This window comes from Devosia sp. ZW T5_3, from assembly GCF_044987315.1.
GTDB lineage: Bacteria > Pseudomonadota > Alphaproteobacteria > Rhizobiales > Devosiaceae > Devosia.
On the sequence record NZ_JBJDRE010000015.1, the window covers coordinates 1 to 112042 of the forward strand.

A 112042-nucleotide genomic window follows, 5' to 3' on the forward strand; every position below is an offset into this window, starting at 1 on the left:
CCAAAATCCCCCGCATACTCCCTCCATCTTCCGGGATACGGGCGGCGCTGCAGCGACGAGCGTCCGGAAGCCAGCCGGGGGAGTGGGGGGCGCGCTCCGCTCCGGGTCGAGCGGACGAGGCAATCGGGCGGGCGCTACGGCAAACGCTGGGGCCTGCGATCACGCCGTCCGACAAAGTCCCGGCACCCCGAGACGGCTTCCGTCTCATTTTTTATCCCTTACGAGGCGAAAGCCGTCTCGGGGTCCGTCCGTCTCTTCGATAACCGCATCAGGCGGCGCTTTGTCATGCCCCCATCCAACACCATCAAAATCATACCGTACCGTACGGTACGGTACGGTTTTTTATTGATCCTGCCCTGGAATGGGTCTAAAGAAGATCAACCATCGTCGGCCAAACCGGCGCCAAGCCCGAGGAAGTGTCATGCCTGCCTATCGTTCCCGCACCACCACCCATGGCCGCAACATGGCCGGCGCCCGCGGGCTCTGGCGGGCAACGGGCATGAAGGATGGCGATTTCGGCAAGCCCATCATTGCCGTGGTCAATAGCTTTACCCAATTCGTGCCTGGCCACGTCCATCTCAAGGACCTCGGCCAGCTCGTGGCGCGCGAGATCGAGGCTGCCGGCGGCGTCGCCAAGGAATTCAACACCATCGCGGTCGATGACGGCATCGCCATGGGCCATGACGGCATGCTCTATTCCCTGCCCAGCCGCGACCTGATCGCCGACTCGGTGGAATATATGGTCAATGCGCATTGCGCCGACGCCATGGTGTGCATTTCCAATTGCGACAAGATCACCCCCGGCATGCTGAACGCCGCCATGCGCATCAACATCCCCGTGGTGTTCGTGTCGGGCGGTCCGATGGAAGCCGGCAAGGCCATGCTCAAGGGCAAGCTGCAGGCGCTCGACCTGGTCGACGCCATGGTGATGGCCGCCGACGATCACTATACCGATGCGGAAGTGCAGGCCGTCGAAGAGGCCGCCTGCCCTACCTGCGGCTCGTGCTCGGGCATGTTCACCGCCAATTCGATGAACTGCCTCACCGAGGCGCTGGGCCTCAGCCTGCCCGGCAATGGTTCGACCCTGGCGACGCACTCCGATCGCAAGCGCCTGTTCCAGGAAGCCGGCCATTTGATCGTCGATCTGGCCAAGCGCTGGTACGAGCAGGACGATGCCTCGGCGCTGCCGCGCTCCATCGCCACCAAGGCCGCCTTCGAAAACGCCATGGCGCTCGATATTTCCATGGGCGGCTCGACCAATACCGTGCTGCACATCCTGGCCGCGGCCCATGAAGGCGGCGTAGATTTCACCATGGACGACATCAACAGGCTCAGCCTCAAGGTGCCGGTCCTCTCCAAGGTCGCGCCCGCCAAATCGGACGTCCACATGGAAGACGTGCACCGCGCCGGCGGCATTTTCGCCATTCTCGGCCAGCTCGACCGCGCCGGCCTGATCAACCGCAGCGAACCCACGGTTCATGCGGAAACCATGGGCGACGCCATCGACAAGTGGGACATTTCCCGCACCAATTCGGAAAGCGTGCGCCAGTTCTATATGGCCGCACCTGGGGGCGTGCGCACCACCCAGGCCTTTTCGCAGTCCAACCGTTGGGCCGAACTTGATCTCGACCGTCAGAACGGCGTCATCCGCTCGGCCGAAAACCCCTTCTCCAAGGATGGGGGCCTGGCCGTGCTCAAAGGCAATATCGCCATCGATGGCTGCATCGTGAAAACGGCGGGCGTCGATGACTCGATCCTCAAATTCACCGGCCCGGCCCGCGTCTTCGAGAGCCAGGACGATACGGTCAAGGCGATCCTCTCCAATCAGATCAAGGAAGGCGACGTTCTCGTCATCCGCTACGAAGGCCCGCGCGGCGGCCCCGGCATGCAGGAAATGCTCTATCCCACGAGCTATCTCAAATCCAAGGGCCTCGGCAAAGCCTGCGCCCTGCTCACCGATGGCCGCTTCTCCGGCGGCACCTCGGGCCTCTCCATCGGCCACGTCTCCCCCGAAGCGGCCGAAGGCGGCACGATCGGCCTGGTGCGCGAAGGCGATACAATCGAAATCGACATCCCCAACCGCACAATCACGCTGCTGGTGACCGATGACGAACTGGTCCAGCGCCGCCACGATCAGGACGCGCTTGGCTGGAAGCCGGCCCATCCGCGCAAGCGCAATGTGACCCAGGCCCTGCGCGCCTACGCCGCCTTCGCGACGTCCGCCGCCCGCGGCGCCGTGCGCGACCTCGGCGAGCTGGATTTCTAAGCCACTTGCGCTGCTATTACATCAACCTGGCCCACCGGACCGACCGGCGGGCCATTATGGAACAACGCTTTGCCGGCTTGGGCCTCGCCCATGAACGCGTCGAAGCACTGACGCCGGCCGCAATCACCCCCGAGCAGCGGAAACGCTACTGCAATCCTGCGGAGCACGCCTGGCAGAGCGAGGGCGAACTGGCCTGTAGCCTGAGCCACCTGCAGGCCATGCGCCAATTCCTCGCCACGCCAGCGCCATACGCCGCCATCTTCGAAGACGATGCAGTCCTCGCGCCGTCGCTGCCCGCCTTGCTGGAGCAATTCGAGCAGGCAGCGCCGCAGGTCGATATCCTGCGGCTCGAAACCACCAATACGCGCATGCGGCTATTGCCGCGCGGCGACGCCCAGATCGGCGAATTTGCCATCCATCGCTTGTTGAGCACGGGCGGCGCCGCGGCCGGCTATGTCATGTCCCGCAAGGGCGCCGAACGGGTACTGGCGGGCGAAGAAGTGCTGTTTGACCTCACCGATCAGGCCCTGTTCAATCCCTATGCCCCGATCGCCCGCGACCTGGCAGTGCGCCAGCTGGTGCCCGCCCTGGTCGTTCAGGAAGATCGGCTCGGCCAGCGCGCCGACCGCATCGCCAACAGCGACCTCGAAAGCACTCGCCGGCATCGCGACCTCATCGACAAAGCCAATTTCTGGCGCCGCGCCCATTACAATTTCGTCGATTTCGTCGCCCGCGACATTGCCCTGCCACTGCGCAATGTGTGGTTGCGCCTGACCCTAGGCGCCGCCAAGCGCGACGTGCCCTTCAAAGCCGAGTGAGCCAAGGCCGCCGGCACACCCAGCACTTGCGGTTAAACACGACAAATACGTGACAACCGCCTCTGACCCGTGCTAGAGGCTCGCTCAGCCCTCGAGCGGTCTGCCAAGATTGCTCGTTGGTCAGGTTCGATAGCGGGGATTCCACCCTCCCTATCGAACCGACCTAATCCCCCAAATTGCCGGACAGTTGCAACAGCCGCTTTTGCTCGCCCAAACGAGCAAGGCCGGCAGCGCATTGCGCTGCCGGCCCCGGAATAGTCTCGAACCAGGCTTGATCAGCCTTTGCTGGCCACGGCGTCGAGCGTGGCAAAGTCCTCGTCGCTGAGCTGGATACCAGCGGCGGCGACATTGTCTTCCAGATGCTTGACCTTGCCGGTGCCCGGAATGGGCAGCATGACCGGGCTGCGCTTGAGCAGCCAGGCCAGCGCGATCTGGCTGGGCGAGGCATTGTGCTTGGCCACGATCGCCTTGGCCTCGGCATGGCCCTCGACCAGATCACCACCGGCCAGCGGGAACCACGGAATGAAACCGATGCCCTGCTGCTCGCAATAATCCAGCACGTCCTCGCTCTCGCGATTGGCGAAATTGTAGAGGTTCTGGACTGTAGTGACCTTGAAGTACTTCTGGGCTTCCTTGATCTCGGCCACGCTCACCTGGCTGAGACCGGCATGGCGGATAATGCCTTCCTTCTGCAGCTCGGCAATGGTCTCGAACTGCTCGCGGGCCGGCACCTTGGCGTCGATGCGATGCAGCTGCCACAGATCGATCCGCTCGATCTTGAGCCGGCGCAGACTCAGGATCGCGCCCTGACGCAAGAATTCCGGCCGCCCTACCTGCGGCCATTCATTAGGCCCGGTACGGGTGAGGCCACCCTTGGTGGCGATGATCGTGCCCTTAGCATAGGGGGCCAGCACCTCACCGATCAGCTCTTCGCTGATATAGGGACCGTAGCTTTCCGCCGTATCGATGAAATCGACATTGAGATCCGGCAGGCGCCGCAGCGTGGCCTTGGCCTCTTCGACATCGGCGGGCGGTCCCCAGATGCCGGGGCCGGTAATGCGCATCGCGCCAAAGCCGAGCCGGTTGACCTTGAGGTCCCCGCCAACGGCAAAGCTGCCCGAAAGAGCTGCGTCAAGTTTCGTCATTTTGAAGTCTCCGTGTGAATGCGCCAGGACAGCGCCGGAAGGGTAGGCAGCATCGCTGAAAAGATGCCGACAAGACCTCGCCCTCGGCAAGCTCGGGGTGAGGCGTATTGTTTGATCAGGCGCCGATGGCGCTAATTGTGTTCTTCGGGCAGGTCCGGCAGCGGCATGAATTCAATGCCTTCTTCGGCCAGTGCAACCACCTCGTCACGGGTGGCCTCGCCGTAAATGCCCCGCGCCTCGACTTCCTCGAAATGAATCTTGCGGGCTTCTTCGGCAAATTTGTCGCCGACATAATCGGCTTCGCTCACCACTTTCTGCCGATAGGCCCGCAGCAGTTCGCGAAACTTGGCCGCTTCGGGATGGCTGGAGCTGAGAGAAACCTTCTGCTGGTCGGTGCGCGCTACGGCCGGCGCCATCGGCGCCTTGCTGACCTTGTCCGAACCACACACGGCGCAGCTGACAAGGCCGCGCGCCTGCTGTTCGTCGAACGCCGCCGCGTTCCTGAACCACGCGTCGTAATGGTGGCCCTTGTCGCAATTGAGGGAATACTGAATCACCGAACCGTCCTTGGCGCCTGCGCGGCGCCCGTCTGTTCAATGATATAAGTCATAAGATTAGTCCTGCAATGCATCGGGCAGGGTAAAATCACGCGCATTGGCCAAAGCCGGAATACGGCCGCGCACCTCAGTCACCAGGTCGGGCACAATATCGGCCAGTAGCACACCCGGCTCGTCATGCGCCAGTTGCGCCACGATCCGGCCCCAGGGGTCGATCACGATGGAGTGCCCGTAAGTCGCCCGGCCACTTGCATGCTGCCCGCCCTGCGCCGCGGCGATGACATATGAACCCGTTTCGATGGCTCGCGCCCGCAACAACACTTCCCAATGCGCCTGCCCCGTCGGCACCGTGAAAGCCGCCGGCACCGCGATCAGCGTCGCACCCGCATTGGCCAGACCATTGTAGAGCCTGGGAAAGCGCATGTCGTAGCAGATGGAAAAGCCCAGGGTGAATTCGCCCAGCGGCGCCGTCACCGCCGCCTCGCCGCCTCTATAGGTGGCGCTTTCCTTGTAGGCATTGAGCCCGGCAATATCGGCGTCGAACAGGTGGATCTTGTCATAGGTCGCGGCGATCGCCCCATCAGGACCGAATAGCACGCTGCGATTGGCAAAGCGCCCATCTTCAAGCGGCACGGCGAGCGAACCGATATGGATATGAATGCCGTATTGCTGTGCCAGCGCCCCCACCCGCGCCAATTGCGGGTGCCCCTTGAACGGCGCCGCAACCTTGGCCAGTCCCTCACGATTCTCCGCAAAGATCATGGTGACTTCGGGCGTCAGCACATAGGATGCGCCCGCCGCAGCCGCCTCGGCGATCATGGGTTCAAGCGCAGCAAGATTGGCGTCGGGGTCCATGCCCGAACGCATCTGAATGGCAGCGATTTTCATATGTCTGGTTCCGGTGCCACGCCGTGGCGAAATATTAGTCCGCCAGCAAGGGGTCCAGCCCGCCCTGCCGGTCAAGCGCGGCCATGTCGTCATAGCCGCCCACATGGGTTTCCCCGATGAAGATTTGCGGCACGGTGCGGCGGCCATGGGCGCGCTCGGTCATGGCGGCGCGCAGGTCCGGATCGAGCACCGTGATCTCGGTATAGTCCACACCCTTGTCGCTCAGCAGCGCCTTGGCCGCATGGCAATAGGGACAGGTGGGGGTGGTGTAGATCTCGATCTTGCTCATCTGCGCTCTCCGAAAGCTGCGGTGGGTTTCCTACTATATGGGCATTTCCGTTGCGATCACAACGCGCGCAAAGCTCATCACATCGATATGTTCGACGCCGCTTTTCTTGAGCGCCCGCACCAAGGCCTTGCAGGTCGCCCCGGTGGTATAGACGTCGTCGATTAAAACCAGCCGCCGTCCTGCCCGTCGCGCCAGCCGCTCGATATCCACGGCAAAGGCCCCCGCCACATTGCGGGCCCGCCCGTCGCCGCTCAGCCCCACCTGCTGCCGCGTTTTCTTGACGCGCCGCACCAGCCCCAATTCGCAGTCAAGCCCAGTAAGCTTGGCCAGTTGCAGCGCCAGTTCTGCCGATTGATTATAGCGCCGCTCGCGCAATCGCGCCGGATGCAGCGGCACCGGCACCAGGATGGGCTTTCCGGCCCATAATTCATGGCCCGCCCCCGCCATCAGCCGCGCGCAGAACCGCGCCAGCTCGGGCCGATCGCCATATTTAAGGCGCGACACCAGCGTTCCCGCCAGATCGTTATAGACCAAAGCCGCCCGTGCCCGCTCAAAAGGCGGCGGATCGGCAATCGCCTCGGCCGACAGGGTATCGGGACCCAGCGCCACCTCAAATGGCAGGCCCAGCACCGGGCAGAGCGGCGCCGTGATCGGCCGCAGCGCGGCAAAACATTTGGCACAGAGCGTATCCGCCGTGCCCGTGGGGGCGTCACAAGAGAGACAAACCGGGGGATAGAGCTGATCGAGCAGGACCTGCCCGGCGCGCCTCACGCCCAGGGCAAGCCGGTGATGTAAAGGCGTGGTTTTGACAAGCTCGTCCTGGCTCTCCATAACGAGCCATCCTGCCACGCGCGCAAAACCCGGCAATCCCCTTTATGGCCAATCCGCCCAAAATCTTCGACACCGCGCTGATCGCAGCCCATTTGGCGCGCCGCCCGCCCGGCGCCAATAACTTCATCATGGACCTGGTGCTGGGCGATCTTGAGGATCGGCTGGGCACGCTGATCCGCGACTTCCCCCGCGCCCTGATCATCGGCCCCGATATCGACGTGCTGCCCACGACGGGCCAATCCGCCAGCGCCAGTTTCACCTATCAGCGGCTTGCGGCCTTTGCCGGCTCCGATGATCTCACTGATTTGCCCGAAGGCCCGTTCGATCTCATCGTCTCCCTGCTCCATCTGCAGGCTGTCAACGATGTGCCCGGCTATATCGCCCGCCTGCGCGCCATTCTGGCGCCCGATGGCCTGCTGACCATTGCCGCTTTGGGCGGCGATACCCTCACCGAATTGCGCGAAGCCTTCCTCGCCGCCGATAGTCTGGTCACCGGCGGCGCCTCGGCCCGAGTGGCGCCGATGATCCAGGTGCGCGATGCGGGCGGCCTGCTGCAGCGCGCCGGGCTGGCTTTGCCGGTCGCCGACGTCGAAACCCACATCGTGCGCTATGCCAATCCCTTCGCGCTGATGACCGAGCTCAAATCCCTCGGCGCCGCCAATCCCCTGGCCGACCGCCCCCGGCGCCTCGCCACGCCCACTCTGCTCGCTGCCGCAGCCAGCGCCTATGCCGAGCGCGACGCCGACCCTGATGGCCGTATCCGCTCCACCCTCGATATCATTTGGCTGTCCGGCTGGGCCCCACACGAAAACCAACAAAAGCCCCTCAAGCCCGGTAGTGCCACCAGTCGGCTTGGCGACGTGCTCAAGGGGTAATCGCGCGCTACACCATCGTCCGCAAGTCATCGATCAATTCGCTGGGCGTGTCGGCCGCGGGAATGACGCCGATGCGGCGCAGCCAGCACCACATCGTCACGCGATGCAGCATCGTATAATACCAGAGCGCTCCCGCAGGGTCGGGGTGGTCTATCCTGCCATAGCCCGCCAATATCTCAGGCGTGCTGCCGGGCGCATCATGCTCGGAGCAGAACAGGCACTTGGCCAGATCGAACACTGCATCAGCCGCCCGCGCATTGCCAAAATCGATCAAGCCGCTCAACACCAGCTTACCGCTGGCATCCTCCACGCCCAGCACATTGTTGGGGTGCAGGTCATCATGGGCAAAGACAGCGCCCTTGCTAAACGGAACGATGGAAGTAAAGCGCGCCTCGGCGATGTCTCGCAGGCGCTTGCCAAGCGCCGGTTCCCCGCCCATGGCGACAAACCACTCCAACGAATGCGCAATCCTTTTGCGCAAGGAGGCCTCGTTGGACGCAAGAGGATCGACAATGCCTTCTGCGCCAAAGGCGCCATAGGCCGGCATCTTGATCTCATGTAGGGATCGCAACAATGCGCCGGTCTGCCGATAGAGACCGGCAATATCGGGATGATCCTTGAGCGCGCCCGCGGTAACGCCCGGCAGATAGTTGGTGACCACAAAATCGAATGGCAGCTTTGTTCTGCTCTCATCCACCAGCAGGTGCTGCGCCAGGGGTAGCCCTCTATCGCGCAACTGGGCCGCAGCAAAAGCATCCTTGCCAGCGGAACTGTGAACACCTTCGGCATAGACCTTCAAAACCACCGCAGAGCCGCTCGACAGATCAATCCTGAAGACCGGCGTATTGCCGCCGCTCATCGCCGTGATCGCGACGACCGACCCCAGCTCGAGCCCGGCCAGCGCCGCCGCAACCTGCTGCTCCTCCAGCTCCATGGTTCCCTCCGCTACCAAAGGCCAAAAACCAAAAAGGCCGGTGTTTCCACCGGCCTTTCCGTATTCTTGTATCCACCCACTCAGGCGGCGGCTTCCTCGTCGCTTTCGGCGGCGTCGGCCTTGGTGCGCTTGGGCGACTTGGCCAAGTTCTTTTCGATCAGTTGCACGGCCTCGGTCAGCGTCAGGCGATTGACCGCGCCGATTTCGCGGCTCATACGGTCCATGGCCTGCTCGAACAGCTGGCGTTCCGAATAGGACTGCTCGGGCTGCTCTTCGGAGCGATAGAGATCGCGCACGACTTCGGAGATGGCGATCAGATCGCCCGAATTGATCTTGGCTTCATATTCCTGAGCGCGGCGCGACCACATGGTCCGCTTGACGCGTGCACGACCGGTCACGGTGGTCAGCGCCTGGGTGACCATGTCCTCTTCGGCAAGCTTGCGCATACCGACGGATTTGATCTTGGCGACGGGCACGCGAAGGGTCAGCTTGTCCTGCTCGAAACTGATGACGAACAACTCAAGGGTCAGGCCGGCGACTTCTTGTTCCTCGATCGAGACGATCACGCCGACGCCATGCGCCGGATAGACAACATACTCGCCCGTCTTGAAACCCAGCCGTGTCTGTACCTTCTTGGCTACCATAGTCTTGGAACTCCTTGTTGACGCCCCAAATGGACAATTCCCTGCGGGAAGGATCGTCCACTCCAAACTCATAAACGCCCAAATCGTGGGCGCTGCGCGCAGCAAAAACCCCATGGCTTTCCAGGTCCGCTTTCCCCGGAGGCCAGGCAACACACCAATGTCGGTCAAAAAAATCGTGCCATCAGGCACGGGTTGGTGACGGGCTCAACTGCATATAGTGAGACCATAGCACAAAATTTCAGCAAAATCAAAAACTACGAATCAATGACGGATTCATGCCGCCGCGGGACGGCGGTCAATGTGACCGGGATATGGCGCCGCGAGCGCATCTGCACTAACAAACCTATCCACGATGTCATTCCCGCGAAAGCGGGAACCTCTGTTCGCTTTGCCGAGCGCCTAAACGGAGGTTCCCGCTTTCGCGGGAATGACACCGTGGGTTATCGCTCATCCAGCCCGTCCGCCTATTCGTCAGTCGCCTTCGCCGGGCGCCTCTGAGAAGTACTTCGCCAGCTTACCGTCTTCGCCGTCCTTTTCCTTGGCCTGGGGCAGCGGATCGCGCCGTTCGGTCAGGTTGGGCCACATCGAGGCAAATTTGGTATTGAGCGCCAGCCATTCGTCCAGCCCGCTTTCGGTATCGGGCTTGATCGCTTCGGCCGGGCATTCAGGCTCGCACACGCCGCAATCGATGCACTCGTCCGGATGGATGACCAGCATATTCTCGCCTTCGTAGAAACAGTCCACCGGACACACTTCGACGCAATCGGTATATTTGCAGGCAATGCAATTATCGGTGACGATATAGGTCATCTATTGGGCAGTCCCGAACGATGGTCCGGCGCCGGGAGGGACGGGGCCGGATGGTCTCAACGGCTGCGGTGCTAAACCCTTTTGGCTTTCCCTGCAAGATCGTGCGGGGGCAGGGTTTGGCCCGCATCCGGCAATGGCCAGCAAATTTTCCCGCGCCGGCCCAGTCACCCTGCCACATGGCGATAGACCAGATCCTCCTTGTCCTGCCGTGGCGCATCCGGATCGAGCCGGGCGCCCAGCTTTTCGGCCAACGCCCTCGACCGCGCATTATCCTGATCGACATAGCTCACCAGCGTCGGCAGCTTCAGCACGGCGAAGGCCCAGCCCCGTACGGCGCGAGCGGCTTCCAACGCATAGCCATGGCCTTCATGGGTGCCATAGACGAGCCAACCCAGTTCCTTTTCAGGGAATAGCGGACCGTGATTGATCCCCACCTGCCCGACACACTCGCCTGTTTCCCGCAGATCAATCATCAACGCTCCATGCCCGAACAGGTCCCAGCAGGCAATATCGTGGCAGAATGTGAGCCAGGCGCCCTGGTGTCGAAGGGCCCACCCATATAGCGCGACCGCGGCGAGCCCAGAAATTTTGCATAATCAGCAAAGTCGTCCAGCACCGGCGCGCGCAGCACCAGCCGCTCGGTAGTGAGGGTGGGAATGTCGCCGAACGACATCTTATGCCTCCCCATCCTTGAGCCGGTCCGTATCGCGCCGCTGTTTCTTGGTCGGCCGCCCGGCCCCCTCGTCGCGCGGCGCAATCGCCGCTTCATAGGGCGAGCGCTCGGCCTTGGGCAAAATGGGTGGCGACAGGTCTTCGTAGAGCGTCATCGCCTCGCTGGCCGGTCCCCGCCGCACGCCGGCATCGAGGATTTTCCAGACCACGATGCGGCCATGGATCGCCATGGTCAGCACGTCGCCCGCGCCAACCTTGTAATCGCTTTTATCGGTCCGTTCGGAATTGACGCGGATGGCGCCGGTCTCGATGACCTTTTGCGCCAGTGTGCGCGATTTGAGGGCGCGCGAGAAAAACAGGAACTTGTCGAGCCGTTCCTTGCGGACGGGTGTCGCACTGGTTCCTGTCAATCGCTACTCCGCACTCTTGTTGCGCAAGGCCGCCAGCTTGGCGAAGGGGCTGTCCGGATCGAACTTGGCCTCGCGCTGCTCGGGCCGCGGCTTGTCGAATTTAGGCCGCTCGTCGCGGGGCTTGTCGAACTTACGATTGTCATTGCGCCCGCGCGGCTCGAATTTCGGCTTGGGATTGAGATGCTGGGCCTTGCTCAGGTCCTGCACTTCGCCCTCGGGACGGCGCTTGGCCGCCGGCCGCTGCTGCCGATTCTCGCCCTCGGGACGGCGGCGATGCTCATGCCGCTTGGTCTCGGGCCGCTTGCCGCCGGGGAACCAGATTTCATCGAATTCGGGCTCGGCAGGGGTCGCATCTGCAACCACAGCCGGCTCGGATTCAACGATGGCCGTCGCCGGAATGTCGGCTTCAAGCGCCACGGGAGCCACTTCCGCCTCGGCCGCGACGGCCTCCAGCGGCGCTTCGGCAACAGCATCGACCGATGCGGGATTCTCTGACAGCACCTCTTCCAGCGCCGATGCCTCCGCACTGGCTTCAGCGGCCACGGGCGCCGCGACCTTGGGCGTGCGCTTGACGCGATAGCCGAGCGAGCTCAGGATCGAGGCGAAATCCTCGCCCGAACACCCCAGCAGCGACGTCATCTCGACGGTCACGCGGAACCCGTTGCCCTCGGCGGCCCCCACCGGCACATCGCCCTGATGACGGGTCGGATCGAGCGCAATCAGCGGCCGGATGATATCGGCCAGCCGTTCCAGAATATCGACGCGCACGGCCCGCTTGCCGGCCACCTTGAAGCCGGCGACCTCATAAAGCCTGGTATCGACCTCGGGATCGACCAGGAACGAGGTGCGGCCCGAGAGCACGATATGGGGAATGTCGGTGACGCCCGGTTGGCGGATGCCGCCATGCTTCAGCGCAAATAGAATCAGCGCCAGTTCGCGCGGCGCGGGCTTGAGCGCCAGCGGCAGGAAGATGTGGTAGGCGCCGAACTTGATGCCCAGTTTGCGCATCTTGCCGCGCACATCCTGGTCGAGCGCCTTGACCTCGTCGGCCACTTGCGCCCGCGGCAACAGCCCCAGATGCTCATAAAGCTGGAAGGCAATACCCCGTGCCGCGCCTTCGATATCGGCCGGCGCTTCCAGCGACATGACGCTTTCGAGCACGGTATTGATGTGATGGCGCAGCCACAGGCTCAACCGGTCCTGCACGCGCTCCAGGTCCACCCCGGTCAGCGTCTCATCGGCCAGAATCAGGATGCGCGGGCGATAGAGCGCATCGCCCTCGATCAGCTCGGCGACGACATCGCCCTTCCAGCGCAGCTTGCCATCGGTCGCCAGCACGAATTCCTCGTTCGGCGCCCCGGCCAGCCGGTCGGCCCGATTGTGGATTTCGGGCGCCACCACGTGATCGGCCGCCGCCCGCAAGCCCTTGGTATCGACGTCCCCGTCATTGCGGGAAAGGGTAAAGCGGAAGCCTTCGAGTGTGCCGATCAGATGGCCTTCCAGCCGTACTTCGCCACGCTCATTGATCTCGGGAGATGCCATACGTTTGTCTTTCAGGTGGCGAAGCAAGACGCTCGTGCGCCGGTCGACGAACCGCTGAGTGAGCCTTTCATGCAGGGCATCGCTCAGGCGGTCTTCAATGTCTCGGGTCTTTTCGCGCCAATGTGAAGGGTCTGCAAGCCAGTTTTTCCGATTGGCGACAAACGTCCAGGTGCGGATTTGCTTGATCCGATTGCTGAGCGTATCGATGTCCCCACTGGCATTGTCGCAAAAGCGAACCTGCTCGGCAATCCAGTCCTGGTCGACCGTTCCATTTCGTTTCAAATCCGAGTAAATTCGGGTGACGATTTCCCCGTGATTGGCCGGCGAAATCCCCTGATAATCAGGGATTTGGCAGCATTCCCACAACAGCCGAGCCCCGTCCAGACCGCGCGCCAGCTTGCCGGCCTCGTTGCGCGCTACAAATTCGAGCGCCCGCTGGTCCGTGGCCACCGGAACCCGCGTCAAACTGCGGTTTTCCGGGCTCTGTTCGAGGCTGTCGAGCAGTGCGGGGATGGATGAATAATCTAGCCTATTGTTGCGCCATTGCAGCACTTTGACGGGTTCGAAATCGTGGGTTTCGAGCGCCACGACCATTTCTTCCTCGAATCCCTCGGTGCCCCCGGTCACCCCGAACGTGCCATTGCGCGCGTGACGACCCGCCCGGCCGGCAATCTGCCCCAATTCTGCCGCAGTTAGCGGCCGGCTCTGATGGCCATCGAATTTGGTGTCGTCGGCAAAGGCGACATGGTGGATATCGAGGTTCAGCCCCATGCCGATCGCATCGGTCGCCACCAGGAAATCCACGTCGCCATTCTGATAAAGCTCGACCTGCGCATTGCGCGTGCGGGGGCTGAGCGCGCCCATCACTACCGCCGCCCCGCCCCGCTCGCGCCGGATCAGTTCGGCAATGGCATAGACCTGCCGCGCCGAGAAGGCGACGATGGCTGAGCGCGTCGGCTGGCGCGAAATCTTCTTGGACCCTGCATAGGTGAGCTGGGAAAAGCGCGGCCGATCCACGATATCGGCATTGGGCAGGAGTTTTCGGATCACCGGCGCCATGGTCGCCGCGCCCAGCAACAGGGTTTCCTGGCGGCCCCGCGCATTCAATATGCGGTCGGTAAATACATGTCCGCGGTCAAAATCGATCGCCGTCTGGATTTCGTCGATCGCCACGCAATCGACATGGATATCCATCGGCATGGCCTCGACCGTGCACACCCAATAGCGCGGCCGCGCCGGCACGATTCGCTCTTCCCCGGTCACCAAAGCCACGGCCTGCTCGCCGACCCGCTCGACCACCCGCGTATAGACCTCGCGCGCCAGCAAACGCAGCGGCAGCCCGATCATCCCGCTCGGATGGGCCAGCATTCGCTCGATGGCGAAATAGGTCTTGCCGGTATTGGTCGGGCCAAGAATCGCCTTGACCGATTGGTAGGGTGTAAAAGTCATCGCCGCCAATGTAGGGGCAGTTCTGTCCGGTTACGAGCCCCCAGCGGCCTGTCCCACAAATGCACACTCAATGCGACGGAAATGTCATCCGGCTTAATGGCAGGAACAGCCGGGGAACGAAACAGAACCGAATCGGCGCGACTCACTGAATCCCGTTTTGTTCTCCACCACTGGTAGTAGGTCGCGGCACCCCGCCCCACCAGACGCGAATGCGGCAACCAGGGTTTGGCCGCCAACGGAACTTTCCCGTTCAACTCCGCTACCAAACCATGAAAATCCGCGATTTTTCGCGATCCATGAAGCAAAGGTAAATCGCGTGGGTTCTCAGTTTTTTGCCCCGTAGAGATTTCGCCGCCCCATCTCTGCGGGCCTCAGCGGTAAGATTGAGGATATTCCCCATTGACCGTCCCATCCGGGGACAAGGGCAAATTCGTCCCCTTCCACAATGCCATCCCACCCACCGTGTCATTCCGGCGCAGGCCGGAATCCACGTCCGTGGCGATCCGCATACATCCAGCGCCGGGATGGTCTTCAGCATGGATTCCGGCCTGCGCCGGAATGACGTCGTGGCTGGCTTGGTCACTCGGGCATCCTCCCGTCCCGAAACGGCACAATTCCGCGCCATCACGCCCCTGCCCGTTCACCTCTGAACCAAACCCGGAACGAACCGGGAAGAAACGGCAGAGAATCAACCAATGCGGCTTTGTTCTCCACCACATCTGGTGGCCCGCCACATCGCTCGTCCACTAGCCGGCGACGCCATCGCCAAAAACCCGCCCGCTCCCCGCCAAAGCCGTTCAACTCCATCACCAAAGCATGAAGATTGCTCGTTTTCGGCCAGGTCTGAACGAAACGCTAATCGCAAAAAGCACGAGGGCCGCACTGACTTAACAGCGCAGCCCCCAAAAATGCCCAGTGTCGGGCCGCGATCTTGGCAAAAAACCCGTTGACCGTATCGAAACGGGACGACGCCTCAGGGCTTCATACTGGTCAGCACCATGGATAGATCCCCCATATTGGTGCCCAGCAGCACGCGATAGGGCACGAAATAGCCCGTCTCACCCAGCGGCGCATACCACATCAGGATGCGGCTCTTGTCAGCGAGATAGTTGGTGATTTCGGACTCGGTGAAATGTCCCGAGATCGGCTGGTAATCGAGACTGCAGACCACGACCGGCCCCTGATAGCCCGTGCGCGGCGAGGTGGCCTCGTCTTCCCCGGCATAGCTCATGGCGATGTTGAAGCGCTCGACCCCGGTAAAGATATTGAGCTTGCGCTGGCACAGCCCCTTGTCGAGCGTTCCGCCCTTGACGACGAAGGCCGAGAGGAAGTCGCCGACGCCCGTCAGATGCCGGCGTTCCAGCGGCACCCGGTCATAGGTATCGGTGATCGGCGGCTCGACCTTGAAGGCGCTGACCTCGCCGCCGGCAAAGGTCACATCTACGCCAAAGGCTTCGCCATTGGCTCGGGTCTTGAGATTAAAGCTTTGCGACACCAGCCCATTGGCCGAACTGCCCGAGGCATGGGCGCTGGCCGTGCCGCTGGCCACCACGGCGCCCATCCCCGCTACATTGGCGGAAAGATCAAGCGCATAGCGCGAGCCATTGTCGCTGAGCTCGACATCCATCATGGCGATATTGATGCCGCCCAGGGTCAGCACATAGCTGGCGCGGGCATCCACCTGTTGGGCAAGAGCGGGCGTCGCGGCCATAAGGGCCATTGCGGCGAAGGCGGAACGGAAATAGGTCACGGGCGCGTCGTCTCAACACTTTGGGGCGAGCAGGCAGGCCCGGACGCCGCAGCGAATCACTATTAATGATGAAATTGCCGTGCCCTTGTGGCCCATGCAAGGCAATCACGGGCGTTTGCGGGCGCTGTCTTCTTGACGCGCCCCCCCCTTTTCTCTAAAGAGCGGCCAAGATTTCACAACAATCGAGGCCCGTCGCGGTATTGAGCCGCCACGTAGGACCTTTACACAAATTAGGATATCTCCAAATGGCACGTCGCTGTGAACTGACTGGCAAGGGCGTAATGACCGGGAACAACGTGTCCCACGCGCTCAACCGCACCCGCCGCCGCTTTCTCCCCAACCTGCTCAACGTAACGTTGATTTCGGACGCGCTGAACCGTCCGGTCAAGCTGCGCATCTCGGCTGCGGCCCTGCGCACCGTCGAGCACCGCGGTGGTCTTGACGCCTTCCTGCTCAAGCAGGACGACGCGACCCTGTCGACCCTGGCCCAGGGCATCAAAAAGGAAGTCCGCGCCGCTCTCGCTGCTGCCTGAGCGAAACGGCCGGCCTATAAGAATTAGCCGCGTGGATGACGTGTCCACGCGGTTTTGTTTTGCGCTATGATGGCCAAGACGAACATCCGCGCCGGTCTGCTGCCGGGCCGCGGTTACATTGAGGTGCATTCTGATGCTTGCTCGTTTCGTGGCGGCCGTTGCCGCCATGGTCGTGGTCGTCGCCGCGTCCAATATTCTGGTGCTGTTTCCGCTGCAGGTCCAGCTTGGTTCGGTCAACCTGGCCGATCTGTTGACCTGGGGCGCCTTTACCTTTCCCTTTGCATTCCTCGTCACCGACCTCACAAACCGCTATGACGGCCCGCGCAATGCACGGCTCGTCGTTCTGGTGGGCTTTCTGGTAGGCCTGGGGCTCTCATTCTATCTCAGCTATCGTCCCCTGCCCTGGAATGCCGAAGGCGGTCCGGCGACCACCCAGCGCATTGCCCTCGCCTCTGCTGCGGCTTTCCTCACCGGCCAATTGCTCGATATCGCTGTCTTCTCGCGGCTGCGCGCGGCCAAGGCCTGGTTCCTGCCGCCGCTGGCCGGCTCGCTGTTCGGTTCGCTGATCGATACGGCGATTTTCTTCACGGTCGCCTTCGCCCCGGCGCTCGTCGGCATCGACCTGCTGTTCGGTCTTGCGGATGGCTCGCTGGCCTTCCCCGCCCCCTGGCTAGGCGTTGGCCCCGAAGTCCCGCTCTGGATTTCCCTGGCCTCCGGCGATTTCCTGGTAAAGTTCCTCGCCGCGCTGCTGCTGCTGGCCCCTTACCGCGCCCTGATGGGCCGGATCATGCCCCTGCCGCCGCTGGGCGCGCGGGCCTGACGACTATACCTGATCTGGTGGAGGGCACTGAGGTGCCGAGACGGCGGTCAGGCCGAGCCGAAAGGCGTAGCTTTCGAGAACCGGAGCGGAGCGTACATCGGTACGTGAGCACCGGAAGCGCAGAAAGCTGCGGCTTGCAGGCCGGCATCACCGCTGTATCGGCGCCTCAGGCAGCCCAAACTCCAGCAGCAGGCTCCGCTGCCAATCATTGAAATTATTATCCGAGCCAATAACAACCCGCGTTTCGCCATCGGCCGCCGTATAAACCGCCATCGACTCCATATTGTCGACCTCCCCGCCGCCGGCCGACAGCAGCACTTCGCCCGCCATCACATTGCCGGCTCGCACTTCGGCGGCCGGCACGCGACGCAGGGCCATGGAAAAGCTCAGGAACGACACGCCGCGTTCGAGCACCAGCAGGTCCCCATTGGGCAGGAAGGCGCATTCGGTAGGGTCGGTCGCCGCGCTCGAACGATAGCTCACCGGCCCCTTGTCACTCTGCCCCAACAGCCACCCGCGATGATTGCCGTCCGCATCGAAGGCTCCCTCGGCGAGCAACAGCGTCGAACCGGCAATCGGGGAGCCGGCCGGCGCCACGCACACCGATTCCAGTGTGCTATTGGTGCGCAATTGGCTGAGCCAATCAGGAATCGCCACCTCGCGCGCGGCGCCACCGGGCACGCCATTGCTCAGCGCAAAATCGGCCACCCGCGTCAAATTCTCGAACCCCACCCGCACCGCCACCGGTAGCCCGTCGCGATAAACGGTATCCACTGACTCGGCATCCCGTGCATATTGCCGGGGCAACAAATCACCCTTGGAATTGCGCATGGGATCGATGGTGACGCCGATAAAGCCGAACAGCCGGTTCGCGTCATCATAGGCCAATTGCCCGGAGACGAAATTGCCGCGATCGCTGACAAACACCGCGCGGTGATCCGCCCCGGTGAAAGTCAGCCCCGACAGGCCCCCGAAAGTATCCTCCTGGCTGACCATGGCGATACCGCCCCGCCAGATCAGCTTGTCCACAGGCTGATCGAGGGCGCTATCCTTGAAGCGGGTGATCTGGACGGCGCTGACGGTTACCTCGGCGGCTGCGGCGGGCTGTACGCCCGCCAGCAGCGCCATGATCCCGGCAGCAGCAATCAGTCTCATCCGCGGCCGCGCCGGCGCGATTGGGCCGGAGGCTCTTCATCGAACAGCGCCGCCAGCTCATCCGTCAGCGCCCCGGCAAGTTCCTCGGCATCGAGCAGCGTCACCGCCCGGCGGTAATAGCGGGTCACGTCATGCCCGATACCCACGGCCACCAGTTGGATGGGGGAGCGCGTTTCGATATCCTCGATCACCTGGCGCAAATGGGCTTCCAGATAATTGCCGGCATTGACCGATTGCGTCGAGTCATCGACCGGCGCGCCGTCGGAAATCACCATCAGGATGCGGCGGGCTTCCGGCCGCGCCATCAGCCGCTTGCGCGCCCATTCGAGCGCCTCGCCATCGATATTCTCCTTGAGCAGGCCTTCGCGCATCATGAGGCCAAGATTTCGCCGTGCATGCCGCCACGGCTCGTCCGCTGCCTTGTAGATGATGTGGCGCACGTCGTTGACACGCCCCGGATTGGCCGGGCGATTGGCTTCGAGCCACGCCTCGCGGCTCTTGCCACCCTTCCAGGCGCGGGTGGTAAAGCCCAGGATCTCGACCTTGACGCCGCAGCGCTCCAGCGTGCGGGCAAGGATATCGCCACAAATCGCCGCAATGGTGATCGGCCGCCCGCGCATTGAGCCCGAATTGTCGATCAGCAGCGTCACGATCGTGTCGCGGAAATCGGTATCGTTCTCGACCTTGAAGCTCAAAGCCTGCATCGGATCGGTCACCACGCGGGTCAACCGCGCCGTGTCCAGCAGCCCCTCTTCCAGATCGAACTGCCAGCTGCGGTTCTGCTTGGCCATCAAACGCCGCTGCAGCTTATTGGCCAGGCGCGCCACCGCACCCGCCAGGTTTTCCAGCTGCTTGTCGAGCAGCGCCCGCAATTGATCCAGCTCGTCCGGCGGGCACAATTCGGCCGCCTTGACGATCTCGTCGAATTTGGTGGTGAACACCTTGTACTGAAACTGATTGGACAGGCGCTCCCCGCCATCCTTGGCGGGCGGGGGCATGGGCGCGTCTTCGCCCGCTTCGGCGGCCGCGTCCTCATCGGTATCGGCCATGTCCGATTCCATGCCTTCGACGTCGCCGGTTTCTTCCGACTCGCCGGCCTGCTGGTCCTGATCGGCATCCGAGCTTTCGTTTTCGCCCTCGCCCTGCTCCGGCGCCTTGTCCGAGCTGTCCCCGGCATCGGGCTCCTGATTGTCGTCGCTCTCCTCGTCGGAAGCGTCCGGATCGTCCAGCTCGCTTTCGGGCACGAGGTTGAGGTCGCGTAGCAGCGCCTTGGCGGCCTTGGAAAACTCGTCCTGGTTCTCATAGCGCGTCAACAGATCGTCGAGCGACTTGCCGCCCTTGTCCTCGATTTCCTTGCGCCACAGATCGACCAGCGCATGCCCCGAAGGCGGCACCGGCACGCCGGCCAGCTTCTCGCGCAGCAACAGCCCGAGCGCTTCGGCGATCGGCGCATCGCCCTTGTCATCGACCTCGGCAAAATTGGCGCGGAACAGCCGGTCTTCCAGCATTTCCCCGATATTGCCCACCATGCCCGGCATGCGCACGCAGCCCAAAGCCTCGACGCGCGCCTGTTCCAGCGCATCGAATGCCGCCCGCGCCATGGGGTCCACGGGGCTGCGCTTGCGGTGGGTTTCCGGATCATGGCTGGCCAGCCGCATCGCCATGGCGTCGCCTTGCCCGCGGGCAATGGCCACATCGCGGCGGGTCGGCAGGCGCGGCAGATTGGCGAGCCGGGCCTTGTCCGAGGTCAGCAGCGGCCGGTCGGAGGTGAAGGTCACCTCCAGATCCGCCTTGCCACCAATGGCTCGCACGGTCGCACCCATGGCCGATTTGAAGACCTGGGTCTGGTCGGGTCTATTGGCTTTGCTGCGAGGAGGCTGTGCCATGAGGTTCGGTCCGGCTTAGTGTTCTTGATCTGGCTTGTGTGCTGCCATCAGCAGCAGCATGGGCCGTATTATTTCGTCGGCAAGGCCGGGCATGGCCTTGAGATCATCCGCGCTGGGCGACCATTCATCCATGGCGTCGATGACAAAGCCCGCCACCAGCAATGCAGTGACCATGGTCGACATCTTGCGGTGGTATTTGACGATGCCCTCGACCACCCAATTGGTCACCCGCTCGCCTTCGCGCGCATAATCGCTCAGCGCAAACACCCGCTTGCCACCGGACTCGAGCCATTCCGGCTCGCCCCGCGCCGCAAAAATCGGATGCTCCATCGAAAAGACGAAGGCGCCACCCGGCACCAGTGCGTCGCTCACCTTGCGCGCAAAGGCATCGAAGTCGCCGAGGTAATGCACGGCCAGCGAGGAGAAGACGAGATCGTAGGCGCCGGTCTGGGGCACATAGGTCTCAAGGTCGGCCTGCTCATAGCGGATCGGCAGGCCCGGCCCGCGTTCTTTGGCGCTGGCGATCATCTTTTCGGAGAGATCGACACCTACCACCTCGGCGGCGCCCGCCTCCACCGCAAAGCGGCAAAAGGCGCCAAAGCCCGATCCCAGATCAAGCACATGGCGGCCCGTCAGATCCGGCAACATGCCCCGAAGCGACGCCCATTCGGGAGCCCCAGCCAGTCCCTGGCGCGAACGCGGGAACTGGCTGTAACCCTCGAAAAATTTGGCGTCGTCATAGATATTCTGGGCCATCGTGCCATCCGGTGCGGAAGCGCCTCGGCTCCTTTTTCACGGTGTCATTCCCGCGAAAGCGGGAACCTCTGTTTGCTGAAGCAAAACCAAACGGAGGTCCCCGCTTTCGCGGGATGACCCGGTGGATGCTAGGCGGTCACCGCCAGATTGGCGGACGACTCGGGCAGGTCTTCCCCGAAGACGCGCTGATAGAACTCAGCCACCACGGGGCGCTCGAGCTCGTCGCATTTGTTGAGGAAGGTCAGCCGGAACGAGAAGCCGATATCGCCGCCGAAAATCTGCGCATTCTCGGCCCAGGTGATCACGGTACGCGGGCTCATCACGGTGGACAGGTCCCCATTGATGAACGCCTGGCGCGTCAAATCGGCCAGCCGCACCATGTTGGACACGAGCTTCTTGCCCTTTTCGGTCTCGCCATAAGCCTTGTTCTTGGCCAGGACGATGCCGACTTCCTTGTCATGCGGCAGGTAATTGAGCGTCGTCACCAGGCTCCAGCGGTCCATCTGACCCTGGTTGATCTGCTGGGTGCCGTGATAGAGCCCAGACGTATCGCCCAGACCAATCGTATTGGTGGTCGAGAACAGGCGGAACGCCGGATGGGGCACGATCACGCGGTTCTGGTCGAGCAGGGTCAGCCGACCCGCCACTTCCAGCACGCGCTGAATCACGAACATCACGTCGGGACGGCCCGCATCATATTCGTCGAACACCAGTGCGACATTGTTCTGCACCGCCCATGGCAGGATGCCATCGCGGAATTCGGTGATCTGCTTGCCATCCTTGAGCACGATCGCGTCCTTACCGACGAGATCGATACGCGACACGTGGCTATCGAGATTGACACGCACCAGCGGCCAGTTCAGCCGCGCAGCGACCTGCTCGATATGGGTCGATTTACCCGTGCCGTGATAGCCCTGCACCATGACGCGGCGGTTGAACGCAAAGCCGGCCAGGATCGCCAGAGTCGTGTTGCGGTCGAACAGGTAATCCGGATCGATCGGGGGCACATGGCTGGTGCGTTCGGCATAGCCCTTGACCACCATGTCGGTGTCGATCCCGAACAGGTCCCGGGCCTTGTAGTCGGTGTCGGGCAGATTGCTGAATTCACTCATTGGAGGGCTCTTGCAGAAAGGAGAGAAAATCGAGGCGGGAGAACGAAAAGACGGGCGCTCTATAGCAGCAATGTGACAAGGGGGGTAGCCGTGGATTGCTCACCCCTGCCTCGCAGATTACTTCGCGACAAAGCCTGCCTTTTTAAGATGCGAATAGGCCGCGATGATCGTGCGCAACCGGTCTTCAGAAGATTTATCACCGCCATTGGCATCGGGATGGTGGATCTTGACCAGGGTCTTGTAGGCCCGCTTGATCTCGTCCGATTTGGCATGACCCATAATGCCCAGCGTTTCGAGCGCCCGCCGGTCCGGCTCATGCAGCGGCTTGACGCGTTCGGACGCCGGCGTCTGCGCCTGCCGGTGCCGGTAGCGCGCGAACACGCCGAACGGATCGCCATATTTGTCGCCGGGCCGCAGGCCCGCCGTGCTGGCCGGCCGCGCGCCCGCCTGACCCGTGGCAAAACTCTTGCGAGTGTCGGCCTTGGGTGGCGCATGCAGCGCCTCTTCCAACTCGTCCTTCTCCATGCCGGCGAAGAAATTGAAGGCGGTATTATAGTGGCGCACATGCTCGAGGCAGAAATGATGATACTGCCCCTCGCTGCGATGCCCCTTTGGTGCCTTGTGCGTACCGGGCCGGTCACAGCCTTCCCAGTCGCAGATCTGCTCCACCGGCGCAGGTTTCTCTTCCCGGCGCGGCCTGATGCGAATGTTATCGAACAGCTTGGATTGCAGTTTCATTCTCGCCTAGTTACTTGCCAATAGACCAAAGGAACCTGCCACGATGTCCGCCAGACAGACCATCATAGCCAAGCTCACCGCTAAATTTGCCCCCGCTTTCCTCGATGTGATCGACGAGTCGAGCCAGCATCATGGTCACGCCGGGTGGCGCGAGGGTGGTGAAACCCATTTTCGTGTCAGAATCGCGACCCGTCATTTTGACGGTCTAAGCCGCATCGCGCAACACCGCGCGGTCATGGACGCGCTCGAAACCGAACTCAAGGGCCCGGTGCACGCCCTGGCCATCGACGTTCTGCCCGCCGAAGGACCGTTCTAGCCACAAGGTCGGGGCCGCAAGATACAGCATTATGAGCCGGGATGGGCTTCTATCTGCGCATCTCATCCAGAAATGCCGACACCGCCTCCGGCGCAACACCCTTTTCGATGAACGCCTTGCCGATGCCGCGCGTCAGAATGAAGGTCAGCGCGCCGCGCGAGACCTTCTTGTCCTGCGCAATGGCTGCCATCAATGTCTCGGTGGAGCCGAGCCCGCCCTCGATATCACTCAATATGGTTGGCAGGCCCGCATTTTTCAAATGCGCGGCAATCCGCCCGGTGTCCTGGCTTGGCGCGAGGCCCAGTCTGGCGGAAAACCCATGCGCCAGCACCATGCCGATACTGACCCCCTCGCCATGCAGCAGGCGGTCGGAATAGCCGGTATCCTTTTCCAGCGCGTGCCCGAAAGTATGCCCCAGATTGAGCAGCGCGCGGACGCCCAATTCCTTTTCGTCTTCGATCACCACCCGCGCCTTATGCGCGCAGCAGCGGGCAATCGCCTCGCCCCGCGCCGGCCCGCCCGCAAAGATTTCTTCGCGCTTTTCCTCGAGCCAGAAGAAGAAATCCTCGTCGTCGATCAGCCCATATTTGACCACTTCGGCATAGCCGGATGCAAATTGGCGGGGCGCTAAAGTGTCGAGTGTCGACAAATCGGCCAGCACCAGCCGGGGCTGATGGAAAGCCCCGATCAAATTCTTGCCATGCGGCGAATTGATCCCCGTCTTGCCACCCACCGAGCTATCGACCTGCGCCAATAGCGACGTTGGCATCTGCACGAAGTCCATGCCGCGCCGCGCAATCGAAGCGGCAAAGCCGGCCAGATCCCCAATTACCCCACCGCCCAGCGCGATCACCAGATCGCCCCGCTCCAGCCGCGCCGCCAATATGCCCTCGACCGCCGCCTGCAGCCCGGGCCAGCCCTTGGTGCTTTCCCCCGCCGGCAGCACGATTTCGCTATGGCCCAGCCCCGCTGCATCCATGGACGCGATCAGCCGGGGCAATTGCGCCTTGGCCACGTTTTCATCGGTGATGATGCCAAAGCGCCTGCCGGGAAAGCGCTCAGCCAGGATCGCCCCGGCCTCATCGATCAACCGGTCGCCGATCAGAATGTCATAGGCGCGCTCGCCCAGTGCAACGTGAACCTTGTGGGCGATATCGGCCATGAGCGAAACAGTCCTAATTCTTGAGATGGGCCAGCACGGCCTCGATCACATCGGCGGCCACCACATCCTGCGGCACATCGCGCGACAGCACGGTCACATGTGCATCGGCATAGATGGGATAGCGTTCGGCGATCAATTTTTCGAGCGTCTGGCGCGGATTGGCCGTCTTGAGCAGGGGCCGATTGGAGCGCCGCGATACCCGCTCGAACAGGATATCGGCCTCCGCCTTGAGCCACACCGAGATGGCCTCGGCATTGACCAAGGCCCGCGTTTCCTCGCTGACAAAAGCGCCGCCACCCGTCGCCAGGACAATGTCCGGATCCTTGAGCACCCGGGCAATAACCCTGGTTTCCCCGGCGCGGAATTCGGGCTCGCCGCGCTGCTCGAAGATTTCGGGAATGCTCATCTGCGCGGCTTTTTCGATCTCTTCGTCGCTATCGAGAAACAGCCGATTGAGCTTGGCCGCCAGCCGCCGTCCCACAGTCGTCTTGCCCGCCCCCATCATGCCGACAAGCACGATCGGCCTGCCGGCCAGCAAGGCGGCAAGTTCCTCGGCGCGGGCCTGCCGCTTTGCCGGATCGGGTCGGCTCAATTGGGGCTCCAAGTCTTGTTTGCGCGCTATCAAGCCGTCTCGACCCTGCCTGTCAAGAACATGCGGGCGCTTCCCGCATTTCGAGGAGGCAAAATTGCCAAACTGGACTATGCCTACCAGATGGAAACCATTTGCAGGCAATTTTACGCAAAGAGTTCAACCGCCGGATCGCCATGCCCACGCTCATCCGCCTGATCATCATTCTGCTGTTTCTCGCCGGCCTGGTCTATGGCGGCATGATTGCACTGGTGACCTATGTGCAGCCCAATCCCAAGGAAACCACGATCCGCATTCCCCAGCGCGACCTGCTTGGCGGCGGCGAGCCCACCCTGCCCGGCCAGGCACCAACGCCCACCGATGCGGCGCCCACGCCGTGACCGGGGATCATCTTATCGGCTCATTCCTTGAAATGATGTCAGCTGAACGCGGCGCCGCCAAAAACACCATTGACGCCTATCGCCGCGACCTCACCGACTATGCCGGCTTCGTCAAAGCCCAAAAGCAAACCCTGCTCACTGCGCCCCGCGAAACCGTCACCGCCTATCTCGATGACCTGCGCAGCCAAGGCCTATCGGCCTCCTCCAGCGCCCGCCGCCTCTCCGCCATCCGCCAGTTCCACCGTTTCCTCTGCGCCGACAATCTGCGCGGGGACGATCCGACCCGCATTGTTTCGAGCCCCAAAAGCCGCCGCGCTTTGCCCAAAGTGCTGTCCATCGCCGAGGTGGACAAGCTGCTGACCACGGCCGAAGCCGAAGCCAATGCTGCGGGCTCCCCACAAAAGCAGGCCGCCGCCCTGCGGCTCTACCTGCTGCTCGAACTGCTCTACGCCACCGGCATGCGCGTGTCCGAACTGGTCAGCCTCAAGCGCTCCGCCGTCATGCGCGACGCCAGTTTCATCACCATTATCGGCAAGGGCAACAAGGAGCGCGTCGTGCCGGTCAATGACCGCGCCCGCGACGCCATCCGCGTCTATCTCAAGACGCTGGAACCCGGTGCCTATCTTTTCCCCGCCACCGGCGCCGAGGGTTATCTTTCCCGCCAGGTCTTCGCTCGCGATCTCAAGGGGCTCGCCGGCCGCGCCGGTATCAGTTCGGCTCGCGTCGCACCGCATGTGCTGCGCCACGCCTTTGCCAGTCACCTTCTGGGTGGCGGCGCCGACCTAAGGGTGGTGCAGATGCTGCTCGGCCATGCCGATATCTCGACCACCCAGATTTATACCCATGTGCTCGACGAAAAGCTGCGCAGCCTTGTGGAGCAGCACCATCCCTTGAGCGATTCCGCGAAATAGGTGGCTGTGCGTTGCTCGAAATGTTAGCCAGATGTGCACCGATTATGCGCATTCGCGTTGTAGTCTTGACTCGGAGGTGATCGGTCGCCACTTTCCGGCCACTTTGGGGCGCAAGAGCAACCCCTTACTTCTATGGTCGCAGCAAAACGACCCCAAACGGGCGGTGGGATGCAGTCTTATCTCGATTTCGAAAAGCCGGTAGCCGATCTTGAAGGCAAGATCGCCGAACTCAAGTCGCTCGCGGCGACCGACCAGGCTGTGTCCATCGATGAGGAAGTCAACCGCCTGTCGAGCCGCGCCGACGAGGCGTTGGTCGAGATCTATAAAAAGCTGACGCCCTGGCAGAAAACCCAGGTTGCCCGCCACCCTCAGCGCCCACACTTTTCCGATTACATCACCGGCCTGATCACCGAGTGGAGCCCGCTTTCGGGTGACCGCAAATTCGGCGAAGACGCTGCCGTGCAGGCCGGTTTCGGGCGCTTCAACGGTCAGCCCGTCGCCATTCTCGGCCAGGAAAAGGGCAATTCCACCGAAAGCCGCCTCAAGCACAATTTCGGCATGGCCCGCCCCGAAGGCTATCGCAAGGCCGTCCGCATCATGGACATGGCCGACCGTTTCAATATCCCGGTCATCTCCTTCGTTGATACCGCCGGCGCCTATCCCGGCATCGGCGCCGAAGAGCGCGGTCAGGCCGAGGCCATTGCCCGCTCCACCGAAAAATCGCTCGAACTGGGCGTTCCCAACCTCGCCATCATCATCGGCGAAGGCGGCTCGGGCGGTGCTATCGCCATTGCCACCACCAATCGCGTGCTCATGCTCGAACACGCCATCTACTCGGTGATTTCCCCCGAAGGCGGCGCTTCCATCCTGTGGAAAGACGCGGCCAAGGCCCAGGACGCCGCCACCACCATGAAGATCACCTCGGCCGATCTTCTGGCCTTCGGCGTGGTTGATGGCATCATTCCCGAACCCACCGGCGGCGCCCATCGCCATCCCGAGCAGATCATGGCCTCGACCAGCGCGGCCATCGACAAGTTCCTGGCCGATTTTGCCGGCAAGGGACGGCTGGAAACTCGCGAACATCGCCGCGAAAAGTTCCTGGCCATCGGCACGACGCTCTAGGAACGCCATCACATCTTCGCGTGAACGGCCCGCTTCCAGCCAATTTTTCGGCATGGTAAGGAATCGTTCACCGCGAATACTCATGCTGCGGTAACTATGGCCCGCTAAGGGTCACTCCAATTATCGCATCATCTGGCGGCTCCCGGTGTCCACGCTTCTGCGCAATATCTGCTCGCTGATCATCCTGCTGTGGCTGGCTTTCGGCCTTGCCGCCTGCACGACCTTCGTCAAGGGCGGCAATGAAAAGGCCAATCGGCCGCTCTCGAGCGAAACGCTGGCGGGCCTGGCCCGTATCGGGTCCTCACCATCCGAGCCCATGGTCATCCGCGTCTTCAAGCAGGAAGAAGTGCTTGAGGTGTGGAAACGCACCAAATCGGGCCAATATGCGCTCTTCAAGCAATACGCCATCTGCGCCTATTCGGGCGGACTGGGCCCCAAGGTCAAGGAAGGCGACTATCAGAGCCCCGAGGGCTTTTACACCATCACCCCCGGCCTGATGAACCCGAACTCGTCCTATTACCTGGCCTTCAATGTCGGCTTTCCCAACAAGTTCGACCGTGCTCTTGGCCGCACCGGCTCCAACCTGATGGTGCATGGCGATTGCAAATCGGTGGGCTGTTTCGCCATGACCGATGCCGGCATTGCCGAAATCTATGCGCTGGCACGCGAAACCTTCAAGGGCGGCAACCCCAGCTTCCAGATCCAGATCCTGCCCTATCGCATGAGCAGCGCCAAGCTGGCCCAGAACGTGGCCAGCCCGCATCTCGATTTCTGGCGCAATATCAAGGAAGGCTCCGACATTTTCGAGCTGACCAAGACTCCGCCCGTCTGGGATGTCTGCGAAGGGCGCTATATTTTCAACGCCAACAATCGCACTCCGCTCGATGCGCTGGGCCCCTGCCCGCCGGTGAGCCGCAGCCCGCAATTGCTGGCGCTGCAGGCCGCTGATACCACAGCGATTGAAAGCCATCAGACCAGTGCCCAGCGCAAGGCCAGCGAGCAGGCTGCCATCAAGGCCCGCGGCGAGGCCATCAATGGTGCCGTCACCGGACTGTTTGGCGGCTTGGGCAATGTCTTTGGCGGCGGCAAGGATGCCAATATCGTGCCGGTGATGAGCGGAAAAATCGCCCCGATCCCCGCTATTCGCCCTTGATGCGCGGCTAACGGGCGCCGACATCAGCGCGAGCAATTTGGCTGAGCATCATGCTTGGGCCGCATTCCGGCGCAATGACAACGCGCTGGCGCATGATGGAGACCTGGCAGTGCAAGACACCTGGACACTGGGCGGCGTTTCCAAGGAGGAGCCGGCCACGGCTTCTCCTCCCGGGCCCCAAAAACCGCCCCGCCAGCCGGTCACCGGCCGGGTGCTGAGCTTCGTCGTGGGCCTGGTCGGCGTGGCTGCCATTGCTGCCGCCGGCTGGGTCTATACCGAGACCCAGCGCGATATCGCCCGCATCTCCACCGATATAGCGCAAATCCGCCTGAGCCTGGCGCTCTATGGCCAGCAAGGCACAACTGCACCCGCGGCAGCCCCGGCCGGCAATGACGGGGCCCTGCGGGACCTGGCCAATCGCCTGGCCATCCTCGAACAGAACTGGCGCAGCGGCACGGCGCCGGCCGTTCCTGCGGCCCCCGATGCAGCGCCCACGGGCCCGGCAGCCAGCGCCGCCAATGCCGATTGCCTGCCCGATGGCATGCGCATCCTGGTTTCGGCGGGCGACAGCTACCCGATCTGCAACAACACCGCCAAGGTGGATATCGCCGTGGTGGACAATGGCTTCATCACCCTGGCTGGCGGCACCACCATCGCCTCGGGCGCCACCATTCCCCTGCCCGACAGCACCTGCAATATCAGCGTCATGTCCTCCGGCGACGGCGGCACCACCGGCTTCGCCGAAATCCGCGTGAAGTGCTGAGCGGGTTGCGCACAATCCCATTCCGCACAAACAAAAAGCCCGGGCATCGCTGCCCGGGCTTTTATCTATCCAGCCAAATCGGCGCCTAGAACGCGCCGTGGCAATGCTTGAATTTCTTGCCCGAGCCGCATGGGCAGGGCGCATTGCGCGATACGCCAACCAGCAGCTTGGGATCGACCGGCCGCAGCGAGGGATCGCTGCCCACCGCACCCAGCGAATCCGCGATCGTGTCGCCACCATCGGCATCGTTCTCGCCGGTCAGTGGATCGATATGGGTTTCGCGAATGCGGGAAAAGTCAGGCGCCGGCGGCGCCACCGGGCGCGGCTGCAACACAACATGGCTGAGCTGGGTGGTCACCAGCTCACGCATATTGGTCAGCAGCGCCTGGAACAGCTCGTAGGCTTCCTGCTTGTATTCGTTGAGTGGATCGCGTTGTGCGATACCGCGCCAGCCCACGACCTTGGAGAGGTGATCCAGCGTCACCAGATGCTCGCGCCACAACCCGTCGATCGACTGCAGCAGGATGGTTTTTTCCACCTGCCGCATCACGGTTGGGTTGGGCGTGCCGGCTGCTTCAAACGCCTGCAACGTCTGCGCTTCCTTGGCCGCAGCTGCGGCATCGGCCGCCTCGATCAGTCGCTCCGTCACGATTTCCGCATCGATCCCCTCTTCCTCGGCCCATGCCTTCACCGGCACGTCGAGGTTGAGATAGGTCTTGGCAGCCGCTTCCAGCTGCTCGGTATTCCACTGCTCGGGATAGGACCGCGCCGGGATCGCCTTGGCAACGAGCGTTTCGATCAGATCGTGGCGCATTTCCACGACCGTCTCGCTGACATCCTCGGCATCCATCATTTCCAGACGCTGCTCGAAGATCACCTTGCGCTGATCATTCATCACGTCGTCGTATTTGAGGATGTTCTTGCGGATATCGAAGTTGCGCGCTTCGACCTTGCCCTGCGCCCGCTCGATGGCCTTGGTTACCCAGGGATGGGTGATCGATTCGCCCTGTTCCAGGCCCAGCTTGCCCAGCATGGAATCCATCGATTCCACCGGGAAGATGCGCATCAGATCGTCCTGTAGGCTCAGGAAGAAGGCCGAATGGCCCGGATCGCCCTGACGGCCCGAACGACCGCGCAGCTGGTTGTCGATGCGGCGGCTTTCATGCCGTTCGGTACCGATCACCATCAGCCCGCCGGCGGCCAAAGCCTTGGCCTTGTCCTCGGCAATAGTCCTCTTGATGTCGGCGATCTTGGCCTCGCGCGCCTCGCCCTCCAGCCCCGCGGCCTCTTTCTCGATACGCATTTCGAGATTGCCGCCCAGCTGAATGTCAGTACCGCGGCCAGCCATATTGGTCGCGATGGTGATGGCGCCCGGCAGGCCGGCATCGGCAACGATGAAAGCTTCCTGCTCGTGGTGACGCGCGTTCAGCACGTTCATGGAGCCGACATTCTTCTTGCGCAGCAGTTCGGCCAGCATTTCCGACTTCTCGATCGAGGTCGTGCCCACCAGCACGGGCTGGCCGCGCTCCTGGCATTGCTTGATCAGATCGGCAATGGCGTCGAACTTTTCCGCAGCCGTGCGGTAGATGGCGTCCTCGTCATCCTTACGCGCCACCGGCACGTTGGTGGGGATGGTGACCACGTCGAGCTTATAGATATCGGCGAATTCTTCGGCTTCCGTCGAGGCCGTACCGGTCATGCCGGCCAGTTTCTTGTAAAGGCGGAAATAATTCTGGAAGGTAATCGAGGCCAGCGTCTGGTTTTCCGGCTGGATCTTGACGTGTTCCTTGGCTTCAAGCGCCTGATGCAGGCCTTCCGAATAGCGGCGGCCCGGCATCATGCGGCCGGAGAATTCGTCGATGATCACCACTTCGTCGTCTCGGACGATATAGTCCTTGTCCTTGCGGAACATCTTGTGCGCCCGCAGCGCCGAATTGGCGTGGTGCACCAGGGCGACGTTTTCCACGTCATACATAGAGGACGATTTGAGCAGACCATCGGCCGCCAAGCGCTCTTCGAGCTTTTCGATGCCGGCATCGGTGAAGGTCGCCGAGCGCTGCTTCTCGTCGATTTCGAAATCGCCTTCGTCGAGAATTGCCATCAGCTCGTCGATCTTAACGTAAAGATCAGAGCGGTCTTCGGACGGACCCGAAATGATCAGCGGCGTGCGCGCCTCATCGATCAGGATGGAGTCCACTTCGTCGACGATCGCATAGGCATGGCCGCGCTGCACCATCTGGGCGCGCGTATATTTCATGTTGTCGCGCAGGTAATCGAAGCCGAATTCGTTATTGGTGCCGTAGGTAATGTCGGCGGCGTAAGCGGCCTTGCGCTCCGGGTCGGTCAGACCGTGCACGATAATGCCGTAGCTCATGCCCAGGAAATTGTAGATCTGCCCCATCCAGGCAGCGTCGCGGCGGGCCAGGTAGTCGTTGACCGTGACGACATGGACGCCTTCACCGGTCAGCGCATTGAGATAGACGGCCAGCGTTGCCACCAGCGTTTTGCCTTCACCGGTCCGCATCTCGGCGATGGAGCGATCGTTCAGCACCATGCCGCCGATCAGCTGCACATCGAAATGCCGCATGCCCAGCACGCGTTTGGAGGCTTCGCGTACCGCCGCGAAAGCCGGCACGATCAGCTCGTCCAGCTTGGCGCCCTTTTCCAACCGCGACTTGAATTCGGCCGTCATGCCGCGCAGGGCATCGTCGGTCATTTTGGCGAATTCGGGCTCGAGTGCGTTGATCGCATCCACTTTGCCCTGGAACCGCTTGACGTGCCGATCGGACGGAGAACCGAATATCCGCCGGGCGAGCGCAGCAAGTGCCATATGTCAGGTCCTTTTTTTGATCACCGGCGCGGGCGCGCAAGGCCTAGGCGGTCTCGGTCGGGCACCTTACCCGGCTGGCCTCGTCGGCGCGATGACAAAGCCGTTGCGGCTTCACGATCTCGTTTGTCCCCGTGGCAAGTCAGGACGTCATTGTCCATTGCCTTGCCAGGGGCCTTGAAAAGCGCGTGAGATGTAAGAGCGAGCCATTGTCTTGTCAACGCCGCCGAAATGGGCGACACCTCCTGCGCCCGCCGGAAACCCGGCCCAAACCGGCAATTAGGCCTCTCTACTGCCGCCGTCTCCTCACAAGTAGCGGCGCGGCACATTTTGGCCCCGATGCCGTGTGAGGGCAGGCCGACCAGTAACGAGCCCAGGCGCCACCGGATGCGCCGGCCAAGGAGAATGTCCTGATGTCCTTTTCGACCCTGCGCCTTGCCACGACTGCCAGCGTGCTGGCGCTGCTCATGGCGGCCAATGCTGTCGCCCCCGCTTTCGCGCAGGACGCAGCTCCTGCTCCCGCCGCCGAGGCGCCTGCTGCCGAGGCACCTGCGCCTGTATCTCCCGATGCCGTGGTCGCAACAGTTGGTGGGGAAACCATCACCGAAGCCGATCTGAGCTTTGCGGCCGAAGACCTGACCCAGGAACTCAGCCAGATGCCGGCCGACCAGCGCCGTCCGTTCCTGCTGCGTGTGCTGATCGACATGAAGGTCATGGCCAAGGCCGGTCGCGATGCCGGCATGGGCGACACGCCCCTGTTCAAGCAGCGCCTGGCCTATCTTGAAGAACGCGCCCTGCGCCGCGCCTACTTTGCTGATGCCATCGCCAATTCGGTGACGGAAGAAGCCGTGCGCGCCGAATATGACAAGCTCGTCGCCGACTTCAAGCCGGCCGAGGAAATCCGCGCCAGCCACATCCTGGTCGCCACCGAAGAAGAAGCCAAGGCGATCAAGGCCGAGCTCGACGGCGGCGCCGATTTCGCCACCATCGCCAAGGAAAAGTCGATCGATCCGGGCGCAGCCAATGGCGGCGATCTCGGCTTTTTCGGCAAGGGCATGATGGTCGCTCCCTTCGAGGAAGCTGCCTACGCCCTGACCGAAATCGGCCAGGTCTCCGAGCCGGTGCAGTCCCAGTTCGGCTGGCACATCATCAAGCTCGAGGAAAAGCGCGAATCCGCTCCGCCCACCTTCGAGCAGGTCGCCAGCCAGTTGCAGCAGCAATTGCTGATGACCACTTTTGACGGCACCGTTGCCAAGCTGATGGAAGGCGTCACGATCGACATTCCCGACGCGGCCCTCGACGCCGCCGTCAAGGCACAGTCCGAGCCGGCCGCCGCCGCGGGTGAAGGCGAAGCGGCTCCCGCCGCACAGTAAGCATCCTATGGTCCGGGGGTTAACAGCCCCCGGACCAGTTGCCGGGCCGCCTGCCGCATCTCCTCTGGATCCGCTATCAGCCGCCCGGTCAGCAGCCGATGCCAGGCAAACCCCGCCAGCATGTCGGCAGCCAGCCCCGTATCGATATCGACAGCCAATTCGCCCCGCGCCACGCCCCGCTCGAAAATCTGCCCGGATTGCTGGCGCCGCTCAAGCGCATAGGCCCGCAGCGAAGCGGCGGCCGCCTCATCGCGCTGCGCTTCGGCGACGATAAAGCGGAACACCTGTCCAGCGCCGGTATTGCCCCAATGGGCAAAGACGCCGGTGAAGAAGGCGACCACGTCGCCCTCCACGCTACCGGTATCCATATGTACATTTGCCGGCTTGTGCCGGTGATAGACCTCGAGCAGCAAAGCCGTGCGGCCCGGCCACCATTTATAGATGGTCGGCTTGCCAGCACGCGCCCGCTTGGCCACTGCCTCGATGGAAAAGCCCGCAATGCCTTCCTCTTCGACAATGGCCTCAGCCGCGTCGAGAATGGCTTCCTGGGTATCGGGATTGCGCCGCGCCCCGATGGATCGGCGGCGCTCCTCGCTGTCGTCTGCGCTCGGCTCTGTCATGTCAGCAATATCGGACAGAACGTGTCGAAAGAAAAGATTTGAACGAAACGTGTCGTTCTCATATATAACGAAACGTACCGTTTCAATGGAGCTCGGAAATGAAGCCCTCTCTCGCTGCACGTCTGCGCATGGCCGCAATCATGACCCTGGCCGTCTATCCGGTCGTGACCCTTTATCTCTACATCCTGATGCCGCTCACCACCGGTTGGGAAATCTGGCAGCGAAGCCTCGTGCTGGTGCCCTTCATGGCAACCACCATCGTCCTGCTGATCGTGCCGCTGATTACCCGCTATTTCGGCGCTTTCATCGCCGGCCGCAAACCCGCAGCCGCTCAGGCGGCGTGAGCAATGAAAAATCCCGCCGGTGAAAGCCAGGCGGGATTTTCGTTATTACGGCTCGAGCTCGATGTCCCAGTAGAGATAGTCGAGCCAGCTCTGGTGCAAATGGTTGGGCGGGAAGGCCCGGCCATTATTGTGCAGATCATGCACACTGGGGTGATAGGGCGCCTGATGAGGATACATCTTGATTTCGCTGGGCAGCCGATTGGCCTTGCGCAGATTGCACGGCGCACAGGCGGCCACGACATTGTCCCAGGTGGTCAGCCCGCCCTTGGAGCGCGGAATGACGTGATCGAAGGTCAAGTCATCCTTGGAACCGCAATATTGGCACTGGAAGCGATCGCGCAGGAACACGTTGAAGCGGGTAAACGCGGGATGCCGCGCCGGCTTCACATAATCCTTGAGCGACACCACGCTGGGCAGCTGCATTTCGAAGCTGGGCGAGTGGATGACCGTATCGTAATGGCTGACGATATTGACCCGATCCAGGCACACAGCCTTGATCGCATCCTGCCAAGACCACAATGACAAGGGATAGTAACTGAGCGGCCGGAAGTCGGCGTTCAGAACGAGTGCGGGACAGGCCTCAGGCGACACGTGGATCGTCACTTGAGTCTCCCGGATCGGGAATCGAGTAAGTCCATAGCCCCCTTATACTAGGCCCTTTGTGTCAGGGCTGTGAAGCGGGCATGTGCAGAGGCACGCGTGATTATTTTTCGAGCTGGCTGGCGATGAATGCGCTGGCAAAAGCCAGACCGTCCGGCGCAATGCCATGCCCCGCGCCGGGGCTGACATGATAGGCCACATCATAGCCGGCCAATCGCAAGGCCACATCGGCATCGGCGCTCAATTCAGGATCGACCACCGGGTCCATGTCGCCATGCACGAGGCACACCGCCGGCTTGGCAAACTTTCCCTCGGCAAACCCTTCTGCCGGCAGAAAGGCGCCTGAAAAGGCAATGATCCCCATCAGCGGCTCGGGCAGCGACAGGCCCACATGCAGCGCCATCATCGCGCCCTGGCTGAAGCCGGCGAGGATGGTCCGCTGCGGCGTCACTCCAGTCTGGCGCCACAGATCGTTGAGAAACTCGACCAGCACCGGCCGCGCCTGCACCACACCCATTTGCCGACTGGCCAGCCGATTGCCTTCATAGTCGATGTCGAACCACTGATAGCCCGCCGCGTTGACCCGGCACGCCTCGGGCGCATTGGGCGACACGAACAGCGCATCAGGCAAAATATCCTGCCAATGCGGCGCGAGCCCAATCAGATCGGCGCCATCGCTGCCATAACCATGCAGCAGCACCACGGCATGACTGGGCTGACCGCCCGATTTGGGCGCAAGCATGGGACCGGAGAGTTTTGCGGACATGGCGATTTCCAAAAATGACCGGTGCACCCTGCCCCGCCATCGCGCAAAAATCCAGCCGCAGAGACCTACATCTGCGGCAATGGCTCCACCGCCAGCAGCAGAGACACCAGCTGGCTCTGCTGCCTGGTGTCGGTCTTGCGGAACAAATGCCCCAATTGCGTGCGCACCGTCAGGATCGACACGCCATTGCTGCGCGCGACATCGCCCAGCGCCCGCCCGCTCGCCAAAGCCGCCGCCAGCGCCGCTTCCTTAGGCGTCAAATCGAACATGGCGCGGATCCGATCTTCAAAGCCCGGCGGCAGGCGTTCGGACAGGTCGCGTATTGCGATATGGGCGCCCTGCAGCGCGGGGAGGCCCTGCACGAAGAGATTGCGCGCCGGGATGATCGACAATGCGACGGCATTGCCGGTTTCAGGATGCGTGGCGATCATGTCGGTGCCAATGCTGCCCGCCGGCGCATTGGCGCGCTGCAAGGCCGCCATGAATTCTCGCATCTGCAGGGGATGAACCACACGCAAAGCGCCCAGCCGCCCGCTGATGGCCGAACCCGGCTCGGCCAGCAGAGCCTCGGCAGCGTCATTGGCCCAGATCAGCTTGCCGGTGCCGGACACGGCCACCCAGCCGATGCCGCGCCCGTCCAGCTCTGCCCCCGTCTGCGCCATGGTACGGGCACCGAACCGTACGCGCAGGGTGACCGCATGCGCCAGCGTCGAACTGATTTCATCGATAACCTGCAACTCACGCCGGTCATACTTGCCGCCCTTACCGCCGCGATTGAGCGCCAGATAGCCATTGATGCGATCGCGCGTGCTGATCTTGTGCATCATCGCGCTATGCATCTGCTGTGGCCGCATCCACAGATCAAAGAAAGCGGAGCGCTCGAAATCACCGTGAGCCAACACCTGCTGGTCAACCAGCGCAGTGCCCAGCGCCATTGCCTGCATCGGGCGAGCCAAGGGATTGATATCCACCAGATCGCGATAGCTCTGTTCAAACTCGGGCTCGCAATCGCCATGCAGCATGGATTGCTGCCGCGTTTGATAATCGAAGAAGCCCAGCGCGACATGCTGACTATTGGTGGCGCGGCGCACCACCTCGGCCGCCTTGGCCCACATAGCGTCGTCGAACACCGCGCCATAGAGGTAGTTCGACAGATCCGTCAGATCCTGCGGAGAAGTCTCAGCCATTTTGCAACCACCCGCGTCCATCGACGCTGTGTTTGCCGCACTGCGGTATCATCCATGCGGATGCCATTGTGGCAAGCCGGAAAAAGCCCGGCGAGGGCAATACCGCATCGCCGGGATCAAGTTCAGCTGGCGATGAGGCACAGCTGCATCAGGAAGGTGCTAGAAATGATATTTGAGCGTGCCCTTGAGCACATGGATGCTGGAGGTGACTTCAATCGGGTCCGAACCGCCGCCAATGCCTAGCAGGCCCCCACCAATGCCGCTCGCCTGCGGGATCGTAACGTCAGGCAGTCCGACATAGCTATATTCAGCGCCCACCGAAATGTTCGATGTCAGCATCTTTTCGACGCCAAGGCCAAATGTCGGCCCGAATAGAAGCTGGCTGGTATTGGCCGAGGACGAATACGACCCCGCCGGTAGCGGCATATCCTCGGGGGGAAGGTTGGATGCAACCGTGAAATTCGATGTCGAATTGGACGAAACATTGCCGACCGCCGCGCCCATCTTGGCATAGACCAGCCAGCCATCGAAGGTGACGCCGGCCCGCAGCGCAAAGGTGCTGTACCAATCGATGCCATAGGTCGTGTCACTGCCCTGACCCAGCTCGAAGACCTCGCCATCTTCCCGATCGTCAATGGTGAGCGAACCAAATGCGCTGGTGGTCTTGTCCAGATCACCGAAATTGATATCGCCATCGACGCCCAGCACAAACTGGTTGTGCTGGAAATTGTAGCCCGCGCCGACGCCGCCTAGCAGCCCCTCGATCCGCTCCTGCGAGAACCGGTTGCTGCCCGAGTAGAATACATCGTCACCAGCTTCGACTGGCGGTATGATTGACGATGTCGACTCGGTCTGGGTCCGGTCCATCCCATAGCCGACCAGCACTCCGGCGTAAAAGCCGCTCCAATCGGTAATGTCCTGCGCCTGCGCGCTGCTCGCCAATAGTGAAAGGCTGGCTCCAACCAGCAAAATTGCGCTCCGCATCAAAAATCCCTCATCCTCGCCGAAACAACCGCGGCGCAAGATGAGCAAAGCTGATCTTTCTCCACATCATTCATTTGAATGACTTAATGGGGTCCATTCCCAGTAAGGAAATTTCTGTGGCGCATCCGCCACATGCCTCAAAGCCAAACCCTCAGCTCAACACGCCTTCGCGGTTACGGCGAACCGCATAATAGCGCCAGAACAGCAGTGCCGCTGCCGAACGGTGCGGGGCCCAGTTTCGTGCCAGATTGGCCAGTTCGCTGATTTCGGGCAGCCGATCAAGTCCAAGCCCATCCTGCACCGCCTTTCGCAGCGCCAAGTCCCCGGCCGGGAAGATATCAGGATGCCCGGCGCAGAACATAAGATAGACCTGCGCGGTCCAGGGACCGATCCCCTTATGGGCCGTCAGGTAGCCTACTGCCGCATCCGCCGGCAGGGTCTCGAGATGGTCGAAATCCAGCGTACCGGAGGCCATCGCTTCGGCAATCGCCCGCACCGTTCGATACTTGCCGCCGGAAAAGCCGACGGCACGGATCGCCGCCTCATCGAGCTTCAGAAAACTCTCCGGATCGAGCGCCCCCTCGATCTTTATGTAGCGCGCCCATATGGCGGCGGCGCTCGCCACCGACAGCAATTGCCCGCAGACAATGCGCGAAATCCCGACAAAACCGGCAGCGTCGATGCGCGGGTAAACGTCCCCGGTCACCGCCCTGATGGCGGCCAGTCGCGGATCGATCCCGACCAGCACGTCGAGATGGGCTGCAATGGAATCAACACTATCGATGCGCGGTGACGGAGGCATTTGTCTGCTGTACACAAGCTGCAATGTCTTCGCCATCGTCCAAACCCATCCTGCGTTTTGCCCCCAGCCCCAATGGCCGGCTGCATCTGGGCCATGCCTATTCGGCGCTCTACACCTGGCAGGCGGCAGCGCTACTGGGCGGCACGGCTCTGTTGCGCATGGAGGACACCGACCCCGATCGCTGTAAACCCGAATTTGCCCAGGCCATTATCGATGACCTGCATTGGCTGGGTCTGGATTGGCCCGAGCCGGTCATGGTTCAGTCCGAGCGCTTCCCCGTCTATGCCGAGGCGGCCAATCGCCTGCGCGATGCTGATCTGCTCTATCCCTGCTTTTGCTCGCGCAGCGATATCGCCGCCAAAGCCGAGGGCACCGACCCCGACGGCGCCCCGCTTTATCCCGGCACTTGCCGGCATCTGCACCGGGGCGAACAGATCGAGCGCCTGCAACGCGGCGACCCCGTGCAATTCCGCCTCGACACCGAAAAAGCCCTCGCCCGGACCGGCATGCTGACTTTTACCATTGTCGGCCCATTGGTCAGCGACCGCCCGCAAGTGCGTTACGCCCGCCCCGAGCGTTGGGGCGATGTGGTGCTGCAGCGCAAGGGCACGCCCACCAGCTACCATCTCAGCGTCGTCGTGGACGACGCCGCCCAGGCCATCACCCACGTCACCCGCGGTCGCGACATGGAAGCAGCAACCGACCTGCATGTCCTGCTGCAATTCCTGCTCGGCTTGCCCTCGCCCATCTACAATTTCCACCGGCTGATCCTCGACGCCGAGGGCAAGAAACTCAGCAAATCGAAAGGTTCGCCCAATCTGGCGAGCCTGCGGGACGCTGGCTGGACACAACAGGACGTTCGCCGGGAGTTGGGTTTTTAGGCCGCCTCGTCAGCAAAGAACGGTTTGGTTGACGCCGCCACGGCTTCGGCGAATGGCGTGCCGAAATCCTTGCCCAGAATGGCATCCAAGCGCGGGTCGACCAGTTCCATCGGATTGTTCCAGAGATAGCGCATCTTGACGATCTCGCGCATCATCGGCATTGCCAGCCCCATGGCTTGCAGCACGATCCAGGGCCATTGCGCCGCCTTGAGCGGAACCGGTGCCGCCGCCTGAATAGCCGCCAACATGGCGCCATGCGTTTCAAAGTGCCCGGCAAAGTGGAACGTCTCGAAGGCACCAAGGCTCTGCCGCCGCTCGGCCACCTTGACGAATGCCCGGCCCAGGTCGGGCAGATAGGCCCAGGCATGGCCCACATCCAGATCGGCCATATGATAGACCTTGCCCTTTTTGGCATCCATCAGCATGGCCTGATCGAACCAGTCGCCAGCATTGCCCGGCGCGTAGAAATCCCCAGCCCGGATGATGATAGTCTGGAACTTGCCGGCCTTGGATGCCGCCGCCAGCATCGCCTCCTGCCGCACCCGGATCGCGCCGCGCGGCGTCTGCGGCTGCTGGGCCATATCCGGGCTCATACGCCGGTCGGTCGCTGCGTAATTATAGACATTGCCCGGAAACAGCATGGTCTTGCCGCTATCGCCCATGGCGGCGATCACGCCAGCCAGCTGCGCCTCGGCGCGGCCCTTGTCCCATTTGTCATAGGGCAGGTTGAGCGCATTCACCACGATATCCGCCTCGGCAATCGCCGCCGCGATCTCGGTAACATTGGCCGCATCGCCCTTGACGAAAGTGACGCCCTCGACCGGCGTCCGATTGCTGCGGCCAAAGCCGGTGACGCTATAGCCAGCGTCGCGAAACGCCTTGGCCGCGTGGTGGCCGATATGGCCGTTAATACCCAGAACCGTGATCTTTGCCGTGCTCATCATGCATCTCCTTTGCCGATGGACACAGCATCCTCCATTCACTATCGTCCATAAATTCGCTATTTCCTTCGGATCGCCATTCAAAAATGAATAGAGAACCCGATTGGGCCCTGTGGCGAAGTTTTTCCGCTGTTGTCGCTAATGGCTCGCTTTCGGCTGCAGCGCGCGAACTGGGCATCAGCCAGCCCACGGTCGGTCGTCATATCGAAACCCTCGAATATGATCTGGGCCTGTCGCTGTTCGAGCGCACCCTGAGCGGCCTCAAGCCCAATGTCGCGGCGCTGCGCATCTACGAACCCGTTGCCGCCGCCCAGGCCTCTTTGGCGCAGGCCGCGATCCTCGCCGAAGGCGCTCAGGCCGAATTCGGCGGCACCGTGCGCATCACCGCCAGCACGATGGTGTCCAATTACGTGTTGCCCGATTTGCTGGTCACCATCCGCCAACGCTACCCCGCCATCGCGCTTGAGCTGGTCCCCACCGATTCGGCGGAAAACCTGCTGCTGCGCGAAGCCGATATCGCCATTCGCATGTTCCGGCCCAACCAGCTCGACCTGGTCACCAAAAAGCTCGGCGAAATCCCCATGGTCCCCGTCGCCCATCAGGACTATCTCGATCGGCGCGGCACGCCAAAAACGCCGGCCGATCTCTACGACCACGATCTCATCGGGCTGGACCGCTCCGATCTCATCATCGCTCACGCGCAGAAGGTCGGCTTCCCACTCAAGCGCGAACATTTTCTGCTGCGCTCCGACAGCCAGACCCAGCTGTGGGAATTGCTGCGCGCGGGTCTGGGCGTGGGCTTTGCCCAGGCTGGCCTGGTCGCGCAAACGCCCGGCATGGTGGCCCTGCCAATTGATCTTGCGGTCCCCCCGCTCGAAGTCTGGCTCACCACGCACAGGGAATTGTTCACCAGCCACCGGATTCGTGCCATCTATGATGCGCTGGCCGAGGGGCTTTCGAGCTATATCGGCACTACGGATTCGTAGGGGCGCCAGCCCCTGAACGCTTGCAGGACTTTCATGGAAACCCTTCTCAATATCGCCATCGCGCTCGCTTTGATCTTTGTCGTCATCGTGCTGGGCATGGGTCTGTGGAATATGCTCAAGGGCGGTCCGGGCAATACCAGCCAGAAATTGATGCGCCTGCGCGTCATCGGCCAGGCTGTGGCGCTGGTGCTGCTGCTCGGCGCGCTCTACTTCTTCGGCGGCCGGGGCTAGCTATGGTCAAGCTCAACCGCATCTATACCAAGACCGGCGATGACGGCACGACGGGCCTTGTGCGTGGCCCGCGCCGCCCCAAATTCGATCTGCGCGTCGAGGCCTATGGCACAGTGGACGAGGCCAATGCCTTTGTCGGTCACGCGCGGCTGCAAACCAATTCCATGCCCAAGATCGATATGCTGCTTTCCCGCGTGCAGAACGATCTCTTCGATGTCGGCTCCGATCTGGCGACCCCCGGCGTCGACGATCCCGCGGCCGAGCACCCAACCCTGCGCGTCCGCGCCGTGCAGACGGCATGGCTGGAAAAGCAGATCGACCATTTCAACGCCGATATCAGCCCGCTCAAAAGCTTCGTGCTGCCCGGCGGCACCCCACTGGCTTCGGCGCTCCATATCGCGCGCACCGTTTCGCGCCGTGCCGAGCGCCTGACCGTGCAGTTGGCCGCGGCCGAACCCGATACCAATCCCGAAGCCGTGCGCTACCTCAACCGCCTCTCCGACCTGCTCTTTGTGCTGGCGCGCGTGGCCAATGCCAATGGCGCCAAGGACGTGCTATGGGTGCCCGGCAACCACGGCGACGTGGCGAAAGGCGACTGACCCATGTTCCTGCCGCTGCATGACACCAATCCCTTGAGGCATGTGCGGTTTCCCTATGTGACCTATGGGTTGATGGCCGTAACGATCATCTGCTTCCTGTTTCAGTCCGTCCTACCGCCGGCGGCCTTCGATCAGGCGACCATCGATTTCGGCATGATCCCCATCGTCGTGCGCAATCTTTACCCCCAGCCTGTGCCCTGGCTGCCCGATTGGGCGACGTTGATCACCTACGCGTTCCTCCACGCCGATTGGCTGCATCTGCTCAGCAACATGCTGTTCCTATGGATTTTCGGCGACAATATCGAAGACGCCATGGGCCATGTCCGGTTCCTGGTCTTCTATCTGATCTGCGCCATCTGCGCGGCTCTGGCTCATATGGCGTTCAACCTCGATGCCAATGGCCCACTGATCGGCGCGTCCGGCGCGGTGGCCGGCGTCATGGGCGCCTATATCCTGCTCTTCCCCCATGCCCGAGTCTTCGTTCTGGCGCGCATCATCATCCCCATTCCCCTGCCCGTACCGGCGTTCTGGATGCTGGGCTTTTGGGTCGCCACCCAGTTGTTCTATGTGGTCATCGGCTCGACGGAATCGGTCGCCTGGTGGGCCCATCTGGGCGGCTTTGTCACTGGCATCATCCTGGCGGCGGGCCTCAAACGGCGCGAAGTGGTGTTCTGGGGCGGCCGCTGACCTCGGCGGCAATTTCAACAAATCGCCACAATATTCCAAGCCTTTGTTTACCGCCCAGCCGCTATTCTACACCTTCATTGACCCAGAAGGGACGGTCCATTGGATAGCGATCTGGCCATGCAAATGGTGACTATGCGGAGTGCGGTAACGCAGAATTCCGTGCAGATGGCCGTGCTCAAGAAGACCCACGACCTGGAAGCGACCCTTCTCAATACCCTGCTGCAATCCGCCCCCGCTGCGCCACCGCCTGGCCAGGGCCTCAGGATAGATAAGCAGGCCTAGCCATGAGCAATTCCATCGGCACCAGCCCACCGGCCATGATCAACCGCATCGTTGATCGCGCCGGCACGCCTGCGGTGGCTCAGCTCGCCAAGGTCGCCGAACTCACCGCGCAATTGCGCATCGCTGCCGCCGAAGAACAGGCCAAGGCCGCCTTGCTCAATCCCCAAGCGGACACAAAGGCGCCCGTTATCAATTCGGGCGCCGTGGTGGATCGGCTGATCTAGCTCTTCAACCCCACCAGCGCCTCGACCACAGCCTCGCCATCAGGGGTGTGCCACTCGGCTGGCCCCTGCAACACCGCCAGCTCGCAGCCATTCTCATCCAGCACCAGCGTCACTGGCAGGCCTACCGCCACCGCTTCGCGCTTGAGCCGCTCAAAGGCGGCAAAGCTGCTATCGGCATAGAGCGGCAGGTTCTTGAACTGGTTTTCGTCGAGGAAGCCCTTGGCCTTTTCCAGGCCGCCTTCGCCGATATCGAGATTGATCGGCAGCACCATGAAGGCGTCCGAATTGTATTTGGTGGCGATGGCATCGAGCGCCGGCATTTCTGCCCGGCACGGCACGCACCAGCTGGCCCAGAAATTGACCAGCAGCGCCTTGCCAGAAAAATCGGCAATACTCACGTCCTTGCCCGTGGCGTCCTTGAACGCCATGGTCTTGTAGCCGCGCCCTTCCCCGGTCCCCATCAGCGCTGCCAGCTCGCCCTTGGCAGCACTATCGATGGTTGCGGCGGCCTCGGCCTGCACCGGACATTCCTTGGCGCCGGCAGCATTGCCGAGATAGGTCCACGCCGCTATAGCTACGGCCACTCCCGCCACAGCCAGCGTGATGAACAGCCGCGAGCGGTTTGGTGCTGGTTGGTGGGGTGCGCTATTGTCAGACATGCAATCTCCAGGAAACCAGCGATGAGCAACAAGATGTGGGGCGGCCGGTTCGCCACTGGCCCCGACGCCATCATGGAAGAAATCAACGCTTCGATCGGATTCGATCAGCGCCTCTTCCGCCAGGATATTGCCGGATCAATCGCCCATGCCACAATGCTCGCCGAGACGGGCATTCTGACGCAGGAAGATCGCGACGCCATCGTGGCCGGTCTAAATGAGGTGCTGGCGGAAATCGAGAGCGGTAGCTTCACGTTCTCGCGTGCACTCGAAGACATTCACATGAATGTCGAATCCCGCCTGCGCGAAAAGATCGGCGATGCCGCCGGACGTCTGCACACCGCCCGCTCGCGCAATGACCAGGTGGCGACCGATTTCAAGCTCTATATCCGCGACACCATCGATACGCTGGTGATGCAGGTCCATACCCTGCAGCTCGCACTGGTGACCAAGGCCGAAGACGAAGCCCAGACCATCATGCCCGGCTTTACCCATCTGCAAAGCGCCCAGCCGGTAACCTTTGGCCATCACCTGCTCGCCTATGTCGAAATGCTGGGCCGCGACGCCGGCCGCCTGCTCGACGCGCGCAAGCGTCTGAACGAAAGCCCGCTCGGCTCGGCTGCGCTGGCCGGCACCCCCTACCCCATCAATCGCGAGCGCACCGCCGAACAGTTGGGCTTTGACCGCCCCACCGCCAATTCGCTCGACGCCGTTTCGGACCGCGATTTCATCCTCGAAACCCTGGCCGCCGCCTCGATCTGCGCCATGCATCTTTCCCGCTTTGCGGAGGAAATGGTGATCTGGAGTTCGGCACAATTCGGCTTCGTGCGCCTCTCCGACAAATTCACCACCGGCAGTTCGATCATGCCGCAAAAGCGCAACCCGGATGCTGCCGAACTGGTCCGCGCCAAGATCGGCCGGATTCTGGGCGCGCTCACCTCGCTGATCGTGGTGATGAAGGGCCTGCCGCTGGCCTATTCCAAGGATATGCAGGAAGACAAGGAAGTCGCTTTCGACGCGCTCGACGCGCTTTCCCTGTCGCTGGCCGCCATGACCGGCATGGTGGGCGATATGGTGCCCAATCGCGAACGCATGCGCGTCTCGGCCGCGGCCGGCTTTTCCACCGCCACCGACATTGCCGATTGGCTGGTGCGCGAGCTCAATATCCCCTTCCGCGATGCCCACCACATTACCGGGCAGATCGTGGCCCTGGCCGAGCAGAAGAATTGCGGCCTGGAAGGCCTCACCATCGAGGACTTCAAATTCATCGACCAGCGCATCGATAGCCGCATCCACAAAGTGCTGACGGTCGAAGCCTCCGTCGCGGCCCGCCAGTCCTATGGCGGCACCGCCCCCGCCAATGTGCTGATCCAGGCCGCCCGCTGGAAGACCATTCTCACCGGCGAGGCACACGATCCCAAGCCGCTGCAAAAGAAAAAGCATGGCGGCCATGGCGATGGCGGGGTTGAATAAATCTCGATAAGCCGCGATCTTCCCTTCTCCCCTTGAGGGAGAAGGTGCCCCATAGGGGCGGATGAGGGGTCAGCGATGACTGCTCCTTCAACGCTGACTGAGACAACCCCTCACCCGTCTCGGCTGCGCCGATCCACCTTCTCCCTCAAGGGGAGAGGGAAAGTGGAGATTTGCGCATGCCACCCAAAATCCGACAGATGCGCCTCTCCGAGCGTCATGTCGCCCTTGTGCAACACGCTGCGCTTTCCGACGAAATGCCCCCGCCCCCGGAAGGGATGCGGGCGGCAACATTAGACGATTACAACGCCACCATCCACGACCTGCTAGGCGAGCAACCCCATACCGGCGAAGTCTGGTTCTTCGCCTATGGCTCGCTGATCTGGAAGCCGGCCTGCGACTTCGTCGAAATGCGCACCGGCGTGGTGCGCGGCTGGCATCGCGCCTTTTGCCTGGGCTGGAACAACCGCTTCCGCGGTAGCGACGAAAATCCAGGCCTCATGCTGGCGCTCGATCGCGGCGGTGCCTGCAAGGGCGTGCTCTACCGCCTCCCCGCCGATAGGATCGACGAAAACCTGACCAAGCTGCTCGAGCGCGAAATGGGCTGGCTGCCCTCCGCCTTTCCGCCACGCTGGGTCAATGTGCAAAGCGGCGAGCGCAGTATCCGCGCCATCACCTTCTGCATCGACCGCCATTCGGGCCGCTATGTCTCGGGCCTCACCGTCGATGCGATTGCCGATGTGCTGGCCAAGGCAGTCGGCAATCGCGGCTCCATGGCCGAATATCTCTTCGCCACCGTGCGGCATCTCGAAGATATGGGCATTCACGACCCCCATCTCTGGCAGTTGCAAAACCTCGTCGCAGAGCGGATCGAAGCCGCTTATGCGGTGAATCGATAAGTCTTGCTTTCGTTTTTTCAAGCGGTGCCGTAGAGGTCGTCGCCAGACGGGCAACACCCACCGCGTCCTTGTGGATGCGGGACGACCGGGAACTAAAATGGTCCACCATTTCGAACACCGCGACGGCACCCTTTTTGCCGAGGACGTCAATCTCAACGCGCTGGCCGAAAAGGTCGGCACGCCGTTTTACGTCTATTCATCCGCCACTCTGCGCCGCCATGTGCGCGTGGTGAAAGCCGCGTTCGAGGGCATCCCGACGCTACTGGCCTATGCCATGAAGGCCAATTCCAACCAGGCCGTACTCAAGCTGATGGCCTCCGAAGGCGCCGGCGCCGACGTGGTTTCGCTGGGCGAACTCGAACGCGCTCTGGCTGCTGGCATCAAGCCCGACATGATCGTGTTTTCTGGCGTCGCCAAGACCGTTGCCGAAATGCGCCGCGGCCTCGAAGCCGGCATCAAGTGCTTCAACGTGGAAAGCGAGCCCGAGCTCGAACGCCTATCCATGGTCGCCAGCGACATGGGCAAGACCGCCCGCGTTTCCGTCCGCATCAATCCCGATGTGGATGCCCGCACCCATGCCAAGATTTCCACCGGCAAGGCCGAGAACAAGTTCGGCATTCCCTATGCTCGCGCGCTCGAAGTCTATCGCCGCATTGCCGAGCTGCCCAATGTGGTCGCGGTTGGCGTCGATATGCATATCGGCAGCCAGATCACGGATCTTGAACCCTTCGGCAATGCCTTTGGCCTGATGGCCGAGCTGGTCAAGGCGCTGCGCGCCGATGGTCATGACATAAAGCATGTCGATGTCGGCGGTGGCCTCGGCATCCCCTATAGCCACGAAGAAGCCGCCCCGCCTTTGCCCAATGCCTATGCCGCCGTCGTGCGCGACAAGGTCGGCCAATTGGGCGTGACCCTCGTCATCGAGCCGGGGCGCCTGCTGGTCGGCAATGCCGGCATTCTCGTCACCAAGGTCGAATATGTGAAGGAAGGCGGCACCAATTTCGTTATCGTCGACGCGGCAATGAACGATCTGATCCGCCCCACGCTGTACGAAGCCCATCATGATATCGAGCCGGTCAACCACTCCAATCTCGCCCCGATCACCGCTGATATCGTCGGCCCGGTCTGCGAGACGGGCGATTACCTCGCCAAGGCGCGCACCATGCCGGGCGTCAAGGAAGGCGACCTACTCGCCGTCATGAGCGCCGGCGCCTATGGCGCGGTCATGGCCTCGACCTATAATTCGCGCGCCCTGATCCCCGAAGTGCTGGTCGATGGCGACAGGTTCCACGTCATCCGCCCGCGCAAATCGCTCGACGAGCTGATCGCGCTGGACAGCGTCCCCGATTGGCTGTGAGCGCCTGCTGACACCCCTTGTCATATCGGGTCGGGCATAGTCGTCTCTCCCCGAGGAGATGGCCATGCCCGAGACCCTTTCTGACCGCCAGCTCAACCGCGCCACGCTCGCCCGGCAGTGGATGCTGGAACGCGCCGATATTGCCATTCCCGACGCCGTCACCTTCCTGCTCGGTCTGCAGGCGCAAACCACCAACACGCCCTATATCGCGCTGTGGAATCGCATTGCGGGCTTCACTCATGGCGCATTGACCGCGCTGATCACCGACAAGACCCTGCTCCGCGCCACCACCATGCGCACCACGCTGCATTTGCATACCGTGCCGGATATGCGCAGGATTCGCCCGCTCATGCAGCCCGTGCTGGACCGCACCTTCAGTTCGGTCGCCAAATCACGCGCCATCAATGCGGACCGGTTGGACGTCAACCGCCGAGGCGTCGCCATAATCGACGAAGCGCCCATGACTTCAGGCGAACTCGGCCGACGCCTGCGCGAACATTTTCCCGATAGCGATCCGCTGGTTCTGGCCCAGGTGGTGCAGGGCGCCGAAACGCTGATCCAGATTCCCCCTACCCGCATCTGGGGCCATGGCGGCGCGCCGCTGCTGATGCGTATCGAAAAATGGATCGGCCAAGGCCTCGGCGACCCAATCCCCCTGCCCCAACTGGTCCTGCGCTATCTCTCCGCCTATGGCCCCGCCAGCGTCAAGGATATGCAGACCTGGTGCGGCCTCACCCGCCTCGCCCCGGCCTTCGACGCCGTGCGCGAAGACTTGGTAGAATTCCGTGGCGAAGATGGCCGCGTGCTGTACGACTTGCCCAACGCGCCACGCCCTGACTCCGACACACCAGCGCCGGTCCGCTTCCTGCCCGATTACGACAATGTCTTTCTAGGTTTCGCCGACCGCTCCCGCCTGCAACCAACTTACGCCCGCGAACGCATGGTGGTCGTCAACGGCTATGTCGCAACCTTCACCATGGACGGCTTCATCGCCGGCAACTGGACCGTGAACCGGACCAAGGATAGCCTCACGCTCGACCTCGCCCCCTTCCGCAAGCTCAGCAAAGCCGAGAAGACGGATATCGAGGCCGAGGCCCTCGCCATGGGGGCTTTTCTCGCCGATGGAATGGCAAAGGTCGCGGTCGAGTGGCGCCCGCTTGTTGGCTGATTACTGCTCCAGCGCCCGCCGGCCCAGTGACACCACTTCGACCGGCTTGCCCACCAGGGCATCGTCGATCTTGGCCAACAGATCCGCCAGCGTGAACGGCTTGACGATGACGTCATAGATCAAGGCGTCCAGCCCATGCGCCCGCTCGCGCTGGTCGGCAAAGCCGGTCATCAGCACGATGATCACATCGGGATATTTGGCCGCCACATGCAGCGCCAGCGCAATGCCATCCATGATCGGCATCTTGATGTCGGATAGCAGCAGGTCGAACCGGCCCTGCTCTTCATCCGCCGTTTCGGCAGCCAATCCGCCATCTTCCTCGGCCACCACTTCGTGGCCCTTCATGGTCAATGCGCTGACCACAAAGGCGCGCACGGACGGATCGTCTTCGGCAACAAGAATACGGGCCATCAGGGATGCTCCGGAGAAATGGGGGCCTGGGGCGCAGACGGCCCGGCATTGCCCGATATAGGTGTTGTCTGGCGCAGCGCCACATTGCCGGCCGTCGCGCCAAAGCTCAGCCGCATGCGCGCAGCCTCCCCGGGCGGCAGGGCCAATTGGGTATCAAAGCTCGAACGCTCGCCCGCCATCAGATCGCGCACCGATGGGGTGACGCTCCACTCGTAAATGGCCGCGCCAGACGGATCGAGCAGTGTTACCACGACCGGCGGCACCGCCACGGGGTCAGGTAGCAGCCCCACCAGCTGCGCCGAAACGATCAGTACGTCCTTGCCATCGCGCAGCGCCCGCTGCGCAGTGATATTGGAAAAATCGAGGCCCACGACATTGACGCCCATGCCCAGCGACGCATAAACGCCGGCCAGCGAGGGGATGCGCTCGACCAATTGCACGCGACCGAAATAGAACAGGCCAATCAAGCCGCACAGGATGAGGGTGCCGCCCACCCGCGCCGCTCGGCGCAGCCGGGCTAGCGGCAAATGCGCGATCAGCGCGCTCTGCCGGCGCAAAAATGCCTTTTGTCGCTTGCGAATGACCGCCGGGTCGAGCTCACCGGCCGGTTTTGTCTTGTGTTCCTGCTCGGCCGCCAGCCGCTGCGCCAGTTCGGCGGCCACAGCCTTTTCCTCGGCCGCCAGCGCCTCATCCAATCCGTCCTCGGCCATGGCTTCGAACAATTGATCGGCCGGTTCCGGCGGAGCCTCGGGCCGCACCGGCTCCTGCTGCCAGGCGCGCTGGCAATAGGCGCATTGCACCTTGCGACCGACCGAGCCAATGGCCTCGTAGGTCACCTGATACTTGGTCTGGCAATGGGGACAGGTGATGATCATCGGGCCAGACAATGAGGGTAAAACATAAATGCGCCCCGCCGAACCTATGCCGATGGGGTTAAAACTCCTCAAACCACGCGGCGGAAACGGCAAAACACCACAATTGTGCCGTTTCCTGCGGGCAATGGCTCACGCCAGCCGCATCGGGCGCCCGCCTTTGTTATGATGCGCACCATGGCTGATTCGCCCCTGGGCGCTCCGGCCGGCGGACAAGTGGGGAGCCTGCTTTTTTGATCGAGTTTTCCGATGTGGGACTGCGCTATGGCAACGGTCCCGAAATCTTGCGGGACCTGACCTTTTCGATCGAGCCCGGCTCGTTCCATTTCCTCACTGGCCCCTCGGGCGCCGGCAAGACCAGCCTGTTGCGCCTGCTGCTGCTTTCGCTCAAACCCTCGCGTGGCAAGGTCACCATGTTCGGCGAGGATGTGAGTGATCTGAGCCAGGACCGGCTGCTGCAGATGCGCCGCCATATCGGCATCGTGTTCCAGGAATTCCGCCTGCTCGATCACCTGACGACCTTTGAAAATGTCGCCCTGCCTTTGCGCGTGCTGGGCCAGGCCGAAAGCGAATACCGCCCCAATGTCACCGAACTGCTCGACTGGGTCGGTCTGGGCGAGCGCATGAACGCCCTGCCGTCCTTGCTCTCGGGTGGCGAAAAACAGCGCGCCGCCATCGCCCGCGCCGTCATCGCCCGGCCCAAAGTGCTGCTGGCGGACGAACCCACCGGCAATGTCGATCCGGAACTGTCGAGCCGGCTCGTGCACCTCTTTGCCGAACTCAATCGCACCCTCGGCACCACGATTATCCTGGCCACCCACGAATTGCCGCTGCTCGACAAATTCTCCTATCCCCGCATGTTGCTTAGTAAGGGCGAGCTGGTGATCCATGATTGAGCGCCTTTTCTCCCTCCTGCCCCGCCGCCGCGGCGCCGCGCCCATCGTTCCGGAAAAAAGCGTTGCGGGCCGCACCCTGCTGCTCATGATCACCATTATGAGCTTTCTCTCCGCCGTCACGCTGGGCGGGGTAGTGCTGGTGCAAAAATCAGCCATCGCCTGGTCGGCCGACGTTGGGCGCGAACTCACTATCCAGATCCGCCCCGTCGAGGGCGAGGTCATGGAGTCAAATCTGCGCACCGCCGTGTCGCTGGCTCAGACCACGCCCGGCGTCGCCTCCGCCCGTGCGCTGACCATCGAGGAAAGCCAGAAGCTGATCGAGCCCTGGCTGGGCGCTGGGCTCGACCTCACCGCCATCGAGATTCCCCGCCTCGTGGTCGTGCAATTGGCCGATCCGGTCGATGCCGATATCGAGGGGCTCACCCGCAATCTTCAGGCGGTCAAGGGCGCGAGCCTCGATACCCACGCCGCCTGGCGCCAACAGCTCAATACCATGGCGGGCACCATCGTGCTCTCGGGCCTGATGGTATTGGCCTTGATCGGCGTCGCTACCGTGCTCGCTATCATCTTTGCCACCCGTGGCGCCATGGCCAGCAATCGCGGGATTGTCGACGTGCTGCACTATATCGGGGCCTCCAACCGCTTCATTGCCGGCGAATTTCAGGGCCGGTTCCTCTCCATCGGCCTGCAAGGCGGACTATTGGGCGCGGCCGCCACGCTCCTCTTCTTCTTCGTCATCAGCACGGCGGCGGGCAATGTGCTGTCCAGCGAAGCCGGTGCGCAAATGGGCGTATTGTTCGGGCGCTTTGCCCTGGGCATAGACGGGTTGATCGGTATCATCGCCGTCATTCCCGTCATCGCGGCGCTCACCGCCATCACCTCGCGCATGACGGTGCGCCGCTATCTCAGCGAGACCTCGTAGCGCCATGCAGCCCGTCACTATTGCCCTCACCGAAGACGACGCAGTGGCGGCGCAACGGCTCTATGGCACCTCGTTCCTGCTGCGCCGCTCCATCCTGCTGCGCTTTGGCGCGATGTGGCTGTTTCTGCTCATCGCGCTGATTGCCATTTCTCTGGGTACCGACGGGGCAGGCACTATTCCCTTTACCGGGATCATCATCCTGATAGCCGTGCTGCCCGTCTGCATCATCGTGGGCATGACGTTGATCCAGGGCCCGCGCGCTGCCCGCCAGGCCTTTGCCTCGCAAAAAACCCTGCGCGCGCCCGTCGACTATAGCTGGTCGCCGCAAGGGCTCAGCTTCAGCTCCGAATACGGGGAGAACCTTGTGCCCTGGGCGCACCTGCATTCCTGGCTCGAAAACGACAAGATCATCCTGCTCTTTGAAGGTCCCCGCATCTATCGCATGCTGCCCAAGCGGCTACTCAGCGCCGATCAGCTTGCACAATTGCGGGAATATCTCGCCAGCAGCGGCATTGCCCATTAAGAACGCTGCGGAAGCTGGCCACCCATTGCGCCAGAGAGGTCCGATTTGAAGTTCATCCAGGCGATCCGCACGGCGCTGTTCTATGTGGTCTTTATTGGCCAGACCGCCATTATCGCCATCATCATCGGCCTGCTCTGGCTGATCACGCGCCGCCGCACCACTCTCGCTTGGACGCTGGCCAAATACTGGTGCCGCTCCAATGTGTGGCTGCTGCGCGTACTGACCGGAGTGCGCACCATCGTCACCGGCGCCGAGAATATCCCGGAGGGCGGCTGCATCATTGCCAGCAAGCACCAGTCCGATTGGGACGTCTTCGCCGTTTTTCCCTATACCGGCCGGCCCGCCTACATCATCAAGCAGGAGCTAATGGACCTGCCATTTTTTGGCTGGGCCGCCCGCTCGCTCGATTGCATCGCTGTCGATCGCCGCCGCGGCGCCGATGCCATTCCTCAATTGATGACCCAGGCCCATGCCGCCATCGATCGCGGCTGCCGCATCGTGATTTTCCCCGAAGGCACCCGCAAGGCTCCGCTCGCTCCCGCCGATTACCGGCAGGGCATTGTGCGCATGTATGGCGAGCTGAACGTGCCCGTCGTGCCGGTGGCGCTGAATTCCGGCCTGTTCTGGGGCCGCAATAGCCTGGTCATCTGGCCAGGCAAGGCCGAAGCCAAATTCCTGCCCGCCATCGAACCCGGGCTGCCGCCTGACGTTTTTTCCGCCCGACTCAAAAAAGCCATCGAATCCGAATCGACTGAACTGATTCTCGCTGCCGCCGAAAAGGGCCTCTCGCGTCCCCTGGACCCCGATCTCAGCAGCAGGATCGACGCTCTCAAGGCTTCGCGCTCCTGACGGCCAGCACCACTATATATTGACAGAATCTGCTGTCACATACATAGATGTAGGAACGACATGGGTGCCAGCTTGACAGTTGCGGCATTTTGTTCTAATTTTGTTCTTGTTCTACCGAACAGGGGACACGGCAATGGCTGGCATGGTTGAGGGCAGGATTGTGACACACGGCTTTAGCCGTGGGACCAATTGGCAGGGCCGTTCGGGCCGTTCCTATGACCTGGTCAGCGAAAATCTCGAACATTTCGCCATGGGCGAAGCCGAGCTCTACATCATCGCCAAGGGTAGCCACGTGCTCTGGGTCGGCTCGACCGCCGATCTCGTGAGTGATCCTATGAGCCGCAGCCGCTTCCGCCTCGCGCTGGACTGCGCCGACCGGGTCTTCCGCCTCGTCTCCCCCGCCGCCGATTCCGAACGCCTCAGCACGATCTGGGACCTCGAAGGCGCCGAACCCATGGCCGCCCAGGCGGCCTGAGGTCCTAGGCGGCTTCCGCACCCTCTTCGAGCATATCCACCAACGCCATCAGCTGCCGGTCCCGGATCCCCAGCGTTGCCAGATGGCGCGCCGTATTGATCACATAATCCACATTGCGGCCCGATAGCCCCACCCCGGCCCGCACCATGGCCAATTGCTGCTCCAGCGACAGCCGCCCGGCAAATTGCTCATGGACCTCGTCGACCACAAAGGCCAGGGCGCTCACCATCCGCCCGTCGGCCAGCCGCACCGGGCGCATCACATCGCGATAGACCGATGTGACCTGCTCGCGTTCTTCCAGATATTCCCGCACCGCCGCCCAATCCGCCTCGGCCACCTCAAACACCATGCCCCGGCAGGCCCCGCCCCGCGCCAGCCCGAACACTAACCCAGGTCGTTCGGCCGTGCCGCGATGATGGGTTGAAATGATCGACAGCGAGCGATGCGCGCCGCGCAACAGGCCCTGCTGCGCGCTGATATGGGCAAAGCCGGGGTTCCAGATCAGCGAGCCATAGCCGAACACCCAATGGGTTCGGGACAGGCTCGATTGTGCGTTCAGCGTCATATCCACACCAGAATCCTAGTAAAGCTGCGCGATTGCGGCAACGGCCCTCTGCATCTAGTTGCCATGCAATTATAGATCGACCCGGATTTACCCACGCTGAACGGCTTTAGCCGCAGCGCCGCCGAGGATAAGAGTGCTCCCCATGAAGAAGCGAATCATCATTCTCGGCAGCGTCGTGCTGTTTGTCGTCCTCGCCTGGAGCGTTGCCTGGCTGGTCATTGCCGGACTAGTGCGGCAAAATATCGAGGCTCAGGCCCAGGCTGACGGCATTACCAGCCCGCGCCTCACCTGCGGCACGCTCGATGTCGGCGGCTTCCCCTTCCGCTTCGATGTCGACTGCACCGACGCGAAAATCGCCAGCGGGGACCTGCTGACTGAAATCCCCGGCATTCGCGCCAGCATCATGGTCTATCGCCCCACCCATCTGCTGGCCTCCGCGCTTGGCCCCGCCAGCATCACCGACGCTTTTACCGGCCTGCGCAATACGCTGGCCTGGTCGGGTTTCGAAGCCAGTATCCGCGTGGATGACTGGCGCATCGCCCGTCTCTCCATCATCGGCAAGGACATGGTCTGGTCCGATACGCTGATGGGCAATAGCGTGCTGGCGCAAAGCCCGCTGATCGAAGCCCATCTGCTCGACATTCCCGAGCAGCACGATAGTGACCGCCACCTGTCAGCGCTGGCCGGTTATATCCATGCCCAGAACCTGGCCTATCCCGGCCTGACGCTGACCGACACCAATGCCGAAATCGAACTCGAACTGAACGGCCTGCCCGACGACATCCGCAATTGGGGCGATCCGCTGCTGCTCACGCTCTGGCAGCAAGCGGGTGGCCAGCTCAAGCTGGTCTCGGTGCGCGGCAGCGACGCCGCATCCACGCTCGATGCCAGCGGCGACCTCAAGCTCGACGATGCCGGCCAGGTCGAGGGCCAGATCGACATCAAATCCACCGGCGTCGCCGAACGCATCGGACCCCTATTGGCCGAGCCCTGGCGGACCCTGGTGCTGGGCACGCCCGGCGCCGATGGCACTTACACTAACCAGCTCAATTTCCGCGCCGGCGGCATCTATTCGGGTCTTGTTCCGATAGCCGCCATCCCACCGCTCTACTAGCGGCAGCTCGGGATTCAGCTCAGGCTGAGTCGAAAATGGTGGTTTTTGAGAACCGGAGCGGAGCGTACTTTTTGTACGTGAGCACCGGAAGCGCAGAAAACTGCCATTTGTAGGCCAGCCTCAGCTAAATCCTAGGCGTCGTCGCCCCCGCCATGCTCGCGCACAAACAGAGGCGCGGCGGGCGCGGGCGGCGCCTCGTGCGGCCGGCCGAAATCGGGGGCGGCGGTTTCCTGCCCAGCCGAAATGATCGAGCGACGAATGGCGCGCGTACGGGTAAAAATCGACTCCAGCGCCGGGCCGTCCCCGCTATCGACCGCCCGCTGCAGCACGGAGAGGTCCTCAAGAAACCGCCCCAGCATTTCCAGCACCGCTTCGCGATTGGTCAGGAACACATCGCGCCACATCACCGGATCGGATGCGGCAATACGGGTAAAATCACGGAAACCGCCCGCCGAGAACTTGATGACTTCGGACTTGGTGACGGTTTCGAGGTCATCCGCCGTGCCCACAATATTGTAGGCGATCAGATGCGGAATATGGCTGGTAATGGCCAGCACCATATCGTGGTGTCCCGCTTCCATGATTTCGACATCGCTGCCCATGCCTTCCCAGAAAGCCGCGAGCTTTTCAGTCTGCGCCTGCGGCACATCGGGCTGCGGCGTCAGAATGCACCAGCGGCCGGCAAACAGCTCGGCAAAGCCCGCCGACGGCCCCGAATGCTCGGTGCCTGCAATGGGGTGCCCCGGAATAAAGCTCACGCCAGCGGGCACATGCGGACCCACCACCTTGACCACATGCGCCTTGACCGACCCGACATCGGAAAGGATTGCGCCGGGCTCCAGCGCTGGCCCAATGGCCTTGGCAATCGCCTCATAGGCGCCCACCGGCGCGCAAAGGATCACCAGGTCCGCACCGCGTACGGCTTCGGCGGCGTCCAGCGTATAGATATCGCCCAGATTGAGCGCCCGCGCCTCTTCCAGCGTTTCGCTCTTGCGGGTGGATATGGCGATCACTTCGGCCAGCCCCTGCCGGCGGGCGGCCAGCGCGATGGAGGAGCCGATCAGCCCAATGCCGATCAGCGCGAGTTTGCGGAATTTGACGCTCATGATGCGGTTTTCACCAATGCCTTGAGAATGCCGGCAACGCCAATCATGGCCTGTTCGCTGCCGATGGAAATGCGCAAGCCATGCGGAATACCATAGGACGTGCCGATTTCGCGCACGATCAAGCCGCGCTGCATCAGCGTCTCGAAGGCCAGCGCGGCATGCTCGGCATCGGGAAACAGCACCATGACGAAATTGGCCTGGCTGGGCACGACATGCATGTAATTGCCATCCAGCTCGCTCACCAGCCAGTCACGCCACTTGGCATTATGCGCATTGAGCCGGGCGGTGAACTCGACATCGCGCGTAGCCGCCGCTCCCGCCAGCTGCGCCGGCAGATTGACATTGAACGGCCCGCGAATGCGGTTGATGACGTCCACGATGTGGGCCGGGCCCACCATCCAGCCAATACGCGCCGCCGCCAGCCCCATTTTGGAGAAAGTGCGAACCATCACGACATTGTAGGCCTCACCAACCAGCTCCAGCCCCACCGAATAATCCGCCGCCGTCACATATTCGGCATAGGCGCTGTCGATGACGAGCAGGATATCGGGCCGCAGCCCGGCATGCAGCCGCCGCACTTCGGCGTCGCTGAGATAGGTGCCGGTCGGATTGTTCGGATTGTCCAGCCAGACGATCTTGGTGCGCGGCGTCACTGCGGCCAGCAGTGCATCGACATCGGCGGCGTAATTGGTGGCATCCACCTTGACGATACTGGCGCCCGTCGCCTTGGTAATGATGGGATAAACCGAAAAACCATATTGGTTCATCAGCGCCTCATCGCCCTCGCCCAGATAGCATTGCCCGAGCAGGTGCAGCAGATCGTCCGAGCCATTGCCGCAGACGATACGTTCGGGATCGATGCCATGCACCTCGCCCAGCGCCGTGCGCAGGATTTTCGAAGACCCTTCGGGATAGATTTCCAGATGATCGGCGACCGACCGAAACGCCTCGATCGCCTTGGGGCTGGCCCCCAAGGGAGATTCATTGGACGAGAGCTTGACGACCTTGCTGCCCGGCGCGCCGGACTTGCCGGGCACATAGGGCGAAATGTCGAGAATGCCGGGCTGCGGCGTTGGGCGAAGATCGTCGGACATGGTGCTGCTTATCGGGGGTCAAAACCGCGCGGACCATAGTCAACCTAACGCGCTATGGCAAAGGAAAGCACTAGCCCTGGCGTGCGGTCGCAGCGCTCAAGCCCGGTACGCGCACGAAGCGCTCTTCCTTCTTGCGGCGGGGGACGGCAGGAAACGCCTCCTTGCGCGCCCGCACGCAGATCACCCCGCTCATCGCCGGGCCGAACAACCGGCCGACGCCCTCGAAAAAGCGCGTTGATTTCAGCACCAGCGAAGACTGGAACGGGGGCAAGAACAGCCCGTCCCGCCAGGCCACGGGCACGAAACTATGGTCGCGCAGCAGCTTTTCCAGCTGCCCGCCCGAATAGGGATTGCCCGAGCCGAAGGGGGTATTGTCGCGCTGCGCCCAGATGCCGCGCCGCCGCGGCACGACCAGAATCAGATGCCCATTGGGTGCGGTCACCCGCCACAATTCGCGCATCAATTCCTCATCATCCGACACATGCTCGAGCATATGCACGGCAATGGTCAGATCGATCGAGGCATCGGTCAGCGGCATTTCCAGCGGATCGCACAAAACGGTATGGGACGGGCCCTCGCGCGGCCAGGCCGACGCGCCTTGCCGCGCCGGCATGAAGGCCAGCACCCGTTCCGCTTTGCCCAGTGCAAAGCGCATATAGGGCGTGGCAAAGCCCAGCCCCAGGACCCGCAGGCCTGCTACATCGCCGGCCAGGCCCAGCACCTGTTCGCGCACCAGTGTGCGGGAAATCCGGCCCAGGGGAGATTTGTAATAGCCAATCAGGCGGGTGACATCGCTCGTCATATGCTAACTCTGCCGCAGTGCGATGAACTTGTCTAATGGGCCTTTGCCATGTCAGGTGCGCGCAGCTAGCTTTCGGGCAATAATCTATTCAAGGAGCAGTTTCATGGGTTTGATCGTCGACGTCTTTGCGGCGCGCAGCGACAATTTCGGCTATCTGGTGCACGACACCGCCACCGGCCGCACCGCCGCCATCGATGCTCCCGAGGCCGCCGCCATCAAGAATGCCTTGCTCTACCGGGGTTGGACGCTCAGCGATATTTTCATCACCCACCACCATATCGACCATGTCGAGGCTATCCCCGAACTCAAGGCGGAATATGGCGTTCGGGTGGTTGGCCCCAGGGCCGAGGCCGACAAGATTGCCGGGTTGGATGAGCTGGTGGAGGCCGGCGACCAGATCCAACTGGGCGAGACGGTGTTCGATGTCTATGCCACGCCCGGCCATACGCTGGGTCACGTGGTTTTCCACGACAAGGCCGGCAAGCATCTGTTCACCGCTGACGCGCTGTTCTCGCTCGGCGTCGGGCGGATGTTCGAGGGCACGCCAGAACCAATGTGGAATGGAATCAAGGCGTTACGTGACTTCCCCGACGACACGCTGATCTATTGCGGCCATGAATATACCGAGAGCAATGCCCGCTTTGCGCTGTCGGTCGATCCCGACAACAAGGCGCTGCAGGCGCGGGCCGAAGAGGTCAAGGCGCTGCGGCAGGCCGGCAAGGCTACGATTCCGGTGAGCCTGGGAACCGAAAAAGCCACCAATCCGTTCCTGCGGGCGGACGATAAGGTGATCGCCGCCTATTATGGATTGGAGAATGCGGCGCCCGCCGAAGTGTTCGCGGCCCTGCGCAAGGGCAAGGATAGTTTCTGACAATCCACCGCTTTCGCGCTGCAATAGGTTAACAGACTGTTAGCATCTGGCATAACGTTTGCCCTGTATAGGGTAACGCGCCAGAGCACCCGTCCCATTCCGGGACAATCTGGCCCGCTTTGATACAGGCGAGGCATAAATGGCTGATTTTGAGACGGAAATCGGGCCTATATCGGGACTGCCGGTCGCGCTCGAACCGGCGGGCCCCAAACCCTCGCTGCTGCGCAGCCAGACCGGCGCGGCTTTCGTCAGCCAATTGCTGACCGGAAGGGCGCAACTGGGACAGCAGCGTCCCCGCCAGCGGCCACCGCTCGAAGGCGCCATCGGCCTTTATGCCAGCCGCGCCCGGTCCACCCAGCGGCGCATGCCGCCGGGTTATCGTAAGACGCTTCTGGCTTAGCGGGGATTACTGCCCCTCGGGTCGAGCCCGAGGCGGGAACCCGCCCTACTTCTTCAGCTTGAGCGGTCCGACCATTTGTTCGGGCTTCACTTCGGCGTCGAATTCCTCGCCGGTGAGCAGGCCCAAGGCGATGGCTTCTTCGCGTAGCGTGGTGCCGTTCTTGTGCGCGGTCTTGGCGATCTTGGCGGCGTTGTCGTAACCGATCTTGCGATTGAGCGCGGTGACCAGCATCAGCGACTTGTCGACCAATTCCTTGATGCGGGCGCGGTCGGGCTCGATGCCGATGGCGCAATTGTCGTTGAACGAGCGCGCCGCATCGGCCAGCAGCCGCACCGATTGCAGGAAATTGTACGCAATCACCGGCTTGAACACGTTGAGCTCGAAATTGCCTTGGCTGGCGGCAAAGCCGATCGCGGCATCATTGCCCATCACCTGCACAGCCACCATGGTCATGGCTTCGGACTGGGTCGGATTGACCTTGCCCGGCATGATCGAGCTGCCCGGCTCGTTTTCCGGAATGGTGATTTCGCCCAGGCCCGAGCGCGGGCCGGAGGCCAGCCAACGCACGTCATTGGCAATCTTCATCAGGGCGGCAGCAAGTTGCTTCAGCGCCCCCGAAGTGCCGACAAAGGCGTCATGGCCGGCCATGACAGCATATTTGTTGGGGGCGGTGACGAAGTCATGCCCGGACAGCGTGGCGATCTCCTTGGCCACGGCCACGGCATAATCGGGATGGGCATTGAGCCCGGTGCCGACGGCGGTGCCGCCCAGCGCCAGTTCCTTGAGCTGGGGAATGGTGACCTTGATGGCCTGCACGGCCAGATCGAGCTGGGCGACCCAACCGCTCATTTCCTGGCCCAGCGTCAGGGGCGTTGCATCCTGCAGATGGGTGCGGCCGATCTTGACCACATCCATGAATTCTTCCGACTTGGAGGCCAGCGTGTCGCGCAGCTTTTCGACGCGCGGAAACAGGTAATTCTCCAGCGCCTCGACGGCCGCAATATGCATGGCAGTCGGATAGGTGTCGTTGGACGACTGGCTCATATTGACATGATCATTGGGGTGGACGGGCTTTTTGGAGCCCATGGTGCCGCCGGCCAATTGGATGGCGCGATTGGAGATCACCTCGTTGACATTCATATTGGACTGGGTGCCCGAGCCGGTCTGCCAGACGACGAGCGGGAAGTGGTCTTCCAGCTTGCCGGCAATCACCTCGTCGGCGGCAGCGACGATCAGGTCGCGTGTCTTGTCGTCGAGCAGGCCAAGTTTGTTATTGGCCAAAGCCGCGGCCTTTTTCAGAATGCCGAAGGCATGCACGATTTCCTTGGGCATTTTTTCCCCGCCAATATCGAAATTGGCCAGGCTTCGTGCCGTCTGCGCGCCGTAATATTTGTTATCCGGGACATTGATGGTGCCCATCGAGTCCGATTCAACGCGCATGCTCATGGAAATCTCCGAGTGTGGGCCGCTTCTTTTTGGCGGCATGGTCAAAGCAAAACGGCCGATCCCCATCGGGACCGGCCGTTGCATTATCTACAAATCCGAGCGCATGGCTGCAGCTCGTCTTCGGCTTATTTCTTGACGTCGAGAATCTGCCGGCCGCGATACATGCCGGTCTTGAGGTCGACGTGATGCGGACGACGCAGCTCGCCCGAATCCTTGTCTTCGACATAGGTAGGGTTGGCAAGAGCGTCGGCCGAGCGGCGGAAGCCGCGCTTCATCGGCGAGGTCTTTCGTTTTGGCACTGCCATGGTCGGTACTCCGAATTCAATATCGTTGCGCCGCCAAAGCGGCCCAGAGACTTATCTCTGTTGGGATTGACCGGGTCTATAGAGCAAGACGGGGGGCTTGGCTAGTGGGTTTTGTGGTGGAATGGACCCTGTGAACAGTAGGACGAACGAAGAGCTCTGTTTCACCCACAGCGCCTCCCTCGGGCTTGACCCGAGGGCCATTCCCAATTCGGTATGAGCGGCGAGTGGCCCTCGGGTCAAGCCCGAGGGAGACTCGGTGAATGAGGCGGTTGCAGTGCCCCTCACAGCGCCAGACGCCCGCCCTCCCCGACGCAGCTGGCGCGGTCGCCATATTGCTGGGTCCGGTTCTGCACGATGCCGGCAATGCGCAGCATGCCGCCCGAGGGCCGGCCCGGCTGGCGCAGCATGGGATTGGGCAGGGCCGTGACTAACAGCGTGGCCGTCCGCCAATCCAGGTTCTGTGGTTCGATGCCGAAGGCCCGCTGCGCCCCCGCCGCCACGCCGAATTGGCCTTCAGGGCCCCATTCGGCAATGTTGAGGTAGATTTCCATGATCCGCCTTTTGGGCAGCACCAGATCGACATAGAGCGCCAGCGGCACTTCGAGCGCCTTGCGCACCACGCTTTGCCCGTTCCAGAGAAACAGATTCCGCGCCACCTGCATGGTGATGGTCGAGGCGCCGCGCGCATCCTCGCCCGCCATATAGCGCTCGACCTCGTCGCGCAGAGCGCCCAGATCGACGCCCCAATGCCGGCAGAATTGGCCATCTTCGGACAGCACCACAGCCGCCTTGAGGCGATCGGAAATCTCCCCGATATCGCGCCATTCGCGCACCACGGGGCGCCCGGTGACATAGCGCTCGAGCATGGGCACCGAGACCGGATCGATGACGAGATAGACGGGGGTCAGCACCAGCGGGATGGCAATGAGGGCAGCGGCCAGCATGCAAAGAGGACGCAGAATGCGCCAGATGCCCTTGGGTTTGCGTGCTCGTGCCATGGACCATTCCATAGCGGCAGCAGCGGGCGGGGCAAAGAGCTGGCGGCCATTTCCACCCACAATGTCATTCCCGCGAAAGCGGGAACCTCTGTTTTACGATGCAAAAGACAGCAAACGGAGGTTCCCGCTTTCGCGGGAATGACACCGTGCTAGGTGTTGGATCGTATCCCCTTGCCGCCCACGCCCCAAACCGGCTAGCAACGAGCCATGTACGATTTTGCCGCCGACATTGCCGATTGCGCCCTGGCCGTGGAAACCGCGCTTGACCGGCAATTGACGGCCGACCGGCTGAGCGGCCCCGGCCCGGCTGCGGATCGACTGATCGCCGCCATGCGGCATGGTAGCCTGGGTGGCGGCAAAAGGCTGCGGCCGCTGCTGGTGCGCCAGGCCGCCAATATCTTCAACGTGCCGCCGCATGCCGCATTGATCGCCGGGCTGGCCGTCGAAATGATCCATTGCTATTCGCTGATCCATGACGATCTGCCCGCCATGGACGATGATGACCTGCGCCGCGGCCGCCCCACCGTGCACAAGGCCTTTGACGAGGCTACGGCGATCCTGGCCGGTGATGCGCTGCTCACCCACGCCTTTGGCCTGCTCGCTTCCCCCGAATGCCATCCCGATCCCACCACGCGCGTGACGCTGGTGACTGAACTGGTGGCGGGCAGCGGCGCCGGGGGCATGGCCGGGGGGCAGATGCGCGATATCGAGGGCGAGGCGGGCGGCTTTTCTGGCGATGACGTTGCCACCATGCAGGCCATGAAAACCGGTGCGCTGATCCGGGCCAGCGTGCGCATGGGCGCCATTCTGGGCGGGGCCGATCCACGGGCTCTGTCCGCACTCACTGCCTATGCCGAGGCCGCCGGCCGCGCCTTCCAACTGGCCGACGATATCCTCGACGTCACCGCTACGCCCGAGGCCATGGGCAAGGCCACCGGCAAGGACGAGGCCAAAGGCAAGCAGACCCTGGTCGCCCGTATCGGCATCGAGGAAGCCCGCGAGCATCTCAAGGCCACCGTCACCTCCGCCCAATCGGCCCTGCGCACCTTCGGCCCCAAGGCCGATGGCCTGCGCGCCACCGCCCGCTATTTCGCCAGCCGGGAAAACTGAGCCATGGCCCAATTGCTCAGCATCAATCTGGGCGCGGCCCAGCACATTCCGGGCTATGCCCCGCTGACCGGCATCATCAAGACGCCGGTCGCCACAGCCGATATCGAGCGGCTGGGCCTGGCGGGTGATGCCATTTGCGACCGCAAGCATCACGGCGGCAGCGATCAGGCCATCTATGTCTATTTCGCCGATGACTATCTGTGGTGGGCCGATGAATTCGGCCAATCGATCGTGCCGGGCACCTTTGGCGAGAACCTGACCATTGGCGGCGTCGAGGGCCGTGAAATTGCCATTGGCGATCGCTTCGCCATGGGCCCGGCACTGCTCGAAGTCACCTATCACCGCACGCCCTGCATGACCTTTGCCGCGCGCATGGGCGATCCGGGCTGGGTCCGGCGCTTCCACCGCGCCAACCGCCCCGGCGCCTATTGCCGGGTGCTGACGCCGGGCGCGGTCGAAGCGGGCATGGATGTGGGCTACCAGCCCTTTGCCGGCGAGCGCGTCACGGTCAGCGAGTTGATGGCACTCGACGGCGCGAGGGAAATCGACCCCGCCTTCATGCGCCGGGCACTCGCCACCCCGATCCGCGAAAAGACGCGGTTCAAGTTTGAAACCCGCCTCGCCAGCCTATTCTGAGAACTTTTGTCATGAGCCTTGCCTCCGTCCAAGCCGATCTCGCTGCCCGCGCGCCTGACCTCATGGTCGAAGTCACCGAGCACTCCACCGCCACCGTGCAATTGGCCGCCGATGTGCATGGGGTCGAACCCGGCCAGATCGCCAAGACGCTGTGCATCCGCGTCAATGGCGAGGTGCTGCTGCTGGTCACCCGCGGCGATGCGCGGCTCGACAACCAGAAATCCAAGGCGGCCTTTGGCGGCCGCCCGCGCATGCTGGGGGCCGAGGAGGTCGAACAATTGACCAGCCATCAGGTCGGCGGCGTCTGCCCCTTCGGGCTGCCGCAGCCTTTGCCGATCTATCTCGACGCTTCGCTCAAAGTGTATGAGCTGGTCATCCCGGCTGGCGGCTCGACCCACGCTTCGGTGCGGCTCAGCGTCGCGCGGCTGGCCGAGCTGTGTGGCGGCAAATGGGTGGATGCGTGCCAGCCGCCGGTCGAAATTGCCGAAGCCGGCTGACCCGGCCTATTCCGCCGCGGTCTTCTGCCCCGTCCCGAATTTGCGCTCGATATAATCGGCCACCATCGCTTTGAACTGGTCGGCGACGTCGGCGCCGCGCAGGGTGGCGACTTTTTCACCGTCGACGAAGACCGGCGCGGCCGGGGTTTCGCCCGTGCCGGGTAGAGAAATGCCGATATTGGCGTGCTTGCTCTCGCCCGGGCCATTGACGATGCAGCCCATGACGGCCACCGACAGGCCCTCGACGCCAGGATAGCGTTCCTTCCATTCGGGCATGGAATGGGAGAGGTGATCCTGGATATCCTTGGCCAGCGTCTGGAACGTGGTGGACGTGGTGCGCCCGCAACCGGGGCAGGCAGCGACCACCGGCAGGAACTGGCGGAAGCCCATGGTCTGCAGCAATTCCTGCGCCACCTTGACCTCGGTGGTGCGATCCCCACCCGGCTCGGGCGTGAGGGAAATGCGGATCGTGTCGCCAATGCCCTGCTGCAGCAGGATCCCCAGGGCGGCCGACGAGGCCACGACGCCCTTGGTGCCCATGCCCGCTTCGGTCAGCCCCAGATGCAGGGCATAATCGCAGCGGGCGGCGAGGTCCTGATAGACCGCGATCAGATGCTGGACGTCACTGACCTTGGTGGAAAGGATGATCTTGTCGCGCCCCATGCCCAGCGCTTCGGCGCGTTGCGCGCTCAGAAGCGCCGACTGGATGATCGCTTCGCGCTGCACGGCGGAGGCCGAAATCGGCGCCGCGGAGGCCGCGTTCTCGTCCATCAGCTTGGTCAGCAGTTCCTCGTCGAGCGAACCCCAGTTCACCCCGATACGGACGGGCTTGTTGTAGCGGTTGGCAATCTCGATCAGCGTCGAAAACTGCGTGTCGCGCTTGGCCTTGAAGCCGACATTACCCGGATTGATGCGATATTTCGCCAGGGCTTCGGCGCAGGCGGGGTGGTCGGTGAGCAGCTTGTGGCCGATATAGTGGAAATCGCCCACCAGCGGCACGTCATAGCCCATGAAGGCGAGGCGATCGCGGATGATCGGCACGGCCGCCGCGGACTCGTCGCGATCGACGGTGATGCGCACGATCTCGGAACCCGCCCGCGCCAGTTGCATCACCTGCTTGACCGTCGCGTCGATATCGGCCGTGTCGGTATTGGTCATGGACTGCACGACCACGGGCGCGCCGCCGCCGACAAGCACCCCGCCGACATCCACACCTACCGATTGCCTGCGTGCCGCCGGACCCGCCATCATTCACCTGTCTAAAGCTGTTGGCCGCAGAAATAAGCCTCCGAGCCTATCTGCGCAATGTTTCTGATTGATGATGGCGAAGACGTGTCGCGATCACAATTGCCGCACCATCTTGAACCCGGCCCCAAGGCAACCATTTAAGGTGCATGTTCAAGCTCCTGACGTCCCGCTTCATCCCGCGCATCATGCTCTTCCGCAAGGAAGCGCTCTTGCTGTGGAAGACGCTGTTCGCGCCGGAAACCCCGCTCCATCTCAAGGCGGCGACGCTGTTTGTCGCCTTCTATCTGGTCAACCCGATCGATATCATCCCCGACTTCATCCCGCTGGCGGGCTGGATGGATGATCTGATCCTGGTGCCGCTGATGGTCAGCTGGATCGTTTCGCGGCTGCCGGTGCCGGTCCGCGCCGATATGCGCGAGCGCAATGACCAGACCATCAATGGCCGGGCGCGGCGGCTTTAGTGGCCACTGCCATTTTCTGACACCCGCTCCTGCTAGATGGCGTCATCGGCAGGAGAATTGGTATGGAACGATACTGGATAGCTGTGGCCTCGGCCGAGCACGCCCGCAAGGGCAAAGCCGGTTTCATGCAGGTCAATCACGGCAAGGCCGCGCCACTGCGCCGGCTCTCGCCCGGCGATGGCGTGATCTATTATTCTCCCGCCGAAACTTTCCGCGGCAAGGATAAGTTGCAGGCCTTCACGCTGATCGGCCGGGTGAAACCGGGCGACATCTATGCCGGTGAAATGGGCGGCGGGACGGCCTATCGCCGCGACGTGGACTATGTCGAAGCGGCCGACGCGTCAATCGCCCCCTTGCTGGACCAGCTCGAATTCACCCGCGGCCGGACGAACTGGGGTTACCAGATGCGCTTTGGCCTGTTCGAGATCAGCGCCCATGACTTCGGCAGGATTGCCCAAGCCATGGGGGCCAGGATCTAGCCTATTCGAAGCGCACCAGCAGGTCCTTGGCGTCGATCTGGTCGCCCGGCTTGATCAGGAGTTCGGCGATCACGCCATCGATCTCGGCATGGATGGCGGTTTCCATCTTCATGGCCTCGATGGAACACAGCACGTCCCCGGCGGTGACCGATTGGCCCTCCTTGACGGCCAGGGTCGAGATCACGCCCGGCATGGGTGCGCCGACTTGCTTGGCATCGCCCGACACGGCCTTGGCCCGCAGCTTGACTTCGCCAACCTTGAGCCGGTCCGGGACCAGGATCGTGCGCGGCTGACCGTTGAGATCGAAGAACACCCGCACTTCGCCCTTTTCATTGGTGGGCGCGCGGCCGAGATATTGCAGGACCAGCGTCTTGCCCTTCTCGATATCGACCAGCAGTTCGTCGCCTTCATGCAAGCCATAGAAATAGACCGGGGTGGGCAGCACTTCGGTGGGACCGTAGCGCTCCTGGGTCTTTTCGAAATCGGCATAGACCTTGGGATACATGAGGTATGAAGCCAGCCGGAAATCGTCGATCGGATGCCCGACTTCGTCGGCAATCTTCTTGCGCTCGGCCTCGAGGTCGACATCCTTGAGATAGGAGCCAGGCCGCTCGGTCAGCGGCTTCTTGCCCTTGAGCACCTTCTTTTGCAGTTCCTTGGGGAAGCCGCCGGGCGGCTGGCCCAGATCGCCGGCAAAGAAACCGACGACGGAATCGGGGAAGGCGATGTCACGCTTGGGATCTTCCACATCGGCGCGGGTCAATCCGGCCGACACCATGGCCAGGGCCATGTCGCCAACCACCTTGGATGACGGCGTCACCTTGACGATATCGCCAAACATCTGGTTGACGTCGGCATAGGTCTGGGCGACTTCGTGCCAGCGGGTTTCAAGGCCCAGCGAGCGCGCCTGTTCCTTGAGATTGGTGAACTGCCCGCCCGGCATTTCATGCAGATAGACTTCGGACGCCCCGCCCTTGAGATCGCTTTCAAAGGCGCGATATTGCGTGCGCACGGCTTCCCAATAGAAGGAAATCTGGCGGATCACCTTGGAATCGAGCTCCGGATCGCGCTCGCCGCCGGCCAGGGCCGCCACCAGCGAACCCAGTGTCGGCTGGCTGGTCGTGCCGCTCAAGGCATCCATGGCCGCGTCGATCGCATCGACCCCCGCATCCACCGCCGCCAGCACCGTCGCTGCCGCCGCACCCGAGGTGTCGTGGGTGTGCAGATGAATGGGCAGATCAGTCTCGTTGCGCAGCGTCGAGATCAACTTCTTGGCCGCAGCAGGCTTGAGCAGCCCGGCCATGTCCTTGATCCCCAGCACATGCACGCCGGCTTTTTCCAGCTCCTGCGCCAGACCCACATAATATTTGAGATCGTATTTGGAACGGTCGGGATCAAAGAGGTCGCCGGTATAGCAGATGACGCCCTCGGCGACCTTGTTGGCCTCGAGCACCGCATCGAGCGAGACGCGCATGTTCTCGACCCAGTTGAGGCAATCGAACACGCGGAAAATATCCACCCCGCCCTTGGCCGCTTCGGCCACGAAGAACTTGACCACATTGTCGGGATAATTGGTGTAGCCCACGCCATTGGAGCCGCGCAGCAGCATCTGCGTCAGGATATTGGGCGCGCCTTCGCGCACCTTGGCGAGACGTTCCCAGGGGTCCTCATTGAGGAAGCGCATGGAGACGTCGAATGTCGCCCCGCCCCAGCATTCAAGGCTGAACAGGTTCGGCAGACCCCGCGAATAGGCCTGGGCAATGCGCGTAATGTCATAGCTGCGCATGCGGGTGGCGAGCAGGCTTTGATGCGCGTCGCGCATCGTGGTGTCGGTAAACAATACCCGCTTCTGCTTTTTCATCCACTTGGCCAGCGCCGCCGGACCGTTCCGGTCCAGCACCTGCCGGCTGCCGTCAATGGTCGCCAGCGGCGGGAATTCGGGCAATACGGGCGCCGCAGCCTCGGCCGGCGGGCGCGGGCGATCGCGCACTTCGGGATGCCCATTGACCGTCACATCGGCAATGTAGCTGAGCAGCTTGGTCGCACGATCCTTGCGCGGCTTGAAGTTGAACAGCTCGGGCGTCGTATCGATGAAGCGCGTCGTATAGCGGTTTTCGACAAAGTCGGAATGGGTGATGATGTTCTCAAGGAACGCCAGATTGGTCGAGACACCGCGAATGCGGAACTCGCGCAGAGCGCGGTGCATGCGGGCAATGGCTTCCTCGGCCGTCGGGGCCCAGCAGGTGACCTTTTCCAGCAGCGGATCGTAAAACCGGGTGATCACCGCCCCGGCATAGGCGGTGCCGCCATCGAGCCGCACGCCAAAGCCGGTGGCGCCGCGATAGGCTGTGATGCGGCCATAATCGGGAATGAAATTCTGCTCGGGGTCTTCCGTGGTCACCCGGCACTGAATGGCATTGCCGTTGAGATGAATGTCCTTTTGTAGCGGGACGCCGGATTCGGGCGTGCCGATCACCGCGCCATCGAGCAGATGGATCTGCGCCTTGACGATATCGATCCCCGTCACTTCCTCGGTGACGGTATGCTCGACCTGAATGCGCGGATTGACCTCGATGAAGTAGAATTTGTCGGTATCGGCATCCATCAGGAATTCGACGGTGCCGGCGCCGCGATAATTGGCGGCATTGCCCAGCCTGACGGCGGCGTCGGTCAATTCCTTGCGCACCTTGTCGTCGAGATAGGGCGCGGGCGCCCGCTCGACCACTTTCTGGTTGCGCCGCTGCACCGAGCAATCGCGCTCGAACAGATGCACGAGATTACCGTGATCATCGCCAATCAGCTGCACTTCGACATGGCGGGCCCGCTCGACCAGCTTTTCGAGATACATCTCGTCCTTGCCGAAGGCCGCCTTGGCCTCGCGCTTGCCTTCCGACACTTCCGACAGCAGGCTTTTTTCATCCATGATGCGGCGCATGCCGCGCCCGCCACCGCCCCAGCTCGCCTTGAGCATCAGCGGATAGCCGATTTCGGCCGCCAGTTTCTTGATCTCAGCGGGATCGTCCGGCAGCGCATCGGTGGCCGGCACCACCGGCACCTTGGAGGCGATCGCCATATTGCGCGCGGCAACCTTATTACCCATATCGCGCATGGTCTGCGCCCGCGGGCCGATAAAGATGATGCCGGCATCTTCGCAGGCATCGACGAATTCAGGGCTTTCCGACAATAGGCCATAGCCGGGATGGATCGCATCGGCACCCGAGATGCGGGCAATGCGGATATATTCGTCGATCTGCAGATAGGCCTCGACCGGCCCCTTGCCCTTGCCGATCAGATAGGCCTCGTCCGCCTTGAAACGGTGCAGCGCCAGCTTGTCCTCTTCGGCAAAGGCGGCGACCGTCTTGATCCCCAGCTCATTGGCGGCGCGGAACACGCGGATGGCGATTTCGCTGCGGTTGGCGACGAGGATTTTCTTGATTGGCATCGATATAAATTCCGAGCAGGAGGGGTCGTGGGATCGCGCGCGCGATCCGGCTCAGTCTGGAATGGGGCCGGGCCGGTCGCCCGGCCATGCCGCCGAAAAAATACCGTCTAGTCGCGGCTGAGGTGACCGGCCAAATGGCTCATGTCATAGCCGGCCTCGGCCGCCTGGGCGATGATCTCGCCCGCATCCAATTCGCCGGCCTGGCTCAGCGCCCACAGAGTGGTCGAGCGCGTTCCCGAACGGCAGAAAGCAAACACCGGGCCTGTGCTCCCCTCGAGCGCGGCCTTGGTCGCCTCGACCATGGCGGGGGAAACCCCTTCACGGCCCAGTGGAATAGCATAATAGGCCAGCCCCGCAGCCTTGGCGGCCGCCTCGATTGCGGCGCCGTCCGGCTGATCGGGCGATTCGCCTTCGGGGCGATTATTGATGATCGTGGTAAAGCCCTGGGCCTTGAGCGCTGCTATGTCTTCAGGCTGGATTTGCCCGGAAACACTGATGTGATCATTTATGCGCTTCAAATCCAACTGCTTGCTCCCCGCTGCACCGAACTGGCTGGTACGCCGTTATATCGCTTCGCCACCACTAGACGCAACTACGACAGAAGGCTAGCTGTCGCCAGCCTGTCATGCGCACTGCTGCCTTGCAGTTGACGCGCCGGGTGCGTTCAAACCGATAAAGCGGATTTCGCTCATGACCGATCTCGCCTCCGCCTTCCCCACCCGACCGCTCAAGCTGCGCAAGACCGGCATCGTGCCCGGCATCTTCTCCTATTTAGGCGGGCTCATGTTCCTGGGCATTGCCGGCTTCATCGCCGTCTGGCAGGCGCCCGGCATCTACAATGACATCATCATCTCGCAGAACCCGGTGGTGGTCTATGATTCCACGGTGGAGGACGGCCATTGCACCACCCGCCGCTTCGTCTTCACCGATTGCGAGGCGCATGTGACCTATAGTGTCAAAGGCAAGACCTTCGAGCGCGATATCGAATTGATGTTCGTCGATTTCGGCACCAAGGATTATGAGGTCGAAGTCGTCCGCTCGGCCGACAAGCCGCAGATCGTGGGCCTCAGCCTGGGGCTTGACATGCTGTGGAACCGCATCATTGTCGGCGCGGCCTTCGTGCTGGGCCTGGGCGCGCTCGGCGCCGCTTTGTTCTTCAAGGGCGCCCGGGCCGACCGGGTGCGGGCAATGGCCCGCAAGGCGCTGCCGCTGACCCCGGTTCCGGTCAATGTAGTGGCCATATCCAATGTGGTGGGCGCCAAGGCCGTGGCCTACACCATTCCCCGCCCCGGCAAGAAACCCGGCCCCAACATCGCCTCGCGCATTGGGCGCAAGCAGGACCTGTTCTGGCTCAACGGCGACGGCCAGGCCCTGGCGGTGCTCCACGCCGGCAGCAAGCACCCGATCCTGCTCGATGCCGAACTGACGCGGCTGGATTTGACCGAGGAAGAGCGCCGCAAGATCGAAGCGGCACGCGATGGTGTTGAGGCGGCGGCGAGTTGATCCCCTCATCCGCCCTGCGGGCACCTTCTCCCACGAGGGGAGAAGGTGGCTCCGTGCCAGACAAAACTGGGAGCCAACCCTCGCCCCTTGTGGGAGAGGGACAGTGGTTTCTTCGTCCAGAAGAAATCACAGGGTGAGGGGTGCGATGCTTCCGCAAACACCAGCAGCCAATTAAGCCGCGCTGGCCCGCCGTTCGCGCACCAGGGCGGCGGGCCGGCCCAGCAGGAACCCTTGCAGGCCGGTGACGCCGGCCAGCTTGAGCTTGGCCAATTGCTCCTGGGTCTCGACGCCCTCGGCAATCACTTCCACCGGCAGCGAGCGCGCAATGTCGCAGATCGCCGAGACGATCATCGCATCGATCCGGCTATCGGCCAGATTGGCCACATAGGTGCGGTCGATCTTGATGATGTCGAAGGCAAAGCCGCGCAGATATTGCAGGCTCGCATGCCCGGCCCCGAAATCGTCGATGGCGATGCGCACGCCCATGGCGCGCAGGGCCTCGAGGTTCGCCATGGCCACCCCGCCGGCATTGAGCGGCACGGTCTCGGTGATTTCGACGATGATCCGGCGCGGATCGGTTGCGGTTTCCATCAGCACGGCGGCAAAGCGGGCAGCATAATCGGCATGGCGCAATTGGGCCGGCGACACATTGACCGCCACTGAGTCACTGCCCAGAGCCGGCAGATCCGCACAGGCGCGCCGCAGCACCCAATCGCCCAGCCGGTCGATCAGGTCGCTCTCCTCGGCAATGCCCACGAACTGGCCAGGCGGGATCATGCCGCGCACCTTGTGCCGCCAGCGCACCAGGGCTTCGTGCGATTTGATGGTCATCGTCGCGGCCGAAAACACCGGCTGGTAATGCAGCTCCAGCTCATCCATCAGCAAAGCCGCGCGCAATTCGCGCTCGATGAAGCGGCGATGCCGCTCGTCGCCCAGCATATCGGCATCGAAGGCCACGACCGTGCGGCGACCCGCCTTCTTGCCTTTGTACAGCGCCAGATCGGCCTTGGAGATGAGATCGACGACGTCAATCGCATCGGCCGGCGCCAGGGCAATGCCCACCGAGGCCGACAGCCGCACCGGGCGTCCGCCAATGCTGACGGGCTTATCGAGCTGGCGCAGCAATTCCTCGGCCAGCCGGCGCAGGGCGGCGCGGTTGTCGTGGCCGATAATGGCAATACCGAATTCGTCGCCCCCCAGCCGCCCGATAATGGCGCCCGGCATCAGCTTGCCCAGCGTGCGCGCCAGATGCACCAAAGCCGCGTCGCCGGCGCCATGCCCGGCGCTGTCGTTGAGGAGCTTCAGATTATCCATATCGAGCTGCATATAGCCCACGGCGCTTTCGGAGCCGTGATAGACCTCGCCGCCCAGCACCTGCAGGAAATGCGAGCGCGTGAACACCCCGGTCAGGGCATCGCGCTGCACCGAATCCATCGCCTCGCGATTGGCCAGCAGCGCCGCCGCCACCCCGCCGCGCAGGCGACGATAGCCCAGCCACAACAGTCCGATCAGCACCGAGCCGCCCGCCAGCACCGCCAGCGGCAGGGTGAGCGAACCCAGTCCGCCCCACATGGCCCACAGGCTTGCCAGCACGAGCCCGGCAATCACCAATGCCGCGCCCAGCGCCATGCTGCTATAGCTGTCGATAATGGCTTTGAGGTTGGGATCGCGGCGCATGCTCTACCAGAGGGATATGGGCGCATCAGCCGGCCCCATTGCACCATCTTATCGGCGACAAGGCATGAATATCTTCTAAAGAACTCGATAAAATTCGTTTGTTACCAGCCACTTACCGGAGACCAAATGGCGGAAACTATCCCGCTGATGTGACAGTCTGACAACGAACCGCCGCCATGGACATGGCCTTTGCAGAGCACGGTAAATGCCTAGTTAAGGCACGTCATTCCCCACCCATTGGCGCCAGAGATCGCCGCGTTCGGCCACGAAGCGATCGGCCACCCCCTCGATGGTCGCGCCCGGCAGGTTGAGCTGGGCGAGCAGCCCGTTCATCTCCGCCAGTGGCAGGGAACTGCGCTGGAAATAGCCGGCAATGGTGGGAATGTCGGTAAACACCCATTCGGCCAGCGCCGTCACCACCGTCTCCGGCGCAAAGGCCGACGGCGCGGGACTGGGGCAGGACAGGCTCGCCAGGCACTTCGCATTGGCCTCATTGTAGGGGCCCATATCGAGCGGCCGGAAACCAAATTGCGCCAGCACCGCATTGGGTTGCCAATAGTAGAAAACGATGGCCTCCTGCCGGCTCACAGCCTCGCCGATCAGAGTGTCCATTTCGAACCGGTTGGCCGGCTCGACAATGTCGACCAGATTGCCCAGCCCATAGGCCCGCACCAGATTGCGATTGATCACAGCGCAGGCCCAATCGGGCGGGCAGGACACGAAGCGCACTTTGGTGCCGCCATTGAGCGTAGGCAAAGCCGCAGCCAGCGCGGCAGCGCTGGTCAGTTCGGGGTGGGCGCCCGCCACGTAATCGGGAATGAACCAGCCCTCGAAATTGGCTTCGGCATAGCTGGGGGTGGCAGGCCGCACCATCTGCGCCTCGATGGCCGGGTTCCACAATTCGGCGATCCGGTTGATCCACATTTCGGGCGCCACGGCGGGCTGGCCGGTCGAACCCATGGACGAGCCGGTCGCCGCCAGATCGCCGGGAATGACCTTAATCTCGCAGCCGAACTGGGCAGCCAGGATCTGCGCATGGATTTCGGCCAGCAGCGCCGCCGATGGCCAGCTCATGCGCGCAATGGCCAGCGGCTGGGTGCCGCAGACCGGGGACGGTGGCGGCGGAGCGACCCCGACATTATCCTGCGCCTGATCAAGCACGCTCACCTGTGCCGCGACTGGCGCCGCAAGCAGCATCAGGCTCAGCAGCGCCCCTCCAAGCCGACGAAAAATCATGCCGCCCCTCACCGCCTAAGGCCTCAATCTATCCAAAAACCATCCGCGTTAAGCAACAGTCACAAGGCCCGGTTTTGCCAATCAATACAAGGTGACTCCCAATTTCCAATATGCAACAGTCCTGGCTTGGCGGGGCGCACGTGGCGCCCCCGAAGACGTGTCGTTCCGCGTGCAAGACTGGCGCCGTGCAAGGGCCGCACCGGCGGGACGACCATTGAGAGGGACCTAGATGAACATTCTGAACAAGACCCTGACCCTGGCAGTTGCTGCCTCGACCCTTGCGGTCGCCGCACCGGCCATCGCGCAGGATACCGGAGCCACTATCGGCTTCATCGGCGGCTTTACCGGCCCCATTGAATCGCTGACCCCCCCGATCTTTGCCGGCGCCGAGCTGGTGGTGAAGCAGGTCAACGAGCAGGGCGGCATTCTGGGCGGCGAGCTCAAGCTGATCTCGGCCGATGGCGCCTGCGACGCGACCGCTGCGGCCGCTGCCGCCGACAAGGTCATCAATTCCGACAATGTGACGGCCGTGGTCGGCGCGCTGTGCACCGGCGAAACCATCGGCGCCTTCAATGGCTCGGGCAAGTCGGGCAATGTGGTCTTCATCTCGCCGGCCTCTTCGGCCCCGGCTCTGACCACGCTGGACGACAATGACCTCGTCTATCGCACCACCCCATCGGACGCGCTGCAGGGCGTCAAGCTGGCTGACCTGCTGCTCGCCAAGGGCGTCAAGGACATTGCCATCACCTATGTCAACAATGACTATGGCAAGGGCTTTGCCGACGCGCTCTCGGCTGCCTACACCGCCGGCGGCGGCACCGTGGCGGCCAATCTCGCCCATGAAGAAGGCAAGGCCGATTACCGCGCCGAGCTGGGCAATCTGGTCGCTTCGCAGAACCTGGTCATCCTGGCCTATGCCAATGCTTCGGGTAACACCGTGCTGCGCCAGGCTGTGGAGTCGGGCAATTTCACCACCTATGTCGGCGGTGACGGCATGGTCGGCGACGACCTGTTGACCGGTATCGACGCTGCGGCCGTCGAAGGCCTGATCGCCACCCGCGCCGGCGCACCGGCTGGCACTGCCACCACCACCTATGTCGATCTGGCCAATGCTGCCGGCATCGAAGCCAACGCGACCTATGCCCCCCAGGCCTATGACGCCGCATTCCTGCTCGCCCTCGCCATCGAAAAGAATGGCTCGGCCGACCGCGAAGGCCTTTCGGCCGCTCTGCGTGACGTTGCCTCCGCTCCCGGCGAAAAGATCCTGCCCGGCGAATGGACCAAGGCAGTCGAATTGATCAAGGCCGGCACCGACATCGACTATGACGGCGCCGGTGGCCCGCTTGACTTCGACGCAGCTGGCGACGTTGACGGCATCATCGTCGAACTGGCCGTCGAAGGCGGCAAGTTCGTCGAAAAGGGCGAAATCCAGTAATTTCGCCGGTCGTAAAATAATGAAAGCCCGGGAGCGATCCCGGGCTTTTTTATGCCGGAGGCAATCATGGCCGATGACGACACATTGCGGTTCTACGCTGAAAACGCCGCGACCTATGTACGGCACCAGCGACGTATTGGCCGGCATCTAGCGGACTTTCTCGCCGCGCTCCCAGTGGGTGCTAAAATTCTCGAATTGGGCACCGGCGGCGGCGATGATGCCGCCCATATGCTGGCGCAAGGCTTCGACATTCACCCCACCGATGCCTCGTCCGAACTGGCGGCGGAGGCGAGCCGCCATATCGGCCGGCCGGTACCGGTGATGCGGTTTGACGAACTCGATGCGGCCGCGTTCTATGATGGCGTGTGGGCCAGCGCCTCACTGCTGCATGCACCGGCCAGCGAATTGACTGGCAATCTGACCCAAATCCACCGCGCCCTGAAACCGGGCGGGCTCTTCGTGGCCAGCTTCAAGGCGGGTCATGGCGAAGGCCGCGACCAGTTCGGCCGCTATTACAATTATCCCAGCGCGGAAACCCTGCTGGCCCATTACCGCGCCGCCGCAGCATGGACGGAACTCAACCTGAGCGAAGAAGACGGCACCGGCTATGACGCCCTGCCCACCCGCTGGCTCTGGTCAGTGCGCGGCGCTGAACTATTCGCTCAGCCGCCGCACCTGAACCATCGAAACCGCCGCGCTGACACTGACATCCAGATGCTCGCCCTGCACCACGTCGAGCACTTTAGAGGGGCGGTAGGCTACGACATTGGTGCCGTCCTTGTGGCGCAGGCTGTCATAGACCAGGCCATCCCCGCCCCCGGCGCGCTCGGCCTCGCCGAAGGCTTGGCTCACGGCATAATCCGTGCCGTCATAAAGCGCGGGCCGTTCGGCCTGTTGGCCGCGCAGGTCGAGATAATCGCCTTGCAGGCGACAATGATAGGCTCGATAGGTCCGCGTCATCGCCGGAACGTCACGGGCCACCAATTCGCGCCGCAGATGATGGGCCACTTCTGCCACCGCAGTGTTGATGGCGGCGGCGGCATACCAGGCGCCGAGGTCAGGCCCGGCAAAGCGGGTGCCGCCCGGCGGGGCATGGAGGAATGCGGCCATGATGATGCTCGAATTGGTTCGCCCGAACGCCCATTCCGCCTCGGGCAGGCGGCGCAGCCGTTCGCTCACCAGCCGGTCATTGGTCCAGCCGGCGAGATCCATCACAGCTTCCAGATCTGCCGGCGTGCTGACCGTATCGAACAGACCAATGGGCGGAAATTGCGAGGGGATCAGGCGATAGCACGGCCGGGGCGCCGCAATGCGCTGCTCGGTCATTGCCAGACAATGGCCTCGTCGCCCAGCGGCGCAAAGTCCTGATCGACCCGATTGGGCGGCATATAGAGCCCGCCGCGTGCCGCATCGAGAAAGCGCCGCACCAGCAACAGGCCATCCTGCGATCCGCTGGTGATCAGCGCCAGCGGCGGCTGGCCGCCAAAGACCGGGGCGGCATGGGGTCCGCGCAGCCAGGCCAGCGCCTCGGCCTGATTGGCAAACAACACGCCCAGCGCCTGATGAATACCCAGCACAGCCGAAATCCGCGTCAGCACATCGGCATCGAGCAGCAGGCTTTCCTGCGCCCGCGCCTGCTTTATCCAGAGGTAATAGGTCGAGCGCGCCGGATAGCCGAGCACCAGCCGCCGCTGTTCCTCATTGAGCTGCCATAGATCGGCAATGGCGAGAAAACTGCGCAGGCCCGGCCCGCTCAGGCGACGTCGATTTTGCGGCAGGAAGCGCGCTGCATCCAGCAGATCGGGGCCGGGCGCCACCGGCTGCTGCGATATGATACGGGCGATGCGGGCCATGTGCGTCTCCAGTCTCCTGGAGAAGATATAGTCCAGTTTTAGACAAAGTGCAATATTGGACGCATCCCATCCACGTACTCCTGCCGGGTCATTCCGGCGCAGGCCGGAATCCATGCTGTGAGATCGCCGTGTGTGGAGGACCTTCAGCACGGATCCCGGCCTGCGCCGGGATGACATTGGGGTGGGACAACACCTCGCCCCAAAACGGAAATCCCCGCTTTCGCGGGGATCACACAATTTGAGACGGACGGACAAAATCACCCCTCTCGCCGAACCACTTCGGGGATCAGGCCCTTGGGCGCAAACCGCAGGGCAATGGTGATCACCAGGCCCAGCACGAAAACCCGCATCTGCGCCGAGCGGGCTTCGATATCGGGGATGGCGCCCCAGCCGGCCGTGCTTGACCAATAAGAGACGAAATCGAACACCGCCTTGGCCAGCGGCTCGGAGATGACCCAGATCAGCCAGATCAATACCGCCCCGAACACCGCGCCCCAATTATTGCCGGCGCCGCCTACGATCACCATGACCCAGATCAGGAATGTGTGGTTGATCGGCTGATAGCTGGAGGGATCGAAAATCTGCACGAAGCTGACCAGCATGGCCCCGCCAATGCCCATCAGCACCGAGCCGAAGACGAAGATTTCGAGCTGCCGCGCGGTGACATTCTTGCCCATGGACGCAGAGGCGATGTGATTGTCGCGAATAGCGCGCATCATGCGGCCCCAGGGCCCGGCATAGGCGCGCGAGATCAAGAGGATCGCGATGGCCAAGACGGCAATGGCCAGCAGCAGGAAACCACCGCGCGCCAGGAGCAGCGCCGGCTGCCCGCCGCCCGCATAGGCATCCGGCAATGGCACCGGCCAGGGAATGGGCGAGACGGTCAGCGTGCCGCGCGTCAGCCAATCCATATTCTTGATCAGCGCCCGGATAATCTCGGAAATGCCGATCGTGGCGATGGCCAAGTAGTCGGTGCGCAGGCCCAGGCTGATCTTGCCGACAAAATAGGCGATGGCCGCCGCCAGCACGCCGCCGAACAGCCAGCCCAGCACGGGATGGCCGCCCAGCCCGCCGACCCATTTGCCGCCGGCATCGGATTCGATATAGGCGGCGGTCGGATCGATCTGGCTGCGATAGACGCAATAGGCCACGAACCAGGCAATGACCGTCAGCACGGTCTTCCACTTGCCCGTAATGCCCACGCGATGGCTCTGCCGCGCCGCCAGCACCAGCAGCGCCCCGGCGATAAAGGCCAGCAGCGCCCGCCCCAGCATCCAGGGACCATCGGCGCCCCAGAATTGCGGATTGACCGGATAGGAAATGAAGGTGACGGCAAAGCCGCCCACCATCAGGAAGCCCATAATGCCGAAATTGAACAGCCCGCCATAACCCCATTGCAGGTTGAGCCCGAGCGCGATCAGCGCATAGGCGGCAGCTTCCACGAGGCGCGATGAGGTAAAGGGCAGGCCCATCACCCAGCCGATCACCAGGATCAGCCCGAACAGCCCGGCAAAGAGCGTGAGGGAACGCTGGATCATGACGAGGCTCCCTTGAAGATACCGGTGGGCCGCACCAGCAATGTGACCACCAGGATGACGAAAGCCACGGTGAGCTTATATTCGGTGGGCACGAGCGCCAGCGTCGCCGGCAATTGCAGCCATTCGGGCAGGATGGCGTTGAGCGGGCGCAGTACCATGGTCCAGTTGAACACGGCCAGCGACTCGGCAAAACCGATCAGCAGGCCCCCGGCAATGGCGCCATAGGCTTGGCCGAGGCCACCCACAATGGCGGCGGCAAAGATCGGGATGATGATGTTGAAGGCCAGATCTGGCTTCAGCGTCACGTCCAGCGCCAGCATGGTGCCAGCCATGCAGCCCAGCGCCCCGGCGATGATCCAGGTGACGCGAACCACCAGCGCCGTATTGATGCCTGAGACCTGCGCCAGATCCGCATTGTCGGCCATGGCCCGCATCGCCTTACCCAGCCGCGAGCGGGTGAGGAAGAGATGCAGCGCAATCACCGATAGCGCGGTGACGACGATCATCAGCAATTGCGGCTCGGTGATCACCAACGGGCGGGTCGAGCCGAGAAAGGCCAGATCGACGCGGAACACATCCTTGGTTTCGTGCTCGAAGAAGGAATAGGAACCGGCGCCGAAGAACAGCCGGATCAGGCCCTGCACCATCAGCGTCACGCCGATCGAGGCGATCAGCAGCGTCACCGGCTTGGCGCCCCGCTTGCGCAGCGGCGCATAAAAGCCCTTGTCGATGCCCAGCGCGAAAATCGCCGAGAGCACCATGGCAATCGGCAGCACCACAAAACCCATGGGAATGGGGGCGGTAATGCCCCAGGCGGCAAAGGCGCCGGCCAATAGGAAGGCAAAGAACGCGCCCGACGTCATCAGCTCGGAATGGGCAAAATGGGCAAAGCGCAGAATGCCGAATACCAGCGTGATGCCGACCGCGCCCAGCGCATAGATACATCCCAGCACCGCGCCGGAAATGACGACCTGGTTGATGAAGAAAATGAGTTCGGTCATGTCAGTCCTAGCCCCCCAAAAAGCTCTTGGCGACTTCGGGGTCGGCGATGAGTTCGGGGCCGGTGCCGGTGAAGCGGTTCTGCCCGCTGGCCAGCACAAAGCCCTTGGAGGCAAAGGCCAGCGCCTGGCGGGCGTTCTGTTCGACCATCAAGATGCCGACGCCTTCTTTGTTGACGCGCACGATGGTCTCGAAAATCTCGATGACATAGCGCGGCGAGAGGCCCGCCGAGGGCTCGTCCAGCATCAGCAGCTTGGGCTTGCTCATCAGCGCGCGGCCCATGGCGACCATCTGGCGCTGCCCGCCCGAAAGTTCGCCCGCCGGCTGCCGCCGCTTTTCCGCCAGCACCGGGAACATGTCATAGACCCATTGCATGGTGGCGCGGAAATCGTCCTTGCGGGTGAAGGCGCCCATTTCCAGGTTCTCCTCGACGCTCATCGAGGTGAAGACGTTCTTTTCCTGCGGCACGAAGCTGAGGCCCTTGGGCACCAGCTTGTCGGGCAGCGAATTGGCGACATTCTCGCCGCCGAATTCGATGGTGCCGCCGGTGACCTTGAGCAGGCCGAAAATCGCCTTCAACGTGGTGGATTTGCCCGCGCCATTGGGGCCGACAATCACCCCGATATCATGCGGCTCGATGGCGATATTGACGCCATTGAGGATCGGCGCGCCGCCATAGCCGCCGACGACGTGTTTGAGTTCGATCAAGGCCATTATGCTGCTTCCACCGGGGTGCCGAAATAGGCCTCGACAATGGCCGGATTGGCGCGGATTTCGGCCATCGGGCCCTCGGCGATCTTCTCGCCGGCGGCCATCACGATGACCGGATCACACAGCCGCCCGATCAGGTCCATATCGTGCTCGATGACAAAGAAGGTGTAGCCCAATTCCTTGTTCATCCGCTCGATATTGGCGGCAAGATCATTGAGCAAGGTCTTGTTGACGCCGGCCGCCACCTCGTCGAGCAGCACCACCTTGGCATCCACCATCATGGTGCGGCCCAGTTCGAGTAGCTTTTTCTGCCCGCCCGAGAGATTGCCCGCCAGCTCATTGCGCACATGGCCGAGCTTGAGGAAATCGATGACATCGAGCGCCTTCTTGCGCACTTCGGTCTCGCGCGATTTGGCCAGGCCGGGCCGGAACCAGGCATTGGCCAGATATTCGCCCGGCTGGTCGCCCGGCACCATCATCAGGTTTTCCAGCGCCGTCATATTGGAGAATTCATGCGCGATCTGGAAGGTGCGCAACATGCCGGTGCGGAACAATTGGTGCGGCTTGAGGCCCGTCACATCCTGGCCGTCGAAAATCACCTGTCCGCTATCGGGCACGATATTGCCGGCCACGATATTGAACAGCGTCGATTTGCCCGCGCCATTGGGCCCGATCAAGCCTGTGACCGAGCCGCGCCGAACCGAGAGCGAACAATTGTTGACGGCGGTCAAACCGCCAAAGCGCTTGCTGACGTTGCGAACGTCAATAACTACATCAGAGGACACCCAAACCCGTTCCGTTTTCCTGAACTGCCATGCCCGGTTCATTGTCCGGGCTATTTTGTGGCATCTGTTCATAACGGGGGCAGGTGGTCAACCGGAAGCAAGCCCGCCTCAAGCGGAAACCGGTTTACTGTACAGCGGCCAGAACCGCATCGGCCGTGGGTTTGTTGTTGGCGAGCAGGACATCGTAGAGCGTCGCCAGCCGGGTCAGCGCTTTGACATCCACATCATGGGGCTGCGCAGACAGCGGATCGATGAAGAAGATCAGCACATCCAGCCGGCCTTCGCAGATCATCGCGCCAAGCTGCTGGTCGCCACCCAGCGGCCCGCTTTTGAGCAGGGTCACCGGCAAGCCGGTGGCCGCCATGACGCGCCCGCCCGTGGTGCCGGTCGCCCATAAATCATGCTCGCTCAGCTTGCGCTTATGCTGCACGGCCCAGGCGCACAATTCGTCCTTCTTGTCGTCATGCGCCACCAGACCAATCCGCGCCATTGCCTAAACTCCCACAAGCATTGGAGCTTTCAAGCATGCTCACTGCTGCAGGGCAATGGCCTCGGCAATCAGGATGCCGATTATGTCGATGGGAATTTCCGCGCCCGGCAGCATGCGGATGAAGCGCCCTTTCTTGAGCCCTTCGCCCTGAAACAACCCATGGCCATTGTCGAGCAGCCGCCCTTGTTCGAAATAGAGCGATACCCGATCGAGATGCGGAAACACTGCACAGACATGGCCGGCTTTGGCATGGCGGAAATTGATCGATTTCCAGCCCGTCTTGACCTCGCCCGACAGCCCCGGATGGGCCGCAACCAGGGCGACCAGCCGCCGCGCCAAAGCCGCCACCGGCTCGGGCAAGGGCGCCAGCAAAGCATCCAGCTCGCTTTGCAATGGCGCACCGGCCGGCAGGCGTTCGGCCTGTTCAAACTTGCGTGCAGCACTCATTATCGGGCTCCCGGCGCTGGTCTGCGCCGCAAAGCCTTAGCGCGTCGCTGCTGACAGCCCGTGTCAGGAAGCCAGCCGCACCCGTCCCATTGCCGGAGCGAGCGAGGGCCTGTCCTCGGTGCGGAACACCTCGATAATGGTATCGAGTTCGGCCGCCTGCGCCTCGGTCTGCTCGATGGCGGCATTGGTCTCTTCCACCAGAGCCGCATTGTGCTGGGTCATCTCGTCCATCTGCCGCACTGCGGCGGTGACCTCCTGCAGGGCTGAGGATTGCTGCTTGTTGGCATGGGCGATGGAATCGATCAGGCTCGAGCTTTCCTGCGCCACCGCCAGGATATCGAGCAGCTTTTCGGCCGCCTGCCCCACAAGCTTGCTGCCGCCCCGCACTTCCTCGGCGCTCGCCTCGATCAATTGCTTGACCTCCGCCGACGCCCCCGCTGCCGACTGGGCCAGCCGCCGCACTTCGATGGCGACCACGGCAAAGCCCTTGCCCGCATCGCCTGCTCGCGCCGCTTCCACCGAAGCATTCAGCGCCAGAAGATTGGTCTGGAAGGCGATGTCGTCGATCAGCCCGATAATGTTGGAAATCTTGGCCGAACTGGCTTCGATCCCGGCCATGGCCGCATTGGCCTTATCCATCACCTGCCCGCCTTCGGTGGCGGTGTGGGATACCGCCTGCGCCTTGCTGCTGGCCGTTTCGGCCCGCTTGGCGTTTTCGAGCACCGCATTGCTCAATTGCTCGATCGCTGCCGTGGTTTCCTCTATAGTCGCCGCCTGCTTGGTGGTGCGTTCGGACAGATCATTGGCCCCCGACAGGATTTCCCCCGTCGCGGTGCGCAGCGAGCCCGACGTGCCCTTGAGCCGGTTGACCAGCTCGGACAGCGTATCGACCACGCTATTGGTGTCGGTCTTGAGCTTGGCAAAGGCGCCGCGATAATCCCCATCCATGCGCCGCGTCAGGTCGGTATCGGCCAAAGCCGTCAGCACCATGCCGGTTTCGGCGACGCCACGCTCGACCGTGCCGAGCAGCAGATTGATCGCATTGGCCAGCCGGTTGAGATCCTCGTCGGGGAAATCGGCCACGATCCGATGGCTGAAATCGCCGGCCACCGCCGCGTCGACCACGTCGCCAAAACCCGATTGTAAGGTCTGCATCAAGGCCGCGCGGGTCTGGCTGGTTTCCAGGCTCTCCCTGACCGTCTGGGCATGCTGGCGCGCCGTCGCGGCCTCGCTTTCGGCTTCGTCGGATTTCAGGTTCGCCAATTGCAGCAGCACTTCGGTATTGCGCGTCATCCAGACCAGCGCCAGCGCCTCGGCCACCAGGATCACGGCATGCAGCACGACCCGATCGAGCCCCGCGCCGCCATAAAACACCATCTCGCTCCAGAACAGGCCCAGCCCCAGATGGTGCACCGCCACCAGCGCCGCGCCGACCAGGATGGCCTTGATGTCATAGAGCAGCGCGCACATGGCCAAAGCTGCAAAGAAGGCCATGTGCATATCGACCTGCTGGGGATGGCCACGCATGGCGATCAAGGTCGCCATCACTTGCGCCATCAGCACCGAAACGGCCAGATATCGGAAGGCCGGCTGGTGGCGGAACAATGCCAGCCCCGCGACCAGCGCCCCCAGCGTGGCGAAGGCCAACACGCTGGCCATGCCCGGCCCACCCCAGCGCACGACGTCGATGCCCAAGGCGGCGGCCGCCAGCACCGCGCTCATCGCGCACAGCCCAATGGCCGCCTGCATGCGAAATTGTTCCAGATTCATGCCATGATTCATCAGCTTAGGCTCCCCGTGCCCGCGCAAAGACCGATTGCTGCAATTGTGAACCACGCGCCCCGGTCACGTATCCGCGCGGCAAAACCTTCATCCAGCCCATAGGCGACGATGACATTGGGCAGCCGGCTGGTATCGACGATCCGCCCGCCTGCCTCTATCACCGCTCCCAAGATTTCGGCCTGGCTCGTCCAGGGGGCAAAAACCACCCCCATCTCGCCTTGCCTGGGCGGCACGTGGACCGCGGCAAATGCCATAAAAATGGTGAACATCGCCACGGCAGCGGCCGGCAGCAATTGTCCGATCTGGCTATCTCGCCGTGGCTCAGCAGGACGCATTGCGTCACTCGCACCCTTGAGAATGGCTAATTTCTTAAATAAAACCAAAGCTTTGGTTGGTCATTGTTGCGCCCAATAGGTTAACGGGCGCTTTCGGCGATGCTTGGCAGCGCAACGTATATTGGCGGGCTGCGATCTACACGCAGGGAGGGTATCACTTGGATTTTCACGTGAGGGATTGGCTCTTTCGCCTCCCTCCTCCTTGAGGGGAGGGAATGAGGGAGGGGGCCGACGGCTTCGCGCTGGAGCCACAGCGACCCCCACCCCGGCCCTCCCCTCAAGGGGAGGGAGGGCAAGAACCGATGTCCTGTCCATGCCAAAGCTCAAAGCAAGCAGTCCAGACCGCCCTAGAACTCGTTCCAATCCGCCGCGATGGCGGCATTGCCCTGGCTGAGATAGGAGCGGGCCGCGGCCTGTGCCCCACCACGAACCGGCACCGGAGCACGGGGCGCCGGCGCCGTGGTGCGCGCCGGGCTTTGCTCGAGCGTAAACACGTCTACCACCTGGTCGAGCTGGGCCGCCTGGGCTTCGCTCTGCTCGATGGCGGCGTTCATTTCTTCCACCAGAGCGGCATTGTGTTGGGTCATCTCATCCAGCACCCGTACCGAGGTGCTGACTTCGCCAATGGCCATGGCCTGCTCGCGGCTGGCCTTGGCGATCGACTGCATGATGGCCGTGTTCTGGTCCACCGCCGCCAGCATGCCGGCCAATTGCTCGGCCGCATTGGACACGAGCTTGCTGCCGCCGCGCACTTCAGTGGCCGATTGCTCGATCAGTGCCTTGACGTCCGAGGACGCCGAAGCAGCCGATTGCGCCAGCCGCCGCACTTCGACGGCCACCACGGCAAAGCCCTTGCCGGCGTCGCCGGCGCGGGCGGCTTCGACGGAGGCGTTCAAGGCCAAAAGATTGGTCTGGAAGGCGATATCGTCGATCAGCCCGATAATATTGGAGATCTTGGCCGAGGAAGTGGTGATGCGTTCCATGGCCGCATTGGCTTCGGTCATGGTGACCCCGCTCTGGGCCGCGCTTTTGGACACCAATTGCGCCTTGCCATTGGCGTCTTCGGCCAGCCGCGCATTCTCGGCCACCGTTGCCGCCAATTGCTCCATGGCGGCCGAGGTTTCCTCGATGGTCGCGGCCTGCTTGGTGGTCCGTTCGGAGAGATCATTGGCGCCGGAAAGGATTTCCCCCGTCGCCGTCTTGAGCGCGCCCGAGATCGCCTTGGCGCCACCAACGATTTCGGTGAGCTTGTCGGTCACCGCATTGGTATCGCCCTTAAGCTTGGCAAAGGCGCCCTGATAGTCGCCATGCATGCGGCGGGTCAGATCGGTATCGGCCAGCGCTCCCAGCACTTCGCCGGTTTCGCCGAGCCCACGATCGACCGTTTCGACCAAAGCATTGACGCTGCCGGCCAGGGCATTGAGTTCGGCATCGGGGAATTGGGCATGTACGCGCTTGGAGAAATCCCCGGCAATGGCGGCATCCACCACTTCGCCGAAGGCGGCCTGCAGCGCCACCATCATATCGGTGCGCTCGACGCGGCGGCGCACCGAAGCCGCGCGCTCTTCTTCGCTCATCTGGCTGACCTTGAGCCCGTTGTCGCGGAACACTTCGACAGCCTTGGCCATGGCGCCGATTTCGTTGCCGCGCCCGGTATAGGGCACCGCAGCGTCGTAATCGCCGGAGGCGATGACTTCCATGGTGCGCGCCAGCTTGGGCACCGGCGCCATCATCAGCCGCGACATCAGATAGCCCAGCGCCCCCAGGGCCACCAGGATCGCCGCGCCCACCCCGAGCAGCAGCTTGAGCATGTCATAGATGACCGCCTCGACCTGCGCCTTGTCGGTGCCCACGAACAGCACGCCGATCGGCTTGCCGCTGCGGTTGAGAATGGGCTGGTAGGCGGTGTAATAGGGCTTGTCGACCACAATGGCCTCGCCGAAATAGGGCGTGCCCGCCAGCATGGCGGCATAGGCCGCGCCAGCCTTGTCGAGCGGCGTGCCCACGATCGGCGCCCCATCGGCGCCCATAATGGTGGTCGATTTGCGCACGAAATCGGTGGTCGCCTCGTCCCAGACGAAGATCGTCGCGGCTTCGTCGGTGACCCTGGCGATGGAATTGACCAATTCGTCCTTGCCGAACTGACCCGGCATCATCCAGGTGCTGATCGCCTCGAGTTCCCCTTCGGGGGTCCAGGCCACATTGGTGTCGGGCATGCCGCCCTTGAGGATGGTCGCAGCGGTCTTGAGCGCCTTGACCTGGCTGGCCATCGCATCGGTCCGCACCGAGGCGCTGAGCGAGATGAACATGGTCAGGCTCACCGCCGCGACCGAGACAATCACCGCCGAAATGACCAGCGCCGCAATGGCCGTGGTCATCTTGATATTGCCGAAGAACCGGCCCAAGCGTTTGAACATGCCGAACTCCCCCAAGCGGCGCGTCCCACGGACGCAAGCCAGACCCAGTCTGTTTATCGCAAATCGATTAGCACCGTATTAGCGCCCTAGAAGGCTTCCCAGTCGCGCGCCAAGGCGGTGTTGCCGCGGACCAGCCCGCTAGCGGCGTTTTTGAGCCGCTGCTGCAGGCCACGGGCACCGGCATCATCCCGTCGCAACGGCTGCTGCTCGGCCGCCTCGATGCGGAACACGTCGACGATGCGGTCCAGCTCGACGGCCTGCCCCTCGGTTTGCTCGATGGCCGCATTGGTCTCTTCCACCAGGGCCGCATTGTGCTGGGTCATCTCATCCATGGTGCGCACAGCGGTATTGACCTCTTCGATCGCTGACGCCTGTTCGCGACTGTCCCGGGCGATGGATTCCAGCAATGCATTATTGCCGCGCACACCTTCGAGCATCGCCTTGAGCTTGCTCGAGGCATCGCTGACCAGCTTGCTGCCGCCACGCACTTCGCCGGCACTCTGCTCGATCAGTTTCTTGACATCCGAGGAGGCCGATGCCGCCGACTGCGCCAAGCGCCGCACTTCGACGGCCACCACGGCAAAACCCTTGCCGGCGTCGCCGGCCCGTGCGGCTTCTACGGAGGCGTTGAGGGCCAAAAGGTTGGTCTGGAAGGCGATGTCGTCGATCAATCCGATAATATTGGAGATCTTGGCGGAGGATTCGGTGATCCGCTCCATGGCAACGTTGGCCGCATCCATCACCTTGCCGCCCTCTTCGGCAGTACGGGTGACTTCAGCCGCATTGGCGCTCGCATCCTTGGCCCGCTGCGCATTGGCCAGCACGGTCGAGGCTAGCTGTTCCATCGCGGCGGAGGTTTCCTCGATGGTCGCCGCCTGCTTGGTGGTGCGTTCGGAGAGGTCATTGGCGCCGGAGAGGATTTCGCCCGTCGCGGTCTTGAGCGCGCCGGAGGTATGCCGCAACTGGCCGACCACTTCGGTCAGCTTGTCGGCCACAGCATTGATGTCGGTCTTGATGGTCGCGAACGCGCCCTCATAGTCGCCGCTCATGCGCTGGGTCAGGTCGGTATCCGCCATGGCGCCGAGCACCTGGCCCAGTTCCGAGACGCCGCGATTGAAGGTGGAGACCAGGTTGTTGACCCCACTCGCGAGGCTATTGAGTTCGGGATCCGGAAACTCCGCCGTGACCTGCCGGGTGAAATCCCCGGCGACGGCCGCGTCGACCACTTCGCCAAAGGCCGATTGCAGTTCCGCCATCATCTGCTGGCGGTTTTCCTGGTCGGCAATGATCCGCGCGGCCTCGGCTTCCGTCATCTGGCTGATGCGCAGCCCGTTTTCGCGGAACACATCGACCGCCTTGGCCATGGCGCCGATTTCATTGCCGCGCCCGGTAAAGGGCACTTCAGTATCATATTCGCCCTCGGCGATCCGCGCGGCCGCGCCGACCAGAATGGGCAGCGGCTTGGTCAACAGCCGCGAGGCCAGGAGGCCCAAAAGGCCAAACCCGACAATGGCGGCTCCACCCACCATGGCGATCAGCTGCAGCGCCGAATTCATCTGCGCCGCGACCTGCGCCAGCGGCGTCCCCACGAAGATGGCGCCCATCACCGGGCCGTTGAGCTTGTCGGCGGCGCTCATCTTCTTGATCGGCAAAATCGTGGCGTAATACTCGACGCCATTGACCGGCAGCGTACCGAAGAAACGCTCCCCGGCCATCACCGTGGCATAGGCTGGGCTATTGGGATCCAGCACCAGATCAGCGGCGCGCGTCCCATCGGGCGCGGTCAGGCTGGTCGTCTTGCCGAGGAAATTCTGGCTGGCGCTGTCGAGCACGTAGATGGTTGCGTCTTCCTTGATGACGCGCACCACGGAATCGATGATTTCGGTGTCGTAGAAGGGCGGCACGGCCCAGCTCTGGAAATTACCGATACTGCCGTCTTCGCTCCAGGTCAGCACCGAACCGGCCAGCCGCCGCTCGAGGATGGTCGCGGCGGCACCCATGTGCGTGGCCTGACTTTCTTCGCTTTGGCGCGCCAGGGTCGCATTGGTGTTGAAATAGATGGCGGCGGTCACCGCGCCAACCGAACCAATGATCGAAATCAGAACCAATGCCGCAATGGCCGTGGTCATCTTTACATTGCCGAAAAACCGGCCAACCCGACGAAACATGCCGAACTCCCCCAAACAACGCGCCTTCTGGCGCGCCGATGCGTATATGTACGCGAGATCGATTAGCGAGCCCTTACCGCGCCGCCTCTCCCTTTGAGGAGAGGCCGGCTCTTGGCAAGGTGGGGCTAGAACGCCTCCCAGTCGCGGGCCATAGCCGTATTGCCTCGGCTGACCAGACCACCTGCAGCACGCTTGACCCGCTGTTGCAGGCCCCGCACATCCTCGTCCCGCTGCCAGTCCGCCACGTCAGAGCCGCCGATGCGGAATACATCGACGATGCGGTCCAGCTCGATCGCCTGCCCTTCGGTCTGTTCGATCGCCGCATTGGTTTCTTCCACCAAAGCCGCATTGTGCTGGGTCATCTCGTCCATGGTGCGCACGGCGGTATTGACCTCTTCGATCGCCGAAGCCTGTTCACGGCTGTCGCGGGCGATGGATTCGAGCAATGCATTGTTGCCGCGCACGCCTTCGAGCATGGCCTTGAGCTTGCTTGAGGCATCGCTGACCAGCTTGCTGCCGCCGCGCACTTCACCGGCACTCTGCTCGATCAACTTTTTCACATCTGAGGACGCCGAGGCCGCCGATTGCGCCAGCCGCCGCACTTCCACGGCCACCACGGCAAAGCCCTTGCCGGCGTCGCCAGCGCGCGCGGCTTCTACGGAGGCGTTCAAGGCCAAAAGATTGGTCTGGAACGCGATGTCGTCGATCAGCCCGATAATGTTGGAAATCTTGGCGGAGGATTCGGTGATCCGCTCCATGGCGACATTGGCCGCATCCATCACCTTGCCGCCTTCTTCGGCAGTACGGGTGACTTCAGCCGCATTGGCGCTGGCATCCTTGGCGCGCTGCGCATTGGCCAGCACGGTCGAGGCCAGCTGCTCCATCGCGGCCGAAGTTTCCTCGATGGTCGCCGCCTGCTTGGTGGTGCGTTCCGAGAGATCATTGGCGCCGGAGAGGATTTCCCCGGTCGCGGTCTTGAGGGCGCCGGAGGTGTGGCGCAACTGCCCGACCACTTCGGTCAGCTTGTCGGCCACAGCATTAATGTCGGTCTTGATGGTCGCGAAGGCGCCCTCGTAATCCCCGCTCATGCGCTGGGTCAGGTCGGTATCGGCCATGGCGCCGAGCACTTCGCCCAGTTCCGACACGCCGCGATTGAAGGTCGAGACCAGGTTGTTGACCCCGCTGGCCAGGCTATTGAGTTCGGGATCGGGGAATTCGGTCGTGACCTGCCGGGTAAAGTCACCCGCCACGGCCGCATCGACCACTTCGCCAAAGGCTGATTGCAGTTCCGCCATCATCTGCTGGCGGTTTTCCTGATCGGCAATGATCCGGGCGGCTTCCGCCTCGGTCATCTGGCTGACCCGCAGGCCACTCTCGCGGAAGACTTCCACGGCCCGCGCCATGGCACCCACTTCATTGCCCCGGTCGGTGAACGGCACGATGGTATCGAACTTGCCATCGGCAATCTCGTCCATCGCCCCGGCCAGGCGCGGGATGGATCTGGTGAGCCAGCGCGACACCAGCAGCGCCACGCTGCCCAGTACTGCCAGCAGCACCGCGCCAATAATGACCATATTAAGCGCCGAGGCGCGGGCCGTGACTTCAGCCGCTCCGGCATCGCCGCCGACGAAGAAGGCGCCGAGCAATTCCCCGCTGAGATTGGTGATGGGCTGGAACGCGCCGTTGAAGCGCTGATCCTGCATGCTGACTTCGCCGGCATAAGGCTGGTTGGCGGCCAGCGCCACGGCCTCGGGCGAGGCCGCGTCGAGCGCGAAATCCTTGGCCCGCGTGCCATCGGGCAGCACGAAGCTAGTGGTCTTGGCGGTGAATATTCCGGTGGCCGGATCGAAACCGAAAATCGCCGACGCGTCGCCCGTCACCCGGGTCAGCGCATCGATAGCGGCGGTGTCGTAGAAGAACGGGATCGCGTAAGTCTGGAAGGTGGCAATGCCGCCCTCCTCGGCCCAGGTCACCACCGAGCCCGGCAGGCGCTTTTCATAGACCGTTGCCGCCACCTGCAGGTCGGACGCCTGCTTGGCGATGCTGGCTCGTGTCGCCTGCCCGCGCAGATCGACATAGACCGTGGCCGTATAGGCAATCACCGTCACCGCAATCGAGGTCAGGGCCAGGGCGGCAATCGCCGTCGTCAGCCGAATATTCTTCAGTCCCGCAAATAGTTTCACTTCTCGCCAAAGCGCCCTTCTGGACGCCCCCCTCCCAAGTTGGCGCGATCCTAAGGCCGGGACCTTAAATTTGGGTTGCACTGGTATGGTAGTTTACGGATGGCCAAAACAAAGGGCGCCCAATGGGCGCCCGGTATTCATTCCAATAATGCTGCAAAAAGTATCAGCTCAGCGCACCAATAACCGCCTCGATGCGCTTTTTCATCGTCGTCGCGTCGAACGGCTTGATGATGTAATTGTTGACGCCGAAGGAAATGGCTTCCTTGACCTGTTCCTTGTCGGAACGGCCGGTCGCCATGATGAACGGCATGGCCTGGGTGCGCGGATGCTTGCGGATCACCTTGAGCAGGGTCAGCCCGTCAATATCTTCCATGTTCCAATCCGAAATGATCAGATCGACATTGCCCTTTTCGAGCTTGCCCAGGGCATCGCGGCCGCTCTTGGCCTCGATAATGTCCTTGAAGCCCAATTGGGTCAGAATATATTTGGCAATACCGCGCATGGACTGCTGGTCATCGACCACGAGAACGCTGACAGCGCTGGCTTTCGGCATGGTTTTGGTCACCTTCTGGTTTCGGGGCCACTCCCGAACTGACTGAAAACACTTAGAGAAGAAGCGTTACAAATCCCTCAATCGCTTCCTGCGCTTTGTCCCTATGCGGCGGTCTTGAGCTTAACCAAGGCATGGGCCAGCCGCCCGGCTATGGCTTCGATCGGCGCCTGCTCGACCACTGCGCCTTCCTCGAACGCCACCCGCGGCATGCCATAGACCAAAGCCGAAGCCTGGTTCTGCCCCAATGTATAGGCGCCCGCATCGCGCATCAGCTTGAGCCCGCGCGCCCCATCGCGCCCCATCCCGGTCAGGATCGCGCCGACGGCCATCGGGCCGACCACCTTGGCCACGGATTCGAACAGCACATCGACGCTGGGCCGATGCCCGCTTTCCAGGCCATCCTCGCTGAGCCGGCATTTGAGCTGGCCCGAGGAGCGCTCGACCCGCAAATGCAACCCGCCCCGCGCCACATAGGCATGGCCGGGCAATAGCGGCATGCGATCCTGCGCTTCCACCACGGTGATGGCGCAGAGTTCATCGAGCCGCGCGGCAAAGCGGGCGGTAAACCCTGCCGGCATATGCTGGGCGATGACGATGGGCGGACAATCGAGCGGCATATCCACCAGCACGGCCCGTATCGCCTCGACCCCGCCGGTCGATGCACCAATGGCGATGAGTGCGCCAGCCGGCGCCGCCGCCGTCTTGATCGCCACTTTGGGCGCTTCGATCCGGCTGGCCCGGCCGCGCACATCCGAACGCGCCGCAGCGCGAATCTTGTCGCGCAGCCCGGCGCCGAAGGCCTCGATCCCACCCTCATATTCCGCGCTCGGCTTGGCAACGAAATCCACCGCGCCCAATTCGAGTGCCAGCAGCGTTTCGCTGGCGCCCTTCTTGGTCAGCGTCGACACCATCACCACCGGGGTAGGCCGCAGCCGCATCAGCCGGTCGAGGAAATCCAGCCCATTCATATTGGGCATTTCAATATCGAGCGTCACCACATCGGGGTTGAGCGCCTTGATCTTTTCGCGCGCGTCGATCGGATCGGTGGCCGTGCCCACCACATCGATATCGCCATCGCGCGACAGCATGCGCGTCAACACTTCGCGGATCAGCGCGGAATCGTCGACGACCAGAACCTTGATGCTCATGCCGCCTCCCTTTTGCCCAATGCGAGCCGCGATTGATAAATCGTCTTGCCGACCAGCCGGAAATCGCCGCCGCCCGCGCCCAGATTTTCCGAATGCCCAATATAAAGGAACGCCTCGGGCGCCAGCATCTTGCCCAGCCGGCCGAACATTTCGCCCTGGGTCGGCTTGTCGAAATAGATCGCCACATTGCGGCAGAAAATCGCGTCGAATGGCCCCTTCATCGGCCAGGGCCCGATCAGATTCAGCGGCTTGAACGAGACCAGCTCGCGCGCTGCCGCCGGGATCTGCAGGCCGCCATCCTCGGCGCCTTCGAACAGCCGCTGCCGCTCCGGCGTCAGCCCGCTCAATTCGCTGTCGGGATAAATCCCGCGCGCCGCTTTGGCGAGCACCGCCGTATCGATGTCGGTGGCGAGGATCTTGAAATCCCAGCGCTTGAGCTCGGGAAACGCCGCCAGCAGGTCGAGTCCGATCGTATAAGGCTCCTGCCCCGTCGAGCAGCCCGCCGACCAGATGCGCAGGCGGGTGCCGCGCGGCTTGTGGGCGATCAGACCGCCGACATGGCTGCGCAAATGCTCGAAATGATGGTCCTCGCGATAGAAGCGGGTGAGATTGGTGGTCAGCGCATTGACGAAATTCTGGCTGTCCTGCGCCGTGCCGCCCCGCTCGAGCAGATCGACATAGGCGTCAAAACTGGTGAGCCCCAAGCCGCGCACAATCTTGGAGAGGCGGGAGATGACCAATGTCCGCTTGGCATCGCTGAGGGAAATGCCGGCCACCGCATAGACGCGGCTTTTGATCCGCGAAAACTCCCGTTCGCTGAGGGATATTTCCCCGTGATCCATGCAGACGTTCCCCCAATAAGCCAGCCATTCTGGCTTGCCTGTTATGCGATCAGCCGCTGCTTGGGGATGGCATCCTGCTCCCGCACTGCGTCAAACGCCTCCATCCGTCCGGCAAGCCGCTTGATCGCGGTCTCCCCGTCGTCCAGAGTTGCGGTGATCGTATCGGTTTCATTGCTTAGATTGCGTAAATGCCCGCCCAGCGCCGCAATCATTTTTTGCAGCGATTGGGCATGGGCCAGCCCGGTCTCGGCCTGGCCGCGGCCGCGGCTGACCACGCTGCGGATTTCCTTGGCCGACTTGTTGGTCAATTGCGCCAGCATGCGCACTTCATCGGCCACCACGGCAAAGCCCGCGCCCTTTTCTCCCGCCCGCGCCGCTTCCACCGCCGCATTGAGCGCCAATAAATTGGTGCGGAACGAGACGTCCTCGATGGCCGCGATCATCTTGTCGATTTCGGCGGTCATCTGATCGATATCGCCGACAGCCGCATGGGTGCGCGCCGCCGCCAGTTCCGCCTCGCCGGCCAGCGTGCGCGCATCGCGCTCGGTGGCGCGTGCCCGCCGCACCAATTCGCCGCCGCGTTGCAGCGCCTGCCCACCGGTTTGGAGGTCGTCGGCCGTGCCGCTGGCAAAGCCGGCAAATTGGGCGGCGCGGTTTTCAAAGGCGCCGATCAGCTGGGCCACCGCGCCCAGCTTGCCCTCGAGCGCCTCGCGCGCTTCCACGGCATCGGCCAATTGGCTCTCCACGGCGGCGATAAAGTCGGCCAGCTCGCGTGCCTGCCGGCCCAGCGCGCCCACGCCCATCGGGCCAGCATCGCCCGCCAGCACGCGATCGATCTGCTCCAGACCTTCATCCACCGCCTCGATGCCCCGATTAAGGCTCGCCAGCGCGCGATTGCTGGCCGCCATATCGGCCTCGAAGCGGAACCCGGTTTGCCCGGCCGCCATGGCTGTTGCATAGGCGTCCAGGTCGTCATCTTCGATATAGCAACCGGCCGGGATGAGCTCGAGCAGGAACCGCCCCGCCGCGATCGGCCGGCGCATCACCTCGAACCGCTTGGTGCCCAGCACCACCATGCCCTGTTCGGGCGCTCCGCCGCCCGATTTGAGATAGCCGCTGCCGAACAGCCCATCCAGCGTGCCGCCACCCACCGCCGCCGGCGCCAAGGCCCGCAGCCCCGCACTGGCCACGACAATGCCTCCGGCATCGTCGGCCACCAGCGCGCACTGGTGCAGCGCCGCGATGCCGCTCTTGAAATGATGCGCCGCCTCGAGCCGCCGGTTCATCTTTTCCACGATATCGGTGATGGCCAATGGCCCCGCGGCGCGCTCGGTGAGCCCCGCCGCCAGTGCGATGGCGCCCAGCATGGTCTGCTCGCGCTGCGCCGCCAGCGCCACCGCCAGCACGGTGCCGCCAAAAGCCAATGCGGCCGCCAGCACACTGGCGCCGATCCAGGCAACGCCCCATCCCAATAACGGCAACAGGCCAAGCGCTGTGGCAAAGGCCACGAGCCACAGCCCGCCAGCAATCAGCGCCAGGCGCAGTGTGTGCATGGCACGCTTGATCCGCAAATCAGCCGAGGGTTAAACATGAAAAAAACCCTAGCGCCGAATGGTTAATCAACTCTCTATGGCAGCCTAGCTGTGTAACACTTCGCTAAGCCAAGTTGATCGCAGGTAAAGTCCTAGAACAATTCGATATCGTCCACTGGCGGTCGCGCCACCACGCGCCGCTTGGCAATGGCGATTTCTTCGCGCGCCACATTGGCCCCCATATCGCTATCGAGCCGCTTGACGAAAGCCCGCCCCGAATGCGGCTTGAACAGCACGCGCCGCGCATAAGTGCCGCCCACATCCTGGCCGGCCAGCACATAGCCTTCGTCATGGAGGAACTGGCGGACGAAGTCGATATTCTTGGCCCCCACATCATCGAGCGCCGCATTGATCTTGCCGCCGCCAAATACCTTGATCTCGAGATTGGCTTTCTTGCCGCTGCCCAGGCTCAAGACCTTGTTGATCAACTGCTCCATGGCAAAGGCGCCATAGCGGGCCGAGGCGCCGTACCGATCGCGCGCCGCGCCCGATTGCTCGGCGAGCAGGAAATGGTTCATGCCCCCCACCAGGGCAACCCGGTCGCGTACGCAGGCCGATATGCAGGACCCCAATACGGTGGAATACGTCAGGTCCGCCGCGGCGGATACGTGGCAATCGCCCTGGTGTACGGTGGTGACCACGCCGCGGTCGAATTCAGGCGGCAGTGAACTGGTCATGGACATAATAGGTGGTCAAAATCCGCTAGGCGCCTCTTGCCGCCATACTGGCGCAGAACTCGTTAGCCAATCGCTAACCACGTGCCCCTGAGCCCTTGTTCTTGTCCATTTCAGCAAGAAGAGCTTTAGAAAGATTAGGCTAGGGTGCCTGCCATCAGGGCTAGGGTTCTTCGACAATGTCACTTCAAAAACTCGCGCGAGAGTTGGACGAAACTGCGCGCCAAACTGCCTCCATGCTGGAGGGCATTACCGAAGCGCTCGACCTGTTGGCGGCCAACGGTCTCAAAAACGATCCCTCGATCAAAGAGGCCGTGCAGATGATCGTGACGGCCCTGCAGGGCCAGGACCGCATCGAGCAGCGCTGCCACAATATGGCACTTGCCGTGCGCCAATTCGCGCTGCTGCCGCCCACCGCGCCCGACAGCGTCTATGACGAAATCTGGGAAAGCCTGACGCTGGACGAACTGCGCGTCCCGGCCCTCTCCGGCATTGCCGCCCACCAGAGCCATGGCGACGCCGAACTGTTCTGACCCGCGCTAGCTGCGCAGGCCCGGCGCTTCCTGTCCGGTGCTCTGCACATATTCGGTATAGCCGCCGCCATAGACATGCACGCCCTCCGGCGTCAGCTCCAGCACGCGGTTGGACAAGGCGGCGAGGAAATGCCGGTCATGGCTGACGAACAGCATCGTGCCTTCATAGGCACTGAGCGCCGTGATCAGCATTTCCTTGGTGGCGATATCAAGATGGTTGGTCGGCTCGTCCAGCACCAGGAAATTGGGCGGATCGAACAGCATCATCGCCATCACCAGCCGCGCCTTCTCGCCGCCCGAGAGCACCCGGCACTTCTTCTCGATCTCGTCGCCCGAAAAGCCAAAGCATCCGGCCAGCGCCCGCAGCGGCGCCTGGCCCGCCTGCGGGAATGAGCTTTCGAGCTGCTGGAACACCGTCAGATCGCCATCGAGCACATCCATAGCATGCTGGGCGAAATAGGCCATCTTGACCGATGGCCCGCGCGACACACTGCCCTGATCGGGCTCGGTCGTGCCGGTTACGAGCTTGAGCAGCGTCGACTTGCCGGCGCCGTTGACGCCCATAATACACCAGCGCTCGCGCCGCCGGACGTGGAAGTCGAGCCCATCATAGATGGTGCGGCTGCCGTAACTCTTGGAAACGCCCTTGAGCAGGGCCACGTCCTCGCCCGAGCGCGGCGCCGGGCGGAATTCGAAATCCACCACCTGGCGGCGCTTGGGCGGCTCGACGCGGTCGATCTTGTCGAGCTTTTTGACCCGGCTCTGCACCTGCGCGGCATGGCTGGCCCGCGCCTTGAAGCGGGCGATGAAATCGAGTTCCTTGGCCAGCATGGCCTGCTGGCGTTCGAACTGCGCCTGCTGGTTCTTTTCGGCAATCGCCCGCTGCTGCTGGTAGAATTCGTAATTGCCCGAATAGGAGGTCAGTGCGCCCGCATCGATCTCGATGATCTTGGTGCAGATCCGGTTCATGAATTCGCGATCGTGCGAGGTCATGAACAGGGCGCCGGTATAATTCTGCAGGAATTTCTCGAGCCAAATCAGGCTTTCGAGGTCCAGATGGTTGCTCGGCTCGTCCAGCAGCAAGGCGTCGGGCCGCTGCAACAGGATGCGGGCCAGGGCCACGCGCATCTTCCAGCCGCCGCTGAGCGCGCCCACATCGCCGTCCATCATCTCCTGAGAAAATCCCAGGCCATCGAGCACTTCGCGCGCCCGCCCATCGAGCGAATAGCCGTCCAGTTCCTCGAACTGGTGCTGCACCTCGCCATAGCGCTCGATAATGGCATCCATCTCGTCTGCCTTGTCGGGATCACCCATATCGGCTTCGAGCGCCCGCATCTCTGAAATCAGCGCACTGACGGGCCCCGCCCCATCCATCACCTCGGCCACCACGGGGCGGCCACTCATCTCCCCGACATCCTGGCTGAAATAGCCGATGGTAATGCCCCGATCGGCCGAGACCTGGCCCTCATCGGGCTGTTCCTCGCCGGTGATCATGCGGAACAACGTGGTCTTGCCCGCGCCATTGGGCCCCACCAGCCCGACCTTTTCGCCCCGCAGCAGCGTGGCGGAGGCGTCGATGAAGACGATCTGCTTGCCATTCTGCTTACCGATGCTGTCGAGACGGATCATGGAGAAAAAACCTGCGCGCTGCGGCCCGCCCAAACGCGCGACCTGAAATCAAGGCCGACCGTTAAGCACCGACTGCGCGCGCGCGCAAGCCGGCACGGCGCATTGGCGCAATGCGAAAGAGCGCCCGTAGGCGCTCCTGTTGTTGCTAGACGCCGAAGCGCTCAATCACCTCGGCCAGTGGCACCTGCCCCAGATGTGCGCCGGAGCCGGCGGGATGCTCGCCATTTTCGATGGCGGTCGCATAGATCACCGCGGGGTCGGCTTCGATCCGCCGGCGCAGAGCGGCCAGCTTGGGCCAGCGTTCCGGCTCGGCCACGCCGTGGAAATCCAACCAGCGGGCGACGCCGATCAGCACGCCATCGGCCAGGCTCGGCCGCTCTCCGACGAGGAACGGGGTATCTCCGATCATCGCCTCGAGCTTGTCATGCCGGTTGATCACCAGTTCCCGGCCGAAGCGGCGTAGATTTTCCTGCAGCTCCGGATCAGGATTTTCCATTTCCAGCGCCGCCCAGAGCGGGGTGAAGGCGCCGGTAAAGCCGGTATTGATGAAGGCCATCAGCTGGTGCATGCGGTCGGCCTCGGGCGAACGCGGCTCAAAGCTGATGCGTCGAGCGCTATCGCGCGCTTCGAGCCAGGTGGCAATCGCCATGGTCTCGGTCAAGGGCCGCCCCGTATCGGTGATGAGAGCGGGGGTTTCATGCCGTGCATTGATGCGGGCATAGGATGGCTCGCGCATTTCGCCCAGCATGTCGACGCGGCTGAGGCGATAGGGTTGCCCCAGCCATTCCAGCGCCGCGACAAGACCCATCGAGCTTCCCGCTGGGAAGCCGTAAACAAGGATCGGTTCCAATTTTTATCTCCGTGATGTGGGGGTCACGCTGGCCAGCGGAACTGGAACTTAGGCATCGTCGCGCTTAAGTAAATTACGCATGTTTTTGTAACCACGCCGGAGCCCGCCCCGATGAAAGACCTCGTTTCCGCCTGTCCAATCGAGGATGTGATGCGCGTGCTGAGCGGCCGCTGGCCCACGCTGCTGCTCTATTATCTCAAGGACGGCACCAAGCGGTTCAGCGATCTGCAGCGCGACAACCCCAGTATTTCCCACCGCATGCTGACGCTGGAACTCCGCAAGCTGGAACAGGCCGGTATTATCAGTCGCACAGTGTTTGAAGGCTATCCGCTGCGGGTGGAATACGACCTGACCGAAACCGGCCTCAAGCTGGTCCCATTGATCGACGCCCTGGGCGATTGGTGGCAGACCGCTGCGCCAGCCAGCAAGACGACCGCCACTGCGCCCCTCGAAATCGCCTGAGCTAGGCCCGGTCCCCCCCGAACGCTGCGAGGAACGTATCCACCCCGGCGGCCACGATTTCCTCCAGCACCGGGCGCGGTAGCGGCTTGCGGCCATAGCCGCTGCGGTTAAGCGCTTCGGCGGTTGTCAGCACCATGAATTGCCGCGCCGCCAGTTGCGGATCGACCATGCGCAAATGGCCCGTGGCAATCAACTGCGCCAGCTTGCCGGCCAGCGCATCGATATGCAGCTCGCGTTGATTGTCACCAGCCAATTCGGGAAAGCGCGCCGCATCGGCCACCTGCACCCGCACAATGGCCCCGCCTTCGGCTGAGGTCATGCACGTTCCCAAAGCCACGCCCAGCGCCTCAAGCTCGGCCCGCAAATCGGCGGGGCGCGGATTCATCGACTGAACCGCTGCCATGACGCGCTCATTGGCCTGCGCCATGCCCAGCTTCATCGCTGCGACAAACAGCGCTCTTTTGTCCCCGAACCGATTATAGATGGTGGGCTTGGCCACGCCGGCACGCTGGGCAATCTCATCGACATTGCCGTCAGCAAAACCGTCGCGCCCGAAGATATCCAGCGCCGCCACCAGGATCGCGGCCTGCTTGCTCTCATGTGAATTGGGTAGTGAAGCCATGCCGCATCTTACCATGGGGTTGCAAAATGTATACTCCAGCGTTAAATAAACTCACGAGTTCAAAAATCCAGATGAGATAGTTCAAATGACTCAACCCGTCAGCCGTCTCGCCGCCGTCCTCGTGCCCGGGGGTCTGCTGGCCCTGCTCAACACCACAATCACCGGCGTCGCCATTCCCGATCTGGTGGCCGATTTCGGCACCGATATCGCCACCGCCCAATGGGTCACCACCGCCTATATGCTGGCCGCCGGCATCGCCATTCCCCTGGGCGGCTGGGCGGCCATCCGCTTCGGCATGCGCAACACCTGGCTGGTGGCGATGGCGCTGTTCACCCTGGGCTCGCTCGCCTCCGCCATGGCTCCCGATGTGATCAGTCTCTCGCTGGCCCGGGTGCTGCAAGGCGCCGGTGGCGGTGCATTGGAACCCCTCATGCTGACCGTCCTGGCGCAGGCCGCCGGTCCCCAACGCATGGGCCGCGTGCTGGGCGCTGCCTCCGCCGTCATGTCCATCGGCCCGCTGGCCGGTCCGGCTTTGGGCGGCATCGCCGTCGACACGCTGGGCTGGCGCTGGATCTATTTTCTATCGGCCGCCTTCGGCGCCCTCATCTTCGCCCGCAGCTGGTTCGTGCTCGAACGCTCCAAGCCGCAAGCCTCCCAACTCGATCTGGTCGGCCTGATCCTGGTCACCACAGCCACCGCGCTAGGCCTGTTCGGGCTCACTCATGCCGCGTCCCCGGCCGGCTTTGACATGCTCGCCATCACCATGCTGGTCATCAGCGCCATCGCGTTCGGTCTTTTTGCCATCTGGGGCACCAAGCGCGGCGAGCAGGCCATTGTCGATCTCACTGCCTTCAAGGCAAAAGGCTTTGCCCCAGCCGTCTTCATCATGACCATGATGGGCGCCGCCGTCTTCCCGCTCTTCTTCGGCCTGCCGCAATTCTATCAGGGCGTCGCCGGCCTCAATGCGCTGTCCGCGGGCCTGTTGATGATCCCCTATGGAATGGGCAATCTCGTGGTCATGCCGCTGGCCGGCTGGCTCAGCGACCGCTTCGACGCCCGTCGCATCGTCTGGGCCGGGGCGAGCCTCACCCTCCTTGCCTTCGGCGTGCTGCTGACCACCGGCCCCACCACGCCTCTGGCGCTGTTTGCCGCTCTCTCGCTCACTATCGGCATCGGCCTGGGCGCCATTGCCAGCCCCAGCGTCTCATCCATGTATCGTGCCTTGCCGCCCAATCTGGTCAATGCCGGCAGCACCATCCTCTTCGTCGTGCTGCAATTGGGCGGCGCGCTGGGCGTGGCCGTGCTGGTGCTGTTGATGGGCGGCACCGCCTGGACGGCGGCAATCGGCACTCTGCCCTTCGCCGCCCCCATAGTCGCCGCCGCCGCGATCGCGCTGGCCGGCACCTGGCTCGCCAAGGTCAAGACCATTTAGGCGGTCAGCTTGCTCAAAATCTGGGTGTAGTGCGGATTGGTCATGATCCCCAGCACATTGCCGAACGGGTCGATGACGGAGGCAGTGACAAAGCCCGTCTCGCCTCGTTTGGTGATCGGATCATACTCCACTGCACCCGCCGCAATCAGCCGCTCGAAGGCCGCACCAATGTCATCGACCTGCCACAACACGATGGCGCCGCCCGGGCCGGGCTGCATCTGGCCCGGCGCATATTTGCGGTCGATAATGCCGAATTCGTGCTCATAATCGCCAATGCGGAATTCGATATAGGCCGGGTTCTGCGCATTGGGCATCTGGAAATAAGCTTCGACGCCAAAGAGCTTGGCATACCAGTCGCGCGCTGCCGCCACATCATCGGCCCAGAAATTCACCGTGGCCATGCCGCGCAGAAAATTCGTGTTCGTCATTTCCGTGTTCCCGTCTAAGTGTTGTTGACCCCCTCACAATGCGACCGGGCATGCGCGAAGTATTCCATAAACCCGCAGACCAATATGAAGCGCGCGGCCGGCTCGATCCGCTCGGCTTTCGCCGTCATGTCGATTTCCGCACCGAAGCGCCGCCGCCTGATCTGGCTCCATTCATCGAGCATTTCTGGATCATCAGTTGGGAAGCGACAGTGGACAGCTATGGCTCCGAAGAAGTCATGCATCGCCCCTATGTCGATGTCTTCATTTCGCCCCAGGAGTCCGGCATCCAGGGCACCTTCAGCGGCCGCCGCACCTATCTGGCCGCCGGCACCGGCCGGATCGTGGGCGCCCGCTTCCGCCCCGGCGCCTTCCATGCCTTCTGGCCCGGCGCTCTCGCCGAACTGCAAAACCAAGTCGCCGACCTGCAACAGGCCTTCCCCGAAGCGGACGCCGCCTATCTCGCCCGCGTCTCGTCGCTCGATGACGAAGCTGCCGTAGTGGCCCTCACTGCCCTGCTCCGCACCCGTGAACCGCAGCCCGATCCCAATATCGAGCTGATCAACCAGATCATCGCCGCCATCGAAACCGCAGACGGCCCGCAAACCGTCGCCGCCCTCGCCTCAGAATTCGAGCGCAGCGAACGCTGGGTGCAGCAATTATTCCGCGACTATCTTGGCATCGGCCTCAAATGGCTGCTGCAACGCCACCGGCTCCTGGCCGCCGCCGCGCAGATCCGCGACACCGCCAAGCCCGACTGGACCGCCATCGCCTATGATCTGGGTTATGCCAGCCAGGCCCATTTCAATACCCATTTCAAAAAAGCCCTGGGCCGCACACCCACCCAATACAAACTCTGGACCAGCCGCTCGCCCTGAGCCAAAAACAAAGGGCGCCACGGGGCGCCCTTTTGCATTCCAATTCTGCTGAACGCCTTAGGCGTCCATCTTGGCGCCCGACACCACGGCATGCAGGTCGATCAGCCCGACCATGCGGCTGTCATGGGTCACGATACCATTGAGCAATTCGGTGTCGATGGAATTGCCTTCGGGCACATTGTGGATGTCATCGCGCGAAACGGTCAGGATATCGCTCACCGCATCGACCAGGATGCCGACCCATTTATCGCCCACGCTCATCACCACCACGACATGGTTCTTGGTGGGCGAGGTCTGGCCATCGCCAAAGCGGGCCCGCAGATCAAAGATCGGCACGATCGTGCCGCGCAGATTGATCACGCCGCGCACGAATTCGCGGGTATTGGGCAGGGGCGTTGCCCCGTTCCAGGCGCGGATTTCGCGCACTGTGGTGATCTCAACCCCATAGGTCTGCTCGCCGATCGAAAAGGCGATCAATTGCAGGCTATTGTGGGCGGCCAGGGTCTTGTCGCCGATATCGTCCCGAAGCCCGAGCGCTTCCATGGTTTTTGCCTTTCTGCCGTCCTTCTGGATGGCTACGCAGTACTGACAGTTTTCCGGGCAGCCTAGGCTGCGGTTTTATGCATCAACGTGGTCTTGAGCCCCTGCACGTCCACGATCAGCGCGACATTGCCGTCGCCCAGGATCGTGCCGCCGGCAATGCCCTCGACGCGTTCGAAATTCTCTTCCAGCGATTTGATCACAACCTGCTGCTGGCCGATAATGTCATCGACGATCAGCGCCACCTTGTGGCTGCCCTCGGCCTCGCACAGCACGACGAAGCGGTTATCCGCCTCGGTCTGGGTGTTGAGGGCAAAGCGTTCGGCCAGGTCAATGACCTGCACATATTCGCCCCGCACCTGCAGCACCTTGCCACCGCTCGGCACCCGCTCGAAGGCGGCGCGCGAGCATTGAATGGTTTCTACGATCGAGGACAGCGGCACCACGTAGGGCGAATCACCGACCTTGACCAGCATCACATCGAGCACCGCCAGCGTTAGCGGCAGGCGCAGCGTCATGCGCGTGCCCTTGCCGGTCCAGCTCCGCACATGCACCGAGCCGCCAATCTTTTTGATATTGGACAGCACCACATCCATGCCGACGCCGCGGCCGGAAATGTCGCTGACTTCGCTGGCCGTTGAAAAGCCCGGCGCAAAGATCAGCTGATCGATCTGCTCGTCGCTCGGATTAACGTCCGGCGCCACAATGCCCTTGTCGCGCGCTACCTGCAGCACGCGCTCGCGATTGATGCCGCCGCCATCGTCCTCGACGATGATCAGGATATTGCCGCCGGCCTGCTCGGCGCTGAGTCGGATCGTGCCGATTTCACCCTTGCCGCGCGCCGCGCGCTTATCCGGCGTTTCGATGCCATGATCGGCCGAATTGCGCACCATATGGGTCAATGGATCGCTGAGCTGCTCGATCACCGTCTTGTCGATTTCGGTGTTCTCGCCAATGGTCTCGAGCTTGATCTTCTTGCCCGTCTTCTGCGCCAGCTCGCGCACCAGGCGCGGCATGCGCGAAAATACCGATTTGACGGGCTGGGCGCGGATCGCCATCACCGAATCCTGCAGACCGCGCGTGGTCTGGGCCAGAACCTCGAGCCCGCGCACCAATTCGGTATAGCGGGCACGCAGCGTCTCATCCATCTGCTGGGTCAGCATGGATTGGGTGATGACCAATTCGCCCACCATATTGACCACGCGATCGACCTTATCGAGATCGACGCGGATCGACTGCACGCCAACGCTGCGCGCGCCAGTATCGTCGGGATCGGCAGCCACGGTCGCCGCTGGCTTGAGCGCTTCGGGCGCCCGCCGCGCCACCACCGGCGCACTCGGCTTGATCGTTTCAGCCAGCGCGGCAAAACTGAGCGTCGACGTCTCCTCTACCAGTTCCGGCGCCGCAACCGGCTCGGCAGCGGCCGGGCTCTCCAGCGCGAAATCGAGCAAGGCTTCGACCTCGTCATCGGCCAGCGCCAGGAGATCGGAAAGACCCGGCTCGGGTGCCGTTATCGGCGCCGTGTCGGCCAGATCGAACGCAATATCGGCGCCCAGCTGCACCACTGAAATATCGCAGTCGCCCTCGACGAATTCGAACACTTCGCGGATCATCGCTTCGGTCAGCGCTGGCGAGATCAGGGTGATCTCCCACGAGCAATAGACGGCAAACGGCTCAAAATCCGACAGCGGCGGAATGTCGCCGACAATGGCGCGCACGCTCATTTCGCCCAAAGCCGCCAATTCACGGAACAGCAGCAGTGGATCATTGGCCCGCGCATAAAGCGCCTGATGCGGCCTGAAATTGATTTCCCAATGCCCGGGCTCGGGAGCCATTGGCGGCGCGTCGAACGCGTCGCTCGCTAGCTCCTCGTCAGCAGCGTCGAAATTGACCATGACTGGGGTAAATTCGATGTCGAAATCGTCGATCGGCTCGCCGCCCTCGTCATCCTCGGAAGCCACATCGCCCCGCGCCAGCGCATCGAACCGCGCCTTTTCGTCCATGCCGTAGTCGGCCGGCAGCACGTCCCCGGTCTGCACCGCCTTGACGTGATCGGCCACGATATCATTGGCGCGGATACACAGCGTGACGACGTCGTCGCTCATCTCGACGCGGCCGTCCCGCACATAATCGAGCAGCGTTTCATAGGCATGGGCAAAGCCCACCAGCGCCGAAAAGCCGAAGGCTCCGGCCCCGCCCTTGATCGAATGGATGGCGCGGAACACGGCATTGAGCCGGTCGGCATCGCGCTCGCCTGCTTCGATGGCGGCGAATTGCTCCTCGAGCTCGGTCAGCAGCTCGGAACATTCGTCAAAATAGGTGGCCTTGAAGTCGTCGAGATCGCTCATCTGCGCTTATTCAACCCTTCTGGGTTCTCGGCTTATAAAAACTAGTGGACGACGCGATGGATGACGCTGATCAGCTTTTCGGGGTCGAACGGCTTGACGATCCAGCCCGTGCCGCCCGCGGCCTTGCCCTGGTCGCGCTTGTCCTGGCTGGTTTCGGTGGTCAGGATCAGGATGGGCAGGCTCTGGTGCTGGCCGGTGGCCCGCACATGGCGGATGAATTCAATGCCATCCATCACCGGCATGTTGATATCGGTGATGATGACGTCGAAATCCTGGGTCTTGAGCAGGTCGAGCCCCTGCTTGCCATCCTCGGCCTGCAGCACCTCAAACCCCGCATTGGATAGGGTATGGTGCAGCATGGCCAAAATCGTGCGCGAATCGTCGACCGTCAGAACCCGCAAAGCCGTCATTATCTCATCATCCCCTTGAACTGGGCGCCAAGGCCCAGGCGCTCGATCGCTGCGGTCATGGCCGCGCTCGGCTGCAAAATGGTAAAATCGAAATTGTTGCGCTGGGCGGTCCCGGCGGCGCTGATCAGCATGAAGAGGGCATTGGTCGATACCCGCTGCACCCCATCGGCTGCGACAGAAACGGAGCCATCCTCCACGGCATCGAGCAGCCCGTCCCGGATCGCATCAAGCGAGTCCAGGTCCACGACCGCAGGCAAAGCGACGGTTTTCTTGGCCTTGCTGACCATGATGATTGACTGCCCCCGGAGTACTTCTCCGATGCGCAGTCTCCCTTGGAACGGTTTAAGAAGTGCTAAGCGGATCAACGGTTCCCGCCCGTTTCTGGCGTAATGCGGCATTGATGCCCTTGCCGGATGGGTCGGGAGGGGGATAACCCATCGGGTAAACCTGTTCTGGAACTGCCATGACCACCAATATCGCCCTCACCGGGCTGGCCCGCGACCTCGCCGCCCGCGCTGAAACTGGCAAGCCGATCCGCGTCGGCGTCATCGGCTCGGGCGAAATGGGCACCGACCTCGTCACCCAGATGAGCCTGATGGCTGGCATCGAAATGGCGGCCATCGCCACCCGCCGCCCCCATACGGCGCTGCACGCCATGACCATTGCCTATGGCGAGGATTCCAAGGGCAAGGTCGCCGACAGTCCCACCCAGGCGACCGCGGCCATCGAAGCGGGCAAGATCGCCATCACCTCGGCCGAAACTCTGGTCACCACCCCCAATATCGATGTCGTCATCGACGCCACCGGTAAGCCGGGCGTCGCCGCCGATTACGACCTGCTCGCCATGGAGCACGGCAAGCATCTGGTGATGATGAATGTCGAGGCCGACGTCACCATCGGCCCCTATCTCAAAGCCCAGGCCGACCGGCTCGGCGTCGTCTATTCCGTGGGCGCGGGGGATGAGCCCAGCTCCTGCATGGAACTGATCGAATTCGTTTCCGCGCTCGGCCTGCCCATCGTTGCCGCCGGCAAGGGCAAGAACAATCCGCTCAAGCATGACGCCGTGCCCGACGACTATCGGGACGAAGCCACCCGCCGCAATATGAACCCGCGCATGCTGGTCGAATTCGTTGATGGCAGTAAAACCATGGTTGAGATGTGCGCCATCGCCAATGCCACGGGGCTGGTACCCGACGTTCCCGGCATGCATGGCCCCGCCGCCGACCGCGACGACATGGCCAAGGTGCTGATCCCCAAATCCGATGGCGGCATTCTCAACAAAATGGGCGTGGTGGATTTCACCGTCGGCAAAGGCGTCGCCCCCGGCGTCTTCGTCATCGTCAAGCCCGAGCATCCTCGCATCATCGAGCGCATGGATGATCTCCATATCGGGCACGGGCCCTATTATGCGTTCTTCCGCCCCTATCACCTGACCAGCCTTGAAGTCCCGCTCACTGCCGCGCGCATCATGCTGCAGGGCAAGCCCGACATGGTGCCCCTGCCCAATCCTGTCGCCGAGGTCTGCGCCGTCGCCAAGCGCGACCTGGCCGTGGGTGAAACCTACGACGCCATCGGGGAAACCTGCTACCGCTCCTTCACCATGACCGTGGGCGATGCCCGCGCCAAAAAGGCCGTTCCCGTCGGCTTGCTCGAAGGTGGCAAGGTCACCGCGCCCGTCAAGAAGGGCGAATTGCTCACCGCCGCCAACAGCCAGCCCGACACATCCACCCGCCTCTTCGCCCTGCGCCAATTGCAGGACAAGATGCTGGGCCTGATCTGATCCCGCCCGACTGGAGTATTCCGATGCGCCCTCTTGCCCTCGCCCCGCTCGCGCTTGCCCTGCTGGCCGCTCCCGCCTGGGCGCAGGTCGAGGAGCCCGTGCCCACCGACTGCACGAGCCTGTTCGATACTTTGGGCATGCTGACGCGCGGCCCCGAGACCCGCATCGCGGACACGGCGACCGGCTGCATCATCACCAATACCTATTTCGGCGCCTCCTATTCCCGCACGGCCATTGGCCAGATCACGCTGGAAGTTGACGACCTGTTCGGCGCCATTGCCGGCCATAGCCGCCCGGCCAGGCTGGAGCTGAGCGTCACCAATATCCGTGTCTCGCCCGAAATGGACGAGAGCCCCCTGACCGCCTATATCCTGGAAACCCAACAGGCCCCGTTCGACCTGCACCTGGCCTATTCCTGGGACGAAGCGAGCGGAGATTTCGACCTCGACGATCTCAGCATGACCATGCCCGCGCTGGGCAGCCTCACAATCAAGGCCCGGCTCGCCGGCGTGAGCGACATCCCCGATGCGCCCGCCGAGCCTACCGATTACCTCCGCGGCAATGTCGAAAAGCTCAGCCTGACGCTCGACAATCGCGGCCTCTTCACCGCCTTCGCGGTCCCGGTCCTCGTGGGTAACCTGCCCTATGACGAGGACCCGCGCCCCGCCATTGCCGCCACGCAGAAAACCATCATCGCGCTGATCGAGGCGCAGCCCGAGAGCCAGATCAACGCCAGCTCCAAGGCCGCATTGACCCGCTTCGTCAATGATTTCCCCAAGCCCAACGGCTTCTACCAGTTCGAGATCACCCCGATCGGCGCCCCGGTCTCGTTTGAAAGCCTGGTCGCCCCCAATGACGACATGGTGGGGCTGCTGGAACTGCTCGCCAGATTCAACCTCAGCGCCGAGTTTAAGGAATTGCCGGCCGAGTAGACGACCGGCAGCCGCGAGCCCCCGATCCCCGCTTTTTCGCGTATGCGAAAAAGCTGACCTCCCTCCCCCTTGAGGGGAGGGATTGAGGGTGGGGGTGTCGAGCCCTCCACCGGCATAAAGCTCATGGATGGCGCTACACCCCCACCCTAGCCCTCCCCACAAGGGGGAGGGAATTGGATCGCGGCTCTCTAACCGTTACCCCCGCAACACTACCTTGCCCTTGCGGCCTGGCTCGTCGCTGGCCTTCACCGCCTCGGCAATCTGCTCCAGGTCGAACACGCCATCGACCGGCAGATCCAATTCACCCCTGGCCGCGAGCGTCACCAGTTCGCCCAGCATGCGCCCGATATCGGCCGCGGGCAGATTGGGCTTCATGCCCCAGAAGCCGCGCACTTTCATCTGCCGGAACAGCAAGGACGCCGGCGTGATGCGCAGCGGGCGCCCCGTCATGGCACCGAAATTGACCAATTCGCTGCCATCCGCCATCACCGAAAACAATTGCTCAGGCCCGTCGCCGCCCAGCGAATCCAGCCCGCGCACAATATCAGCCCCGCCGGTCAAAGCCTTGACCCGCTCCTGCCAATCTTCGTTCGCGGTGGACACCACAGTGTTCATGCCCAGAGCCGCGAGTTCCGCCACCGTCTCGTCGCGCCGCACCAGGCTCACCACATGGATACCCTGCTCGGCGGCAAATCGCGCCACCAGCTTCCCCACCGCGCCATTGCCGGCATTCTGCACCATCCATTGCCCCTTCTGGATGCCCAGATCGGCAATGATCATCTTGGCGCTGAGCGGCATCGACACCAGCTGGCACGCCGTTTCGTCGCTCACCCCATCGGGCACCGGCACGACCCGCGCCGCTTCGACCAGATAATAGTCTGCCCAGGTCTGACTCGCCCCGCCGGCCACGCGCTGCCCGACCTTGAGATTGCTCACACCCTCGCCCAGCGCCTCGACCACGCCGACAGCTTCCGTGCCGCCCACCCAGGGCAGCGGCGGCTTGACGCCATAAAGCCCCGCCACCGTCATCAGATCGTGGTTATGGATCGGGGACAGCGACATCCGCACCAGCGCCTGTCCGGCGCCTGGCACGGGTCTGTCCCGCTGCCCGACCTTGAGCACCTGCTCGGGCACGCCATATTTCTCGAATACCACGCTACGCATCTGATCAACCTTGTCTTTATCAAAGCCGCCAATTTAGGCCGGCAAACTGGCGCGACAATGGCACAGGCCACCATGCCGCACCATTGCGGTCTCCAGCACGTGACTTGATCGCCGCCCGCACTTGGCATAAATCCTGACTAGTTTATTCAGGAATACACGAGACGAGCCATGTCCAGCCTCACCGATGCCCGCGCCCCGCAACGCGTCCGGCACGAAACCCGCATGCGCCTGCTCGAGGTGATCGATGTCACCGACATTACCCCGCTGATGCGCCGCATCACGCTTAAGGGCGATATGGAGAGCTTTGCCTCAGCCGGTCACGCCGACCACATCAAGGCTTTCTTCTTTCCCGAGGGCGTCGCGCCCATGCTGGCCCCGATCGGGCCGCGCGGTGCCGAATTTCCCGAGGGCATGCGGCCCGAAATGCGCGACTATACCCCGCGCTATTTCGACGTGGCCGCCGGCACGCTGGTGCTCGATTTCGTGCTGCATGGCGATGGCCCCGCCTCGAGCTGGGCCGCCAAAGTCGCCCTGGGCGACAAGCTGGTCATCGGCGGCCCCCGCGGCTCGCTCGTCATCCCCGCGGCCTTCGACTGGTACCTGCTGGCCGGCGACGAAACCGCTCTACCGGCTCTCGGCCGCCGCATCGAAGAACTCCCCGCCGGCGCCAAGATCGTCGCTGTCATCGAGGTGGATAGCCTCGCCGAAGAACAGCATTTCGAGACCGAGGCCGATCTCGTCCTCCATTACGTGCACCGCAACGGCCAGCCCGCCGGCACCACGAGCCTTATCCTCGACACCCTGCGCGAGATCGAATTTCCGCCCGGCGACGCCTATGCCTATATCGCCGGCGAAAGCTCGATGAGCAAAGCCGTGCGCACCCACCTCACCGAGGAGCGCGGCTTCAATCCCGAATGGGTCAAGGCCGCGGGCTATTGGCTGCTCGGGGTAGCCGACGCTCACGAGGCACATTGAGCGGGTACCCGC

The 112042-nt window shown here is 62.7% G+C and carries 115 protein-coding genes and 2 pseudogenes (1 of these 117 cut by a window edge); 47 read left to right on the top strand and 70 right to left on the bottom strand.

The features are described 5' to 3' along the window. Positions 1–421: 421 nt before the first annotated feature. Together ilvD and ACI3KW_RS17670 are read left to right on the top strand one after the other, a co-directional pair. Positions 422–2266, top strand: a complete 1845-nt coding sequence (gene ilvD / locus ACI3KW_RS17665; protein ID WP_404849186.1) for a dihydroxy-acid dehydratase — start codon at positions 422–424, stop codon at positions 2264–2266. 5 nt (positions 2267–2271) lie between these two features. Next, entirely contained in the window at positions 2272–3084 is an 813-nt protein-coding gene (locus ACI3KW_RS17670) for a glycosyltransferase family 25 protein (RefSeq protein WP_404849187.1), read from the top strand. Positions 3085–3359: 275 nt separating this feature from the next. Here the strand turns inward: ACI3KW_RS17670 and ACI3KW_RS17675 are convergent, their stop codons facing one another. From ACI3KW_RS17675 to ACI3KW_RS17695, 5 genes are all read right to left on the bottom strand, one after another. Next, on the bottom strand, positions 3360–4229 hold the full coding sequence (locus ACI3KW_RS17675; RefSeq protein ID WP_404849188.1) for an aldo/keto reductase: 870 nt from the start codon (positions 4227–4229) through the stop codon (positions 3360–3362). 131 nt (positions 4230–4360) lie between these two features. Next, the gene (locus tag ACI3KW_RS17680) at positions 4361–4786 is read right to left on the bottom strand and encodes a DUF1178 family protein (RefSeq protein ID WP_404849189.1); all 426 of its coding nucleotides are present in this window, start codon (positions 4784–4786) and stop codon (positions 4361–4363) included. A gap of 57 nt (positions 4787–4843) precedes the next feature. Further along, the gene (locus tag ACI3KW_RS17685; RefSeq protein ID WP_404849190.1) at positions 4844–5674 is read right to left on the bottom strand and encodes a carbon-nitrogen hydrolase family protein; all 831 of its coding nucleotides are present in this window, start codon (positions 5672–5674) and stop codon (positions 4844–4846) included. A 34-nt stretch (positions 5675–5708) separates the two neighbouring features. Beyond that, on the bottom strand, positions 5709–5963 hold the full coding sequence (gene grxC / locus ACI3KW_RS17690; protein ID WP_035103026.1) for a glutaredoxin 3: 255 nt from the start codon (positions 5961–5963) through the stop codon (positions 5709–5711). Positions 5964–5996: 33 nt separating this feature from the next. After that, positions 5997–6794, bottom strand: coding sequence for a ComF family protein (locus tag ACI3KW_RS17695; RefSeq protein WP_404849191.1), 798 nt, complete (start codon positions 6792–6794; stop codon positions 5997–5999). 44 nt (positions 6795–6838) lie between these two features. Between ACI3KW_RS17695 and ACI3KW_RS17700 the strand changes: the two genes are divergently transcribed. Further along, on the top strand, positions 6839–7669 hold the full coding sequence (locus ACI3KW_RS17700; RefSeq protein ID WP_404849192.1) for an SAM-dependent methyltransferase: 831 nt from the start codon (positions 6839–6841) through the stop codon (positions 7667–7669). Positions 7670–7676: 7 nt separating this feature from the next. Here the strand turns inward: ACI3KW_RS17700 and ACI3KW_RS17705 are convergent, their stop codons facing one another. The 7 genes and pseudogenes from ACI3KW_RS17705 to ACI3KW_RS17735 all read right to left on the bottom strand — a co-directional run bounded on the left by ACI3KW_RS17705 (position 7677) and on the right by ACI3KW_RS17735 (position 15880). Further along, the gene (locus ACI3KW_RS17705; protein ID WP_404849193.1) at positions 7677–8603 is read right to left on the bottom strand and encodes a phosphotransferase family protein; all 927 of its coding nucleotides are present in this window, start codon (positions 8601–8603) and stop codon (positions 7677–7679) included. A gap of 80 nt (positions 8604–8683) precedes the next feature. Further along, positions 8684–9247 (bottom strand): CarD family transcriptional regulator, encoded by a 564-nt coding sequence (locus tag ACI3KW_RS17710; RefSeq protein WP_035101539.1) that lies wholly within the window; start codon positions 9245–9247, stop codon positions 8684–8686. A gap of 471 nt (positions 9248–9718) precedes the next feature. Further along, the gene (fdxA, locus tag ACI3KW_RS17715) at positions 9719–10057 is read right to left on the bottom strand and encodes a ferredoxin FdxA (protein ID WP_404849194.1); all 339 of its coding nucleotides are present in this window, start codon (positions 10055–10057) and stop codon (positions 9719–9721) included. A gap of 164 nt (positions 10058–10221) precedes the next feature. Beyond that, positions 10222–10730: pseudogene (locus ACI3KW_RS17720) on the bottom strand (GNAT family N-acetyltransferase). Position 10731: 1 nt separating this feature from the next. Further along, entirely contained in the window at positions 10732–11139 is a 408-nt protein-coding gene (locus ACI3KW_RS17725; RefSeq protein ID WP_404849195.1) for an RNA-binding S4 domain-containing protein, read from the bottom strand. A 3-nt stretch (positions 11140–11142) separates the two neighbouring features. After that, positions 11143–14130, bottom strand: coding sequence for a helicase-related protein (locus ACI3KW_RS17730; protein WP_404849196.1), 2988 nt, complete (start codon positions 14128–14130; stop codon positions 11143–11145). Between the two features lie 973 nt (positions 14131–15103). Beyond that, the gene (locus tag ACI3KW_RS17735) at positions 15104–15880 is read right to left on the bottom strand and encodes a DUF3108 domain-containing protein (RefSeq protein WP_404849197.1); all 777 of its coding nucleotides are present in this window, start codon (positions 15878–15880) and stop codon (positions 15104–15106) included. A gap of 245 nt (positions 15881–16125) precedes the next feature. Here ACI3KW_RS17735 and rpmB point away from each other — a divergent pair, with 245 nt between their 5' ends. Both rpmB and ACI3KW_RS17745 read left to right on the top strand, forming a co-directional pair. Beyond that, a complete protein-coding gene (gene rpmB, locus ACI3KW_RS17740; RefSeq protein WP_035101533.1) occupies positions 16126–16413 on the top strand; it encodes a 50S ribosomal protein L28 in 288 nt (95 codons plus the stop codon). A gap of 133 nt (positions 16414–16546) precedes the next feature. Further along, positions 16547–17233 carry a queuosine precursor transporter gene (locus tag ACI3KW_RS17745; RefSeq protein WP_404849198.1) on the top strand — a complete coding sequence of 229 codons (687 nt, stop codon included), beginning with the start codon at positions 16547–16549 and terminating at the stop codon, positions 17231–17233. 147 nt (positions 17234–17380) lie between these two features. Here the strand turns inward: ACI3KW_RS17745 and ACI3KW_RS17750 are convergent, their stop codons facing one another. From ACI3KW_RS17750 to ACI3KW_RS17770, 5 genes are all read right to left on the bottom strand, one after another. After that, the gene (locus ACI3KW_RS17750) at positions 17381–18388 is read right to left on the bottom strand and encodes an esterase-like activity of phytase family protein (protein WP_404849199.1); all 1008 of its coding nucleotides are present in this window, start codon (positions 18386–18388) and stop codon (positions 17381–17383) included. After that, positions 18385–20274 carry a cobaltochelatase subunit CobT gene (cobT, locus tag ACI3KW_RS17755; RefSeq protein WP_404849200.1) on the bottom strand — a complete coding sequence of 630 codons (1890 nt, stop codon included), beginning with the start codon at positions 20272–20274 and terminating at the stop codon, positions 18385–18387. The genes ACI3KW_RS17750 and cobT overlap by 4 nt, the downstream gene beginning before the upstream one ends. Before the next feature lie 15 nt (positions 20275–20289). After that, positions 20290–21030 carry a class I SAM-dependent methyltransferase gene (locus tag ACI3KW_RS17760; RefSeq protein WP_404849201.1) on the bottom strand — a complete coding sequence of 247 codons (741 nt, stop codon included), beginning with the start codon at positions 21028–21030 and terminating at the stop codon, positions 20290–20292. Between the two features lie 128 nt (positions 21031–21158). Next, complete coding sequence (gene cobS / locus ACI3KW_RS17765) at positions 21159–22142, bottom strand: cobaltochelatase subunit CobS (RefSeq protein WP_404849202.1); 984 nt, start codon at positions 22140–22142, stop codon at positions 21159–21161. A gap of 117 nt (positions 22143–22259) precedes the next feature. After that, complete coding sequence (locus tag ACI3KW_RS17770) at positions 22260–22880, bottom strand: J domain-containing protein (protein ID WP_113119850.1); 621 nt, start codon at positions 22878–22880, stop codon at positions 22260–22262. Between the two features lie 43 nt (positions 22881–22923). Between ACI3KW_RS17770 and ACI3KW_RS17775 the strand changes: the two genes are divergently transcribed. Beyond that, positions 22924–23196 (top strand): BolA family protein, encoded by a 273-nt coding sequence (locus tag ACI3KW_RS17775; RefSeq protein WP_404849203.1) that lies wholly within the window; start codon positions 22924–22926, stop codon positions 23194–23196. A gap of 49 nt (positions 23197–23245) precedes the next feature. Here the strand turns inward: ACI3KW_RS17775 and aroB are convergent, their stop codons facing one another. Together aroB and ACI3KW_RS17785 are read right to left on the bottom strand one after the other, a co-directional pair. Then, entirely contained in the window at positions 23246–24358 is a 1113-nt protein-coding gene (aroB, locus tag ACI3KW_RS17780) for a 3-dehydroquinate synthase (protein ID WP_404849204.1), read from the bottom strand. Positions 24359–24371: 13 nt separating this feature from the next. After that, the gene (locus ACI3KW_RS17785) at positions 24372–24950 is read right to left on the bottom strand and encodes a shikimate kinase (RefSeq protein ID WP_404849205.1); all 579 of its coding nucleotides are present in this window, start codon (positions 24948–24950) and stop codon (positions 24372–24374) included. Between the two features lie 173 nt (positions 24951–25123). Here ACI3KW_RS17785 and ACI3KW_RS17790 point away from each other — a divergent pair, with 173 nt between their 5' ends. The 5 genes from ACI3KW_RS17790 to ACI3KW_RS17810 all read left to right on the top strand — a co-directional run bounded on the left by ACI3KW_RS17790 (position 25124) and on the right by ACI3KW_RS17810 (position 29276). Continuing rightward, positions 25124–25327, top strand: coding sequence for a histidine kinase (locus tag ACI3KW_RS17790; protein ID WP_113119854.1), 204 nt, complete (start codon positions 25124–25126; stop codon positions 25325–25327). Further along, complete coding sequence (gene xerD, locus ACI3KW_RS17795) at positions 25324–26238, top strand: site-specific tyrosine recombinase XerD (RefSeq protein WP_404849206.1); 915 nt, start codon at positions 25324–25326, stop codon at positions 26236–26238. Before ACI3KW_RS17790 ends, xerD begins: the two co-directional genes overlap by 4 nt. A gap of 168 nt (positions 26239–26406) precedes the next feature. Next, the gene (locus ACI3KW_RS17800; RefSeq protein WP_113119856.1) at positions 26407–27360 is read left to right on the top strand and encodes an acetyl-CoA carboxylase carboxyltransferase subunit alpha; all 954 of its coding nucleotides are present in this window, start codon (positions 26407–26409) and stop codon (positions 27358–27360) included. Positions 27361–27505: 145 nt separating this feature from the next. After that, the gene (locus ACI3KW_RS17805) at positions 27506–28513 is read left to right on the top strand and encodes a murein L,D-transpeptidase family protein (RefSeq protein ID WP_404849207.1); all 1008 of its coding nucleotides are present in this window, start codon (positions 27506–27508) and stop codon (positions 28511–28513) included. 109 nt (positions 28514–28622) lie between these two features. Further along, positions 28623–29276, top strand: a complete 654-nt coding sequence (locus ACI3KW_RS17810; RefSeq protein WP_404849208.1) for a hypothetical protein — start codon at positions 28623–28625, stop codon at positions 29274–29276. Positions 29277–29361: 85 nt separating this feature from the next. Here the strand turns inward: ACI3KW_RS17810 and secA are convergent, their stop codons facing one another. Continuing rightward, positions 29362–32106, bottom strand: a complete 2745-nt coding sequence (secA, locus tag ACI3KW_RS17815; RefSeq protein ID WP_404849209.1) for a preprotein translocase subunit SecA — start codon at positions 32104–32106, stop codon at positions 29362–29364. Positions 32107–32516: 410 nt separating this feature from the next. Here secA and ACI3KW_RS17820 point away from each other — a divergent pair, with 410 nt between their 5' ends. Next, positions 32517–33476: a peptidylprolyl isomerase gene (locus tag ACI3KW_RS17820; RefSeq protein WP_262171333.1), complete on the top strand. Its 960-nt coding sequence runs from the start codon at positions 32517–32519 to the stop codon at positions 33474–33476. Between the two features lie 5 nt (positions 33477–33481). Here ACI3KW_RS17820 and ACI3KW_RS17825 read toward each other — a convergent pair whose 3' ends face one another. Continuing rightward, a complete protein-coding gene (locus tag ACI3KW_RS17825; RefSeq protein WP_404849210.1) occupies positions 33482–34096 on the bottom strand; it encodes a TetR/AcrR family transcriptional regulator in 615 nt (204 codons plus the stop codon). Positions 34097–34194: 98 nt separating this feature from the next. Here ACI3KW_RS17825 and ACI3KW_RS17830 point away from each other — a divergent pair, with 98 nt between their 5' ends. Next, positions 34195–34440, top strand: a complete 246-nt coding sequence (locus tag ACI3KW_RS17830) for a hypothetical protein (protein WP_404849211.1) — start codon at positions 34195–34197, stop codon at positions 34438–34440. Between the two features lie 45 nt (positions 34441–34485). On the opposite strand, the gene ACI3KW_RS17835 is transcribed toward ACI3KW_RS17830, so the two are convergent. The 5 genes from ACI3KW_RS17835 to ACI3KW_RS17855 all read right to left on the bottom strand — a co-directional run bounded on the left by ACI3KW_RS17835 (position 34486) and on the right by ACI3KW_RS17855 (position 38779). Beyond that, positions 34486–35043 (bottom strand): HNH endonuclease, encoded by a 558-nt coding sequence (locus ACI3KW_RS17835; protein ID WP_113119861.1) that lies wholly within the window; start codon positions 35041–35043, stop codon positions 34486–34488. A gap of 100 nt (positions 35044–35143) precedes the next feature. Continuing rightward, on the bottom strand, positions 35144–35806 hold the full coding sequence (locus ACI3KW_RS17840) for an alpha/beta hydrolase (protein WP_404849212.1): 663 nt from the start codon (positions 35804–35806) through the stop codon (positions 35144–35146). 65 nt (positions 35807–35871) lie between these two features. Beyond that, complete coding sequence (locus ACI3KW_RS17845; RefSeq protein ID WP_404849213.1) at positions 35872–36993, bottom strand: helix-turn-helix transcriptional regulator; 1122 nt, start codon at positions 36991–36993, stop codon at positions 35872–35874. 159 nt (positions 36994–37152) lie between these two features. Next, the gene (locus ACI3KW_RS17850; protein ID WP_404849214.1) at positions 37153–37977 is read right to left on the bottom strand and encodes an outer membrane protein; all 825 of its coding nucleotides are present in this window, start codon (positions 37975–37977) and stop codon (positions 37153–37155) included. 151 nt (positions 37978–38128) lie between these two features. Continuing rightward, on the bottom strand, positions 38129–38779 hold the full coding sequence (locus ACI3KW_RS17855) for a DNA-3-methyladenine glycosylase family protein (RefSeq protein ID WP_404849215.1): 651 nt from the start codon (positions 38777–38779) through the stop codon (positions 38129–38131). Between the two features lie 23 nt (positions 38780–38802). On the opposite strand from ACI3KW_RS17855, the gene gluQRS reads away from it, so the two are divergent. Continuing rightward, positions 38803–39660, top strand: a complete 858-nt coding sequence (gluQRS, locus tag ACI3KW_RS17860; RefSeq protein ID WP_404849216.1) for a tRNA glutamyl-Q(34) synthetase GluQRS — start codon at positions 38803–38805, stop codon at positions 39658–39660. Here the strand turns inward: gluQRS and ACI3KW_RS17865 are convergent. Continuing rightward, a complete protein-coding gene (locus tag ACI3KW_RS17865) occupies positions 39657–40601 on the bottom strand; it encodes an NAD-dependent epimerase/dehydratase family protein (protein WP_404849217.1) in 945 nt (314 codons plus the stop codon). The two genes, gluQRS and ACI3KW_RS17865, sit on opposite strands and share 4 nt — an antisense overlap. Positions 40602–40687: 86 nt before the next feature. On the opposite strand from ACI3KW_RS17865, the gene ACI3KW_RS17870 reads away from it, so the two are divergent. The 6 genes from ACI3KW_RS17870 (at position 40688) to ACI3KW_RS17895 (ending at position 43610) form a co-directional block, all read left to right on the top strand. Continuing rightward, a complete protein-coding gene (locus ACI3KW_RS17870; protein ID WP_404849218.1) occupies positions 40688–41587 on the top strand; it encodes a LysR family transcriptional regulator in 900 nt (299 codons plus the stop codon). A 33-nt stretch (positions 41588–41620) separates the two neighbouring features. Continuing rightward, a complete protein-coding gene (locus tag ACI3KW_RS17875) occupies positions 41621–41818 on the top strand; it encodes a twin transmembrane helix small protein (protein ID WP_113119869.1) in 198 nt (65 codons plus the stop codon). Between the two features lie 2 nt (positions 41819–41820). Beyond that, on the top strand, positions 41821–42417 hold the full coding sequence (locus ACI3KW_RS17880; protein WP_404849219.1) for a cob(I)yrinic acid a,c-diamide adenosyltransferase: 597 nt from the start codon (positions 41821–41823) through the stop codon (positions 42415–42417). Between the two features lie 3 nt (positions 42418–42420). Further along, a complete protein-coding gene (locus ACI3KW_RS17885; protein ID WP_404849220.1) occupies positions 42421–43104 on the top strand; it encodes a rhomboid family intramembrane serine protease in 684 nt (227 codons plus the stop codon). Between the two features lie 99 nt (positions 43105–43203). Next, positions 43204–43386, top strand: coding sequence for a putative motility protein (locus ACI3KW_RS17890; RefSeq protein ID WP_404849221.1), 183 nt, complete (start codon positions 43204–43206; stop codon positions 43384–43386). Between the two features lie 2 nt (positions 43387–43388). Beyond that, positions 43389–43610, top strand: coding sequence for a hypothetical protein (locus ACI3KW_RS17895; protein WP_113119873.1), 222 nt, complete (start codon positions 43389–43391; stop codon positions 43608–43610). On the opposite strand, the gene ACI3KW_RS17900 is transcribed toward ACI3KW_RS17895, so the two are convergent. Then, complete coding sequence (locus ACI3KW_RS17900; protein ID WP_404849222.1) at positions 43607–44269, bottom strand: TlpA disulfide reductase family protein; 663 nt, start codon at positions 44267–44269, stop codon at positions 43607–43609. The genes ACI3KW_RS17895 and ACI3KW_RS17900 overlap by 4 nt on opposite strands. 21 nt (positions 44270–44290) lie before the next feature. Here ACI3KW_RS17900 and argH point away from each other — a divergent pair, with 21 nt between their 5' ends. From argH to ACI3KW_RS17920, 4 genes are all read left to right on the top strand, one after another. Further along, positions 44291–45739, top strand: a complete 1449-nt coding sequence (argH, locus tag ACI3KW_RS17905; protein WP_404849223.1) for an argininosuccinate lyase — start codon at positions 44291–44293, stop codon at positions 45737–45739. Positions 45740–45915: 176 nt separating this feature from the next. Then, a complete protein-coding gene (locus ACI3KW_RS17910; protein WP_404849224.1) occupies positions 45916–46635 on the top strand; it encodes a gamma-glutamylcyclotransferase in 720 nt (239 codons plus the stop codon). Positions 46636–46732: 97 nt separating this feature from the next. Continuing rightward, positions 46733–47992: a diaminopimelate decarboxylase gene (lysA, locus tag ACI3KW_RS17915; protein ID WP_404849225.1), complete on the top strand. Its 1260-nt coding sequence runs from the start codon at positions 46733–46735 to the stop codon at positions 47990–47992. Positions 47993–48056: 64 nt separating this feature from the next. Next, positions 48057–49160 (top strand): winged helix DNA-binding domain-containing protein, encoded by a 1104-nt coding sequence (locus tag ACI3KW_RS17920; RefSeq protein ID WP_404849226.1) that lies wholly within the window; start codon positions 48057–48059, stop codon positions 49158–49160. On the opposite strand, the gene ACI3KW_RS17925 is transcribed toward ACI3KW_RS17920, so the two are convergent. After that, positions 49161–49571, bottom strand: coding sequence for a response regulator (locus tag ACI3KW_RS17925; protein WP_404849227.1), 411 nt, complete (start codon positions 49569–49571; stop codon positions 49161–49163). Further along, positions 49571–50446: a zinc-ribbon domain-containing protein gene (locus tag ACI3KW_RS17930; protein ID WP_404849228.1), complete on the bottom strand. Its 876-nt coding sequence runs from the start codon at positions 50444–50446 to the stop codon at positions 49571–49573. Before ACI3KW_RS17930 ends, ACI3KW_RS17925 begins: the two co-directional genes overlap by 1 nt. Before the next feature lie 230 nt (positions 50447–50676). Between ACI3KW_RS17930 and ftsE the strand changes: the two genes are divergently transcribed. From ftsE to ACI3KW_RS17955, 5 genes are all read left to right on the top strand, one after another. Further along, entirely contained in the window at positions 50677–51339 is a 663-nt protein-coding gene (ftsE, locus tag ACI3KW_RS17935; RefSeq protein ID WP_113119880.1) for a cell division ATP-binding protein FtsE, read from the top strand. Continuing rightward, a complete protein-coding gene (locus tag ACI3KW_RS17940; protein WP_404849229.1) occupies positions 51332–52261 on the top strand; it encodes a cell division protein FtsX in 930 nt (309 codons plus the stop codon). Before ftsE ends, ACI3KW_RS17940 begins: the two co-directional genes overlap by 8 nt. Positions 52262–52265: 4 nt before the next feature. Next, complete coding sequence (locus ACI3KW_RS17945) at positions 52266–52784, top strand: YcxB family protein (protein WP_404849230.1); 519 nt, start codon at positions 52266–52268, stop codon at positions 52782–52784. Positions 52785–52829: 45 nt separating this feature from the next. Next, positions 52830–53633 carry a lysophospholipid acyltransferase family protein gene (locus ACI3KW_RS17950; RefSeq protein WP_404849231.1) on the top strand — a complete coding sequence of 268 codons (804 nt, stop codon included), beginning with the start codon at positions 52830–52832 and terminating at the stop codon, positions 53631–53633. A 133-nt stretch (positions 53634–53766) separates the two neighbouring features. Further along, on the top strand, positions 53767–54108 hold the full coding sequence (locus tag ACI3KW_RS17955) for a hypothetical protein (RefSeq protein WP_113119884.1): 342 nt from the start codon (positions 53767–53769) through the stop codon (positions 54106–54108). 4 nt (positions 54109–54112) lie between these two features. Here ACI3KW_RS17955 and ACI3KW_RS17960 read toward each other — a convergent pair whose 3' ends face one another. Continuing rightward, a complete protein-coding gene (locus ACI3KW_RS17960; RefSeq protein ID WP_404849232.1) occupies positions 54113–54673 on the bottom strand; it encodes a gamma-glutamylcyclotransferase in 561 nt (186 codons plus the stop codon). A gap of 142 nt (positions 54674–54815) precedes the next feature. Between ACI3KW_RS17960 and ACI3KW_RS17965 the strand changes: the two genes are divergently transcribed. Beyond that, entirely contained in the window at positions 54816–55787 is a 972-nt protein-coding gene (locus tag ACI3KW_RS17965) for a DUF2125 domain-containing protein (RefSeq protein WP_404849233.1), read from the top strand. 131 nt (positions 55788–55918) lie between these two features. Here ACI3KW_RS17965 and ACI3KW_RS17970 read toward each other — a convergent pair whose 3' ends face one another. The 3 genes from ACI3KW_RS17970 to ACI3KW_RS17980 form a co-directional block, all read right to left on the bottom strand. Then, positions 55919–56896 (bottom strand): prephenate/arogenate dehydrogenase family protein, encoded by a 978-nt coding sequence (locus ACI3KW_RS17970; protein WP_113119887.1) that lies wholly within the window; start codon positions 56894–56896, stop codon positions 55919–55921. After that, the gene (gene hisC / locus ACI3KW_RS17975) at positions 56890–57987 is read right to left on the bottom strand and encodes a histidinol-phosphate transaminase (protein WP_404849234.1); all 1098 of its coding nucleotides are present in this window, start codon (positions 57985–57987) and stop codon (positions 56890–56892) included. The genes ACI3KW_RS17970 and hisC overlap by 7 nt, the downstream gene beginning before the upstream one ends. A gap of 70 nt (positions 57988–58057) precedes the next feature. Then, on the bottom strand, positions 58058–58789 hold the full coding sequence (locus ACI3KW_RS17980) for a class I SAM-dependent methyltransferase (RefSeq protein WP_113119888.1): 732 nt from the start codon (positions 58787–58789) through the stop codon (positions 58058–58060). 103 nt (positions 58790–58892) lie between these two features. On the opposite strand from ACI3KW_RS17980, the gene gloB reads away from it, so the two are divergent. Together gloB and ACI3KW_RS17990 are read left to right on the top strand one after the other, a co-directional pair. Next, positions 58893–59660 carry a hydroxyacylglutathione hydrolase gene (gloB, locus tag ACI3KW_RS17985; protein WP_404849235.1) on the top strand — a complete coding sequence of 256 codons (768 nt, stop codon included), beginning with the start codon at positions 58893–58895 and terminating at the stop codon, positions 59658–59660. 139 nt (positions 59661–59799) lie between these two features. Beyond that, entirely contained in the window at positions 59800–60060 is a 261-nt protein-coding gene (locus ACI3KW_RS17990) for a hypothetical protein (RefSeq protein WP_404849236.1), read from the top strand. 45 nt (positions 60061–60105) lie between these two features. On the opposite strand, the gene fumC is transcribed toward ACI3KW_RS17990, so the two are convergent. The 3 genes from fumC to ACI3KW_RS18005 form a co-directional block, all read right to left on the bottom strand. Beyond that, complete coding sequence (gene fumC, locus ACI3KW_RS17995) at positions 60106–61506, bottom strand: class II fumarate hydratase (protein WP_404849237.1); 1401 nt, start codon at positions 61504–61506, stop codon at positions 60106–60108. Positions 61507–61631: 125 nt separating this feature from the next. Continuing rightward, the gene (gene rpmF, locus ACI3KW_RS18000; protein ID WP_035097219.1) at positions 61632–61811 is read right to left on the bottom strand and encodes a 50S ribosomal protein L32; all 180 of its coding nucleotides are present in this window, start codon (positions 61809–61811) and stop codon (positions 61632–61634) included. Between the two features lie 281 nt (positions 61812–62092). After that, on the bottom strand, positions 62093–62809 hold the full coding sequence (locus ACI3KW_RS18005) for a transglycosylase domain-containing protein (protein ID WP_404849238.1): 717 nt from the start codon (positions 62807–62809) through the stop codon (positions 62093–62095). A 207-nt stretch (positions 62810–63016) separates the two neighbouring features. Here ACI3KW_RS18005 and ACI3KW_RS18010 point away from each other — a divergent pair, with 207 nt between their 5' ends. From ACI3KW_RS18010 to ACI3KW_RS18020, 3 genes are read left to right on the top strand one after another with little or no spacing between them, the layout of a single operon-like run. Then, on the top strand, positions 63017–63919 hold the full coding sequence (locus tag ACI3KW_RS18010; protein WP_404849239.1) for a polyprenyl synthetase family protein: 903 nt from the start codon (positions 63017–63019) through the stop codon (positions 63917–63919). 3 nt (positions 63920–63922) lie between these two features. Beyond that, complete coding sequence (locus tag ACI3KW_RS18015) at positions 63923–64555, top strand: MOSC domain-containing protein (protein WP_404849240.1); 633 nt, start codon at positions 63923–63925, stop codon at positions 64553–64555. 11 nt (positions 64556–64566) lie between these two features. After that, positions 64567–65052 carry a YbaK/EbsC family protein gene (locus ACI3KW_RS18020; RefSeq protein WP_404849241.1) on the top strand — a complete coding sequence of 162 codons (486 nt, stop codon included), beginning with the start codon at positions 64567–64569 and terminating at the stop codon, positions 65050–65052. Positions 65053–65058: 6 nt separating this feature from the next. Here the strand turns inward: ACI3KW_RS18020 and ispG are convergent, their stop codons facing one another. Further along, positions 65059–66300 carry a flavodoxin-dependent (E)-4-hydroxy-3-methylbut-2-enyl-diphosphate synthase gene (ispG, locus tag ACI3KW_RS18025; protein ID WP_404849284.1) on the bottom strand — a complete coding sequence of 414 codons (1242 nt, stop codon included), beginning with the start codon at positions 66298–66300 and terminating at the stop codon, positions 65059–65061. Between the two features lie 146 nt (positions 66301–66446). Between ispG and ACI3KW_RS18030 the strand changes: the two genes are divergently transcribed. Both ACI3KW_RS18030 and ACI3KW_RS18035 read left to right on the top strand, forming a co-directional pair. Then, a complete protein-coding gene (locus ACI3KW_RS18030) occupies positions 66447–66761 on the top strand; it encodes a YkvA family protein (RefSeq protein WP_404849242.1) in 315 nt (104 codons plus the stop codon). 62 nt (positions 66762–66823) lie between these two features. Then, positions 66824–67240: an EVE domain-containing protein gene (locus tag ACI3KW_RS18035; RefSeq protein WP_404849243.1), complete on the top strand. Its 417-nt coding sequence runs from the start codon at positions 66824–66826 to the stop codon at positions 67238–67240. A gap of 1 nt (position 67241) precedes the next feature. On the opposite strand, the gene pyc is transcribed toward ACI3KW_RS18035, so the two are convergent. Both pyc and ACI3KW_RS18045 read right to left on the bottom strand, forming a co-directional pair. After that, positions 67242–70682, bottom strand: coding sequence for a pyruvate carboxylase (pyc, locus tag ACI3KW_RS18040; RefSeq protein ID WP_404849244.1), 3441 nt, complete (start codon positions 70680–70682; stop codon positions 67242–67244). A 107-nt stretch (positions 70683–70789) separates the two neighbouring features. Continuing rightward, a complete protein-coding gene (locus ACI3KW_RS18045) occupies positions 70790–71200 on the bottom strand; it encodes a TIGR01244 family sulfur transferase (RefSeq protein ID WP_262171276.1) in 411 nt (136 codons plus the stop codon). Positions 71201–71372: 172 nt separating this feature from the next. On the opposite strand from ACI3KW_RS18045, the gene ACI3KW_RS18050 reads away from it, so the two are divergent. Further along, positions 71373–72185, top strand: coding sequence for a hypothetical protein (locus ACI3KW_RS18050; protein WP_404849245.1), 813 nt, complete (start codon positions 71373–71375; stop codon positions 72183–72185). 171 nt (positions 72186–72356) lie between these two features. On the opposite strand, the gene ACI3KW_RS18055 is transcribed toward ACI3KW_RS18050, so the two are convergent. Both ACI3KW_RS18055 and ACI3KW_RS18060 read right to left on the bottom strand, forming a co-directional pair. Continuing rightward, entirely contained in the window at positions 72357–73862 is a 1506-nt protein-coding gene (locus tag ACI3KW_RS18055) for a putative bifunctional diguanylate cyclase/phosphodiesterase (RefSeq protein WP_404849246.1), read from the bottom strand. Positions 73863–74075: 213 nt separating this feature from the next. Then, positions 74076–75098, bottom strand: coding sequence for a glycine betaine ABC transporter substrate-binding protein (locus ACI3KW_RS18060; RefSeq protein WP_404849247.1), 1023 nt, complete (start codon positions 75096–75098; stop codon positions 74076–74078). Positions 75099–75327: 229 nt separating this feature from the next. Here ACI3KW_RS18060 and ACI3KW_RS18065 point away from each other — a divergent pair, with 229 nt between their 5' ends. Together ACI3KW_RS18065 and ACI3KW_RS18070 are read left to right on the top strand one after the other, a co-directional pair. Next, the gene (locus ACI3KW_RS18065; protein ID WP_404849248.1) at positions 75328–76533 is read left to right on the top strand and encodes an ABC transporter substrate-binding protein; all 1206 of its coding nucleotides are present in this window, start codon (positions 75328–75330) and stop codon (positions 76531–76533) included. Positions 76534–76599: 66 nt separating this feature from the next. After that, positions 76600–76944: pseudogene (locus ACI3KW_RS18070) on the top strand (methyltransferase domain-containing protein); the annotation flags it as partial. A gap of 243 nt (positions 76945–77187) precedes the next feature. Here ACI3KW_RS18070 and ACI3KW_RS18075 read toward each other — a convergent pair. The 18 genes from ACI3KW_RS18075 to ACI3KW_RS18160 all read right to left on the bottom strand — a co-directional run bounded on the left by ACI3KW_RS18075 (position 77188) and on the right by ACI3KW_RS18160 (position 97053). Continuing rightward, the gene (locus ACI3KW_RS18075) at positions 77188–77859 is read right to left on the bottom strand and encodes an RES family NAD+ phosphorylase (protein WP_404849249.1); all 672 of its coding nucleotides are present in this window, start codon (positions 77857–77859) and stop codon (positions 77188–77190) included. Further along, positions 77856–78398: an MbcA/ParS/Xre antitoxin family protein gene (locus ACI3KW_RS18080; RefSeq protein ID WP_404849285.1), complete on the bottom strand. Its 543-nt coding sequence runs from the start codon at positions 78396–78398 to the stop codon at positions 77856–77858. The genes ACI3KW_RS18075 and ACI3KW_RS18080 overlap by 4 nt, the downstream gene beginning before the upstream one ends. 245 nt (positions 78399–78643) lie before the next feature. Next, complete coding sequence (locus ACI3KW_RS18085) at positions 78644–79924, bottom strand: branched-chain amino acid ABC transporter permease (RefSeq protein WP_404849250.1); 1281 nt, start codon at positions 79922–79924, stop codon at positions 78644–78646. After that, positions 79921–80925 carry a branched-chain amino acid ABC transporter permease gene (locus ACI3KW_RS18090; RefSeq protein WP_113119905.1) on the bottom strand — a complete coding sequence of 335 codons (1005 nt, stop codon included), beginning with the start codon at positions 80923–80925 and terminating at the stop codon, positions 79921–79923. The genes ACI3KW_RS18085 and ACI3KW_RS18090 overlap by 4 nt, the downstream gene beginning before the upstream one ends. 7 nt (positions 80926–80932) lie before the next feature. Beyond that, on the bottom strand, positions 80933–81637 hold the full coding sequence (locus ACI3KW_RS18095) for an ABC transporter ATP-binding protein (RefSeq protein ID WP_113119906.1): 705 nt from the start codon (positions 81635–81637) through the stop codon (positions 80933–80935). Then, complete coding sequence (locus ACI3KW_RS18100) at positions 81637–82419, bottom strand: ABC transporter ATP-binding protein (RefSeq protein ID WP_262171260.1); 783 nt, start codon at positions 82417–82419, stop codon at positions 81637–81639. Before ACI3KW_RS18100 ends, ACI3KW_RS18095 begins: the two co-directional genes overlap by 1 nt. A gap of 124 nt (positions 82420–82543) precedes the next feature. Beyond that, the gene (locus ACI3KW_RS18105) at positions 82544–82909 is read right to left on the bottom strand and encodes a methylglyoxal synthase (RefSeq protein ID WP_113119908.1); all 366 of its coding nucleotides are present in this window, start codon (positions 82907–82909) and stop codon (positions 82544–82546) included. Between the two features lie 39 nt (positions 82910–82948). After that, on the bottom strand, positions 82949–83356 hold the full coding sequence (locus ACI3KW_RS18110) for a hypothetical protein (protein ID WP_404849251.1): 408 nt from the start codon (positions 83354–83356) through the stop codon (positions 82949–82951). Between the two features lie 63 nt (positions 83357–83419). Then, on the bottom strand, positions 83420–85138 hold the full coding sequence (locus tag ACI3KW_RS18115; protein ID WP_404849252.1) for a methyl-accepting chemotaxis protein: 1719 nt from the start codon (positions 85136–85138) through the stop codon (positions 83420–83422). After that, a complete protein-coding gene (locus tag ACI3KW_RS18120) occupies positions 85138–85473 on the bottom strand; it encodes a hypothetical protein (RefSeq protein ID WP_113119910.1) in 336 nt (111 codons plus the stop codon). The genes ACI3KW_RS18115 and ACI3KW_RS18120 overlap by 1 nt, the downstream gene beginning before the upstream one ends. 347 nt (positions 85474–85820) lie before the next feature. Continuing rightward, complete coding sequence (locus ACI3KW_RS18125) at positions 85821–87890, bottom strand: methyl-accepting chemotaxis protein (protein WP_404849253.1); 2070 nt, start codon at positions 87888–87890, stop codon at positions 85821–85823. Between the two features lie 86 nt (positions 87891–87976). After that, entirely contained in the window at positions 87977–90058 is a 2082-nt protein-coding gene (locus tag ACI3KW_RS18130) for a methyl-accepting chemotaxis protein (RefSeq protein WP_404849254.1), read from the bottom strand. 125 nt (positions 90059–90183) lie between these two features. Then, on the bottom strand, positions 90184–92241 hold the full coding sequence (locus tag ACI3KW_RS18135) for a methyl-accepting chemotaxis protein (RefSeq protein ID WP_404849255.1): 2058 nt from the start codon (positions 92239–92241) through the stop codon (positions 90184–90186). 163 nt (positions 92242–92404) lie between these two features. Further along, complete coding sequence (locus ACI3KW_RS18140; protein WP_035097253.1) at positions 92405–92794, bottom strand: response regulator; 390 nt, start codon at positions 92792–92794, stop codon at positions 92405–92407. Positions 92795–92895: 101 nt separating this feature from the next. Further along, positions 92896–93942: a chemotaxis response regulator protein-glutamate methylesterase gene (locus ACI3KW_RS18145; RefSeq protein ID WP_113119912.1), complete on the bottom strand. Its 1047-nt coding sequence runs from the start codon at positions 93940–93942 to the stop codon at positions 92896–92898. Beyond that, the gene (locus ACI3KW_RS18150; RefSeq protein ID WP_404849256.1) at positions 93939–94784 is read right to left on the bottom strand and encodes a CheR family methyltransferase; all 846 of its coding nucleotides are present in this window, start codon (positions 94782–94784) and stop codon (positions 93939–93941) included. Before ACI3KW_RS18150 ends, ACI3KW_RS18145 begins: the two co-directional genes overlap by 4 nt. Positions 94785–94825: 41 nt before the next feature. Next, positions 94826–96337 (bottom strand): methyl-accepting chemotaxis protein, encoded by a 1512-nt coding sequence (locus tag ACI3KW_RS18155; RefSeq protein WP_404849257.1) that lies wholly within the window; start codon positions 96335–96337, stop codon positions 94826–94828. 131 nt (positions 96338–96468) lie between these two features. Continuing rightward, on the bottom strand, positions 96469–97053 hold the full coding sequence (locus tag ACI3KW_RS18160) for a chemotaxis protein CheD (protein ID WP_404849258.1): 585 nt from the start codon (positions 97051–97053) through the stop codon (positions 96469–96471). Between the two features lie 176 nt (positions 97054–97229). Here ACI3KW_RS18160 and ACI3KW_RS18165 point away from each other — a divergent pair, with 176 nt between their 5' ends. Then, positions 97230–97583 carry a hypothetical protein gene (locus tag ACI3KW_RS18165; protein WP_162740037.1) on the top strand — a complete coding sequence of 118 codons (354 nt, stop codon included), beginning with the start codon at positions 97230–97232 and terminating at the stop codon, positions 97581–97583. 6 nt (positions 97584–97589) lie between these two features. On the opposite strand, the gene ACI3KW_RS18170 is transcribed toward ACI3KW_RS18165, so the two are convergent. Further along, a complete protein-coding gene (locus ACI3KW_RS18170; RefSeq protein ID WP_404849259.1) occupies positions 97590–99212 on the bottom strand; it encodes an ABC-F family ATP-binding cassette domain-containing protein in 1623 nt (540 codons plus the stop codon). A gap of 145 nt (positions 99213–99357) precedes the next feature. Continuing rightward, a complete protein-coding gene (locus ACI3KW_RS18175) occupies positions 99358–100062 on the bottom strand; it encodes a glutathione S-transferase family protein (RefSeq protein WP_404849260.1) in 705 nt (234 codons plus the stop codon). Between the two features lie 111 nt (positions 100063–100173). Here ACI3KW_RS18175 and ACI3KW_RS18180 point away from each other — a divergent pair, with 111 nt between their 5' ends. Beyond that, a complete protein-coding gene (locus ACI3KW_RS18180) occupies positions 100174–100524 on the top strand; it encodes a winged helix-turn-helix transcriptional regulator (RefSeq protein ID WP_404849261.1) in 351 nt (116 codons plus the stop codon). Between the two features lies 1 nt (position 100525). On the opposite strand, the gene ACI3KW_RS18185 is transcribed toward ACI3KW_RS18180, so the two are convergent. Then, entirely contained in the window at positions 100526–101146 is a 621-nt protein-coding gene (locus ACI3KW_RS18185; RefSeq protein ID WP_404849262.1) for a TetR/AcrR family transcriptional regulator, read from the bottom strand. Positions 101147–101231: 85 nt separating this feature from the next. On the opposite strand from ACI3KW_RS18185, the gene ACI3KW_RS18190 reads away from it, so the two are divergent. After that, positions 101232–102578: a DHA2 family efflux MFS transporter permease subunit gene (locus tag ACI3KW_RS18190; RefSeq protein ID WP_404849263.1), complete on the top strand. Its 1347-nt coding sequence runs from the start codon at positions 101232–101234 to the stop codon at positions 102576–102578. On the opposite strand, the gene ACI3KW_RS18195 is transcribed toward ACI3KW_RS18190, so the two are convergent. Beyond that, entirely contained in the window at positions 102575–103006 is a 432-nt protein-coding gene (locus ACI3KW_RS18195) for a VOC family protein (RefSeq protein ID WP_404849264.1), read from the bottom strand. The genes ACI3KW_RS18190 and ACI3KW_RS18195 overlap by 4 nt on opposite strands. A 50-nt stretch (positions 103007–103056) precedes the next feature. On the opposite strand from ACI3KW_RS18195, the gene ACI3KW_RS18200 reads away from it, so the two are divergent. Continuing rightward, complete coding sequence (locus tag ACI3KW_RS18200; RefSeq protein ID WP_404849265.1) at positions 103057–103881, top strand: helix-turn-helix domain-containing protein; 825 nt, start codon at positions 103057–103059, stop codon at positions 103879–103881. Between the two features lie 57 nt (positions 103882–103938). On the opposite strand, the gene ACI3KW_RS18205 is transcribed toward ACI3KW_RS18200, so the two are convergent. The 4 genes from ACI3KW_RS18205 to ACI3KW_RS18220 form a co-directional block, all read right to left on the bottom strand. Beyond that, positions 103939–104424 (bottom strand): chemotaxis protein CheW, encoded by a 486-nt coding sequence (locus ACI3KW_RS18205; protein WP_052153076.1) that lies wholly within the window; start codon positions 104422–104424, stop codon positions 103939–103941. 62 nt (positions 104425–104486) lie between these two features. Further along, the gene (locus ACI3KW_RS18210; protein WP_404849266.1) at positions 104487–106769 is read right to left on the bottom strand and encodes a chemotaxis protein CheA; all 2283 of its coding nucleotides are present in this window, start codon (positions 106767–106769) and stop codon (positions 104487–104489) included. Between the two features lie 41 nt (positions 106770–106810). After that, positions 106811–107179: a response regulator gene (locus ACI3KW_RS18215; RefSeq protein ID WP_035097191.1), complete on the bottom strand. Its 369-nt coding sequence runs from the start codon at positions 107177–107179 to the stop codon at positions 106811–106813. Further along, entirely contained in the window at positions 107179–107577 is a 399-nt protein-coding gene (locus ACI3KW_RS18220) for an STAS domain-containing protein (RefSeq protein WP_113119924.1), read from the bottom strand. The genes ACI3KW_RS18215 and ACI3KW_RS18220 overlap by 1 nt, the downstream gene beginning before the upstream one ends. A gap of 65 nt (positions 107578–107642) precedes the next feature. Between ACI3KW_RS18220 and ACI3KW_RS18225 the strand changes: the two genes are divergently transcribed. Then, positions 107643–108959: an NAD(P)H-dependent oxidoreductase gene (locus ACI3KW_RS18225; protein ID WP_404849267.1), complete on the top strand. Its 1317-nt coding sequence runs from the start codon at positions 107643–107645 to the stop codon at positions 108957–108959. 23 nt (positions 108960–108982) lie between these two features. Further along, on the top strand, positions 108983–109891 hold the full coding sequence (locus ACI3KW_RS18230) for a hypothetical protein (protein ID WP_404849268.1): 909 nt from the start codon (positions 108983–108985) through the stop codon (positions 109889–109891). A 195-nt stretch (positions 109892–110086) separates the two neighbouring features. Here the strand turns inward: ACI3KW_RS18230 and ACI3KW_RS18235 are convergent, their stop codons facing one another. Then, on the bottom strand, positions 110087–111055 hold the full coding sequence (locus ACI3KW_RS18235; RefSeq protein ID WP_404849269.1) for a zinc-binding dehydrogenase: 969 nt from the start codon (positions 111053–111055) through the stop codon (positions 110087–110089). Between the two features lie 168 nt (positions 111056–111223). On the opposite strand from ACI3KW_RS18235, the gene ACI3KW_RS18240 reads away from it, so the two are divergent. Then, positions 111224–112030, top strand: a complete 807-nt coding sequence (locus ACI3KW_RS18240) for a siderophore-interacting protein (RefSeq protein ID WP_404849270.1) — start codon at positions 111224–111226, stop codon at positions 112028–112030. Between the two features lie 11 nt (positions 112031–112041). Here the strand turns inward: ACI3KW_RS18240 and ACI3KW_RS18245 are convergent, their stop codons facing one another. Next, a protein-coding gene (locus ACI3KW_RS18245) for a TetR/AcrR family transcriptional regulator (RefSeq protein ID WP_404849271.1) crosses the window boundary here: on the bottom strand, position 112042 shows a 1-nt sliver of it. It continues 554 nt past the right edge of the window; a 1-nt sliver of its 555-nt coding sequence is all that appears in the window; its start codon lies beyond the right edge, outside the window — the gene reads right to left on this strand; the stop codon is cut by the window's right edge — 1 of its three bases falls inside, at position 112042.

Coding starts and splice junctions, on each gene's coding strand:
- ACI3KW_RS17845 (WP_404849213.1), bottom strand. CDS start 36,993: ATGGCTGAGACTTCTCCGCAGGATCTGACGGATCTGTCGAACTACCTC.
- ACI3KW_RS17850 (WP_404849214.1), bottom strand. CDS start 37,977: ATGCGGAGCGCAATTTTGCTGGTTGGAGCCAGCCTTTCACTATTGGCG.
- ACI3KW_RS17990 (WP_404849236.1), top strand. CDS start 59,800: ATGGCTGATTTTGAGACGGAAATCGGGCCTATATCGGGACTGCCGGTC.
- ACI3KW_RS18090 (WP_113119905.1), bottom strand. CDS start 80,925: ATGACCGAACTCATTTTCTTCATCAACCAGGTCGTCATTTCCGGCGCG.
- ACI3KW_RS18205 (WP_052153076.1), bottom strand. CDS start 104,424: ATGGAAGCGCTCGGGCTTCGGGACGATATCGGCGACAAGACCCTGGCC.
- ACI3KW_RS18160 (WP_404849258.1), bottom strand. CDS start 97,053: ATGACCAGTTCACTGCCGCCTGAATTCGACCGCGGCGTGGTCACCACC.
- ACI3KW_RS17750 (WP_404849199.1), bottom strand. CDS start 18,388: ATGAGACTGATTGCTGCTGCCGGGATCATGGCGCTGCTGGCGGGCGTA.
- ACI3KW_RS18015 (WP_404849240.1), top strand. CDS start 63,923: ATGGCCCAATTGCTCAGCATCAATCTGGGCGCGGCCCAGCACATTCCG.
- ACI3KW_RS17830 (WP_404849211.1), top strand. CDS start 34,195: ATGAAGCCCTCTCTCGCTGCACGTCTGCGCATGGCCGCAATCATGACC.
- ACI3KW_RS17700 (WP_404849192.1), top strand. CDS start 6,839: ATGGCCAATCCGCCCAAAATCTTCGACACCGCGCTGATCGCAGCCCAT.
- ACI3KW_RS17775 (WP_404849203.1), top strand. CDS start 22,924: ATGTCCGCCAGACAGACCATCATAGCCAAGCTCACCGCTAAATTTGCC.
- rpmB (WP_035101533.1), top strand. CDS start 16,126: ATGGCACGTCGCTGTGAACTGACTGGCAAGGGCGTAATGACCGGGAAC.
- ACI3KW_RS17955 (WP_113119884.1), top strand. CDS start 53,767: ATGGCTGGCATGGTTGAGGGCAGGATTGTGACACACGGCTTTAGCCGT.
- fdxA (WP_404849194.1), bottom strand. CDS start 10,057: ATGACCTATATCGTCACCGATAATTGCATTGCCTGCAAATATACCGAT.
- ACI3KW_RS17885 (WP_404849220.1), top strand. CDS start 42,421: ATGTTCCTGCCGCTGCATGACACCAATCCCTTGAGGCATGTGCGGTTT.
- ACI3KW_RS18125 (WP_404849253.1), bottom strand. CDS start 87,890: ATGTTCAAACGCTTGGGCCGGTTCTTCGGCAATATCAAGATGACCACG.
- ACI3KW_RS18235 (WP_404849269.1), bottom strand. CDS start 111,055: ATGCGTAGCGTGGTATTCGAGAAATATGGCGTGCCCGAGCAGGTGCTC.
- ACI3KW_RS18060 (WP_404849247.1), bottom strand. CDS start 75,098: ATGATTTTTCGTCGGCTTGGAGGGGCGCTGCTGAGCCTGATGCTGCTT.
- ACI3KW_RS17925 (WP_404849227.1), bottom strand. CDS start 49,571: ATGGCCCGTATTCTTGTTGCCGAAGACGATCCGTCCGTGCGCGCCTTT.
- ACI3KW_RS17770 (WP_113119850.1), bottom strand. CDS start 22,880: ATGAAACTGCAATCCAAGCTGTTCGATAACATTCGCATCAGGCCGCGC.
- ACI3KW_RS18225 (WP_404849267.1), top strand. CDS start 107,643: ATGACCACCAATATCGCCCTCACCGGGCTGGCCCGCGACCTCGCCGCC.
- ACI3KW_RS18085 (WP_404849250.1), bottom strand. CDS start 79,924: ATGATCCAGCGTTCCCTCACGCTCTTTGCCGGGCTGTTCGGGCTGATC.
- ACI3KW_RS17800 (WP_113119856.1), top strand. CDS start 26,407: ATGCAGTCTTATCTCGATTTCGAAAAGCCGGTAGCCGATCTTGAAGGC.
- ACI3KW_RS18030 (WP_404849242.1), top strand. CDS start 66,447: ATGTTCAAGCTCCTGACGTCCCGCTTCATCCCGCGCATCATGCTCTTC.
- ACI3KW_RS17760 (WP_404849201.1), bottom strand. CDS start 21,030: ATGGCCCAGAATATCTATGACGACGCCAAATTTTTCGAGGGTTACAGC.
- ACI3KW_RS17705 (WP_404849193.1), bottom strand. CDS start 8,603: ATGGAGCTGGAGGAGCAGCAGGTTGCGGCGGCGCTGGCCGGGCTCGAG.
- ACI3KW_RS18155 (WP_404849257.1), bottom strand. CDS start 96,337: ATGCACACACTGCGCCTGGCGCTGATTGCTGGCGGGCTGTGGCTCGTG.
- ACI3KW_RS17920 (WP_404849226.1), top strand. CDS start 48,057: ATGCCCGAGACCCTTTCTGACCGCCAGCTCAACCGCGCCACGCTCGCC.
- ACI3KW_RS17855 (WP_404849215.1), bottom strand. CDS start 38,779: ATGCCTCCGTCACCGCGCATCGATAGTGTTGATTCCATTGCAGCCCAT.
- argH (WP_404849223.1), top strand. CDS start 44,291: ATGAGCAACAAGATGTGGGGCGGCCGGTTCGCCACTGGCCCCGACGCC.
- ACI3KW_RS18050 (WP_404849245.1), top strand. CDS start 71,373: ATGACCGATCTCGCCTCCGCCTTCCCCACCCGACCGCTCAAGCTGCGC.
- ACI3KW_RS17840 (WP_404849212.1), bottom strand. CDS start 35,806: ATGTCCGCAAAACTCTCCGGTCCCATGCTTGCGCCCAAATCGGGCGGT.
- secA (WP_404849209.1), bottom strand. CDS start 32,106: ATGGCACTTGCTGCGCTCGCCCGGCGGATATTCGGTTCTCCGTCCGAT.
- ACI3KW_RS18075 (WP_404849249.1), bottom strand. CDS start 77,859: ATGACCGAGCAGCGCATTGCGGCGCCCCGGCCGTGCTATCGCCTGATC.
- ACI3KW_RS18230 (WP_404849268.1), top strand. CDS start 108,983: ATGCGCCCTCTTGCCCTCGCCCCGCTCGCGCTTGCCCTGCTGGCCGCT.
- ACI3KW_RS17745 (WP_404849198.1), top strand. CDS start 16,547: ATGCTTGCTCGTTTCGTGGCGGCCGTTGCCGCCATGGTCGTGGTCGTC.
- grxC (WP_035103026.1), bottom strand. CDS start 5,963: ATGAGCAAGATCGAGATCTACACCACCCCCACCTGTCCCTATTGCCAT.
- ACI3KW_RS17940 (WP_404849229.1), top strand. CDS start 51,332: ATGATTGAGCGCCTTTTCTCCCTCCTGCCCCGCCGCCGCGGCGCCGCG.
- ACI3KW_RS18195 (WP_404849264.1), bottom strand. CDS start 103,006: ATGACGAACACGAATTTTCTGCGCGGCATGGCCACGGTGAATTTCTGG.
- ACI3KW_RS17900 (WP_404849222.1), bottom strand. CDS start 44,269: ATGTCTGACAATAGCGCACCCCACCAACCAGCACCAAACCGCTCGCGG.
- ACI3KW_RS17895 (WP_113119873.1), top strand. CDS start 43,389: ATGAGCAATTCCATCGGCACCAGCCCACCGGCCATGATCAACCGCATC.
- ACI3KW_RS18095 (WP_113119906.1), bottom strand. CDS start 81,637: ATGGCCTTGATCGAACTCAAACACGTCGTCGGCGGCTATGGCGGCGCG.
- ACI3KW_RS18035 (WP_404849243.1), top strand. CDS start 66,824: ATGGAACGATACTGGATAGCTGTGGCCTCGGCCGAGCACGCCCGCAAG.
- ACI3KW_RS17825 (WP_404849210.1), bottom strand. CDS start 34,096: ATGACAGAGCCGAGCGCAGACGACAGCGAGGAGCGCCGCCGATCCATC.
- gluQRS (WP_404849216.1), top strand. CDS start 38,803: ATGTCTTCGCCATCGTCCAAACCCATCCTGCGTTTTGCCCCCAGCCCC.
- ACI3KW_RS17710 (WP_035101539.1), bottom strand. CDS start 9,247: ATGGTAGCCAAGAAGGTACAGACACGGCTGGGTTTCAAGACGGGCGAG.
- ACI3KW_RS18150 (WP_404849256.1), bottom strand. CDS start 94,784: ATGGATCACGGGGAAATATCCCTCAGCGAACGGGAGTTTTCGCGGATC.
- ACI3KW_RS18130 (WP_404849254.1), bottom strand. CDS start 90,058: ATGTTTCGTCGGGTTGGCCGGTTTTTCGGCAATGTAAAGATGACCACG.
- ACI3KW_RS18140 (WP_035097253.1), bottom strand. CDS start 92,794: ATGCCGAAAGCCAGCGCTGTCAGCGTTCTCGTGGTCGATGACCAGCAG.
- hisC (WP_404849234.1), bottom strand. CDS start 57,987: ATGTCCGACGATCTTCGCCCAACGCCGCAGCCCGGCATTCTCGACATT.
- ACI3KW_RS17865 (WP_404849217.1), bottom strand. CDS start 40,601: ATGAGCACGGCAAAGATCACGGTTCTGGGTATTAACGGCCATATCGGC.
- aroB (WP_404849204.1), bottom strand. CDS start 24,358: ATGGCCGATATCGCCCACAAGGTTCACGTTGCACTGGGCGAGCGCGCC.
- ACI3KW_RS18020 (WP_404849241.1), top strand. CDS start 64,567: ATGAGCCTTGCCTCCGTCCAAGCCGATCTCGCTGCCCGCGCGCCTGAC.
- ACI3KW_RS17790 (WP_113119854.1), top strand. CDS start 25,124: ATGCCCACGCTCATCCGCCTGATCATCATTCTGCTGTTTCTCGCCGGC.
- ACI3KW_RS18215 (WP_035097191.1), bottom strand. CDS start 107,179: ATGACGGCTTTGCGGGTTCTGACGGTCGACGATTCGCGCACGATTTTG.
- ACI3KW_RS18220 (WP_113119924.1), bottom strand. CDS start 107,577: ATGCCGCATTACGCCAGAAACGGGCGGGAACCGTTGATCCGCTTAGCA.
- ACI3KW_RS18145 (WP_113119912.1), bottom strand. CDS start 93,942: ATGAGCATCAAGGTTCTGGTCGTCGACGATTCCGCGCTGATCCGCGAA.
- ACI3KW_RS17980 (WP_113119888.1), bottom strand. CDS start 58,789: ATGACGAGCGATGTCACCCGCCTGATTGGCTATTACAAATCTCCCCTG.
- ACI3KW_RS17820 (WP_262171333.1), top strand. CDS start 32,517: ATGTCCTTTTCGACCCTGCGCCTTGCCACGACTGCCAGCGTGCTGGCG.
- ACI3KW_RS17695 (WP_404849191.1), bottom strand. CDS start 6,794: ATGGAGAGCCAGGACGAGCTTGTCAAAACCACGCCTTTACATCACCGG.
- ACI3KW_RS18170 (WP_404849259.1), bottom strand. CDS start 99,212: ATGATCCGTCTCGACAGCATCGGTAAGCAGAATGGCAAGCAGATCGTC.
- ACI3KW_RS18240 (WP_404849270.1), top strand. CDS start 111,224: ATGTCCAGCCTCACCGATGCCCGCGCCCCGCAACGCGTCCGGCACGAA.
- ACI3KW_RS18120 (WP_113119910.1), bottom strand. CDS start 85,473: ATGCGTCCTGCTGAGCCACGGCGAGATAGCCAGATCGGACAATTGCTG.
- gloB (WP_404849235.1), top strand. CDS start 58,893: ATGGGTTTGATCGTCGACGTCTTTGCGGCGCGCAGCGACAATTTCGGC.
- ACI3KW_RS18055 (WP_404849246.1), bottom strand. CDS start 73,862: ATGCGCCGCGATCCCAACCTCAAAGCCATTATCGACAGCTATAGCAGC.
- ACI3KW_RS18190 (WP_404849263.1), top strand. CDS start 101,232: ATGACTCAACCCGTCAGCCGTCTCGCCGCCGTCCTCGTGCCCGGGGGT.
- cobS (WP_404849202.1), bottom strand. CDS start 22,142: ATGAGTGAATTCAGCAATCTGCCCGACACCGACTACAAGGCCCGGGAC.
- ACI3KW_RS18010 (WP_404849239.1), top strand. CDS start 63,017: ATGTACGATTTTGCCGCCGACATTGCCGATTGCGCCCTGGCCGTGGAA.
- ACI3KW_RS18185 (WP_404849262.1), bottom strand. CDS start 101,146: ATGGCTTCACTACCCAATTCACATGAGAGCAAGCAGGCCGCGATCCTG.
- fumC (WP_404849237.1), bottom strand. CDS start 61,506: ATGAGCATGCGCGTTGAATCGGACTCGATGGGCACCATCAATGTCCCG.
- ACI3KW_RS17930 (WP_404849228.1), bottom strand. CDS start 50,446: ATGATCATCACCTGTCCCCATTGCCAGACCAAGTATCAGGTGACCTAC.
- ACI3KW_RS17870 (WP_404849218.1), top strand. CDS start 40,688: ATGAATAGAGAACCCGATTGGGCCCTGTGGCGAAGTTTTTCCGCTGTT.
- rpmF (WP_035097219.1), bottom strand. CDS start 61,811: ATGGCAGTGCCAAAACGAAAGACCTCGCCGATGAAGCGCGGCTTCCGC.
- ACI3KW_RS18180 (WP_404849261.1), top strand. CDS start 100,174: ATGAAAGACCTCGTTTCCGCCTGTCCAATCGAGGATGTGATGCGCGTG.
- ACI3KW_RS18210 (WP_404849266.1), bottom strand. CDS start 106,769: ATGAGCGATCTCGACGACTTCAAGGCCACCTATTTTGACGAATGTTCC.
- ACI3KW_RS18110 (WP_404849251.1), bottom strand. CDS start 83,356: ATGAGTGCTGCACGCAAGTTTGAACAGGCCGAACGCCTGCCGGCCGGT.
- ACI3KW_RS18115 (WP_404849252.1), bottom strand. CDS start 85,138: ATGAATCATGGCATGAATCTGGAACAATTTCGCATGCAGGCGGCCATT.
- ACI3KW_RS17880 (WP_404849219.1), top strand. CDS start 41,821: ATGGTCAAGCTCAACCGCATCTATACCAAGACCGGCGATGACGGCACG.
- ACI3KW_RS17910 (WP_404849224.1), top strand. CDS start 45,916: ATGCCACCCAAAATCCGACAGATGCGCCTCTCCGAGCGTCATGTCGCC.
- ACI3KW_RS17675 (WP_404849188.1), bottom strand. CDS start 4,229: ATGACGAAACTTGACGCAGCTCTTTCGGGCAGCTTTGCCGTTGGCGGG.
- ACI3KW_RS17730 (WP_404849196.1), bottom strand. CDS start 14,130: ATGACTTTTACACCCTACCAATCGGTCAAGGCGATTCTTGGCCCGACC.
- ACI3KW_RS17960 (WP_404849232.1), bottom strand. CDS start 54,673: ATGACGCTGAACGCACAATCGAGCCTGTCCCGAACCCATTGGGTGTTC.
- lysA (WP_404849225.1), top strand. CDS start 46,733: ATGGTCCACCATTTCGAACACCGCGACGGCACCCTTTTTGCCGAGGAC.
- ACI3KW_RS18065 (WP_404849248.1), top strand. CDS start 75,328: ATGAACATTCTGAACAAGACCCTGACCCTGGCAGTTGCTGCCTCGACC.
- ACI3KW_RS17945 (WP_404849230.1), top strand. CDS start 52,266: ATGCAGCCCGTCACTATTGCCCTCACCGAAGACGACGCAGTGGCGGCG.
- cobT (WP_404849200.1), bottom strand. CDS start 20,274: ATGGCACAGCCTCCTCGCAGCAAAGCCAATAGACCCGACCAGACCCAG.
- ACI3KW_RS18105 (WP_113119908.1), bottom strand. CDS start 82,909: ATGGCGCGGATTGGTCTGGTGGCGCATGACGACAAGAAGGACGAATTG.
- ACI3KW_RS18165 (WP_162740037.1), top strand. CDS start 97,230: ATGTCACTTCAAAAACTCGCGCGAGAGTTGGACGAAACTGCGCGCCAA.
- ACI3KW_RS18005 (WP_404849238.1), bottom strand. CDS start 62,809: ATGGCACGAGCACGCAAACCCAAGGGCATCTGGCGCATTCTGCGTCCT.
- ispG (WP_404849284.1), bottom strand. CDS start 66,300: ATGGCGGGTCCGGCGGCACGCAGGCAATCGGTAGGTGTGGATGTCGGC.
- ACI3KW_RS17875 (WP_113119869.1), top strand. CDS start 41,621: ATGGAAACCCTTCTCAATATCGCCATCGCGCTCGCTTTGATCTTTGTC.
- ilvD (WP_404849186.1), top strand. CDS start 422: ATGCCTGCCTATCGTTCCCGCACCACCACCCATGGCCGCAACATGGCC.
- ACI3KW_RS17965 (WP_404849233.1), top strand. CDS start 54,816: ATGAAGAAGCGAATCATCATTCTCGGCAGCGTCGTGCTGTTTGTCGTC.
- pyc (WP_404849244.1), bottom strand. CDS start 70,682: ATGCCAATCAAGAAAATCCTCGTCGCCAACCGCAGCGAAATCGCCATC.
- ACI3KW_RS17685 (WP_404849190.1), bottom strand. CDS start 5,674: ATGAAAATCGCTGCCATTCAGATGCGTTCGGGCATGGACCCCGACGCC.
- ACI3KW_RS18200 (WP_404849265.1), top strand. CDS start 103,057: ATGCGCGAAGTATTCCATAAACCCGCAGACCAATATGAAGCGCGCGGC.